The organism is Candidatus Thiothrix putei (assembly GCA_029972225.1).
GTDB lineage: Bacteria > Pseudomonadota > Gammaproteobacteria > Thiotrichales > Thiotrichaceae > Thiothrix > Thiothrix putei.
On record CP124756.1, the window covers coordinates 512,668 to 626,534 of the forward strand.

General features: G+C 50.6%; 122 protein-coding genes and 8 pseudogenes (2 of these 130 only partly in view). 76 read left to right on the top strand and 54 right to left on the bottom strand.

Annotated elements, in window-relative coordinates:
* From QJT81_02645 to QJT81_02670, 6 genes and pseudogenes are all read left to right on the top strand, one after another.
* Positions 1-99: the final stretch of a YgiQ family radical SAM protein gene (locus tag QJT81_02645; protein ID WGZ94904.1), read on the top strand. Its footprint begins 2,133 nt before the window's first position; the window shows 99 of its 2,232 coding nt (coding positions 2,134-2,232); its start codon lies off the left edge, out of view; it ends in the stop codon at positions 97-99.
* Positions 100-163: 64 nt separating this feature from the next.
* Positions 164-415, top strand: a complete 252-nt coding sequence (locus tag QJT81_02650; GenBank protein WGZ94905.1) for a hypothetical protein — start codon at positions 164-166, stop codon at positions 413-415.
* Complete coding sequence (locus QJT81_02655) at positions 412-825, top strand: PIN domain-containing protein (protein WGZ94906.1); 414 nt, start codon at positions 412-414, stop codon at positions 823-825. Before QJT81_02650 ends, QJT81_02655 begins: the two co-directional genes overlap by 4 nt.
* Before the next feature lie 114 nt (positions 826-939).
* Positions 940-1,845 carry a hypothetical protein gene (locus QJT81_02660; protein WGZ94907.1) on the top strand — a complete coding sequence of 302 codons (906 nt, stop codon included), beginning with the start codon at positions 940-942 and terminating at the stop codon, positions 1,843-1,845.
* Between the two features lie 101 nt (positions 1,846-1,946).
* Positions 1,947-3,611 (top strand): annotated as a pseudogene (locus tag QJT81_02665) (YgiQ family radical SAM protein).
* 72 nt (positions 3,612-3,683) lie between these two features.
* A complete protein-coding gene (locus tag QJT81_02670; protein ID WGZ94908.1) occupies positions 3,684-4,361 on the top strand; it encodes an HNH endonuclease in 678 nt (225 codons plus the stop codon).
* Here the strand turns inward: QJT81_02670 and QJT81_02675 are convergent.
* Genes QJT81_02675 through QJT81_02685 form a run of 3 tightly spaced genes read right to left on the bottom strand, consistent with a single transcriptional unit; the run spans position 4,358 to position 6,021 of the window.
* Positions 4,358-5,368, bottom strand: coding sequence for a DNA cytosine methyltransferase (locus QJT81_02675; protein WGZ94909.1), 1,011 nt, complete (start codon positions 5,366-5,368; stop codon positions 4,358-4,360). The two genes, QJT81_02670 and QJT81_02675, sit on opposite strands and share 4 nt — an antisense overlap.
* A gap of 12 nt (positions 5,369-5,380) precedes the next feature.
* Positions 5,381-5,770, bottom strand: coding sequence for a type II toxin-antitoxin system VapC family toxin (locus QJT81_02680; GenBank protein ID WGZ94910.1), 390 nt, complete (start codon positions 5,768-5,770; stop codon positions 5,381-5,383).
* Between the two features lie 8 nt (positions 5,771-5,778).
* On the bottom strand, positions 5,779-6,021 hold the full coding sequence (locus tag QJT81_02685; GenBank protein ID WGZ94911.1) for an antitoxin: 243 nt from the start codon (positions 6,019-6,021) through the stop codon (positions 5,779-5,781).
* Positions 6,022-6,229: 208 nt separating this feature from the next.
* Between QJT81_02685 and QJT81_02690 the strand changes: the two genes are divergently transcribed.
* The 3 genes and pseudogenes from QJT81_02690 (at position 6,230) to QJT81_02700 (ending at position 7,715) form a co-directional block, all read left to right on the top strand.
* Positions 6,230-6,634, top strand: a complete 405-nt coding sequence (locus QJT81_02690) for a hypothetical protein (protein WGZ94912.1) — start codon at positions 6,230-6,232, stop codon at positions 6,632-6,634.
* A 47-nt stretch (positions 6,635-6,681) separates the two neighbouring features.
* The gene (locus QJT81_02695) at positions 6,682-7,050 is read left to right on the top strand and encodes an HNH endonuclease signature motif containing protein (GenBank protein WGZ94913.1); all 369 of its coding nucleotides are present in this window, start codon (positions 6,682-6,684) and stop codon (positions 7,048-7,050) included.
* A gap of 17 nt (positions 7,051-7,067) precedes the next feature.
* A pseudogene (locus tag QJT81_02700) lies at positions 7,068-7,715 on the top strand (DUF3362 domain-containing protein).
* 301 nt (positions 7,716-8,016) lie between these two features.
* Here the strand turns inward: QJT81_02700 and QJT81_02705 are convergent.
* Positions 8,017-8,382 carry a hypothetical protein gene (locus QJT81_02705; GenBank protein WGZ94914.1) on the bottom strand — a complete coding sequence of 122 codons (366 nt, stop codon included), beginning with the start codon at positions 8,380-8,382 and terminating at the stop codon, positions 8,017-8,019.
* Positions 8,383-8,658: 276 nt separating this feature from the next.
* Between QJT81_02705 and QJT81_02710 the strand changes: the two genes are divergently transcribed.
* The 3 genes from QJT81_02710 (at position 8,659) to QJT81_02720 (ending at position 11,337) form a co-directional block, all read left to right on the top strand.
* Positions 8,659-9,714 (top strand): transposase, encoded by a 1,056-nt coding sequence (locus QJT81_02710; GenBank protein ID WGZ94915.1) that lies wholly within the window; start codon positions 8,659-8,661, stop codon positions 9,712-9,714.
* Between the two features lie 160 nt (positions 9,715-9,874).
* Complete coding sequence (locus tag QJT81_02715) at positions 9,875-10,192, top strand: hypothetical protein (protein ID WGZ94916.1); 318 nt, start codon at positions 9,875-9,877, stop codon at positions 10,190-10,192.
* Entirely contained in the window at positions 10,189-11,337 is a 1,149-nt protein-coding gene (locus tag QJT81_02720) for a hypothetical protein (protein WGZ94917.1), read from the top strand. Before QJT81_02715 ends, QJT81_02720 begins: the two co-directional genes overlap by 4 nt.
* A 17-nt stretch (positions 11,338-11,354) precedes the next feature.
* Here the strand turns inward: QJT81_02720 and QJT81_02725 are convergent, their stop codons facing one another.
* Both QJT81_02725 and QJT81_02730 read right to left on the bottom strand, forming a co-directional pair.
* Complete coding sequence (locus tag QJT81_02725; protein WGZ94918.1) at positions 11,355-11,747, bottom strand: type II toxin-antitoxin system VapC family toxin; 393 nt, start codon at positions 11,745-11,747, stop codon at positions 11,355-11,357.
* Between the two features lie 8 nt (positions 11,748-11,755).
* The gene (locus QJT81_02730; GenBank protein WGZ94919.1) at positions 11,756-11,998 is read right to left on the bottom strand and encodes an antitoxin; all 243 of its coding nucleotides are present in this window, start codon (positions 11,996-11,998) and stop codon (positions 11,756-11,758) included.
* A 208-nt stretch (positions 11,999-12,206) separates the two neighbouring features.
* On the opposite strand from QJT81_02730, the gene QJT81_02735 reads away from it, so the two are divergent.
* From QJT81_02735 to QJT81_02760, 6 genes and pseudogenes are all read left to right on the top strand, one after another.
* The gene (locus QJT81_02735; GenBank protein ID WGZ94920.1) at positions 12,207-12,611 is read left to right on the top strand and encodes a hypothetical protein; all 405 of its coding nucleotides are present in this window, start codon (positions 12,207-12,209) and stop codon (positions 12,609-12,611) included.
* A 167-nt stretch (positions 12,612-12,778) separates the two neighbouring features.
* Entirely contained in the window at positions 12,779-13,951 is a 1,173-nt protein-coding gene (locus QJT81_02740; protein WGZ94921.1) for an ATP-binding protein, read from the top strand.
* A gap of 3 nt (positions 13,952-13,954) precedes the next feature.
* A complete protein-coding gene (locus tag QJT81_02745; protein WGZ94922.1) occupies positions 13,955-14,506 on the top strand; it encodes a hypothetical protein in 552 nt (183 codons plus the stop codon).
* A gap of 98 nt (positions 14,507-14,604) precedes the next feature.
* Positions 14,605-14,850, top strand: a complete 246-nt coding sequence (gene vapB / locus QJT81_02750) for a type II toxin-antitoxin system VapB family antitoxin (protein WGZ94923.1) — start codon at positions 14,605-14,607, stop codon at positions 14,848-14,850.
* A 65-nt stretch (positions 14,851-14,915) separates the two neighbouring features.
* Positions 14,916-15,964 (top strand): annotated as a pseudogene (locus tag QJT81_02755) (IS630 family transposase).
* Positions 15,965-15,975: 11 nt separating this feature from the next.
* Complete coding sequence (locus QJT81_02760) at positions 15,976-16,383, top strand: type II toxin-antitoxin system VapC family toxin (GenBank protein ID WGZ94924.1); 408 nt, start codon at positions 15,976-15,978, stop codon at positions 16,381-16,383.
* 112 nt (positions 16,384-16,495) lie between these two features.
* On the opposite strand, the gene ubiD is transcribed toward QJT81_02760, so the two are convergent.
* The 4 genes from ubiD to QJT81_02780 all read right to left on the bottom strand — a co-directional run bounded on the left by ubiD (position 16,496) and on the right by QJT81_02780 (position 21,673).
* Positions 16,496-17,959, bottom strand: coding sequence for a 4-hydroxy-3-polyprenylbenzoate decarboxylase (gene ubiD, locus QJT81_02765; protein ID WGZ94925.1), 1,464 nt, complete (start codon positions 17,957-17,959; stop codon positions 16,496-16,498).
* A 92-nt stretch (positions 17,960-18,051) separates the two neighbouring features.
* A complete protein-coding gene (gene dcm, locus QJT81_02770) occupies positions 18,052-19,329 on the bottom strand; it encodes a DNA (cytosine-5-)-methyltransferase (GenBank protein ID WGZ94926.1) in 1,278 nt (425 codons plus the stop codon).
* Positions 19,329-20,837, bottom strand: a complete 1,509-nt coding sequence (gene dcm / locus QJT81_02775; protein ID WGZ94927.1) for a DNA (cytosine-5-)-methyltransferase — start codon at positions 20,835-20,837, stop codon at positions 19,329-19,331. Before dcm (QJT81_02775) ends, dcm (QJT81_02770) begins: the two co-directional genes overlap by 1 nt.
* Positions 20,834-21,673 (bottom strand): TdeIII family type II restriction endonuclease, encoded by an 840-nt coding sequence (locus QJT81_02780; GenBank protein ID WGZ94928.1) that lies wholly within the window; start codon positions 21,671-21,673, stop codon positions 20,834-20,836. Before QJT81_02780 ends, dcm (QJT81_02775) begins: the two co-directional genes overlap by 4 nt.
* 116 nt (positions 21,674-21,789) lie before the next feature.
* Here QJT81_02780 and QJT81_02785 point away from each other — a divergent pair, with 116 nt between their 5' ends.
* The 4 genes and pseudogenes from QJT81_02785 to truD all read left to right on the top strand — a co-directional run bounded on the left by QJT81_02785 (position 21,790) and on the right by truD (position 24,995).
* Positions 21,790-22,140, top strand: coding sequence for a hypothetical protein (locus QJT81_02785; protein WGZ94929.1), 351 nt, complete (start codon positions 21,790-21,792; stop codon positions 22,138-22,140).
* A gap of 22 nt (positions 22,141-22,162) precedes the next feature.
* Positions 22,163-23,211, top strand: a pseudogene (locus QJT81_02790) (IS630 family transposase).
* A gap of 46 nt (positions 23,212-23,257) precedes the next feature.
* Positions 23,258-23,935, top strand: a complete 678-nt coding sequence (locus QJT81_02795; protein WGZ94930.1) for a prenyltransferase — start codon at positions 23,258-23,260, stop codon at positions 23,933-23,935.
* A 7-nt stretch (positions 23,936-23,942) separates the two neighbouring features.
* On the top strand, positions 23,943-24,995 hold the full coding sequence (gene truD / locus QJT81_02800; GenBank protein WGZ94931.1) for a tRNA pseudouridine(13) synthase TruD: 1,053 nt from the start codon (positions 23,943-23,945) through the stop codon (positions 24,993-24,995).
* Here truD and bioF read toward each other — a convergent pair.
* Both bioF and QJT81_02810 read right to left on the bottom strand, forming a co-directional pair.
* Complete coding sequence (gene bioF, locus QJT81_02805) at positions 24,967-26,145, bottom strand: 8-amino-7-oxononanoate synthase (protein WGZ94932.1); 1,179 nt, start codon at positions 26,143-26,145, stop codon at positions 24,967-24,969. The two genes, truD and bioF, sit on opposite strands and share 29 nt — an antisense overlap.
* A gap of 54 nt (positions 26,146-26,199) precedes the next feature.
* Positions 26,200-26,430 carry a sulfurtransferase TusA family protein gene (locus QJT81_02810; GenBank protein ID WGZ94933.1) on the bottom strand — a complete coding sequence of 77 codons (231 nt, stop codon included), beginning with the start codon at positions 26,428-26,430 and terminating at the stop codon, positions 26,200-26,202.
* 126 nt (positions 26,431-26,556) lie between these two features.
* On the opposite strand from QJT81_02810, the gene dapF reads away from it, so the two are divergent.
* Genes dapF through xerC form a run of 3 tightly spaced genes read left to right on the top strand, consistent with a single transcriptional unit; the run spans position 26,557 to position 29,031 of the window.
* On the top strand, positions 26,557-27,396 hold the full coding sequence (gene dapF, locus QJT81_02815) for a diaminopimelate epimerase (protein WGZ94934.1): 840 nt from the start codon (positions 26,557-26,559) through the stop codon (positions 27,394-27,396).
* Positions 27,393-28,112, top strand: a complete 720-nt coding sequence (locus QJT81_02820) for a DUF484 family protein (protein WGZ94935.1) — start codon at positions 27,393-27,395, stop codon at positions 28,110-28,112. The genes dapF and QJT81_02820 overlap by 4 nt, the downstream gene beginning before the upstream one ends.
* Before the next feature lies 1 nt (position 28,113).
* Positions 28,114-29,031, top strand: a complete 918-nt coding sequence (gene xerC, locus QJT81_02825) for a tyrosine recombinase XerC (GenBank protein ID WGZ94936.1) — start codon at positions 28,114-28,116, stop codon at positions 29,029-29,031.
* A gap of 7 nt (positions 29,032-29,038) precedes the next feature.
* On the opposite strand, the gene QJT81_02830 is transcribed toward xerC, so the two are convergent.
* From QJT81_02830 to QJT81_02845, 4 genes are read right to left on the bottom strand one after another with little or no spacing between them, the layout of a single operon-like run.
* Entirely contained in the window at positions 29,039-29,647 is a 609-nt protein-coding gene (locus tag QJT81_02830) for a hypothetical protein (GenBank protein ID WGZ94937.1), read from the bottom strand.
* Positions 29,648-29,682: 35 nt separating this feature from the next.
* A complete protein-coding gene (locus QJT81_02835) occupies positions 29,683-30,024 on the bottom strand; it encodes a hypothetical protein (GenBank protein ID WGZ94938.1) in 342 nt (113 codons plus the stop codon).
* A gap of 23 nt (positions 30,025-30,047) precedes the next feature.
* Entirely contained in the window at positions 30,048-30,653 is a 606-nt protein-coding gene (locus QJT81_02840; protein WGZ94939.1) for an ankyrin repeat domain-containing protein, read from the bottom strand.
* A complete protein-coding gene (locus tag QJT81_02845; protein ID WGZ94940.1) occupies positions 30,654-31,436 on the bottom strand; it encodes an ATP-binding protein in 783 nt (260 codons plus the stop codon).
* 213 nt (positions 31,437-31,649) lie between these two features.
* On the opposite strand from QJT81_02845, the gene QJT81_02850 reads away from it, so the two are divergent.
* Positions 31,650-32,351 carry a hypothetical protein gene (locus QJT81_02850; GenBank protein ID WGZ94941.1) on the top strand — a complete coding sequence of 234 codons (702 nt, stop codon included), beginning with the start codon at positions 31,650-31,652 and terminating at the stop codon, positions 32,349-32,351.
* 36 nt (positions 32,352-32,387) lie between these two features.
* On the opposite strand, the gene QJT81_02855 is transcribed toward QJT81_02850, so the two are convergent.
* Positions 32,388-33,809, bottom strand: coding sequence for a transposase (locus QJT81_02855; GenBank protein WGZ94942.1), 1,422 nt, complete (start codon positions 33,807-33,809; stop codon positions 32,388-32,390).
* 85 nt (positions 33,810-33,894) lie between these two features.
* Here QJT81_02855 and QJT81_02860 point away from each other — a divergent pair, with 85 nt between their 5' ends.
* The 3 genes and pseudogenes from QJT81_02860 (at position 33,895) to QJT81_02870 (ending at position 35,833) form a co-directional block, all read left to right on the top strand.
* Positions 33,895-34,377 carry a hypothetical protein gene (locus QJT81_02860; protein WGZ94943.1) on the top strand — a complete coding sequence of 161 codons (483 nt, stop codon included), beginning with the start codon at positions 33,895-33,897 and terminating at the stop codon, positions 34,375-34,377.
* Between the two features lie 60 nt (positions 34,378-34,437).
* Positions 34,438-35,486 (top strand): annotated as a pseudogene (locus QJT81_02865) (IS630 family transposase).
* An 11-nt stretch (positions 35,487-35,497) separates the two neighbouring features.
* Complete coding sequence (locus QJT81_02870) at positions 35,498-35,833, top strand: hypothetical protein (GenBank protein WGZ94944.1); 336 nt, start codon at positions 35,498-35,500, stop codon at positions 35,831-35,833.
* Here QJT81_02870 and QJT81_02875 read toward each other — a convergent pair.
* The 3 genes from QJT81_02875 to QJT81_02885 all read right to left on the bottom strand — a co-directional run bounded on the left by QJT81_02875 (position 35,830) and on the right by QJT81_02885 (position 37,812).
* The gene (locus QJT81_02875; GenBank protein WGZ94945.1) at positions 35,830-36,573 is read right to left on the bottom strand and encodes a YdcF family protein; all 744 of its coding nucleotides are present in this window, start codon (positions 36,571-36,573) and stop codon (positions 35,830-35,832) included. The genes QJT81_02870 and QJT81_02875 overlap by 4 nt on opposite strands.
* Positions 36,570-37,520 carry a lipoyl synthase gene (lipA, locus tag QJT81_02880; protein ID WGZ94946.1) on the bottom strand — a complete coding sequence of 317 codons (951 nt, stop codon included), beginning with the start codon at positions 37,518-37,520 and terminating at the stop codon, positions 36,570-36,572. Before lipA ends, QJT81_02875 begins: the two co-directional genes overlap by 4 nt.
* A gap of 118 nt (positions 37,521-37,638) precedes the next feature.
* Entirely contained in the window at positions 37,639-37,812 is a 174-nt protein-coding gene (locus QJT81_02885; protein WGZ94947.1) for a hypothetical protein, read from the bottom strand.
* Between the two features lie 156 nt (positions 37,813-37,968).
* Between QJT81_02885 and ung the strand changes: the two genes are divergently transcribed.
* Positions 37,969-38,655: a uracil-DNA glycosylase gene (ung, locus tag QJT81_02890; protein WGZ96444.1), complete on the top strand. Its 687-nt coding sequence runs from the start codon at positions 37,969-37,971 to the stop codon at positions 38,653-38,655.
* On the opposite strand, the gene guaD is transcribed toward ung, so the two are convergent.
* On the bottom strand, positions 38,630-39,811 hold the full coding sequence (gene guaD, locus QJT81_02895; GenBank protein WGZ94948.1) for a guanine deaminase: 1,182 nt from the start codon (positions 39,809-39,811) through the stop codon (positions 38,630-38,632). The genes ung and guaD overlap by 26 nt on opposite strands.
* A 191-nt stretch (positions 39,812-40,002) precedes the next feature.
* On the opposite strand from guaD, the gene alc reads away from it, so the two are divergent.
* Both alc and QJT81_02905 read left to right on the top strand, forming a co-directional pair.
* Positions 40,003-40,869 (top strand): allantoicase, encoded by an 867-nt coding sequence (alc, locus tag QJT81_02900; protein WGZ94949.1) that lies wholly within the window; start codon positions 40,003-40,005, stop codon positions 40,867-40,869.
* The gene (locus QJT81_02905) at positions 40,866-41,360 is read left to right on the top strand and encodes an ureidoglycolate lyase (GenBank protein WGZ94950.1); all 495 of its coding nucleotides are present in this window, start codon (positions 40,866-40,868) and stop codon (positions 41,358-41,360) included. Before alc ends, QJT81_02905 begins: the two co-directional genes overlap by 4 nt.
* A 37-nt stretch (positions 41,361-41,397) precedes the next feature.
* Here the strand turns inward: QJT81_02905 and QJT81_02910 are convergent, their stop codons facing one another.
* From QJT81_02910 to QJT81_02920, 3 genes are all read right to left on the bottom strand, one after another.
* Entirely contained in the window at positions 41,398-41,625 is a 228-nt protein-coding gene (locus tag QJT81_02910) for a CopG family transcriptional regulator (protein WGZ94951.1), read from the bottom strand.
* 1 nt (position 41,626) lies between these two features.
* On the bottom strand, positions 41,627-42,058 hold the full coding sequence (locus tag QJT81_02915; GenBank protein ID WGZ94952.1) for a putative toxin-antitoxin system toxin component, PIN family: 432 nt from the start codon (positions 42,056-42,058) through the stop codon (positions 41,627-41,629).
* 139 nt (positions 42,059-42,197) lie between these two features.
* Positions 42,198-42,368 carry a hypothetical protein gene (locus tag QJT81_02920; GenBank protein ID WGZ94953.1) on the bottom strand — a complete coding sequence of 57 codons (171 nt, stop codon included), beginning with the start codon at positions 42,366-42,368 and terminating at the stop codon, positions 42,198-42,200.
* 118 nt (positions 42,369-42,486) lie between these two features.
* Here QJT81_02920 and QJT81_02925 point away from each other — a divergent pair, with 118 nt between their 5' ends.
* The 16 genes and pseudogenes from QJT81_02925 (at position 42,487) to ureG (ending at position 59,604) form a co-directional block, all read left to right on the top strand.
* A complete protein-coding gene (locus QJT81_02925) occupies positions 42,487-43,209 on the top strand; it encodes a transposase (GenBank protein ID WGZ94954.1) in 723 nt (240 codons plus the stop codon).
* A gap of 17 nt (positions 43,210-43,226) precedes the next feature.
* A pseudogene (locus tag QJT81_02930) lies at positions 43,227-43,610 on the top strand (amidohydrolase family protein).
* 81 nt (positions 43,611-43,691) lie between these two features.
* Positions 43,692-44,740 (top strand): annotated as a pseudogene (locus QJT81_02935) (IS630 family transposase).
* A 17-nt stretch (positions 44,741-44,757) separates the two neighbouring features.
* Entirely contained in the window at positions 44,758-45,108 is a 351-nt protein-coding gene (locus tag QJT81_02940; GenBank protein WGZ94955.1) for a hypothetical protein, read from the top strand.
* A 132-nt stretch (positions 45,109-45,240) separates the two neighbouring features.
* Positions 45,241-46,761 (top strand): type I restriction-modification system subunit M, encoded by a 1,521-nt coding sequence (locus tag QJT81_02945; protein WGZ94956.1) that lies wholly within the window; start codon positions 45,241-45,243, stop codon positions 46,759-46,761.
* Positions 46,754-47,899 carry a PDDEXK nuclease domain-containing protein gene (locus tag QJT81_02950; protein ID WGZ94957.1) on the top strand — a complete coding sequence of 382 codons (1,146 nt, stop codon included), beginning with the start codon at positions 46,754-46,756 and terminating at the stop codon, positions 47,897-47,899. The genes QJT81_02945 and QJT81_02950 overlap by 8 nt, the downstream gene beginning before the upstream one ends.
* Before the next feature lie 382 nt (positions 47,900-48,281).
* A complete protein-coding gene (locus QJT81_02955) occupies positions 48,282-49,544 on the top strand; it encodes a restriction endonuclease subunit S (protein WGZ94958.1) in 1,263 nt (420 codons plus the stop codon).
* Positions 49,544-50,242 carry a DUF3800 domain-containing protein gene (locus tag QJT81_02960; GenBank protein WGZ94959.1) on the top strand — a complete coding sequence of 233 codons (699 nt, stop codon included), beginning with the start codon at positions 49,544-49,546 and terminating at the stop codon, positions 50,240-50,242. The genes QJT81_02955 and QJT81_02960 overlap by 1 nt, the downstream gene beginning before the upstream one ends.
* A gap of 2 nt (positions 50,243-50,244) precedes the next feature.
* Positions 50,245-50,712, top strand: coding sequence for a hypothetical protein (locus QJT81_02965; GenBank protein ID WGZ94960.1), 468 nt, complete (start codon positions 50,245-50,247; stop codon positions 50,710-50,712).
* Positions 50,713-50,901: 189 nt separating this feature from the next.
* Positions 50,902-51,597 (top strand): hypothetical protein, encoded by a 696-nt coding sequence (locus QJT81_02970; GenBank protein WGZ94961.1) that lies wholly within the window; start codon positions 50,902-50,904, stop codon positions 51,595-51,597.
* A gap of 2 nt (positions 51,598-51,599) precedes the next feature.
* Entirely contained in the window at positions 51,600-53,471 is a 1,872-nt protein-coding gene (locus tag QJT81_02975; protein ID WGZ94962.1) for an ATP-binding protein, read from the top strand.
* Positions 53,468-56,941, top strand: coding sequence for a type I restriction endonuclease subunit R (locus QJT81_02980; GenBank protein WGZ94963.1), 3,474 nt, complete (start codon positions 53,468-53,470; stop codon positions 56,939-56,941). Before QJT81_02975 ends, QJT81_02980 begins: the two co-directional genes overlap by 4 nt.
* A gap of 4 nt (positions 56,942-56,945) precedes the next feature.
* Positions 56,946-57,668, top strand: a complete 723-nt coding sequence (locus tag QJT81_02985) for a SprT family zinc-dependent metalloprotease (GenBank protein WGZ94964.1) — start codon at positions 56,946-56,948, stop codon at positions 57,666-57,668.
* 52 nt (positions 57,669-57,720) lie between these two features.
* Complete coding sequence (ureE, locus tag QJT81_02990) at positions 57,721-58,209, top strand: urease accessory protein UreE (GenBank protein WGZ94965.1); 489 nt, start codon at positions 57,721-57,723, stop codon at positions 58,207-58,209.
* Positions 58,175-58,873 (top strand): urease accessory protein UreF, encoded by a 699-nt coding sequence (locus QJT81_02995; GenBank protein ID WGZ94966.1) that lies wholly within the window; start codon positions 58,175-58,177, stop codon positions 58,871-58,873. The genes ureE and QJT81_02995 overlap by 35 nt, the downstream gene beginning before the upstream one ends.
* Before the next feature lie 122 nt (positions 58,874-58,995).
* Positions 58,996-59,604: an urease accessory protein UreG gene (gene ureG / locus QJT81_03000; GenBank protein WGZ94967.1), complete on the top strand. Its 609-nt coding sequence runs from the start codon at positions 58,996-58,998 to the stop codon at positions 59,602-59,604.
* A gap of 3 nt (positions 59,605-59,607) precedes the next feature.
* Here the strand turns inward: ureG and QJT81_03005 are convergent, their stop codons facing one another.
* Positions 59,608-59,871, bottom strand: coding sequence for an accessory factor UbiK family protein (locus QJT81_03005; GenBank protein WGZ94968.1), 264 nt, complete (start codon positions 59,869-59,871; stop codon positions 59,608-59,610).
* Positions 59,872-60,148: 277 nt separating this feature from the next.
* On the opposite strand from QJT81_03005, the gene QJT81_03010 reads away from it, so the two are divergent.
* The 3 genes from QJT81_03010 (at position 60,149) to QJT81_03020 (ending at position 62,132) form a co-directional block, all read left to right on the top strand.
* Entirely contained in the window at positions 60,149-60,487 is a 339-nt protein-coding gene (locus QJT81_03010; protein ID WGZ94969.1) for a P-II family nitrogen regulator, read from the top strand.
* 15 nt (positions 60,488-60,502) lie between these two features.
* Positions 60,503-61,828: an ammonium transporter gene (locus QJT81_03015; protein WGZ94970.1), complete on the top strand. Its 1,326-nt coding sequence runs from the start codon at positions 60,503-60,505 to the stop codon at positions 61,826-61,828.
* Between the two features lie 163 nt (positions 61,829-61,991).
* The gene (locus QJT81_03020; protein WGZ94971.1) at positions 61,992-62,132 is read left to right on the top strand and encodes a hypothetical protein; all 141 of its coding nucleotides are present in this window, start codon (positions 61,992-61,994) and stop codon (positions 62,130-62,132) included.
* Here the strand turns inward: QJT81_03020 and QJT81_03025 are convergent.
* Positions 62,119-62,697, bottom strand: a complete 579-nt coding sequence (locus QJT81_03025) for a PDDEXK nuclease domain-containing protein (GenBank protein ID WGZ94972.1) — start codon at positions 62,695-62,697, stop codon at positions 62,119-62,121. The two genes, QJT81_03020 and QJT81_03025, sit on opposite strands and share 14 nt — an antisense overlap.
* A 245-nt stretch (positions 62,698-62,942) precedes the next feature.
* Here QJT81_03025 and QJT81_03030 point away from each other — a divergent pair, with 245 nt between their 5' ends.
* Entirely contained in the window at positions 62,943-64,151 is a 1,209-nt protein-coding gene (locus QJT81_03030) for an RNA-guided endonuclease TnpB family protein (GenBank protein ID WGZ94973.1), read from the top strand.
* Here QJT81_03030 and QJT81_03035 read toward each other — a convergent pair.
* The 10 genes from QJT81_03035 to QJT81_03080 all read right to left on the bottom strand — a co-directional run bounded on the left by QJT81_03035 (position 64,148) and on the right by QJT81_03080 (position 70,400).
* Positions 64,148-64,297: a DUF1016 N-terminal domain-containing protein gene (locus QJT81_03035; protein WGZ94974.1), complete on the bottom strand. Its 150-nt coding sequence runs from the start codon at positions 64,295-64,297 to the stop codon at positions 64,148-64,150. The genes QJT81_03030 and QJT81_03035 overlap by 4 nt on opposite strands.
* An 89-nt stretch (positions 64,298-64,386) precedes the next feature.
* A complete protein-coding gene (locus QJT81_03040) occupies positions 64,387-65,358 on the bottom strand; it encodes an acyl-CoA desaturase (protein WGZ94975.1) in 972 nt (323 codons plus the stop codon).
* 9 nt (positions 65,359-65,367) lie between these two features.
* Positions 65,368-65,907, bottom strand: coding sequence for a DUF2269 family protein (locus QJT81_03045; GenBank protein WGZ94976.1), 540 nt, complete (start codon positions 65,905-65,907; stop codon positions 65,368-65,370).
* Complete coding sequence (locus QJT81_03050; GenBank protein WGZ94977.1) at positions 65,895-66,446, bottom strand: NAD-dependent epimerase/dehydratase family protein; 552 nt, start codon at positions 66,444-66,446, stop codon at positions 65,895-65,897. Before QJT81_03050 ends, QJT81_03045 begins: the two co-directional genes overlap by 13 nt.
* Positions 66,447-66,686: 240 nt before the next feature.
* Positions 66,687-67,700: a helix-turn-helix domain-containing protein gene (locus tag QJT81_03055; GenBank protein WGZ94978.1), complete on the bottom strand. Its 1,014-nt coding sequence runs from the start codon at positions 67,698-67,700 to the stop codon at positions 66,687-66,689.
* 4 nt (positions 67,701-67,704) lie between these two features.
* On the bottom strand, positions 67,705-67,938 hold the full coding sequence (locus QJT81_03060; protein ID WGZ94979.1) for a hypothetical protein: 234 nt from the start codon (positions 67,936-67,938) through the stop codon (positions 67,705-67,707).
* A gap of 106 nt (positions 67,939-68,044) precedes the next feature.
* Positions 68,045-68,302, bottom strand: coding sequence for a hypothetical protein (locus tag QJT81_03065; protein ID WGZ94980.1), 258 nt, complete (start codon positions 68,300-68,302; stop codon positions 68,045-68,047).
* A 38-nt stretch (positions 68,303-68,340) separates the two neighbouring features.
* On the bottom strand, positions 68,341-69,081 hold the full coding sequence (locus QJT81_03070; GenBank protein WGZ94981.1) for a putative DNA-binding domain-containing protein: 741 nt from the start codon (positions 69,079-69,081) through the stop codon (positions 68,341-68,343).
* Positions 69,078-69,905, bottom strand: a complete 828-nt coding sequence (locus QJT81_03075; GenBank protein ID WGZ94982.1) for a DUF692 domain-containing protein — start codon at positions 69,903-69,905, stop codon at positions 69,078-69,080. The genes QJT81_03070 and QJT81_03075 overlap by 4 nt, the downstream gene beginning before the upstream one ends.
* Positions 69,906-69,908: 3 nt before the next feature.
* On the bottom strand, positions 69,909-70,400 hold the full coding sequence (locus QJT81_03080) for a hypothetical protein (protein WGZ94983.1): 492 nt from the start codon (positions 70,398-70,400) through the stop codon (positions 69,909-69,911).
* A 313-nt stretch (positions 70,401-70,713) separates the two neighbouring features.
* Here QJT81_03080 and QJT81_03085 point away from each other — a divergent pair, with 313 nt between their 5' ends.
* The 7 genes from QJT81_03085 (at position 70,714) to QJT81_03115 (ending at position 80,690) form a co-directional block, all read left to right on the top strand.
* The gene (locus QJT81_03085) at positions 70,714-73,593 is read left to right on the top strand and encodes a ribonucleoside-diphosphate reductase subunit alpha (GenBank protein ID WGZ94984.1); all 2,880 of its coding nucleotides are present in this window, start codon (positions 70,714-70,716) and stop codon (positions 73,591-73,593) included.
* Between the two features lie 340 nt (positions 73,594-73,933).
* Complete coding sequence (locus QJT81_03090; protein ID WGZ94985.1) at positions 73,934-75,049, top strand: Eco57I restriction-modification methylase domain-containing protein; 1,116 nt, start codon at positions 73,934-73,936, stop codon at positions 75,047-75,049.
* Positions 75,046-76,002, top strand: coding sequence for a BsuBI/PstI family type II restriction endonuclease (locus QJT81_03095; GenBank protein WGZ94986.1), 957 nt, complete (start codon positions 75,046-75,048; stop codon positions 76,000-76,002). The genes QJT81_03090 and QJT81_03095 overlap by 4 nt, the downstream gene beginning before the upstream one ends.
* Positions 75,992-77,215 carry a DNA (cytosine-5-)-methyltransferase gene (gene dcm, locus QJT81_03100; GenBank protein WGZ94987.1) on the top strand — a complete coding sequence of 408 codons (1,224 nt, stop codon included), beginning with the start codon at positions 75,992-75,994 and terminating at the stop codon, positions 77,213-77,215. Before QJT81_03095 ends, dcm (QJT81_03100) begins: the two co-directional genes overlap by 11 nt.
* 3 nt (positions 77,216-77,218) lie before the next feature.
* Entirely contained in the window at positions 77,219-77,884 is a 666-nt protein-coding gene (locus QJT81_03105) for a hypothetical protein (GenBank protein ID WGZ94988.1), read from the top strand.
* An 83-nt stretch (positions 77,885-77,967) separates the two neighbouring features.
* Positions 77,968-79,365: a hypothetical protein gene (locus tag QJT81_03110; protein ID WGZ94989.1), complete on the top strand. Its 1,398-nt coding sequence runs from the start codon at positions 77,968-77,970 to the stop codon at positions 79,363-79,365.
* 68 nt (positions 79,366-79,433) lie between these two features.
* A complete protein-coding gene (locus tag QJT81_03115; protein ID WGZ94990.1) occupies positions 79,434-80,690 on the top strand; it encodes a ribonucleotide-diphosphate reductase subunit beta in 1,257 nt (418 codons plus the stop codon).
* Between the two features lie 143 nt (positions 80,691-80,833).
* Here QJT81_03115 and QJT81_03120 read toward each other — a convergent pair whose 3' ends face one another.
* Positions 80,834-81,286 carry a hypothetical protein gene (locus tag QJT81_03120; protein ID WGZ94991.1) on the bottom strand — a complete coding sequence of 151 codons (453 nt, stop codon included), beginning with the start codon at positions 81,284-81,286 and terminating at the stop codon, positions 80,834-80,836.
* 172 nt (positions 81,287-81,458) lie between these two features.
* Here QJT81_03120 and QJT81_03125 point away from each other — a divergent pair, with 172 nt between their 5' ends.
* From QJT81_03125 to QJT81_03150, 6 genes are all read left to right on the top strand, one after another.
* Positions 81,459-82,070, top strand: coding sequence for a methylthioribulose 1-phosphate dehydratase (locus QJT81_03125; GenBank protein ID WGZ94992.1), 612 nt, complete (start codon positions 81,459-81,461; stop codon positions 82,068-82,070).
* 4 nt (positions 82,071-82,074) lie between these two features.
* Positions 82,075-82,617, top strand: a complete 543-nt coding sequence (locus QJT81_03130; protein ID WGZ94993.1) for an acireductone dioxygenase — start codon at positions 82,075-82,077, stop codon at positions 82,615-82,617.
* Positions 82,618-82,619: 2 nt separating this feature from the next.
* Complete coding sequence (gene mtnC, locus QJT81_03135; GenBank protein ID WGZ94994.1) at positions 82,620-83,309, top strand: acireductone synthase; 690 nt, start codon at positions 82,620-82,622, stop codon at positions 83,307-83,309.
* Between the two features lie 65 nt (positions 83,310-83,374).
* Complete coding sequence (gene glmU / locus QJT81_03140; GenBank protein ID WGZ94995.1) at positions 83,375-84,754, top strand: bifunctional UDP-N-acetylglucosamine diphosphorylase/glucosamine-1-phosphate N-acetyltransferase GlmU; 1,380 nt, start codon at positions 83,375-83,377, stop codon at positions 84,752-84,754.
* Complete coding sequence (glmS, locus tag QJT81_03145; protein ID WGZ94996.1) at positions 84,754-86,592, top strand: glutamine--fructose-6-phosphate transaminase (isomerizing); 1,839 nt, start codon at positions 84,754-84,756, stop codon at positions 86,590-86,592. Before glmU ends, glmS begins: the two co-directional genes overlap by 1 nt.
* 160 nt (positions 86,593-86,752) lie before the next feature.
* Entirely contained in the window at positions 86,753-88,516 is a 1,764-nt protein-coding gene (locus tag QJT81_03150; protein WGZ94997.1) for a SulP family inorganic anion transporter, read from the top strand.
* Between the two features lie 53 nt (positions 88,517-88,569).
* On the opposite strand, the gene QJT81_03155 is transcribed toward QJT81_03150, so the two are convergent.
* Positions 88,570-88,914 carry a hypothetical protein gene (locus QJT81_03155; protein WGZ94998.1) on the bottom strand — a complete coding sequence of 115 codons (345 nt, stop codon included), beginning with the start codon at positions 88,912-88,914 and terminating at the stop codon, positions 88,570-88,572.
* Positions 88,915-89,090: 176 nt separating this feature from the next.
* Between QJT81_03155 and QJT81_03160 the strand changes: the two genes are divergently transcribed.
* Together QJT81_03160 and QJT81_03165 are read left to right on the top strand one after the other, a co-directional pair.
* Positions 89,091-89,714: an IS607 family transposase gene (locus QJT81_03160; GenBank protein ID WGZ94999.1), complete on the top strand. Its 624-nt coding sequence runs from the start codon at positions 89,091-89,093 to the stop codon at positions 89,712-89,714.
* Positions 89,711-90,604 carry a transposase gene (locus QJT81_03165; protein WGZ95000.1) on the top strand — a complete coding sequence of 298 codons (894 nt, stop codon included), beginning with the start codon at positions 89,711-89,713 and terminating at the stop codon, positions 90,602-90,604. The genes QJT81_03160 and QJT81_03165 overlap by 4 nt, the downstream gene beginning before the upstream one ends.
* On the opposite strand, the pseudogene QJT81_03170 reads toward QJT81_03165, so the two are convergent.
* Positions 90,546-91,870 (bottom strand): annotated as a pseudogene (locus tag QJT81_03170) (UPF0236 family protein). The gene QJT81_03165 and the pseudogene QJT81_03170 overlap by 59 nt on opposite strands.
* Positions 91,871-91,956: 86 nt before the next feature.
* Between QJT81_03170 and QJT81_03175 the strand changes: the two are divergent.
* From QJT81_03175 to QJT81_03185, 3 genes are all read left to right on the top strand, one after another.
* Positions 91,957-92,352 carry an RNA-guided endonuclease TnpB family protein gene (locus QJT81_03175; GenBank protein ID WGZ95001.1) on the top strand — a complete coding sequence of 132 codons (396 nt, stop codon included), beginning with the start codon at positions 91,957-91,959 and terminating at the stop codon, positions 92,350-92,352.
* 162 nt (positions 92,353-92,514) lie between these two features.
* Entirely contained in the window at positions 92,515-94,113 is a 1,599-nt protein-coding gene (gene gshA / locus QJT81_03180) for a glutamate--cysteine ligase (protein WGZ95002.1), read from the top strand.
* Between the two features lie 241 nt (positions 94,114-94,354).
* Positions 94,355-94,810 carry an RNA-binding protein gene (locus QJT81_03185; protein ID WGZ95003.1) on the top strand — a complete coding sequence of 152 codons (456 nt, stop codon included), beginning with the start codon at positions 94,355-94,357 and terminating at the stop codon, positions 94,808-94,810.
* Positions 94,811-95,142: 332 nt separating this feature from the next.
* Here the strand turns inward: QJT81_03185 and QJT81_03190 are convergent, their stop codons facing one another.
* Both QJT81_03190 and proC read right to left on the bottom strand, forming a co-directional pair.
* The gene (locus QJT81_03190; GenBank protein ID WGZ95004.1) at positions 95,143-95,691 is read right to left on the bottom strand and encodes a YggT family protein; all 549 of its coding nucleotides are present in this window, start codon (positions 95,689-95,691) and stop codon (positions 95,143-95,145) included.
* Positions 95,692-95,718: 27 nt separating this feature from the next.
* Positions 95,719-96,561 (bottom strand): pyrroline-5-carboxylate reductase, encoded by an 843-nt coding sequence (proC, locus tag QJT81_03195; GenBank protein ID WGZ95005.1) that lies wholly within the window; start codon positions 96,559-96,561, stop codon positions 95,719-95,721.
* 74 nt (positions 96,562-96,635) lie between these two features.
* On the opposite strand from proC, the gene QJT81_03200 reads away from it, so the two are divergent.
* The gene (locus tag QJT81_03200) at positions 96,636-96,965 is read left to right on the top strand and encodes a DUF3301 domain-containing protein (protein ID WGZ95006.1); all 330 of its coding nucleotides are present in this window, start codon (positions 96,636-96,638) and stop codon (positions 96,963-96,965) included.
* Between the two features lie 10 nt (positions 96,966-96,975).
* Here QJT81_03200 and QJT81_03205 read toward each other — a convergent pair whose 3' ends face one another.
* From QJT81_03205 to QJT81_03250, 10 genes are all read right to left on the bottom strand, one after another.
* A complete protein-coding gene (locus QJT81_03205) occupies positions 96,976-97,146 on the bottom strand; it encodes a hypothetical protein (protein ID WGZ95007.1) in 171 nt (56 codons plus the stop codon).
* Between the two features lie 56 nt (positions 97,147-97,202).
* Positions 97,203-98,561, bottom strand: coding sequence for a tRNA 5-hydroxyuridine modification protein YegQ (yegQ, locus tag QJT81_03210; GenBank protein ID WGZ95008.1), 1,359 nt, complete (start codon positions 98,559-98,561; stop codon positions 97,203-97,205).
* 88 nt (positions 98,562-98,649) lie between these two features.
* Complete coding sequence (locus QJT81_03215) at positions 98,650-101,919, bottom strand: type I restriction endonuclease subunit R (protein ID WGZ95009.1); 3,270 nt, start codon at positions 101,917-101,919, stop codon at positions 98,650-98,652.
* A gap of 61 nt (positions 101,920-101,980) precedes the next feature.
* Positions 101,981-102,181: a DUF3368 domain-containing protein gene (locus QJT81_03220; protein WGZ95010.1), complete on the bottom strand. Its 201-nt coding sequence runs from the start codon at positions 102,179-102,181 to the stop codon at positions 101,981-101,983.
* A 24-nt stretch (positions 102,182-102,205) separates the two neighbouring features.
* Positions 102,206-102,472 (bottom strand): UPF0175 family protein, encoded by a 267-nt coding sequence (locus tag QJT81_03225; protein WGZ95011.1) that lies wholly within the window; start codon positions 102,470-102,472, stop codon positions 102,206-102,208.
* A gap of 127 nt (positions 102,473-102,599) precedes the next feature.
* The gene (locus tag QJT81_03230) at positions 102,600-103,190 is read right to left on the bottom strand and encodes a putative adenosine monophosphate-protein transferase Fic (protein ID WGZ95012.1); all 591 of its coding nucleotides are present in this window, start codon (positions 103,188-103,190) and stop codon (positions 102,600-102,602) included.
* Positions 103,180-103,359, bottom strand: a complete 180-nt coding sequence (locus QJT81_03235) for a DUF2559 family protein (GenBank protein ID WGZ95013.1) — start codon at positions 103,357-103,359, stop codon at positions 103,180-103,182. Before QJT81_03235 ends, QJT81_03230 begins: the two co-directional genes overlap by 11 nt.
* A gap of 64 nt (positions 103,360-103,423) precedes the next feature.
* Positions 103,424-103,723, bottom strand: coding sequence for a hypothetical protein (locus QJT81_03240; protein ID WGZ95014.1), 300 nt, complete (start codon positions 103,721-103,723; stop codon positions 103,424-103,426).
* Entirely contained in the window at positions 103,716-105,125 is a 1,410-nt protein-coding gene (locus tag QJT81_03245) for an IS66 family transposase (protein WGZ95015.1), read from the bottom strand. The genes QJT81_03240 and QJT81_03245 overlap by 8 nt, the downstream gene beginning before the upstream one ends.
* Positions 105,126-105,162: 37 nt before the next feature.
* Positions 105,163-105,651 carry a hypothetical protein gene (locus tag QJT81_03250; GenBank protein WGZ95016.1) on the bottom strand — a complete coding sequence of 163 codons (489 nt, stop codon included), beginning with the start codon at positions 105,649-105,651 and terminating at the stop codon, positions 105,163-105,165.
* Between the two features lie 106 nt (positions 105,652-105,757).
* Between QJT81_03250 and QJT81_03255 the strand changes: the two genes are divergently transcribed.
* Positions 105,758-106,813, top strand: coding sequence for a transposase (locus tag QJT81_03255; protein ID WGZ95017.1), 1,056 nt, complete (start codon positions 105,758-105,760; stop codon positions 106,811-106,813).
* Between the two features lie 179 nt (positions 106,814-106,992).
* On the opposite strand, the gene QJT81_03260 is transcribed toward QJT81_03255, so the two are convergent.
* From QJT81_03260 to QJT81_03270, 3 genes are read right to left on the bottom strand one after another with little or no spacing between them, the layout of a single operon-like run.
* Positions 106,993-107,472: a hypothetical protein gene (locus QJT81_03260; GenBank protein WGZ95018.1), complete on the bottom strand. Its 480-nt coding sequence runs from the start codon at positions 107,470-107,472 to the stop codon at positions 106,993-106,995.
* Complete coding sequence (locus tag QJT81_03265; protein ID WGZ95019.1) at positions 107,469-109,571, bottom strand: class I SAM-dependent DNA methyltransferase; 2,103 nt, start codon at positions 109,569-109,571, stop codon at positions 107,469-107,471. The genes QJT81_03260 and QJT81_03265 overlap by 4 nt, the downstream gene beginning before the upstream one ends.
* A gap of 56 nt (positions 109,572-109,627) precedes the next feature.
* A complete protein-coding gene (locus QJT81_03270) occupies positions 109,628-110,206 on the bottom strand; it encodes a thioredoxin family protein (GenBank protein WGZ95020.1) in 579 nt (192 codons plus the stop codon).
* Positions 110,207-110,340: 134 nt separating this feature from the next.
* On the opposite strand from QJT81_03270, the gene QJT81_03275 reads away from it, so the two are divergent.
* From QJT81_03275 to aprA, 4 genes are all read left to right on the top strand, one after another.
* Complete coding sequence (locus QJT81_03275; GenBank protein WGZ95021.1) at positions 110,341-111,300, top strand: MBL fold metallo-hydrolase; 960 nt, start codon at positions 110,341-110,343, stop codon at positions 111,298-111,300.
* A gap of 306 nt (positions 111,301-111,606) precedes the next feature.
* A complete protein-coding gene (gene sat, locus QJT81_03280) occupies positions 111,607-112,800 on the top strand; it encodes a sulfate adenylyltransferase (GenBank protein WGZ95022.1) in 1,194 nt (397 codons plus the stop codon).
* A gap of 114 nt (positions 112,801-112,914) precedes the next feature.
* Positions 112,915-113,385, top strand: coding sequence for an adenylyl-sulfate reductase subunit beta (gene aprB / locus QJT81_03285; GenBank protein WGZ95023.1), 471 nt, complete (start codon positions 112,915-112,917; stop codon positions 113,383-113,385).
* A 56-nt stretch (positions 113,386-113,441) separates the two neighbouring features.
* Positions 113,442-113,867, top strand: partial view of an adenylyl-sulfate reductase subunit alpha gene (gene aprA / locus QJT81_03290; protein ID WGZ95024.1) — the 5' portion only. It continues 1,602 nt past the right edge of the window; the window shows 426 of its 2,028 coding nt (coding positions 1-426); the start codon lies at positions 113,442-113,444; its stop codon lies off the right edge, out of view.

Sequence of the window (113,867 nt, forward strand, 5' to 3'; positions counted from 1 at the left end):
ATGTTGACGCAGCATACGGGGTTGCCGCCGAAGCCACGGGCGGATTTTGGCGGTAAACCGAAATCAACGGGGAAACCGAAGCAGCGTAGCGGTCGATAGACCTCTTGCCCCTGCTTGCGTCCGGCGTATACTGTTAAGCATTAACTACTTGCAGATTGATACCATGCAAACTTTTGACCAGATTGTTGACCAGACACGCAACCTGCCGGAAAGCATTCAGCGGGAAATCCTGCATTTTGTGGAGTTTATCGTTACCAAGTACCGTTCTGCCCCAGTGCTTGAGCAACAGGCAGTGCCGAATGCGTTTGCCATCTACCAATCACTGGATTTGGGGCAAGGCGGCTATGCGAAAGCACCGTCGAATCGGGCAAAACAAGGTATCCGTGAACTCCTTCTGAAAAAGCACGCCCGATGATTTTAATGGATACCGGGCCATTGGTAGCCCTGTTTGACCCGCAAGACCCTTACCACAAGCATTGTAGCGGTTTGCTGAAAACCATCCGTGAGCCGCTGATCACAACCATTCCAGTATTGACCGAAGTATTTCATCTGTTATCACCCGATAGCCAAGGTAGCAAAGCATTGCGCCAATTCATCGAGCGCAAAGCCTTAAGCGTCTGGTTTATGGATGAATCTGCCCTCAGCACAGCATTGAACTTAATGGAAAAGTACATTGACCGCCCAATGGATCTAGCCGATGCGTCGCTGGTTGTCGCTGCACAACGGCTGGGAACAAACCGTGTCTTCACCGTTGACCGCAATGACTTTTTTGTTTATCGCGTGGCAGTGGGGCATGAGCTGCGGGCGTTTGATGTGATTATCTAACGACAGATACTGCACCGCACATCGTATTTTCCTTGCAAATACCTAAAATTTTCGCTTGCACGCATAGCGCATAGCATGATAATTATTTGATTTATTTATCAGGAATCAATCCCTATGAAGAGGATCATACTTGCAACAGCTTTTTTGTTGACTACTCCCTCTATATTTGCATTTAATTTCTATACACCCGTCAGTGTTAGCAATACATATGGGATAGACCGTAGAACAAACTGTAATGTGATAAATTTTGGTGGCTCTGGTAGCGTATATGACACAACTACTTGGTCAGGTGATTGTCCTGATGAAGGTCGTGGTAAACGTGCTAGTGGTAAGGGAATCTCGACACTCATACATAATGGGGAAATACATTATTGGTTCGAAGGTAACATGCTGAGTGGAAAACCACACGGGGAGGGAATCCTCACGTACCCCGATGGAACTCAGTTCAAAGGTACATGGGAAAATGGACTTGCTACTGGGTACGCTGAATTTGTTGCGTCTGACGGCAGTCACTACGAAGGCATGTGGTGGAATGATTCTCCAAGTGGCGGAAGAACAAAATACAGTGAAGTAATTCCAGGAAAAGGCATCTTTACTGATAGCAATGGTGGTCAGATTAAGGGGGATTTTGATAGTGCTTGGACATGCCGTGGAACGTATTTGTATGCTGATGGGAAACGTTATGAAGGGTATATTGATCAGGGCAAAAGAAAGGGTATAGGAAAGCTATTTAATGCAGATGGGACGCTTCAATATGAAGGACAATGGGAAGATGACAAACCCAAACTATCGAAACCAGCAGAGAAACCCTCATCAAATGCTTCATCTCGTGACTATGGCGAACAAGACAAGTGCATGTGGCAGTGCAAGGAAGATTATAATGCCGCAGATAAAAGCTGTTCACAATTGAGCAGTAGCAATGGTGCTTTAGGCTCTAATTTATACAGTAGCGCGAGCCAATGTCAGGATGAAGCCAGCAAAATCAAAAGGGAATGTGAGAGTCCATGTTATGGGAAGTGATCTGATTTCCAATTAAAACCAAGCAATGGATATTGGTGTGGTTGATTAAAGTCTTCCACATCAATGTAGAAGCAGCCCCCATGATACACAGAGGCTGACACGGCACCGCCTTCGTGCGCTGCGACACCCCGCAGGGTTGGATGGAAATCGACTCCTCCCGCATCGACCAACCGGGCAAAATCGACCGCATTATCAACCCCTACCTCAACACCACCGAGATGAGCGAATGCGAAGTCGAAAAGCGCAACGTGCAATGGTTTGAATACGAAGACCCGCGCAGCAAACGCCCCGACGAACACAAGCTGATCTTCCACCCCCGCGCCCGTTTAGACCGCGACACCACCGTGATCCGCCTGCCATCTTACGAAAAAGTCAGCAAAGACAAAGCCTTGTATGCCCACGCCAACCGCGTGTTGCATCTGGAAACCAACCCCGGCAACGCCCGCGCCTTGGTGCAAAAACACGGCAGTATTGACGTGTGGCTGAACCCGCCACCGATTCCGCTAACCACGCCGGAAATGGATTTCGTGTTCGGGCTGCCCTACGCTCGCTTGCCGCACCCCTCCTATAACGGCGTAAAAATCCCCGCCTATGACATGATTCGTTTCTCGGTGAATATCATGCGCGGCTGCTTTGGTGGCTGCACCTTCTGTTCGATTACCGAACACGAAGGGCGCATTATCCAAAGCCGTTCCAAGGAATCCATCATTCGTGAAGTCGAGGAAATCCGCGACAAAGTGCCGGGATTTACCGGGGTGATTTCCGACCTTGGCGGCCCCACCGCGAATATGTACCGCCTCGCCTGCAAAGACCCGAAGATCGAAGCCGCGTGCCGCAAACCCGCGTGCGTCTACCCCGACGTGTGCCACAACCTCAACACCGACCACGCCGCCTTGAAGGAATTGTACCGCGAAGCGCGTACCCTGCCCGGCATCAAGAAAATCCTGATCGGTTCAGGCGTGCGCTATGATCTTGCCATCAAAGACCCCGAATACGTCAAAGAATTGGTGACGCATCACGTCGGCGGCTATTTAAAAATCGCCCCGGAACACACCGAGGAAGCCCCGCTTTCCAAAATGATGAAACCGGGCATTGGCGCGTATGACGAATTCAAACGCCTGTTCGAGAAATACACCAAGGAGGCAGGCAAGGAACAATACCTGATCCCGTATTTCATCGCCGCGCACCCCGGCACGTCCGACGAAGACATGCTCAACCTCGCGCTGTGGCTGAAGAAAAACGGCTTCCGCGCCGACCAAGTGCAAGCGTTTTACCCCTCACCGATGGCATCCGCCACCACCATGTACCACACCGACAAAAACCCTCTGCACAAAGTCACCTACAAAAGCGAAAAGGTCGCCACCGCCAAATCACCGGAACAGCGCAAGTTGCACAAAGCGTTTTTGCGCTGGCACGACCCGAAAAACTGGCCGCTGCTGCGCAAAGCGATGGCGGAGATGGGGCGGCAGGAACTGATCGGCGATGGCGAGAACCAGTTGATCCCGCATTACAAAGCGGGCGAGGAACAGTTGGTGTATGAGGCGCATCGGCGCAAGAATAAGGGCGGGGAGCATCAGAAGCGGACTGGGAAATCAGTGGTGAATGCCAAGTCTGCTACTGCCAAACCAGCATCTACCAAACCGAATGCGGGTAAGCCGCAGGGTGGGAAGGTGTTGACGCAGCATACGGGGTTGCCGCCGAAGGCGCGGGCGGATTTTGGCGGCAAGCCGAAGCCGACAGGGAAGCCGAAACAGCGTAGCAGATAGATGGCTAATCACCCAACATGCGTAGTATTATCAAGCACTATGCATGTTGAATAAGATTAACCAAGGGCTGTTATGAACGTAGACGACTATCTCAATTCCCTGAATGAACGTAAGAAAATCAGTGATGTAAAAGCAAAGATCATTCGGTGCTTATGGGGTAACACATCTGACAGCTTCCCAAAGCCGTGGGTTTCCTCTGCTGAATTGCTGGAGCTAACGGGACAGAAATATTTTGATAGACGTACCAGAGAACTCCGCGACCAACTGGGTTGCGACATTGAAACAGCTTACCTTGATACATTTTCTGGTCATGCATGGCGCATCCATTCCGCAGAACTGGCAGATGCACAAGACCGTGAGTATTTGACGCAAAGCCAGAAAAACAAGCTATTCCAAGAGGCTACGTTCACTTGCTCTACTTGCGGTGTGCAACTTCAGCCCGGTGTCAGGGGTTTGCAAGCCGATCATAAAGTGCCACTTTCCCGTGGTGGCGGTAATGAACTGCCTAATTGGCAACCGATGTGCAACAACTGCAATGTCGGCAAAAGAAGAGCGTGTGAAGGATGTTCACTGGATTGCGGAACATGCTCTTGGGCTTTTCCTGAAAAACACGGGGTAAGAGCGATGTTTTCGATCAGCGAACAAACGTTGCGGCGTGTAGATAGATACGCCGCTCAAATAGGTCAAAGCCCTGACAAAATCATGGAGACAGCAGCCAACTATTATCTCGATGAGCAAGAAGGGCGTTAAGCAGCCAAACGTTCGCTGTTAGCCATATCCAGCGCGGCAATAATTTGCTTACCCACGGCTTCTGCTACAGGTGGTGGAAACGCATTGCCTACTTGCCGATAGGCAGGCGTTTTCTTGCCGAAAAACTCCCACCAATCAGGAAACCCCTGAATTCTGGCTGCCATTCTGACCGTCAGCAACGGCATGTTTTCGTAGCCAATCTTGTTCTTGTAACCGACAAATCCCTTTGCTGGCGGATGCTCACCCAGCAGATTGCCATTCACATGCAGTTCTTGCCATGCCCGTCTAGCACGAGTGGGGCCAAGATCCGGCCCACCGTGTTTTTTAGAGCCACCGACTAACGTAGGGGCAATTTTATTGGCTTTTTGCTTCCATTCTGATGCTCCTTCCCAGCCTTGCGAAGCCATTAAGTCATACAGAGCTTCACCAACCGTGGGAGGGACGATTTTATTTTCAGGCCAAGTAAAGTAGCGGGCAAACTCAGATTTCAACGCCACCAACACAACTCGTGGGCGCAATTGAGGCACGCCAAAATCAGAAGCATTGAGCAATTTCCAGAAAACCGTATAACCCATTTTTTCTAAACAGGCTTCAATGTCAGCTCTGTAATCATCAAATTTTGCATCCAGTAAGCCAGAAACATTTTCAAGCATGACGGCTTTGGGTGCAGTGTTTTTTACAATCTCCAACGCTGCCGGAAACAAATCCCGCTCATCCTGCTGACCAAGCTGCTTGCCTGCTTTCGAGAAGGGCGGGCAAGGAACACCACCCGCCACCAGATCAATGCCTTTGTAGCGGTGGGAGGTGAATTGGGCAAACTGCGCCACACACCCTTCAATAATGTCGCCCCATCCTAGATTATGGTGTTCATTGTTATGTTTGAGTGTTTTGCACGCGGGTGGGTCTATTTCGATGAGAACTTGATGCTGAAAACCAGCCAAATGAAGCCCAAGAGCTTGCCCGCCTGCTCCGGCACAAATTTCGATAGACGTATATCCATTTCTCATAACAACGACACCTTATTCCCAATCCTCCAACAACAATCCCCGCACCCGCTCAAACTCGCGGACATTATGCGTCACCAACGTAGCTTGCAACGAACGGGCATGAGCGGCAATCAAGGTATCATAATGCCCAATCGGTTGCCCCAACTGCATTAATTCACAGCGCACCAACGCCGCTTCTTGCGATTGCTCTGCGCCCCAATCCAGCACTTGAATGTATTTGAGGAAATTATTGAGGTTGTCGCGGTTACGTTGCTGGTGTTGTGAACGACAGATGCCATATTCCAGTTCATACAATACCATCTGCGAAATGGCGACTTGTTCAACCGCCACCTGAAACAGCTTTTGCCGTAATGCTGTCGGTTTGTTGTTGATGATACCGATGCTGGCGTTGGTATCCAGCATGTACAGCATCATTCAAACCCTCGGCGTTCAATATCGGCGGGAAGCGCGTCACTGTTGGTGCTGAAATCATCGCTGAACCCTGTGCAACCTTGCATAAAACCAGCCCACGAATCAGGATGCGGCATGATCACAAGGTTATTGCCGCTCCAGCGGATAAACACCTCTTTGACATCCAGCCGGAACTGTTTAGGCAAGCGGATGGCTTGGCTGTTGCCGCTGGTGAAAACTTTGGCGAGTGCGGATTGCATCATGGTGAAGCTCCTTTACGATAATTGTATATACATAAATATACACACAAGTCGTCCTGTAGTAAACTCGTCAACCGCTCAAACTCCAACATCCACTGCCAAACATAGGATAGAGTTGCAGTGTTCAACGACTTTCAGCATTCGACAACACCTGTCATCTTGTTTTAAAGTTCTCGCTATCAGCTTCTTAACCGTAGGATGACCCCATGCCATGACCACATTGCAAGTCAATTCAGCTATTGAACTGGATCAGGTGTTGCGCGGCGTTGAAATGCTCGACACGCCAGAGTTGGAACGTTTCTTTTCGCAAGTCGGTATCTTGTTAGCACGCAGCAAAGCACCCAGTATCCCGCAACGGGAAGCAATATTGCTGCAACAAATCAACACACCGTTGCCCGCGCAAACGCTGGCAGACTATCAGGATCTCAGCCAAAAATTGCGCGATGAGAATATTACGCCAGCCGAACATACTCACTTACTAACCTTGGTGGATGTTGTCGAACTGGCAGATGCCGAACGGATGCAGCATTTATTTGAGCTTGCCCAACTGCGCAACGTACCACTGGATACGCTAATGCAACAGTTAGGGATTCAGACACCAGCACCTTATGTCTAAACGCTATCTTTCCAGCCCGGAACAAAGCGCGATTATTGAGCGTGCGGGTGGACGTTGCGAGTATTGCCAAAGCCAGATGGAATATTCGGGGGCAATCGTTCGAGTTTGATCATATCGCCCCTATCAGCCGTGCGGGCGAAACATCGCTCGAAAATCTAGCCTTAGCCTGCGGTGGCTGTAATCGCCACAAATCCAATAAAGTGCAAGGCATTGATCCTGCGACAGGTGATAGGGTTGAGCTATTTAATCCGCGCCAGCAACAATGGGAAGTCCATTTTGGTTGGACGGATGATTACACTCAAATGATTGGTTTGACAGCAATCGGGCGAGCAACAGTAGCCGCGTTAAAACTCAATCGCATAGGTTTGGTGAACATGCGGCGTGTGCTCTGTATGGCGGGCAAGCATCCAGCGTAGACAACAAGGATAAAGGGGGTAAGGAACAATACCTGATCCCGTATTTCATCGCCGCGCACCCCGGCACGTCCGACGAAGACATGCTCAACCTCGCGCTGTGGCTGAAGAAAAACGGCTTCCGCGCCGACCAAGTGCAAGCGTTTTACCCCTCACCGATGGCCTCCGCCACCACCATGTACCACACCGACAAAAACCCGCTGCACAAAGTCACCTACAAGAGCGAAAAAGTCGCCACCGCCAAATCACCGGAACAGCGCAAGCTGCACAAAGCATTTTTGCGCTGGCACGACCCGAAAAATTGGCCGCTGCTGCGCAAAGCGATAGCGGAGATGGGGCGGCAGGAATTGATTGGCGATGGCGAGAACCAGTTGATCCCGCATTACAAAGCGGGCGAGGAACAGTTGGTGTATGAGGCGCATCGGCGCAAGAACAAGGGTGGGGAGCATCAGAAGCGGGTGGGGAAGCCTGTTGCGGCGGCAACGGCTGGCAAACCGAATACGGGCAAATCACAAGTGGCAACGAGCAAATCTAATACTGGCAAACCTACGCAAGTGGCAGCGAGTAAACCGAATTCGGGTAAGCCGCAGGGTGGGAAGATATTGACGCAGCATACTGGGTTGCCGCCAAAGCCCAGAGACTATCCCAAGCCCCAAAAACGAAAATAATGGCAATTTATTGATCTGTTGTTTATATTGTGGGCATCAAGTTACAGGATGCCCCAATGTTCAACTCTTTATTCAAGGTATGCGAAAGTAGCAGTCCAGAAAGAACACAACGGGAACGTTTCACCACCGAAGCCTTCTGTGGTGTTCTCATATCTGAGCACGCACTGCTAGAAAGTTTTCTACGAGAATTTGCAGGAATCGAAAATGAAACAGATTTTCGCGTAGAGACGGAAGAACCATATGAAAGATCATTCATTGATGTAAGAAAAGATATACAAACTCGAATCAGAAGTCTTGCTGGCTATAAGTCATCATCATGATATTTTGAATCGTAACGTACATCTTTGTGAATAAAAGGTTCTGCTATTTCTTCCCATACTCGCGTCCCTAGTTGCTGTATAGGCGTTGGTTTCATTAAGTTACGTTTAAACTCTCGTAATGCACGAATGACAGTGTTGTACTCAACCGCAGATAAATCGCAAAAATTATACATAGCCATAGGCTCGTCCTCCTTTATTGCGGACAGCAAGTTAGGATAATCTTTACTCAAAGCCTCGTCCAACCAATCGCCAAATGCCATGAAACTCGCCGAATTAACATAACCATCATTCGTTTCCCATTTATTTTGACTGGAATTATCATATCCAAAATAAATATCACCTGCCATATCGTTCTCCCAATCAATCAGTTTTCATTTTACGTAAATAATTCTATTTTTCAATCAAAGGGGGCGGACTCGATTGATTTTAGGCGGAACGGTGATAGATAGCCGCAAATCAACAAGCGTAGTATCATCATCTGACACCCTTGATAGGTAAACGATTGAGCCACTTGCAAAATTACATTTTCAGCGTGAACCTTCCTTCATCTGAAGGAAAAAAGAAGTGTGGGCTGCCGTTTTCGGCGATAATAGAAGCGTCAAAACAACCATTAAGCCCACGCTATGAATTCTACCGAACGCGCCCTGATTGCACAACGCTGGAGTTTGCTGCAAATTGAAATACTACCTTGCTTCAATGATGCCTTTGGCACATTGACCCCCAAGCTTGAAAAACTCATTCACGTACTGGAGCTGACGCGCATTGAAGATTTTGTGCGCTCTTTTCGTGATGGGTCTGGACGGCCAGCGACGGAGCGATCTTGGTTTGCCAATGCTTTTGTCGCCAAAAGCGTGCTCAATATTGTCAATACGCGAGCACTCATTGACCGGCTGCAAAACGATCGCTCCCTGCGACGCATCTGCGGGTTTCCCCTGACCAAGAAACTGCCTTCCGAATCCACCTTTTCACGTGCCTTCGCTGAATTTGCTGAACAGCGTTTAGCGGAACGTGTGCATGAAACGTTGGTGAAAACGTATTTGGGCGATGCGCTGATCGGCCACCTGTGTCGGGATTCAACAGCCATTGAGGCACGTGAACGGCCTGTTGCCGAGGAAAAGCCAAAGAAAAAACAAGGGCAAACACGGATTCAGCGCCAACGGGAACAGTCACTTCAGCAAGCACTCGATGAGATACCGGTTCAGTGTAACCGGGGGACGAAGAAGAATGCCCAAGGCTACAAGCACAGTTGGAACGGCTACAAACTGCATATCGATACCGCCGATTGTGGTGTCCCGATAGCAGCCATTCTGTCTTCCGCCTCGTTTCACGACAGCGGGGCGGCTATTCCACTGTCCCAAATCAGTGCCCAACGTGTCACCAGTCTCTACGACCTGATGGATGCAGCCTATTGCAGTGCTGATTTGCACGAATACAGCCGTCATCTGGGGCATGTCCCTCTGATTGATCACAATCCTCGCGGCGGACAGAAAGAAGCGTTTGAACCTGCTGATGCCGAGCGTTACAAAATTCGCAGCACCGTAGAACGAACCAATGCCCGCCTGAAGGATGAATTTGGTGGTCGGAATGTGTGGGTGCAAGGTGCGCAAAAAGTTTACAGCCACTTGATGTTTGGGATTTTGGTGTTGAGTGCTGATCAACTGATGCGTGTCTTGTTATAAAGCGACTGGGTTTGAAAAAACACGGGAAGACTGACTGAAAAACAGGAGCAGTCGCATCGGTATGGGTGAAATTTAGCAAAAGTTACGGTAAAACTGAAAAAGCTCAGGTTTCGTTGGTCAAATTGAGTAAAAAATCGGCTGAATATGCGGCGTTCGGTCAATGCTGAAAATTGAGCAACTCAGTTTGTCGGATTTTGCAAGTCGCTCGATTATGTACGCAGTAGAGTTTGAATCCTTTATTAAAGGCAATACGCTGGAAATCCCCGCACATCTGCTCCAGCGTATCAGCAAAAATCGGCAGGTGAAAGTCATCATGCTGATGCCTGAAAAAACAGAAACGGCGCAAGCACCTTCTCAAAGCGCACTCAAAGAACGCTTGTTAACCATTGCTAAACGTTGTGCCGCGTTGCCTCTGCTTGATCGACGCACACCCGATGAAATTCTGGGTTACGACGAGTACGGGATGCCAAGCGCATGATGATTGATTCGTCGGTTTTGATTGCCATCCTCGAAAATGAGCCAGAAGCAGCACGCTTGATTGGGGACTCAGTAAACTGTGTCGCTTTCAGCCCGGATGGCGGGCAACTTGCTTCCGGCTCGTCTGACAAGACCGTGAAACTGTGGGATGTTTTGAGCGGCGAGTGCCTGAAAACCTTCGATCAGTATGCGGCTGAGGTCTCGTCAGTGACGTTCAGCCCGGATGGCGGGCAGATGGCTTGTTCGGATGACAATACCGTGAAACTGTGGGACGTTTTGAGCGGCGAGTGCCTGCAAACCTTCGGCCAGTATGGTGTCACTTCAGTGACGTTCAGCCCGGATGGCGGGCAGTTGGCCTCCGGCTCTTGGGAGGACAATACGGTAAAACTGTGGGATGTTTTGAGCGGTGAGTGCCTGAAAACCTTCGACCAGCATACGGGTTGGGTAAATTCAGTGACGTTCAGCCCGGATGGCGGGCAACTGGCTTCCGGCTCGAATGACTATACCGTGAAACTGTGGGATGTGTTGAGCGGCGAGTGCCTGAAAACCTTCGACCAGCATACGGAATCTGTCTCGTCAGTGGCGTTCAGCCCGGATGGCGGGCTGCTGGCTTCCGGCTCTTGGGACAATACCGTGAAACTGTGGGATGTTTTGAGCGGCGAGTGCCTGAAAACCTTCGACCAGCATACGGAATCTGTCTCGTCAGTGGCGTTCAGCCCGGATGGCGGGCTGCTGGCTTCCGGCTCTTGGGACAATACCGTGAAACTGTGGGATGTTTTGAGCGGCGAGTGCCTGAAAACCTTCGACCAGCATACGGAACCTGTCTCGTCAGTGGCGTTCAGCCCGGATGGCGGGCTGCTGGCTTCCGGCTCTTGGGACAATACCGTGAAACTGTGGGATGTTTTGAGCGGCGAGTGCCTGAAAACCAGTTACCATTTGCCAGACGGCAATGCTGCTACGCTGGATGAGAAAACCGGGCGGATTGTGTATGGCTCGGCAGAAGCATGGCGGTGGCTGCGTTACCGCGAAGTATTGGATTCCGGTGAAACCATCCTCCACCCCGCCGAAATCTTCGGCTCCTTACCCGGTTCAGACAATAAGAAGCACGAGAGCCGACTGAGAATCAAACGGGTCAGACTCGATTGATTTTTCTTTGCATAAAATCACAATTCCCAATCCTCCAACAACAATCCCTGCACCCGCTCAAACTCGCGGACATTGTGCGTCACCAACGTCGTTTTCAACGAACGGGCATGAGCGGCAATCAACGTATCATAATGCCCAATCGGTTGCCCCAACTGCGTTAATTCACAGCGCACCAACGCCGCTTCTTGCGATTGCTCCTCACCCCAATCCAGCACTTGAATGTATTTGAGGAAACTATTGAGGTTGTCGCGGTTACGTTGCTGGTGTTGTGAACGGCAGATGCCGTATTCCAGTTCATACAACACTATCTGCGAAATGGCGACCTGTTCAACCGCTACCTGAAACAGTTTTTGCCGTAATACTGTCGGTTTGTTGTTGATGATACCGATGCAGGCGTTGGTATCCAGCATGTACAGAATCATTCAAATCCTCGGCGTTCAATATCGGCGGGAAGCGCGTCACCGTTGATGTTGAAATCATCACTGAACCCTGTGCAACCTTGCATAAAACCAACCCATGAATCAGGGTGCGGCATGATCACAAGGTTATTGCCGCTCCAGCGGATAAACACCTCTTTGACATCCAGCCGGAACTGTTTAGGTAAGCGAATAGCTTGGCTGTTGCCGCTGGTGAAAACTTTGGCGAGTGCGGATTGCATCATGGTGAAGCTCCTTTACGATAATTGTATATACATAAATATACACACAAGTCGTCCTGTAGTAAACTCGTCAACCGCTCAAACTCCAACATCCACTGCCAAACATAGGATAGAGTTGCAGTGTTCAACGACTTTCAGCATTCGACAACACCTGTCATCTTGTTTTAAAGTTCTCGCTATCAGCTTCTTAACCGTAGGATGACCCCATGCCATGACCACATTGCAAGTCAATTCAGCTATTGAACTGGATCAGGTGTTGCGCGGTGTTGAAATGCTCGACACGCCAGAGTTGGAACGTTTCTTTTCGCAAGTCGGTATCTTGTTAGCACGCCGCAAAGCACCCAGTATCCCGCAACGGGAAGCAATATTGCTGCAACAAATCAACACACCGTTGCCCGCGCAAACGCTGGCAGACTATCAGGATCTCAGCCAAAAATTGCGCGATGAGAATATTACGCCAGCCGAACATACTCACTTACTAACCTTGGTGGATGTTGTCGAACTGGCAGATGCCGAACGGATGCAGCATTTATTTGAGCTTGCCCAACTGCGCAACGTACCACTGGATACGCTAATGCAACAGTTAGGGATTCAGACACCAGCACCTTATGTCTAAACGCTATCTTTCCAGCGCGGAACAAAGCGCGATTATTGAGCGTGCGGGCGGACGTTGCGAATTTGCGCTGGCAAGCCCAAGCAGCGCAGTCGATAGAGTGCGCTGAATAACAATAGTCAAATGTGCTACAGTCATCGCTATCGAGTAGAGGTTAAGATAGGTAGCACATGGACATTACGCTGAAAAACTTGGGACTAATCCAAGAGGCAAATTTCACCGTAGGTGATTTAACAGTCATCTGCGGGCGTAATAATACAGGAAAGACTTACATTACTTACGCTACTTATGGATTTCTAGATTACTGGCATAGTGGATGGCCAGAGGTATCGCCCATCCCTGGCTTTGACATGCATCCATTAGAAACATACGCTCGCCGCTTATTACATGTTGCCTGTATGGAATATAGCAGCAATTGGATTTCAAAGATATTTGTGGGCGGAAAAAATAAATTTAAAAACAGCACTTTCTATTTGGATGATGATATTTATGAAACACCTACTGTTAAATCAAAAAATGTTAAGACACTACCCAAAGTCTTTATTGCGAGTGCAGAACGCACCGGTGCAGCACTGTTCCAACGTGAAGTAGATTTTACGAGAAGTCGTTTGATCGACATCCTCAAGGAAACGAATGTTAATCCTCAGCAGTTATTAGGACACTTTACGGCTGAATACCCCCTCCCCGTAAAACACAACATTGATTTTATTCGTGACTTGCCAAATATTGTCAACAAACAGAGTATATTTACGCAAGAACATCCTGAAGTATTGCAAGCTTTTGACGATATTGCAGGTGGAGAGTATGCAATCAATACAGCAGGAGGGATAAGCTATAGCCCTAGCAATCAACCCGAATTAAATCTTTCATTAGCAGAAAGTTCTAGTACTGTACGTTCTTTAGTCGAAATCGGTTTTTATTTACGTCACCTTGCCCAGAAAGGTGATTTGTTGATGGTAGATGAACCAGAACTAAATCTCCATCCAGAAAACCAACGTAAAATAGCCCGTTTATTTGCTATGTTAGTCAATCACGGTATTCGTGTATTTATTACAACGCACAGTGATTATATTATTAAAGAGTTTAACACCCTGCTATTACTCAATAAATCTGATGAACGTTTACAGGCATTAGCCCAGCGAGAAGGTTATCAGCCGACTGAGTTGCTAAAGCCAGAACAATTAAACGTTTACATGACGACTGTTGATGAGCGGGTGACAGACAAAATAAGTTACACACTCATCCCTGCCAAAATCACCAGTGACAGTGGTATTGAGCTAACCTCTTTCAATGACACCATTGAAGACATGAACCGTCTGCAAGATGAAATTGTTTGGGGATAAGTTATGTCTGATACATCTGTGTTACAACGTATGCTACAACCTAGCATTTTGATTTCTTTAGAGAATCACTATGAAAGCAAAAAAGTCATATTGATTGAAAACCAGTCCCCTGACTCCTTTATTGAAATTCACAAAATTCCCGCTGATGCACTGGTTATTGATTTAGACAGAGCATTCAATAATCAGGGGTTATTTCAAGGTAAATCAGGCGAATGCAAACGCGCTGATTACGTGATCATCTCTGAACAAGAGAAAAAAGTACTCTTCATTGAAATGAAACGTAGCAACGCTCCTGCTGTAGACATTGTAAATCAATTAAAAGGTGCATTATGCGCATTTGAATATTGCCAAATTATCGGACGTGAGTTTTTTCAGGAGCGTGATTTCCTTGCACAATATCAGAAGCGTTTTATCTCTGTCAGACACACTGGGGGAACAAAACAAAAAACAGAAATCGAGCAAACCGCGCCACAGGGGGAACGACATAGCAATCCCGATTATCCATTAAAAATCAGTTGGGCAAAGTGTATACAGTTCAAGAAAATTGCCTGTTGACTGTTATTTTCTCATTTTTATGGCATTCAACCGCGCTTGAACCCCCACACATACAAGGCATATGCTAACCTCACGTTTCCAAACAAGAGGGTATCGCCATGACTGCCATAGCCGCCAGACTCTTCAAAAACGGACAAGGCCAAGCCGTCCGCATCCCGCGCATTTTCCAATTTGAAGGCATTGATGAAGTGCTGATTCGGCGCGAAGGCGATGCGCTCATCATCACGCCCAAGCGCAAAAGCTGGGCGTCATTTGCCGACATTCCCAGTGCCGACGATGATTTCATGGCAGAACGCCCTGATGTGTTTGACCTTGGACGGGTGGTATACCAGTCCGTGCCATAAAATAGTTTTTTTGATCAAGGAAATATGGTTAGATGACTGGTAACAAAAGCAGCCATGAGTAATGTATGACATTAAAAATCACTTTCACTGAGGATGAGATAGCGGAGCTGTTCTACTGGAAGGAGCGCCATCCTCATCCCAGAGTCCGTAAGAAAATGTCCGTGCTGTACCTGAAATCCCAACAGTTGACGCATAAGGAAATCAAACGATTGGAAAGGATTACAGAAGCCACGCTGCTTGCCTACCTAAACGCCTACCTACAACCTAACGGTTTAGAAGCTCTTAAAGAAATACGATTCAATAAACCACAGAGTGATTTGATGGCATATAAAGACAAGATTGAAGCCTATTTTCGTGAATATCCCCCCGCAACCAGCAAGGCGGCAGCCGCTAAGATTGAGGAGCTGACAGGCATCAAACGCAGTGAGGACAGGGTACGTGTCTTTATGAAGAAAATAGGGATGGACATCCATAAAGTGGGGATGATACCCGCCAAAGCTGATGTGGAAGCACAAGAAAAGTTCCTGGAAAATGAACTAAAACCGCGCATTCAGGAGGCTAAGGAGGGCAAACGCGCCCTTTTTTTGTCGATGCCGCCCACTTCGTGTTAGCACCGTTTCTGGGGTTTTTGTGGTCATTTTCCCGCGTATTCATCAAAGCCCCCTGTGGTCGACAACGCTACAACGTATTGGGCGCACTCAATGCGATAACGCTACAACTCATCACGATCACTAACGACTCCTATATCAACGCTAACAGCGTGTGTGAATTATTGGAAAAAATTGCAGCGTTAGCACTCAAAATACCGATCACTTTGGTCTTGGATAATGCCAAGTATCAACGCTGTGAAGCCGTGTTTGCCTGTGCGAAAAGGCTCAATATTGAACTATTATTTTTACCGACCTATTCACCCAACCTCAATCTGATTGAACGGTTGTGGAAGTTCGTCAAGAAAAAATGCTTGTACTCGAAATACTATGATAAGTTTCCCGCTTTCAAGGCGGCCATCACCAACTGTCTCGACAAGCTGGATACCGATCACAAGAAAGAACTGACCCAGTTGATGACAACAAATTTTCAAACCTTTAAAAATGTTCAGGTCTTGACGCTGTAAGGTATATTCTGATGCTTTACCTGCTCGATACGGACATCAGCAGCTACATCATGCGCAAAAAGCCACCCAATGTGTTGGCAATGTTGGAAACACAAGTACAGGCAGGCAATGAGATTTGCATTTCCGCCATCACCTACGCCGAATTGCTATTAGAGGCAAAACGCTCTGGCAATCCTGACAAGCACCTGCACCTGATAGAGGCATTGCAAGAACGTCTGCATCACATCCAACCGTGGGATGCAGCGGCAGCGGAACAGTTTTCAGACCTGCAAACCTTGTTGTTTAACGCGGGTACGCCACTTGGCACGAATGACACTTTGATTGCCGCCCACGCTTTGAGCCTGCAAGCCATTATGGTGACGAACAACACGCGGCATTTCGATAAAGTACCGGATTTGCGGCTGGAGAATTGGGTTTAAGATAACTAACCCAACTGCGCAACGTACCACTAGATGCGCTGATGCAACTGCTGAATTGCTGGAGCTGACGGGACAGAAATAGAGCGCTTACCTGTATGTTCAAAAAACTAAATCATAAGCCCAAACTTTTCCACATCCCATCCACGCGGGATTTCACCGCCGCATCCATCACAATCGGCGTACCCCATTCCCGCGTGGTTTCCCCCGGCCATTTATTGGTCGCATCCATCCCCATCTTCGACCCCAGCCCCGATACGGGCGAGGCGAAATCCAGATAATCAATCGGCGTATGCTCAATCAACGTGGTATCCCGCGCCGGATCCATCCGCGTCGTCATCGCCCAGATCACATCCTCCCACTTGCGCGTATTCACATCATCATCCACCACGATAATGAACTTGGTGTACATGAACTGGCGCAGGAACGACCAAACCCCCATCATCACCCGCTTGGCGTGACCGGGGTATTGCTTCTTAATGCTCACCACCGCCATGCGATACGAACAGCCTTCCGGCGGCAGGTAAAAATCCACAATTTCAGGAAACTGCTTCTGCAAAATCGGCACGAACACTTCATTCAACGCCAAGCCCAAAATCGCCGGTTCATCCGGCGGTCGCCCGGTGTATGTGCTGTGGTAAATCGGGTCTTTGCGGTGGGTAATGCGCTCGATGGTAAACACCGGAAAGCTATCAATCTCGTTGTAATAGCCGGTATGGTCGCCATAAGGCCCTTCGGGAGCCATGTCGTCAGGGTAAATATGCCCCTCCAACACAAATTCCGCCGACGCAGGCACTTGCAAATCCACCCCAATGGCCTGCACCAACTCCGTCCGGGAACCGCGCAACAACCCCGCAAACGCATATTCCGACAAGGTATCTGGCACGGGTGTGACCGCGCCTAAAATTGTCGCCGGGTCAGTGCCAATCGCCACCGCTACGGGAAACGGCTTACCCGGATTGGCCTGCTGAAACTCGCGAAAATCCAACGCGCCGCCGCGATGCGATAGCCAGCGCATAATCACGCGGTTTTTGCTCAACACTTGCTGGCGGTAAATCCCCAGATTCTGGCGTTTCTGATTCGGACCTTTGGTAATCACCAAGCCCCACGTAATCAGCGGTGCAGCATCCCCCGGCCAGCAATGCTGAATCGGCAGTTTGCTCAAATCCACCTTATCGCCTTCCACCACGACTTGCTGACACGCGGCTTTGCTGACCACTTTCGGTGCCATATCCAACACTTTACGGAAAATCGGCAGCGCATTCAGTGCATCCTTAAAGCCTTTCGGCGGATCAGGCTGCTTGAGCAATGCCAGCAATTTACCCACTTCACGCAAGGCATCGGTGGACTCCTCACCCATCCCCAATGCCACGCGGCGCGGTGTGCCGAACAAGTTGGCGAGTACTGGGGTGTTATGCCCTTTGGGGTTTTCAAACAGCAAGGCAGAGCCGCCAGCACGCAATACGCGGTCGGCGATTTCGGTCATTTCCAGATACGGGTCAACTTCCACGCTAATGCGTTTGAGTTCACCCATTTTTTCCAGTTGTTGGATAAAGTCGCGTAGGTCATGGTATTTCATGGCAAGGATAATAACGGAAATCCGCGCCGAGCGGCTATGGGCGTGCGTATAATCCGGTTTTTTGCAGCGCGTTTTTATGTGTGAAAACAGTATCAGCCAAACTTGAGGGTTTGTTGTACGGGCATCCCCGCAGGCTGCACGCCATGCTCGCCACATAGCCGATTCAGGAAATCCACGAGTGACAAACCCAGTTCATACGCCATATTGCTGGGCACAGCATTGCCAATCTGCTTGTATTGCGAAGTCAATGCCCCCTTGAATTGCCAATCATCCGGGAAGGTTTGGATGCGGGCATATTCGCGCACCGTAAACGGGCGGGTTTCTTCGGGGTGGCAACGTTCCGTCTGTTTTTGGGCAGGGGCGCAGGTGAGGGTTAGGCAAGGTTCATCCCAGTGCATCCGTCGCGCCATCCCGGTTTTGCCGCCACCGAGGTAATAACTTTGCATCATATAAGCTTTTTGCACGTCTTCCGGCAAATCACGCCAATAACCACCGGGGGGAACTTGTGCCATCACTGCGGCTTTTTTGGCAGGGTAGCCTTGCCCTGCGGAGGTGGGAACATTGCAAGGAAACAGTTCACCCGCCTTCAAAGCATCTTTTAGCGTGTAGATTTTTTGGTAAGGGCGGGGCCAGTGGAATTTTACCAATCCGGCAAGATCATTGCGGATACCAACCAGCAACAAGCGTTCACGTTTTTGCGGGACACGGTAGAAAATGGCTTTCATTACGTGCGGTTCAAGCAGCGTGTAGCCCAGTTCACTGATAACGGAACGGATATTTTCCAGCGTTTTACCATCATCATGGTTGAGTAAGCCCCGCACATTTTCCGCCATGAATAGCTTGGGGTTGGTTTCTTTGATGGCGCGGGCAAACTCGAAAAATAGTGTGCCACGGGCATCTTCAAAGCCCATTTTCTTGCCAATGTAACTGAATGCCTGACAGGGGAAACCACCCGTCACTACGTCAACCTGATCACGGTAAGGGCTGAAATCCAACATGCTGATGTCACCGCATTGTACATTCCAGAGAGGACGATTAGCTTTGAGGGTGGCGCAAGCATCCTTATTGATCTCATTCAGCAGCACGGTTTCCAAACCCGCTTTTTCCAGCCCTATTGCTAAACCACCAGCCCCAGCAAACAGTTCAATGGATGGGTAACGGTGATCGGGAGTAATACTGGGGCGATTGCTGTCATCAAAAATAAAGCTCAACTCCTCAAATTGCCGCAGTTGTTCCTTGCTATAAAAGCGGTAGTTGTTCACAGGGTGGCGGATGGAGGGTAGTTTTCCGCTGTTATCCCAACGGCGCAGGGTTTCTTTGGAAACCCCCAGCATGTCAGCAACTTGAGCGACAGAGTACAGGTTATTCATCAAGCTGCCACCTTGCAGGAAGCAACATCCCCCAAACAACCTGTATCCATGATTGCCTGCCCCAACATCTGAATGACCGGCACGGAAACACTATTACCCACCAGTTTCATCCAACGGCTACGGGATTCGGGCAACGGGAAATCGGGTGGGAAGCCTTGAATTAAACAGGCTTCTGAACGTGAGATTTTCCTGAAACGTTGGGGATGAAAAATTTCCTGCAAAAAGGCTTGTTTGTAACCTGCTTCGGTATCCGCCTCAATGTCTTGTAATGCCACAAAATCATTGGTATCACTCGCTACCAGCGTGGGGAATGCCTCTGAGCGCGGCAAGAAAATGCGGTTGATACCTTCAATACCGGTGCTGATTTTGGTGTAACGAAATTCGTAACGTACTTCGCTGCACGCTAGCACCGCTTTAGCAACCAAGGCAGGGATGGTTTTATCCAGTGCAACCTTGGACTTTTTCAATTCACGGCATTCTTTTAGGGAATCCAGCGTGATCTCCCCGGCTTCCACATGCCGCAACACCAGCCGCTCCTCGTGGCTTAATACCAGATGATTGCCCGGTTTCACGGTATAGGCATAATCGACTGTTTTCAGGATGCCCATTGTCACCAAGGCTTCCAACTCTTCCTGCTGAATGGAACTGTCTAAACCCTGCAAATGGGCAAGGGACAAGGGGTTGCCGTCCAGTTTGCCGTAAGTGCGTTTGCGGCGGTTACGCAACATCAACAAGCAAATCTGTTTTTGCCTATCCGTTGTCGGAAACAAATCCCACGAGTGGATAGTGGTCGGACCATTACGAATGTCATTGAACAGGAAAAAGTCATTCATGCCGTTGAGTTTGCGGTAACGGCGTTTGTCCGCTACTGGATTGCCGAATAGGTCGGTAAGCGTGTCGATGTCCGGTGTTGAAGACTTGCCCACATCACTTTGCAGCACATCAGCGAGTTTCATGGTAATTTTTTGTGGGGCAGGCAAGCGAAATTGCTGCAAATGAGCCTCATGCAGGAAACCAATGATATAAACCCTGACCCGATCCTGTGGCACACCGTAATCGGAGGAATTCAAGACAAAATGCTTGGCGAAATACCCGGCTTGACGGATGCGGGCGAGGATATAAGACAACGCGCCTTGGTTACGGGGATCTGCCAGTCCTTTGACATTCTCGAAAATGAAAGCGTTGGGGCGCGACTGGTTGAGCAGGTAAAGCGTGTCATTCCACAACTGCCCCCGGTCATCATCAAATCCTAAGTTCTTACCTGCAATTGACCAACTCTGGCAAGGCACTCCTGCTGTGAGGATGTCGTGGGGCGGCAAGCTTTTAACCTTGGTAATATCACCAAGATTCAAGCTGGATTCTTCCTTGAAATGGGTGCAATAGGTGTTGATAGCATCGTTGTGGATTTCGCTGAAATGGAGACATTCCCCACCCAAGCGGTTCAATGCCAAACGAAAGCCCCCGATTCCGGCAAACAGGTCAATGAATGTGAAAGTGGACGTATTCATTTCAACTGATACTCCTCACTGTCTGCTGGTGGTTCAATGCAAAGGAATTCCCGATAAATCCGTTCGCGGTAGGCTTTCCCCAACTGGTTCACTTCATGGATAAAGTTTGCATAAGCCCCCTCACCGCCGATGAAATCCCAGAATTCATTACCAATCAGCACACAAGGGTCATTGCACATGTCGAACCAACGCTTTGGAAATGACCACTGGTAGTCTTCCTTGCGCGAACCGTAAGGGTTATAGGGTAGTGCGTAGTAAGCCCCATCAATGGGTGAGCCAGCCATTGCCAGCAGTTTGAACATCTTTTCCTTGCTGACCTTGGTCTGGTCGCTGTTAGGCAATGGGCCTTTCAATTCAAACGCATAGCGTTTGCCTGTTGCTGGATTATGCACGTAGACATCACAGACGACGGATACTGGGATGAGGTTGCCCTTTCCCGCTTTGATATAAGTCAGCTCCTCCTGCCAGTTGGGTAATACCCTGTTTTTCCCTTTAGGTGCATGTTCTAGTCGGTTCAGTGTTTCCTGAATACGCCGCAGACTTTCTTCACTCACATTGCCGGTGATGGAATGTCCCAGCAAACACTCCCCATGTGCTTCCTTGGCAACCACTTGGGCAAGTTTCTCCCATACACCGCCAAAGGGGGTAACGAATCGGCGTTCAAAATGTGAGCCTTTAAAAATCTCATCTGGCACAAGTGCAGCATACAAAGGCTTAAGAGAATGGTGCGTTTCTTTAATGAATGGGTCTTCAACCAGCACTTTGTGCATGACGCGATCCATCATTGTGCTGACAGCCCCTTGGATGGCGGTGGCAACCTTGGCTTTATTATCCATTTGTTTCTAAAATACCTTAACTAACCTTATACATGGTTATCATTATAGGCTATTTTTTCGATGTAGTAGATGTAGTGTTAGTATGCGCACGTTCCTTAAGCCATATAAGTAATATCATGCGGAAATCCGCGCCGGGCGGCTATGGGCGTGCGTATAATCCGGTTTTTTGCAGCGCGATAGGCGACACGATGGCACAAGAACCCGATCTGAGTTTGCGGCAGCAGCCGTTGTTACGTTATTGGCTGGCAACCCGCCCCGCTTTTCTGGCGGCAAGTGTTGTACCGGCGGTGGTGGGCGCGGCAGCAGCCTGGGCGCAAGGCTATGCCTTGCACGGCTGGTTACTGGCGTGGACAGTGCTGGCGGTGATGTTGGTACACGCGGGCATGAATGTGCTGAACGATTACTATACCAGTCCGTGCCATAAAATAGTTTTTTTGATCAAGGAAATATGGTTAGATGACTGGTAACAAAAGCAGCCATGAGTAATGTATGACATTAAAAATCACTTTCACTGAGGATGAGATAGCGGAGCTGTTCTACTGGAAGGAGCGCCATCCTCATCCCAGAGTCCGTAAGAAAATGTCCGTGCTGTACCTGAAATCCCAACAGTTGACGCATAAGGAAATCAAACGATTGGAAAGGATTACAGAAGCCACGCTGCTTGCCTACCTAAACGCCTACCTACAACCTAACGGTTTAGAAGCTCTTAAAGAAATACGATTCAATAAACCACAGAGTGATTTGATGGCATATAAAGACAAGATTGAAGCCTATTTTCGTGAATATCCCCCCGCAACCAGCAAGGCGGCAGCCGCTAAGATTGAGGAGCTGACAGGCATCAAACGCAGTGAGGACAGGGTACGTGTCTTTATGAAGAAAATAGGGATGGACATCCATAAAGTGGGGATGATACCCGCCAAAGCTGATGTGGAAGCACAAGAAAAGTTCCTGGAAAATGAACTAAAACCGCGCATTCAGGAGGCTAAGGAGGGCAAACGCGCCCTTTTTTTGTCGATGCCGCCCACTTCGTGTTAGCACCGTTTCTGGGGTTTTTGTGGTCATTTTCCCGCGTATTCATCAAAGCCCCCTGTGGTCGACAACGCTACAACGTATTGGGCGCACTCAATGCGATAACGCTACAACTCATCACGATCACTAACGACTCCTATATCAACGCTAACAGCGTGTGTGAATTATTGGAAAAAATTGCAGCGTTAGCACTCAAAATACCGATCACTTTGGTCTTGGATAATGCCAAGTATCAACGCTGTGAAGCCGTGTTTGCCTGTGCGAAAAGGCTCAATATTGAACTATTATTTTTACCGACCTATTCACCCAACCTCAATCTGATTGAACGGTTGTGGAAGTTCGTCAAGAAAAAATGCTTGTACTCGAAATACTATGATAAGTTTCCCGCTTTCAAGGCGGCCATCACCAACTGTCTCGACAAGCTGGATACCGATCACAAGAAAGAACTGACCCAGTTGATGACAACAAATTTTCAAACCTTTAAAAATGTTCAGGTCTTGACGCTGTAAGGTATACGACGAGCAAAACGGTACAGATCGGCGCAATACCCAACGCTTGTTTCCGTTTACCGGCGGTAGCCGCTTTATCCAGAACGGCGTATTGAGCGCGGGCGAAACCTTGGTGTTCGGCGCGTGGTTGCTGGCGGTGGCAATGCTGATCGGGGTGGGATTGGCATGGCAAAGCGGGATGGATTTACTGTGGATTGGTGTGGCAGGTTTAGTAATTGGTTGGGGTTATTCCGCACCGCCGTTGAATTTGAATGGTCGCGGTTGGGGCGAACCCACCATTGCGGTGAGTTTTGGCGTGTTAACCCCGTTAGGCGCGTGGTTTGTGCAAACGGGCGCGTTGGCGTGGTATCCGATTGTGATCAGTTTGCCCTTGTCGTTGTTAATCATGAATATTTTGCTGATTAACCAGTTCCCTGACCGCGAAGCGGATGCTGCCAGCGGTAAGCATCATTGGGTGGTACGTTTTGGGGCAGATGCGGCGGCGAAGGTTTATGTGGCGGCGGTATTGCTGGCAACATTGTTGCTGGTGTTGTGGGTAATGCTGGATGTATTGCCACCGATGGCCTTACTGAGTGCTTTGCCGTTGGGGATTGCGTTGCGTGCCGGTTTGCAATTGGTGGAACACGCGCACGCCCCGCACAAACTCGAACCGGCGATTAAAATGACGATTGGCAGCGCGGTATTGCACGGCGTGCTGTTGTCCTTGGCGTTATGGCTGGTATAGTTCGCGGATGAACCCAACTACCTTTGATACCAGCGGCTTTCCCGCCGCCTACGCCGCGCCGTTAAGCGGGCATTTTCGTGTCTTACCCGAAGACTTTATCGTGGATGAGCTGATGGATTTTGAGCTGTCCGGCACAGGCGAACACCTGTGGCTGCAAGTGCGCAAAACCCTCGCGAATACCGATTGGGTCGGCAACCAACTGGCGCGTTGCGCGGGCATTTCCGGCAAAGACGTGAGTTACGCAGGGCTAAAAGACCGCCACGCGGTGACGACGCAATGGTTTAGCCTGCAATTGCCGGGGAAGGATGACCCCGATTTTGCCGCGTTACCGCCGGAAATCGAAATCCTCGCGCAACAACGCCATGACAAAAAACTGCGGCGGGGCGCGTTGAGCGGCAACCGTTTCAGCCTGACCTTGCGGAATTGCACGGGGGATTTTGCCGTCGCGCAAAGCCTGTGCCAGCAAATTACTCAGCAGGGTATTCCCAATTACTACGGCGAACAGCGTTTCGGGCATAACTTCGGCAATTTGCGCAAAGCCGAACGCTGGTTTGCGGACGGTGTTGCGCCCAAGCAGCGTACCCAGCGTAGCTTGTATCTGTCGGCGGCGCGTTCGTGGATGTTCAACCACATTCTGGCGGAACGGGTGAAAGCGGGGACGTGGCATCAGCGCGTGGCGGGCGATGTGTTCATGTTTGAAGGCGGCAATGCGTGGTTTGCGGATGATGTGACGGATGCGACGCTTGAGCCACGTTTAGCGGCGCTGGCAATCCACCCGACGGGCGCATTGTGGGGCAGGGGCGAGTTGGATACCCGCGACGCGGCGCGTGCGCTAGAAGCAGAACAAACGGCGCGTTTTCCGATTTTCTGCGCAGGGCTGGAAAAGCAGGGGTTGAAGCAAGAACGCCGCGCCTTACGCATTCAAGTCGGTGAGGTCGGGTTTGAGGTGCTGGGTGAAACCACCTTGCGCTTGGCGTTTACCTTGCCGCCGGGGTCTTATGCCACGGTGTTTTTGGAGCAGTTGGGTACGTTTACGTCCAAATCTGTGCCAGTGCAGTAAGCAGTTGCTCGACATCGGTGGCGGTATGCGCTGCCGATAAAGTCACCCGCAAGCGTGCCGTGTCGTCGGGTACGGTAGGCGGGCGGATGGCTGTAACCAATAGCCCGCGCTCTTCCAACTGACGGCTGATTGCCAACGCTTGCTCGCTGCTGCCGACCAGAATCGGTTGGATGGCAGTATCCGATGCCATCAGCGGCAAACCCAGTTGCGCGGCACCCTGGCGAAATTGTTGAATCAATGCCTGCAAGTGTTCGCGCCGCCAGCTTTCGGTTTGCACCAATTGCAGGCTGACCAGTGTCGCGGCAGCGATAGCAGGCGGCTGCGCGGTGGTGTAAATAAACGTGCGGGCGGTTTGAATCAGGTATTCGATCAGGCCATTGCTACCTGCGACGAAAGCACCCGCTGTGCCTAGTGCTTTGCCCAATGTTCCCATGAGAATGGGTACGTCGTCTTGGGTTAACCCTGCCGCTTCCACCAAGCCTGAACCAGTATTGCCTAATACGCCAAAACCGTGGGCATCATCCACCATCAGCCAAGCATCATGATGCCGAGCCATGACTGCCAGTTTTGCAAGGGGGGCAACATCACCATCCATGCTGAATACGCCATCGGTGAGGATCAGTTGGGTGTTGGCGTTATCGGCTTGTGCGAGTAAACGTTTGCCGAGGCTGGTGGTGTCGTTGTGCGGGTAACGGATCAGTTTCGCACCGGATAGCAAGCCCGCATCGACCAACGAAGCATGGTTCAAACGGTCGGCATACACCACGTCATTGCGCCCGCTCAGCAGTGCATTGACTACACCTAGATTTGCCATATACCCGGTGGAAAACAATAATGCCCGTTCCCGTCCTGTAAAGGCTGCTAATGCTTCTTCAAGTTGTTGATGGGGGCGTGAATGCCCATTAACTAAGTGAGCCGCACCACTGCCAACACCGTAAATATTGGCGGCTTGCTGAAACGCCTGAATGACAGCGGGGTGATTGGCAAGACCAAGGTAATCATTGCTGCAAAACGCCAATAACGGTTTGCCGTCGATGTGCATGTGAGGGTGTTGAGGGGAATCGCTGATGCGTGTACTGCGGTAAAGATGCCGGGAGCGGCGTAGATCAAGTTCTGAACGGATTTTGGTAAATTTGGGATCAGCAGACATTAGAATGGGTTACTAACGTAGTAGGGGCGAAACCGCTTTCGCCCCCACAGGCCATTACGCTTTCTTAATCATGAATGTGTAGTCGCCGCCAGATTCGCTGCTGCTGATCATTTCATTGCCAGTTTGCTTGCAGAAAGCTTCCATATCTTTCACGGAACCTGGGTCAGTAGCGATGACCTTCAGGATTTCGCCAGAAGCCAAGCCGTTAATGGCTTTTTTAGTGCGCAGAATGGGCAGTGGGCAATTTAAGCCGCGAGCGTCCAGTTCTTGTTTAAAATCAGACATAGTTCCTCTCCTGATCTTGCGATTAATGTGATGCGATCCAAAACTTGAGGCACGTAACATATCATCAAAATTGCTGTATCGCTATATGTTTGTATACTAAGACCTTTGGGTAACGGGATATTTGGCATGGCTGGTGGCGAGCTTCATTTCACTAAAATGCAGGGTTTGGGCAATGATTTTGTGGTGCTGGATGGCATTAACCAAAAGGTGAGCTTGAGCACTGCGCACATTCGGCAAATCGCTGACCGCCATTTCGGGGTGGGGTGTGATCAATTATTATTGGTGGAGGCGTATGCCGGTGATGAGGCCGAGTTCCGCTACCGTATTTTCAATGCCGATGGTGGTGAGGTGGAGCAATGTGGCAATGGGGCGCGATGTTTTGCGCGTTTCGTGTATGATCAAGGTTTGACACGTAATACCACGATACCCGTCATGACCGCCAGCGGGCGCATTGTGTTGCAAATTCAAACCAATGGGTTGGTAACGGTGAATATGGGTGTGCCGGTGTTAGAGCCTGCACAAATACCATTTATTTCTGCCCAGCGCCAAACGCTTTATACGCTAGAAGTGGATGGCACAAATGTCGCGTTGGCAGCGGTGTCGATGGGAAACCCTCATGCGGTGTTGCAAGTTGCTGACATTGACACAGCCCCTGTGGCGTCGCTGGGGATGTTGTTGGAACGCCACGCTGCTTTTCCTAAGCGGGTAAATGTCGGTTTTATGCAAGTGGTGGCACGCGATCAGATTCGCTTGCGAGTTTTCGAGCGCGGTTGCGGTGAAACGCTGGCCTGTGGCACGGGCGCTTGTGCGGCTATGGTGGCAGGGCGCTTGCAAGGGCTGTTGGATGAGCAGGTTAATGTTCACTTACCCGGCGGTGAGTTGCAGATTCAGTGGCAAGGCGATGGACAGCCGGTATGGATGACCGGCCCGGCAGTAACGGTATTTAGGGGAACACTTACGTTATGAACACAGCAGACGGACAGCATGAACAGGGCATCAGCGCAGCGCAGGTGGCAGCGTGGTTACGCCAGCATCCCGACTTTTTTCGTGAACACGAAGAGGTGTTGGATGGTTTGAGTATCCCTCATCCGCATACGGGTGGTGCGGTTTCCTTGCTGGAGCGTTTGGTGCAACGCCAGCGTGATCAGTATCGCGAGTTGCAGGAGCGTCAAAGCGAGATGCTGAAAGCGGCGCGAGACAGTGAGCATGTGATTGCCCGCTTACATCACCTAGCGCTGGAGTTGATGACGTGTGACAGTCTCGACGATGTGGTGGGAACGTGCAACAACATGCTGCGTGGCGATTTTAAAGCGGACAATGTGGTGTTACGCCTGATCGGGCACGGACGCGCACGGGATGGCTTACATTTCATTGACCCGGATGATAAGTCTCTCAAACAACTGTCGACGTTATTCCGCAAGCGTCAGCCGGTGTGTGGACGCTTGCGCCCGCGTCAGCAAATGTTTTTGTTTGGGGAGGAGGGTGCATCCATCAAATCTGCCGTGTTGATTCCGTTATACGAGGCGCGTGAAATCGGTGTATTGGCACTGGGCAGTGAAAACGAAGCACGTTTTTATCCCGGCATGGGTACGTTATTCATTGGACAACTCGGTGGTCTGGTGGCACGGGCGTTAGCACGTTATTTAGAACCGCCTTTGCACACTGTCGAGATGGGGTCTTAAGGTGGCGTTAAATGAGGTTGTGGATGCGATTCTTGCCCGTTATCACCACCATTTGTTTAGTGAAAAACGTTATTCACCGCGCACGGTCAGCAGTTACGAACACGATTTACACGATTTCATCGCATGGCTAGAGCAGCAGGCAGGTGCTGCTGAACCACCTTCACCGCTCACTACCCAAACATGGCAAGTACGCCAGTGGATTAGCCACCTACACCGTAAAGGTTTGTCGGGCAAAAGTTTGCAGCGCAAGTTGTCTTCCATTCGCCGTTTTTACCGTTTCTTAGTGCGGGAAAACCTGATCGAGCATAATCCGGTGGTGGATGTGCAATCACCCAAACATGCCCGCAAACTGCCTGATACCCTGGATGTGGATACCTTGGAGCGTCTGTTAGCCATTGAGTCGGATGATATTCTGGCGGTACGTGATCGTGCGGTGATGGAGTTGCTGTATTCCTCTGGTTTGCGGCTGGCGGAATTGGTGGGATTAAATGTTCATGATGTCGATCAACGTCAGCAACAAGTGTGCGTAATCGGTAAAGGCAATAAAGAACGTTATGTACCCGTCGGGCGCATGGCATTAGCCGCGCTGCGTGCGTGGCTGCAACAGCGTGGTGCGTTGGCAGCACCGGGTGAGCCTGCGTTGTTTGTTAGCAAGCGCGGTACACGCTTGCATCCGCGCAGTGTGCAATTTCGTTTGAATCATTGGCGTTTACAGCAAGGTTTGGAGCAACATGTACACCCGCACAAATTGCGCCATTCCTTTGCGAGTCATGTGTTGGAGTCATCGGGGGATTTACGCGCTGTACAAGAAATGTTGGGTCATGCTGACATTAGCACGACGCAGATTTATACCCATCTGGATTTTCAGCATCTCGCCACGGTGTATGACAAAGCACACCCGCGTGCCAAGAAAAAATAGGGAACGGTTAATCTTCCATTAGCCAGATGGAGTGGATGGTGGCGGAAGAGGCGGCGATGGTGGTGATGGTTTCGCCGTTAGGGTAGACACCTGCGGTACCGTTATTGCCAATCACTTGAAACACCATGGTGGCAGGCGCATGGGTAAACGTGGCAAATTCGCGTGACTCGATTTCAGTCCATTGAATTTCTTTCAAACCTCCGAGTTTCTCCCCTACGCTTTGCAGATTTTCACCAACCTTAACGCCTTGCGCAGTGACAAAGCGCGGGCTGAGTATACGAATTAAATTTGCCGTGTGGGTGCTTCTGTCCAGCATGATATTCATGAGGTTTTCGCCATTCATGTTGAGCGTCATCCACTCAATGCCTTCGCCATCTTGCTCAAGTGTGACCGTTACACCCGGCATAGCAGCCTGAATGTCAGTGGAGAGCATTCCGAGCTGAATCGTGCCAGCGCCGGTGTCAGTGATGGGATAGGTGTCAAGCACCTGTCCTGAGGGAGGTGCAGTTGTTTGTTGCTGTTGGGGCGGTTGTTGCGGGGTGGAATTATCCTGCCCACACCCGGTTAGCAACAATGACAACAGCAACAGACTTGTGCTTAACTGTTTACGTCGCATGTTTTGCCCTCCTTGAATAGCCGTCAGCCTGTGCTTTAGGCCGGGTTCTCAAAGAACACATAAGAGGTCGAGTAGTCACTGAATTCAAAGTAGACTTTCTTCTCACCTGGATCAGCGACGCCATTCAGGTTTGCATCGAGAATGCCGTAGCCAAAACGGTAAGGGCGGTCGGCATTACTGCCAGTGCCAGCAGCAGTAGTTAGTTTGTCAATTTTCATGAAGCGCCTTACTAATTTGTCACCGGCATACACTTCCAAAATGCCACTGACACCTGTCCAGTTGTTGATTTCACGTCCAATTTTATTTTGAGTTTCTTGGGTGCAAGCGCCGAGGCCGAGCAGCATGGTAAGCGTTAGGAATAGGGTTGTCCATTTCATGGGATGTCCTCAATTGTGTTTAATCAGTAACCTAATATACGTGCAGTACGTAGATCGCCTTGATCCAGTGCCATTTGTACCGGAGTTTTGGCGGGAGTACCAGTAGTCAGGGCTTTGGAGTCAGCACCTTGTTTAAGGAGGTAATTGGCAATATCGGCACGCCCAAAGCGTGCAGCATGGTGCAATGGCGTCCAACCGCTGGCAGTGGTGGCGTTAATCGCAGCACCTTTGCTGACCAAGTGCATGACTGCGGGTAAGGAGCCAGCCGCGACGGCTGCATGTAAAGCGGTTTCACCGGATGCAGTCGCTGTGCTGGGGTCAGCGCCTTGTTGCAATAAGCTGCTAACGCTAGTGGCATTACCGGCTTGTGCCGCATCCCAAAGTTGTTTGTTCAACTCACCTGCCTCAATCACCACAGGTTCAGCAGTACTAGCAGAGGCTGTATCATTTGTTGCGATTGTCTCAGATGTTGCTACGGGTGTCGCTTCTGTAGACGGTGTTGCCGCTGCAATAATACCCGTGCTGGGGGGGCTTTCAGTTTCTGAGGTGGTCGCGCAACCGTTAAGGCCAAGCAGTAAAGCAATAGCGATGAGTCGGATAGATACGCTTGTCTGGAAGTGGTGTTTCATCTAATTCAAACCCGTTTGGCAATGGTTGAAGAAGTGCCGAGCCGTGCGCCCACTTTGACCGCCGCGTTCAATGGCAAAGGTCAGCGCTTCTTGGTGCAGCAATTCTGCATCTTGTACACGGCCTTTAAACAGTTTGTCCACTATCTCCAGATAAGTGTCCTTGTTCATTGGGTGGAAAGGTAGCGAGAGACCAAAGCGATCCGCCAGAGAGAGCTTGTCCTCAATCGCCTCGCTGGGATGAATTTCGCCGTTTAACATACTGCTTGCTAAGTTATCAGCCATTTGCTCCGGAATCATGTGACGACGGTTAGACGTGGCGTAAATCAGTACGTTTTCCGGTGGCTTTTCCAGCGTACCTTCCATCGTGCTTTTTAACATGCGGTACTCTCCTTGGCTTTCATCGAAGGTTAGGTCATCGCAGTAAATGATGAAACGGTGGTGGGAATCGACAATTTCATCGGTAATATCCACCAATACGCTTAGATCATCTTTGGATATCTGAATCATGCGCAGGCCATAGGTATGGTAGCGCGTCAGCACGGCTTTGATCAGGGATGATTTGCCAACACCTCGCGCACCCCATAGCAAAGCATGGCTGGAAGGTTTACCCCGTAAAAAATGTTCGGTATTGCGGAATAGGGCATCTTTTTGAGCGTCAATACCCTGTAAGGTGTCGGGGTTTACCAAGTCAACATTCCTGATGGGTTTAAGGAAATGCCGGTTAGAACGCCATACCGCCGCTAGTGTGCTGCGCCAGTCAATCGTCAGTTTGCCAAAAGCCATTATAACTCCCTTCGATAATGTGCCTGCATGGATTGCCCCACAAGTTTAGTCGTTTCTGCAAGAATTTTCTGCTGCTTTGTGGGTGGGTGCTACGCCTTTATCTTTTATACAAGAGGTATCTATTTACCGCAGAGTGTGGTAAACAAGCAACCTTTAACATTAGAAAACACTAATATTACGAGCGCACCGCAAGACGCGAGGAAGGTTTGCTGTATGAAACAATACACTCAACATCCGCCGGAACACAGCTTTAAGCTCAAAGCTCTCAGCTTTGTGATTGGTCTGGTCATTGTCTTTTTGACCGCAGCTAACGGGATTTTTACCTACTCTGGGGCATATTTGTATCTCGAAGAGCATTTATACGCCATTTTGTTTGCCGCCGCTGTACAGTTTGCGATTGCTATCGCACTGTTAGCCCTGCCTTATGTGCACGGTATCGGCAAGTTATCGCTGATCGTGGTGTATGCTGCCGCGTTGCTGTTATCCAGCCTGAGCGCGTATACCTACATTTATAACAGCAGTTTGCCGGGGTATAACACAGCCCAAACGGTGGATACCGGTTTGAAAGCCACCCTGACCACCAGCCTGAGTGATGTACTCGCCGTTGAGCAACAATTTTTACGCGATGCCGATGCCAAAGTAGCGGAAACCCAGCGCTTGGTGGATGAAGAGGCCAAGAGCGGCGGACGTTCCGGTTTAGGGCCGGGCAAAGGCGCTAACTATTACGCCAAAGTGGATGCAAACGAACAAGCAATCACGGCACAAGTCGCCGCGCAGCAAAACTTTCAAGCCATGCGCGAACAGCTTACCCGCGTGAACCAGCAATTAGCTACTGTCAGTGATCTCAACAGTCGTGACATTCCCCCAAAACCAAGCATGATGTTAGGCAGCAGCCTTACTGAACTGCTGTTTTAACACCTTGATTATGGGTATTTTCCCGCTGTTAGCGGTTCATGTTTGCCTATCATCGTCCTCATCGCCGTTGACGGCCGCGTTAATTCGCCACCAGAAGGCTTTGGGGGGAGAGCGCAGTAATTGCCGTGCCAGTAGTGGTGCTAAAATCTGTCGCACGGTGTTCTCGGAAGGCAATTCACGGGAACGGGTGCGCAAATACAAGACCTGCTGCTTCCAAAGCCCCTCATGGTACTTGAGGGAAAACAGTTGTAGCAAACCGGTGGCGATGCAGGCACACAACACAAAGGTTTCCATTGCCTGCCAGCAGGCCACCACCGTGGGGAGGTGCTGTGCTTGGGGGGCTTTGAGATGCCGATTGGCGGTAGGTCGCCGGGAATGGCGCGGCAGGTAACGGCTCCAGAAGTGGAAGCGGAATGCGCCCATGGTATTTTTCAGGGCATCAAACAAGGTTTCAATCCGGGTGCGTCGGCAGTACAGGGTGAGGATGGTTTCCGCGTCCAGCACCAAATCCGAACACATCAGCAGGATGGGGCCACGGGAAGTGACTGCCCAGACAAATTGCAGCGGCTGCCCTAACGGTTTCCACCACAGGGTATGGGACATCAGGCGTACCGACTCCTCCTTGCCATAAATGCACAGGGTCACTTCACGGAAAAAATCAGCATGGTCAAAGGCTTCCCACAACACCAGCTTCATCCCGTACTGGCGTTGCCGCCCACGCCTTCCCGGCGGTTTGGGTGGCGCAGGGAAGTAGGCCACGTAGTTCTTTTTAGCGCGGGTGATGACCTGCACCAGTGGTTGTTGTAACGCCACCGACCAAACCGAGCGTGCCAGCCGGAACACCGAAGCCGTGGCAAAGAACGCATCCAGCACCAGCCACACCGGGCGGTCATTCACCTGCGCAAACGACAACGCCATCTGCACCACCCGTGTCCCCAGTTTGAGTGTCGGGTCGTTAGCATCCTCTTCCCCCAAATGCCGAAACCCCTGATGGATTTGCAAACTCAGCGGCAGGCAGAAACAGGCGGACAGGCTCCCCACCAACAACCCCACGGCTCCCCAACACTGCCCCCGGAAATAGTCCGGTTTGCTTTGGGTTTCCGAGGTTTCCCGCAAGGAAACGACCCCCGGCATCCGCCCACCATCCTTAACCACATGGGTATGGTCGCCCAGCACCACCAAACGCCCCGCCACCTCAACCAGCGGCGCATGGGACAACACCCACCGCTGCCAGCTCGCCCGTAACCGCTCAGGATGGTAAGACCCGGCACGAAAAAAATGGAGCAACCGATGGTAGCCCCGTTCATCCGATAACCAGTAACGGCACATCGACGTGACCCCGCTCATCTCGGTCGCCGCTAAAAAGCTCAGGATGATGGCGCAAAACAATAGCCATGCTCGCTGGCGCGAAAATTCACTTTTAAAGTGGTGAAGGCTCTGGTATAGATCAACTAGCATGATGTCCCTTGGATAATAGGTCGCTGGTAACGCCTACTCTAAGGGATTTCGTGCTGCTTGGGGGAATGGGGAGAACTTATGACTGTTGAGCAGTGATGAAGCGCTGCGTGATAGTTTGTTGGTGGAAGTTTCCAAACTACGCGCCCTGACCAATGCCGAAGACAGCCGTACCGCACTGACGCAGTTGCTCAAACAGGATTTGGGTGACGTACAAAACCCGGTGGAAAAAGCCATGGCAACCCTGATGACACCCGACAATTATTCCATCACCGTGATCGTGGGGATTATCTGGGCTGCGGTATTTGACTTGGTGGCACTGTTTTTAGGGATTGTGCGTTATTACTTACTAAGCCCAGGGAAGCCTATTTTCCAAAGTATTTACGATGGGTTATTGGGTATTGCGGTGTTTTTCATGAAGTTATTCCACCTGCGTAAAGAAGCGGCTTTCCAGTTCAATCAAGCGCCGGGTTATCAGCAACACAAGCATGAAATTCCGCTGAATTCGCCGGAAATGCAAACCTTTGCGACCCGTTTATTGGTGGGTATACCAGTCCGTGCCATAAAATAGTTTTTTTGATCAAGGAAATATGGTTAGATGACTGGTAACAAAAGCAGCCATGAGTAATGTATGACATTAAAAATCACTTTCACTGAGGATGAGATAGCGGAGCTGTTCTACTGGAAGGAGCGCCATCCTCATCCCAGAGTCCGTAAGAAAATGTCCGTGCTGTACCTGAAATCCCAACAGTTGACGCATAAGGAAATCAAACGATTGGAAAGGATTACAGAAGCCACGCTGCTTGCCTACCTAAACGCCTACCTACAACCTAACGGTTTAGAAGCTCTTAAAGAAATACGATTCAATAAACCACAGAGTGATTTGATGGCATATAAAGACAAGATTGAAGCCTATTTTCGTGAATATCCCCCCGCAACCAGCAAGGCGGCAGCCGCTAAGATTGAGGAGCTGACAGGCATCAAACGCAGTGAGGACAGGGTACGTGTCTTTATGAAGAAAATAGGGATGGACATCCATAAAGTGGGGATGATACCCGCCAAAGCTGATGTGGAAGCACAAGAAAAGTTCCTGGAAAATGAACTAAAACCGCGCATTCAGGAGGCTAAGGAGGGCAAACGCGCCCTTTTTTTGTCGATGCCGCCCACTTCGTGTTAGCACCGTTTCTGGGGTTTTTGTGGTCATTTTCCCGCGTATTCATCAAAGCCCCCTGTGGTCGACAACGCTACAACGTATTGGGCGCACTCAATGCGATAACGCTACAACTCATCACGATCACTAACGACTCCTATATCAACGCTAACAGCGTGTGTGAATTATTGGAAAAAATTGCAGCGTTAGCACTCAAAATACCGATCACTTTGGTCTTGGATAATGCCAAGTATCAACGCTGTGAAGCCGTGTTTGCCTGTGCGAAAAGGCTCAATATTGAACTATTATTTTTACCGACCTATTCACCCAACCTCAATCTGATTGAACGGTTGTGGAAGTTCGTCAAGAAAAAATGCTTGTACTCGAAATACTATGATAAGTTTCCCGCTTTCAAGGCGGCCATCACCAACTGTCTCGACAAGCTGGATACCGATCACAAGAAAGAACTGACCCAGTTGATGACAACAAATTTTCAAACCTTTAAAAATGTTCAGGTCTTGACGCTGTAAGGTATAGCCAGATGGCATCCCCCGATGACGCTGACCCTGCCGAGCCGTTACGCACCTTAATCAGTCACATTCAGCCGCTGCATTTGGAAGGTGAAGCGCAGCAAGTCGGCATTCCCTTTACCGTGGTGGAACAAGAATCACGCCTGAAAACCTTACTGGCAATGCTGATCCAAAGCGGGGTGCTGTTACACCGGCGTGAGGCCGAATGTTATGTGCTGAATCCGGCGGAAAACATGGCGCAAAAAGTCATGGTATTCATCCGCATGGGGATGCGTAACAGCCCGGACAGTTTGCTCTCACCCGCCGCGTTTTTGCTCAGCCCGGAACAGCGTCAAGCTTTGGCTTAATGCCTGACCCCATAAGCCAGCAGCCCCAGCCATTCGTGCAGGGCTGTTTGGCTGCGAGCCAACGCATTGGCTTGCGGAACCCACCACAACCATTCGTGCCGCCAGAAGTTACTCGACCCATAACTGAGCGAAGCGGGAAGATACTGCACTTGCCGACCCGCAAACACTTGCATGGCACGCGGCATGTGCCAAGCGTGCGTCACGACCCATGCGGAACGAATCCCCGCATCTGCCAGTAGTTGATCGGTGAACGCGGCATTTTCCCAAGTGGTGTGGCTTTGGTTTTCCTGCCAGCGTAACGGTACTTGAAAGGTATTTTCCAGCACCTCCCGCATAAAGCTGACATCCCGGTCACTGCCGGATAGCAAGATAGGCAAGCCGGTTTTACGGTGCAAATGTGCAGCGTAATTGAGGCGTTCTAACTCGGTGCTGGCACTCATGCGACCCGCGTATTCGATGGCTTCGAGATTGCGTTCTGCCCCTAAAATTACAATCGCTTCAGGCACAGGCGCTTGCAACCACAGTTCGGGAACCGGCGGGTATTGCTGTTCTAACCCGACCATGAGTTTTTCGGCAACCACCGGCAAACTTAACACCACGGTTTGCACGATGCCTGTGAATAACACGGTTAGCATTACGCCACGCCAGCGGTAGAGCAGCAGTGCCAGTAATACAAACAACACCAAGTTACCGGGTGGCAATAGCAGGAATTCCAGCGTGCGGCTGGTGACAACATTCATGCGCCTGCAAACGTTCCGGCGGCTTGTTGGTCGGCATGATACGACGAGCGCACCATCGGGCCACTTGCCACTTTGCTGAAACCCATTGCCGTAGCAATCTCGGCAAGTTCCGCAAATTCATCAGGATGCACGAAGCGATCCACCGGCAGATGGTGGCGGCTGGGCTGTAAATATTGCCCTAGTGTCAACATATCGCAGTCGTGGTCACGTAAGTCTTGCAGGGTGGCAATCACTTCTTCCTTGGTTTCGCCCAAGCCCAACATCAAGCCGGATTTGCTGGGGATGTCGGGGAATAGCTGCTTGAATTCCTTGATTAAATTCAGCGAATACTGGTAATCCGCACCGGGGCGCGATTGCTTGTAGAGGCGCGGCACGGTTTCCATATTGTGGTTAAACACGTCCGGCGGCGCAGTTCCGAGGATTTGCAGGGCGATTTCCATGCGTCCGCGAAAATCGGGGGTGAGGATTTCGATTTGCAGATTCGGATTCAGTTCGCGGGATTTTTGGATGCACTTCACGAAATGCGCCGCGCCGCCATCGCGCAAGTCATCGCGGTCAACCGAGGTGATCACCACGTAACGCAGGTTCATGGCGCGAATGGTTTCTGCCATATTGTCCGGCTCGGCTTCATCCAAGGGCAGCGGTTTGCCGTGGGATACGTCGCAGAATGGGCAGCGGCGCGTGCAAATGTCGCCCATGATCATGAAGGTGGCGGTGCCGTGAGTGAAACATTCGCCAAGGTTGGGGCAGGCGGCTTCTTCGCAGACAGTGTGGAGCTTTTGTTCGCGCAAGATGGCTTTGAGGCGTTTCACTTCTGGTGTGGTCGGAGCTTTGGCTTTGATCCACGCCGGTTTGCGGCGGAATTCGGTGGTTGGCTCGATCTTGATCGGGATGCGGGATACTTTGTCTGCGCCGCGTTCTTTGTGTCCGGGTTCTTTGCGTTCCATGAGGTTTAGGTGTCTCGTTTGGTGGATTGTCGACATTATAAACCTAAGACGGCTGATTAGGGTTAATCGTTATTATCTCAACAGGACATAATGGAATTGAACTCCAGATATTCATGAATTATTCCATAATAATATGATTATACGAGGTATTTCGATGATTTTTCGGAATAGCCCATTGCGTCTGAAGTTTTGGTTTCTGCAAACTAAGAAACCCCGCTTCGATGGTTTTACCTAAACCGATTTCATCAGCGAGGATCACGCCTTTCGATAACGGATTTTCGTAGGCAAACAAGGCAGCTTCAACCTGATGCGGGGTATTGGGATTGGTGAGGAGTCAAAAGCCTATTAAAACAAGCTATTTCCTAAATGTTGGAAGTATAGCGTAATGTGAAGCGTGCCACCGCTGTGCTATAACACATGCCCCGTGACTGTTGAACAAGGCGAATGGATGCAAAACACCACACTCTCCCCAAGCTGGCAAACCGCCATCGGTGCAGAATTCACCAAACCCTATCTGCTTACCCTAAGCCACTTTCTGCAAACCGAAGCTACTGCGGGCAAACACATCCTGCCCCCGCCAGAACAGCGTTTCAACGCCCTGCAAAGCACGTCGCTGGATCAGGTCAACGTCGTCATTCTCGGTCAAGACCCATACCCTACACCCGGACACGCGCACGGACTGGCGTTTTCAGTGCAACCGGATGTTGCCCCGTTGCCGCGTTCGCTGCTCAATATCAACCGTGAATTGCAAGACGACCTCGGTATTAACAACAGCCACACCGGTTGCCTGCAAGCGTGGGCAGCGCAAGGCGTGTTGCTGCTCAACACCGTGCTGACGGTAGAGGCAGGCAATGCAGGTAGCCATCAAAAACGCGGCTGGGAAACCTTCACCGATACGGTCATCCAAGCCGTTAGCGTCCAAGCCCAACCTGTGGTGTTTATTCTGTGGGGCAATCACGCGCAGAAAAAAACGGAGCTGATCGACACTACCCGCCACTGCATTATCGCCAGCGCACATCCGTCACCTTTATCAGCGCGGCGTGGCTTTTTTGGTAGCAAACCGTTTTCCCGCGCCAATGCGTTTTTGCAGGCCAATGGCAGAACGCCGGTCAACTGGTCGCTTCCTCACCCATAATCCACACCTTACTCACCACCCGATCATCCCCCAACAGCATCAGCACAAACAGCAATTCCGCAATATCCTGACAATGCCGCAAGCGCCGTTCCAGCAACGGTGTCGCTTTGGGGTTCAGCAACACAAAATCCGCCTCTTTACCGGGGGCGAAATTACCAATCTTGTCATCCAGATGCAGCGCCTTTGCCCCACCCAGTGTTGCCAGATACAACATTTGGAACGCTGACAGCTTATTGCCACGCAATTGGGTCACTTTGTAAGCTTCGTTAGCAGTTTGCAGCAAACTAAAACTGCCGCCGCCGCCCACATCCGTGCCCATGCCGACCCGGATTCCATGCGCCGTGGTATCCATCACATCAAACAGACCGCTACCGATAAACAGGTTGGAAGTCGGGCAAAACGCCACCGCCGCGCCCGTTTCCGCCATGCACTGCTTATCCGCCTCATCCAGATAAATGCAATGCGCCATGACGGAACGCGGTTTCAACAAACCATGCTGATGATACACATCCAGATAACTACGGCTATCAGGAAACAGTTCCTGCACCCATGCCACTTCCGCTTTGTTTTCAGCAACGTGGGTATGCAGGTAAACATCAGGAAATTCCTGCAACAATTGCCCCGCCTTGCTGAGTTGCTCCGGTGTCGAGGTAGGGGCAAAACGCGGTGTCACCGCGTAAGACAAACGCCCGCGCCCGTGCCATTTTTCAATCAATGCCTTGCTGTCCTGATACGCACTTTCCGGGGTATCTTGCAGATAATCCGGGCAATTGCGATCCATCATCACCTTGCCAGCAATCATGCGCAGGTTACGCGTTTCAGCGGCAGCAAAAAAAGCATCCACCGATTCGGGGTGTACCGTACCGAATACACACGCCGTCGTCGTACCGTTACGCAGCAATTCCCCCAGAAAAAAATCAGCCACTTCACGAGCATGGTGCGAGTCAGAAAATTGACGTTCGGTGGGAAAGGTATAAGTTTCCAGCCATTCCAACAGTTGCTCGCCATAAGACGCAATCATGTCGGTTTGCGGGTAGTGAATGTGGGTGTCGATCATGCCGGGAATGATCAAATGATCGGGAAATTCCAGCAATTCGCAGCCTTCCGGCAAGTGTGGCAGTAACGCGCTGGCAGCCGTTATTTCAAACCTACCCAAATCTACCTATAGCTAACTAAAAGTAGTCATGGTGTTGAATTCCTGCTTCACGGGGGCTGGTTTCGTCTTCGGCTTGCGCCCAAGACCAGAGCCTTCCCCTCCACAGGCAGACACCGTGTAACTCACGGCGTATTCTTCTAAATTCTTGGCGGCATTTACGTCACGGTCATGGACTGCACCGCAAACGGGGCATGTTTATTCCGGGCAAGTACGATGATAACGGCAAGTGGATGGATGGCTGGGAAACCCGTCGCAAACGCGGTGATGGTTACGATTACGCGATTATCAAAATCTGCTCCGGCGTGATTTACGGGATCGATTTGGATACCGCTCATTTCACCGGCAATTTCGCGCCGTCTGCCAGCATTGAAGCGTGTTACAGCAAAACGCCGCCGGATGAGAATACCCGCTGGTTTCCATTGCTGCATTCGCGGGCGTTGCAGGGCAATTCACACAATACGTTTGAAATCGGCTCGCGTGAGGTGTGGAATTATTTGCGCCTGAATATTTACCCCGATGGTGGCATTGCGCGGTTACGGGTTTACGGGCAAGTGCGCCGCGAACTCAGTGCCGATGAGCTGGATGGCGAACTTGATCTGGCGGCGATGCTCAATGGCGGGCGGGCGTTGTGTGCCAGCGACATGCATTTCGGGCATATCAGCAACCTGATTGCACCCGGTAAAGGCGTGAATATGGGCGATGGCTGGGAAACCCGTCGCCGCCGTGAACCGGGGTTTGATTGGATCATTTTGCGCTTGGCGTATGTGGGGCAAATTACCCGGCTGGTGATTGATACCGCGCATTTCAAAGGCAATTACCCGTATGAATGTTCGGTGTGCGGCACGCTGTATCAGGGCGGCAACGAGGATAGCATTGCCACGCAAAGTTTGTATTGGCAGGAAATCTTGCCGTCGCAACGTTTGGCGGCGGATACCGAATTCACCTTTGTCGAGCAACTGCGCGATATTGGGGAAGTCTCGCATTTGCGTTTGAATATTTATCCCGATGGTGGGGTGAGTCGCTTGCGGGCGTTTGGCAAGGTACGGAGGGAGGAATGATCCTGATACCAGAACCGTTGACAGCGGCAGCGTTTGCGCCGTTTGGTGATGTGATTGAAGTGGGTGACGGGCGCACGCATTACGCCATTAATTACGGACGTACTGAACGTTACCACGATCTGGCGCAACTGGATGTGTTGGAAAATGACGGCAAACCCACCGTGAGTATTTTTCGCTCGCAACCGGCACAGTTTCCGCTGAAAGTGGAGGTGATGGAACGTCATCCGCATAGCAGTCAGGCGTTTCTTTCCATGCAGCGTAAACCGTTTCTGGTGTTGGTTGCGCCGCCCGGTGAGCAACCGTTGCTGGAACAGTTGCGGCTGTTTGTGGTTGGTGCGGGTCAGGGGGTCAATTACCATCGCGGGGTTTGGCATCACTACCAGTTTAGTCTGGATGAAGTGCGGGATTTCCTGTGTATCGACCGCAGTGGTGGGTATGGGGGGAATTGTGATGAGTATCGGTTTGTGGAGGAGGTTTATATTCAGGGTTGACGAAAAAAACCGGCTAATCGAGTCCGACCGCTTTTGATTAAAGGCGGTCATACTCTTCCGGTGGCACATCTGCCACCTTGTCGAGCAAACGCAATGCATGTTGGCGTGAACCACGGCTTGCCCGTTCCTGCAAATAGGCTTCTGTCCGCAACGCCGAAATCTTCTCAGCCAGCGCATTGATAATGAATTGATTAATCGAGACATCGCCTTTTAGGTACATGATCTCGTCTTTGTAATAGTCCGGTATTCTCAGTGCAAAATTCATCTTACTTCTCCTGCTGTAGCCGCCAAAAATCGCCGGGGGTAATCGGCTGGATGGAAAAGGACTCCGCTACACCCCTGAAATCACGGATATTATGGGTAATGATGTAATCCGCCTGCCCGTTAAAAGCGGTTTCCAGCACCATATCGTCTTTGGCATCAGGCAAATAAGGTCGCCACAAATAGTAAATTTTCTGATGCCACGACACCGCGCAAATGTCATCAATAAACCAACCGATGTCCTGTTGACTCAGGGTTGGATACCGTTGCAAATGCTCAGGGCGGGTCAAAACATCTTCAAACTCAATGACCAAGGGTGTTGACACAATATTCATCTTTTGTGGTTGCTCGAACAGCCAGCGCAGCAACAGATGTGAAGCGCCTTTTTTCGAGTAGGGCGCCGACAGGATCACATTGGTATCAATCACAAATTTCATGAACAATATTGTATGTAATATTACAAAAAACACAAGCAGGAATCAAAGAGGTCAGGCTCGATGACCGTGTTCGACAAAAGAAACCCTTCCAACCTCCCCTTATCAGGGGAGGCTTTAAAGGGTCGGGGGAGGGGTTTCTTTAATGCGCTTCTGACTCAGCACTCGCCCGCACTGCCGCACTGGTATCGCTACTCGTTCCATTGAAGAACAGGTTGAGCAATACCGCACTAAACGATGCCAGCAAAATGCCCGATTCGATCAGCGAATGAATCCCGTGCGGCATCCACTGTTTGAAGTTGGGCGCAATCAACGCAAAGAATCAAAGGGGTCAGACTCGATTGATTGATCTCTAACGCTGAGCTATCATTATCGCTTTTACTATAATCAATCGAGTCTGACCCCTTTGATTTCTTTGATTTGGAGACACCATGCCTCGCCAACCGCGTTTCGTGCTGATCGGTCAGCCGCAACATGTGATCATCCGTGGCAATAACCGCGAACCCGTGTTTTATGCCGATGATGACTACCGTTTTTATCTGGAAAAGCTCAAGTTGGCTTGCGACAAGCACGCCTGCGACGTACACGCCTATGTGCTGATGACCAACCACATCCACCTCTTGATTACACCCCACAAAGAAGACGGCCTCGCGAAAGCCATGCAGATGATCGGGCGCTATTATGTGCAGTATTTCAACAAAACCTACCAGCGCACCGGCACGTTATGGGAAGGTCGCTACAAAGCCACCCTGATCGACAGTGAAGCCTATGCCCTGACCTGTTACCGCTACATCGAAATGAACCCAGTACGTGCGCAAGGCATGGCGGATCATCCCGCCGCATACCCGTGGTCAAGCTACCGTGCCAACGCTTTGGGCGAAGCTAACCCTTTGCTCGTCCCGCACTGGACGTATGAACACTTGGGTAACACACCACCACAACGGCAACACGCCTACCGCGAATTGTTCACCACCCTGCTGGACACCAAAGCATTGAACGAAATCCGCGAAGCCACCAACAAATCGTGGGTACTAGGCAGCGACTATTTCAAAGAAAAAATAGCCGCCGAGCTGGATCGCCCCGTTGCGCCAGCGGCAAAAGGCGGAGACCGTAAATCCAAACAATACCAAGCAATGAAAACCAATCGAGTCTGACCCCTTTGATTTCGCGCCACCTGTCGCCTGCGATTGCCGAAGACGTGGCATTTGCCGAAAGCCGCATCCGCCGCGAAACCATTGCTGCCGAAGACATTTTGCACGACTTGGGCGCATTTTCGATGATCTCGTCGGATTCGCAAGCGATGGGGCGCGTCGGCGAAGTCATCATCCGCACTTGGCAAACCGCGCACAAAATGAAAGTGCAACGCGGCAGCCTCGGCACTGATCCCGCCACGCACGACAACTTCCGCGCCAAACGTTACATCGCTAAATACACCATCAATCCCGCGATTACGCACGGCATTTCCCACGAAGTCGGTTCAATCGAAGTCGGCAAACTCGCGGATTTGGTGTTGTGGAAACCGGCATTTTTCGGTGCAAAACCGAGCCTGATTATACCAGTCCGTGCCATAAAATAGTTTTTTTGATCAGGGAAATATGGTTAGATGACTGGTAACAAAAGCAGCCATGAGTAATGTATGACATTAAAAATCACTTTCACTGAGGATGAGATAGCGGAGCTGTTCTACTGGAAGGAGCGCCATCCTCATCCCAGAGTCCGTAAGAAAATGTCCGTGCTGTACCTGAAATCCCAACAGTTGACGCATAAGGAAATCAAACGATTGGAAAGGATTACAGAAGCCACGCTGCTTGCCTACCTAAACGCCTACCTACAACCTAACGGTTTAGAAGCTCTTAAAGAAATACGATTCAATAAACCACAGAGTGATTTGATGGCATATAAAGACAAGATTGAAGCCTATTTTCGTGAATATCCCCCCGCAACCAGCAAGGCGGCAGCCGCTAAGATTGAGGAGCTGACAGGCATCAAACGCAGTGAGGACAGGGTACGTGTCTTTATGAAGAAAATAGGGATGGACATCCATAAAGTGGGGATGATACCCGCCAAAGCTGATGTGGAAGCACAAGAAAAGTTCCTGGAAAATGAACTAAAACCGCGCATTCAGGAGGCTAAGGAGGGCAAACGCGCCCTTTTTTTGTCGATGCCGCCCACTTCGTGTTAGCACCGTTTCTGGGGTTTTTGTGGTCATTTTCCCGCGTATTCATCAAAGCCCCCTGTGGTCGACAACGCTACAACGTATTGGGCGCACTCAATGCGATAACGCTACAACTCATCACGATCACTAACGACTCCTATATCAACGCTAACAGCGTGTGTGAATTATTGGAAAAAATTGCAGCGTTAGCACTCAAAATACCGATCACTTTGGTCTTGGATAATGCCAAGTATCAACGCTGTGAAGCCGTGTTTGCCTGTGCGAAAAGGCTCAATATTGAACTATTATTTTTACCGACCTATTCACCCAACCTCAATCTGATTGAACGGTTGTGGAAGTTCGTCAAGAAAAAATGCTTGTACTCGAAATACTATGATAAGTTTCCCGCTTTCAAGGCGGCCATCACCAACTGTCTCGACAAGCTGGATACCGATCACAAGAAAGAACTGACCCAGTTGATGACAACAAATTTTCAAACCTTTAAAAATGTTCAGGTCTTGACGCTGTAAGGTATATCAAAGGCGGGATGATTATCGCTGCACCGATGGGTGATCCGAATGCCTCGATTCCAACGCCGCAACCGGTGCATTACCGTCCCATGTTCGGCGCATTCGGCAAAGCCAAACACGCCACCACCATGACCTTCCTCTCGCAAGCGGGGTACAACGCCGGTGTGCATCAGCAATTGGGGTTGCAAAGCCTGATTGGGGTGGTGAAAAACTGCCGCACTATCAGCAAAGCCAGCATGATTCACAACGACTACCAGCCGGTGATTGAAGTCGATTCGCAAACCTATCAGGTGCGGGCGGATGGTGAATTGCTGATTTGCGAACCGGCGAGCGAATTGCCGTTGGCGCAGCGTTACTTCCTGTTCTGATCCCTTCCTTTGTGGGTGGTAGACAATTGCTTGTCTACCACCTCGTCTTGGCATTTTAGTTACTGTAGGTGTCTGGGCTTGCTATGCTTGAGTGCTTTCATAAGCATTTAAGCGGTGCAAAAAGGAATAGGCATGAACGACACCATCAGCCAAGACAGCATCAACAAAGCCCTGTGGGCAGCCTGCGACACCTTTCGCGGTACGATCAGTGCCGATACTTACAAGGATTTCATCCTCACCATGCTGTTCCTCAAGTACATCTCGGATGTGTGGCAGGATCATTACGAACGCTATCAGGTGGAGTATGGCGATGAGCCGGAACTGATTACTGAAATGATGAAAAGCGAACGCTTTGTGTTGCCGCCCATCGCCAGTTTCTACGCCTTGTATGAGCGTCGTCATGAACCGGGTAACGGTGAGCGCATTGACCAAGCCCTGCACGCGATTGAGGAAGCCAACGGCACGAAACTCAAGGATGCGGGCAAAAGCGTGTTCCAAGACATTTCGTTTAACACTGACAAGCTGGGCGAGGAAAAGCAGAAAAACACCATCTTGCGCCACTTGCTGGAAGATTTCGCCAAGCCGGAACTCAACCTGAAACCCAGCCGCGTGGGGACGCTGGATGTGATTGGCAATGCCTACGAGTACATGATCAAGAACTTTGCTGCCAGCGGTGGGCAAAAGGCGGGCGAATTTTATACCCCGCCGGAAGTGTCCGATTTGATGGCGGAGCTATTAGAGCCGCAACCGGGCGACAGCATTTGTGACCCGGCGTGTGGTTCGGGGTCGTTGCTGATGAAGTGTGGGCGCAAGATCGTCGCCAACTTCGGCAGCAGGCAATACGCGCTGTATGGGCAGGAGGCGATTGGCTCTACTTGGTCGCTGGCGAAGATGAATATGTTCCTGCACGGCGAAGATAACCACAAGATTGAATGGGGCGACACCATCCGCAATCCCAAATTGCTGGATAAAAACGGCAACCTGATGCTGTTTGACATCGTGACCGCCAACCCGCCGTTTTCACTGGATAAATGGGGGCATGACGACGCGGAAAACGACAAGTTCAGCCGTTTCCGGCGCGGCATTCCGCCCAAAACCAAGGGCGACTATGCTTTCATCCTGCACATGATCGAAACGCTGAAACCGGATACCGGGCGCATGGGCGTGGTGGTTCCGCATGGGGTGTTGTTCCGGGGTTCATCCGAGGGGCAAATCCGCCAGAAGCTGATTGAGGAAAACTTGCTGGATGCGGTGATTGGTTTGCCGGAAAAGCTGTTTTACGGCACGGGCATTCCGGCGGCGATTCTGCTGTTCCGCAAGGATAAGCACGATACCAACGTGTTGTTCATTGATGCCAGCCGCGAGTGCAAGGCGGGCAAGAACCAGAATTTGCTGACGGCGGAGAATATCCGCAAGGTGCTGGAAACGTACCAGACTGGCAAAAGCGTGGAGAAATATGCCTACCTCGCCAGCCTCGCCGAAATCCGCGAGAACGATTACAACCTGAATATTCCGCGCTATGTCGATACCTTTGAGGAAGAGGAAACCATTGATTTGATGGCGGTACGGCGCGAGCGGCTGCAACTGCAACAGCAGTTGGTGGCGTTGGAAACGGAGATGGCGGGGTATTTGCAGGAGTTGGGGTATGAGTGACAAACAACAACGTAAACAGCGGGGCGAGTCCAGCAATCCTGCTGTTATGATGCCAACGCCAACCACTTTGTCCGATCTTCCGGCTAATTATCCAGCTTTGCTCGACAGTTTGCGTAAACTGGTTGGTAATGAACGTTTGCGTATAGTTCAGCGTGCCAATCAGCAAATGATTTTGTTGTATTGGCAAATAGGGCAAGAAATTCTGCAACAGCAACAGCAGGAAGGCTGGGGAGCAAAAGTTATCGACCGCCTTGCTTACGATCTTAAACAAGCCTTTCCCGAAATGAGCGGTTTTAGTCCTCGTAATCTCAAATATATGCGCAAGTTTGCTGAAAATTGGGACGATCGTGAATTAGTGCAACGCACCGTTGCACTAATTTCTTGGCGTGCAAATATTGTTCTACTGGATAAATTGCATTGTTCTAATGAACGCCTATGGTATGCCAGTCGCACGCTAGAGTACGGTTGGAGCAGGGATATACTGTATTTGCAAATTGAAAACAGGCTGCATTTACGCCAAGGGCAAAGTCAAAACAACTTTCCGGCAACACTTCCACCTGAACAATCAGATATGGCGGTACAGCTTTTCAAAGACCCTTACCTGTTCGATTTCTTGGGTACGGATGTGCCACGCAGGGAAGCAGAACTTGAACAGCAACTCATCCACCATCTGGAAAAGTTTTTGGTGGAACTGGGGCAAGGTTTTGCCTTTGTGGGACGACAAGTGCATTTGGAGGTAGGCGACGAAGATTTCTATGCTGACTTGCTGTTTTATCACCTCAAGTTGCGTTGCTATGTGGTGGTGGAACTCAAAATGGGTAAATTTACCCCCGGTTTTGTCAGTCAACTTCAGATGTACCAAACCATCATAGACGAGCAACTCCGCCATCCCGATGACCAACCTACTATCGGTCTCTTGCTGGTAAAGGAAAAAAACAACCTGATCGTTGAATATGCACTTGCCAGTTATAATAAACCCATTGGTGTTGCCGAATGGCAGCAACAACTCACCAGAACATTACCCGAAGAACTCAAAACCAGCTTGCCTAGCATTGAAGAAATTGAGCGGGAACTGCAAGAAGAGCAGCAGCGGGTAGAAGAAAGGCTCGGCGCATACTCAACAGGATATAAGGCATGAGTTTTACTTGCTTAACCCAAATTATGCGACACTGCCGCACAATTTATTTGGCTTATCCCATTTGGAACGCAGTGCGTACCAAATTGAGTTGGACGCACTACTTGCGGGAAGATGACCCCACCCCAACCCGTCCAGCCGCTATTCGCGGCGCTTGCGCCCCCTTGCCAGGGGAGGGAGTAAGAGGGCAGCATTTTCTAGGTTGTGCTGGAAGAGACCCCACCCCAACCCTCCCCTTGCCAGGGGAGGGAGTAAGAGAGTCGTGCGTTCTTGTTCCTCCCCCTAGTAAGGGGGAGGTTAGGTGGGGGTCAATTCTGCGAAGCAGAATCTCGACTATGCTTGAAACAAGCAAAAGTGCTTACGGGCAAGCGTTGGGGGTGAAAGCATGATTCCACACGGATGGAAGCACACAACACTTGGAGAAGTTTGCGCTGGCAAACTTCAAACGGGACCATTTGGTAGCCAACTTCATTCCCATGAATATGTAGATGATGGTGTTGCTGTTTTGATGCCTAAAGATTTAAATAACTGTAGGGCTGATTTGAAATCAGCAGCTAAAGTTACGAAAGAGAAAGCATCGGAACTCAAAAAGCATAAACTGAAATATGGGGACTTGCTTTTCAGTAGAAGGGGCGATGTTGCAAGATTTGCACTCATTGACGAATTGAGTGAAGGTGTTCTGTGCGGAACGGGTTGCTTAAAAGCCACTCCCAGTAAAAATTATTCATCTCAGTTTATTGCCTATTTTTTACAAAGGGACTCTACAAGAAAGTGGCTTGAGCAGAGTGCGGTGGGGCAGACTATGCCTAACATGAATACTTCCATTTTGAGTGAGCTTCCCTTAATTTCGGCATCATCAAAAGCAGAGGAAGAGAAAATCGCCCAAATCCTCTCCACTTGGGACAAAGCCATCACCACCACCGAACAACTGCTTGCCAACAGTCAGCAGCAGAAAAAAGCCCTGATGCAGCAATTGCTGACAGGGAAGAAGCGGTTTGGTTTCAAGGATAATTCTTTTGAATTTAAAGAAGTACGTTATGGAAGAATTCCTAGTGATTGGGGATTTCCTGCAATAAGAGAAATTTGTGAGCAAGTTTCTGGAAAGAATGTTGATCAAAGCAACTACCCAGTTCTCTCCTGCTCAAAACATGAAGGATTCGTGGATTCACTAAAGTATTTTAAGAAAAAAGTATACAGTGATGATACCAGCGGATACCGCATTATTCCCAGAGGTTGCTTTGGTTTTCCTTCCAATCATATTGAAGAGGGATCAATCGGTCTTCAAAACCTTTATGACGTTGGCATCGTCAGCCCTATTTACATAATTTTTAAAGCCAATCAGACGAAGATCAATAACAAGTATCTGTTTGCCCTTCTTAAAGCTGATCATTATCGCCAGATATTTTCTGCATCAACTAATGCATCTGTTGATAGAAGGGGAAGTCTGCGATGGGATGATTTTAGCTCTATTCATGTGCCACTCCCATCACTTGAAGAGCAAAATAAAATTGTTTCGGTGCTTTCGGCGGCTGATCGTGACATTGAGGTTTTGCAGCAAAAGCTTGAGGGTTTGAAGCAGGAGAAGAAAGCCCTGATGCAGCAGTTGTTGACGGGGAAACGGCGGGTGAAAGTGACGGAGGTTAACTAATGGACTTTGAAGTTTATTGTGATGAGAACCATCCTGAATTATTTGCTTCACAGAAACCAACTGCCCAGTTCTTGATGATTGGTAGCCTTTGGTTGCCCGCCAGCCTTCGGGAGGAAATCAAAGAGCGAATCTGGCAACTGCGGGAGAAACATAATGCGTGGGGGGAAATTAAGTGGCGCAAGATCAGTTACGCCAAGTTGGAATTTTACAAAGAAATCATTGATCTTTATGAGAGTTATGGTGAGCAACTACGTTTTCGCTGCATTGCCATAGATCACAAAGATTTTAATGACCGCTTGCACAAACAGGATAATGAACTGGGATTTTATAAATTCTACTATCAGGTGCTACACCACTGGATACTGGATTTTAACAGTTACCGCGTTTTTTGTGATGTGAAAACCAATCGTGACCTCAAGCGTTTGGAAACATTGAAAGCCTGCCTGCGCAATGCCAATTTGAACTCCCAGATTCAGGATGTACAAGCCTTGCCATCAAAACAGGTCGTATTGATCCAGTTAGCAGATTTGCTGTTAGGCATGGCTTCTGCCCGTATGAACCACACCTTACGGCAAGGCAGTGCAAAAGAGGCGCTGGTCTTGTATCTGGAACAAAAATTAAACCGTCCCTTGGCGGCAACTTACCGTTCTGAACACAAATTCAACACTTTCAAGATCAACTTACAAGGAGGTTGGTAACGGTGTCTACCCCGTCCTTGTTGTTACTGGACTCACCCCGTGCCTATCGGGAACATTACGAACGTTGCTATTGCCGTGGCAATATCGTGACATTCGACGGTATCCGTGTTTTCTTCAAACCACAAAAATTTGGACACGCCTTCTACCGTAATTCGCAGGGAAGGTCAGGTGCGAAAGATGAATTCTGCCCCGTTAGGGCGCAGCGCATGGACTGGATCAAAGCAACGTTAGAAAATCCTGATGCGGAACTGTTCATGGGATGGAACAAAGCTGAACGCTGTCATGATGAAGATCGGCGCGTCAGCGTCGTTTACGATGATTTCGTCGTTGTGATTGAGCTTGGCTTAAATCAAAAAGGTGAGATGAAAGGCAACTTTGTTACTTGCTATGAAGCCGACAGAAGTATCGACGAGATCAGAAAGTCACCTAAATGGAATTTGATTAAGTGCTTGGAAAAACTAAAGAAATAAGTTTGCCGCTGATTCGCTACGCTGGCTCAGCAGACAGAAGCCTCGGTACGTTCATCTGCCGATGGGCAGTGAATCCGAAATAGAGGATAGTGACTCGTAAGGTTTTTTACAAGATTCCTGTATTACTAACGGTAATATTTTTCTGATGACAAGGGGATGATAGATGATGAAAGCACAGGAACGACTACCATGCTAATTTTTAACTGCACCAAAGCAGCCACCGAGTTTTTCACCGTCACCCGCAAAGGCGTGAAACAATCGTTTGTACACACGCCACCCAACAAAGACATCGCCGCAGATGGTCAATACCTGCAAAATGACGAAGGCAAGCCGACGCTAGCTTTCCAGTGGGTACTACACGCCATCACAGTCAAGCGCAAACACTGCCTGATAGCGATGGAGGTCAATACCCGTTTCAGCGTCATCCTCACCGCCATGCCCAAAGGCAATCCTGATGCGTTCATTGACCGCTTCAAACCCCGCCTACTGGATCAACTATTCGGGTTTGCGTTGCAATCTGGCGTATTGGAGGAAGAGCAGTTTGCCATGTTCATTAACGAATTCATGGCACAAACTGCCGATATTTTCTTGTGCCAACGTTCCGACCGCAGCGTACAAGCTCATATCAACGATGTGGTTTCGCAGTTCACCGAAACCGTGAATGCCAGCGGGTACGTGCCGGATAACGACCGTGAAATGCTGCATTTCAGCAGTTACATCAACCGTCTATTGCGTAAAACCAAGCAAAGCAGGGACTATACCCAGCCAGATGAGCAAATGCTGTTGTTCTGGTTACAGCAATTTTGCGGTTTCACACCAGAACAGGCGGCGGGTATCAAGCAACATTTTGCTGACCTACACCGTCGCAGTTTCGAGGTTATATAATCGTGGAAGAATTCACCCCCGAACAGTTACTGGAACAGCTACGCGAACTAGATGAACACCCGCGCATTGAAGCCAAACGCGCTAGCGAAATCGGTGCTTCTGTCATGCAGACCGTGTGCGCCTTTGCAAACGAGCTAGGTTTAGGCGGTGGTTATCTACTCTTGGGCGTGGCTGAACCTGATGAAACTCACGCCACATTTCAGGTGGTAGGCGTTGCTGACAGCGATAAGTTATTAAACCAGTTGCAAAACAATTGCCGTGAACAATTTGAACAACCGATCCCCATCAAGGGGACGCCAGCCACATTGGAAGGTCAGCGCGTTTTGATTGTCTTTGTTCCAGAATTAGAACCCGCTGCCAAACCGTGTGTTTTCAAAGGTAAATTTGATAGCAAAAACAAACGGAAAACAGGCGTGTGGCGGCGTGGCCTGAACGGTGATTACGAATGCAGCCAACAAGAACTAGAGCCGTTATTACTGGCTAAGAGTGGCATGAGTTTTGAGCAGATTATTCCATCGGATGCGGAATGGGATGATCTTGACCCTGCGGCTATCGCGTTGTATCGCACTTTACGCAGAAAAGTTCGCCCTCATGCGGAAGAGTTGCAAGTTGATGATCCAGAAATGCTACGTGCGTTGAATCTGGTTAAACGCCAAAACGGTGTTTATGTCCCCAATGTTGCAGGGCTGTTGTTGCTGGCTAAACCATTAGCATTGCGCCGTTTGTTACCCGCTGTGCGTGTGGATTACGTGCGCATACAAGGAACGCAGTGGGTAGAAGACCCTGAACAACGTTTCATGACCACTTTTGATCTTCGAGAACCCTTATTGCGCTTGATTCCAAAATTGGAAGCGACCATTTTGGACGATATGCCCCGCCACTTCCGTTTGAAAGAAGGCGACACGCAACGTTCGGATCAGCCATTGCTACCACAAAAAGTGGTACGTGAAGCCATCATCAATGCAGTGATGCATCGCGATTACCAAGTCAATCAACCCACTTTGGTGGTGCGCTACAGTAATCGGCTGGAAATTCGTAATGCAGGTTATTCGCTCAAGCCAGAGGTCGTGTTGGGGGAAATGGGGTCTAAACTGCGTAACCCGATCCTAGCCGCCGTCTTGTACGATCTGGATTTTGCCGAAACCAAAGGCTCAGGCATCCGCACCATGCGGCGCTTGCTGGAGCAAGCAGGCTTAAGCGCACCTGTGTTTACGAGTGACACCTTGACTAACCAGTTTTCAGCCATTTATCTGTTACATCAATTGCTTGGCGAAGAGCAACTGGTTTGGTTACAACAATTCAAATACTTGGCATTGTCTGACAATGAAGCCAAAGCCCTGATTTTAGCGAAGGAAACAGGTGTTGTAGACAACGCAAGCTTACGCGCCGTGACCGGGCTAGATACCTTGTCAGCCAGCCAAGTACTGAGAAAGTTGAATCACCAACGCCAGTTACTCACACAAGGTGGTGCAGGTTCATCCACTTACTACGAGTTATCCACTGTAGATACGAGTGACCTCGACTCAAATGCGAGTGACCTCAGTACAAATACGAGTGACCCCCGCACAAATGCAAATGAGTTACCACAGGAACTCCTGCTCGCTATTCATGAGCTTACCCCTAAGCCACGCAAAGAAAAACTACGCCCATTGATTCTTTGGTTATGTGCCATTCGCTCCTATAAAGCCGAAAAATTAGCGGAACTACTAGACCGGCGAGTCACTGCGTTGAAATCCCAGCATTTGAACCCGCTGCGCGAAGAGGAAGGTCTGTTGCAATACACCTATCCAGACGTAGTGAATCATCCTGAACAAGCGTATGTCACCACAGATGCAGGTCGTGTCTGGTTGCGCAAACAAGGGATTTTATTATGAATCCCATGCCCAAATTCCAGGAAGAATACAGTGCCAAACTCCCAGCCTTGGCACTGTTAAGCCAACTGGGTTGGTCATTCCTCTCCCCGCAACAGGCAGTCATTGCCCGCCACGGTCATTACGATCAGGTAGTGTTGCGCGACATCTTGCGTAGCGAATTGCAAAAACGCCGTTTCACCTTCGCAGGGCGTGAATACGCCCTGTCGAGCCACGCGCTGGATAACCTGATTGCCGAAGTGTGCAGCCCTGCCCTCAACGAAGGTTTGCTGTCTGCTAATGAAAAGCTCTACAACCACCTGCTGTACGGCATTTCCATCACCGAATTTGTCGACGGCAAAAAAGCCAACCCGACCATTGCCCTGATCGACTGGCACAACCCCGCCAACAACCATTTCAGCTTTACCGAAGAATTCAGCATTACCCGCGCGGGTGGTGTCGATACGCGCCGCCCGGACATCGTGTGTTTCGTCAACGGCATCCCGTTGGTAGTCATCGAAGCCAAACGCCCCAATGGTCACACGAAAAAAGCCCCGACCATCGACGAAGGCATTTCGCAAAGCCTGCGCAACCAACGCCCCGACGAAATCCCGCACCTGTTCGCCTACAGCCAATTATTGCTCTCCATCAATGGTGCAGAAGGTCGTTACGCAACCTGTGCCACCCCAACCAAATTCTGGTCAGCATGGCGCGAGGAAGACATCAGCCCTGCGGAAATGCACGCCATCAAAAACCGCCCACTGACCGCGCTGCAAACCGAAATCCTGTTTGCCCACCGCACTGCCCAAGATTGGGCATGGTATCAGGCTTGGAGTGCCGCTGAATTGGCAGTGACAGGTCAAGATCATCTGCTGATTAGCCTGTTACAACCGCAACGCTTATTGGAAATGGTGCGGTTTTACACCCTATTCGACAAAAAGGTTGGCAAGATTGTTGCGCGTTATCAGCAAGTGTTTGCGATTAAACGGCTGATTGAGCGATTGACGGGGATAGACCCCCTCCCGGCCTCCCCCTTGCCAGGGGGAGGAGATAAGAACATGGTGCGGGATTCTTGCTCCCTCCCCTGGCAAGGGGAGGGTTGGGGTGGGGTCTCTTCACGCGGCGGCGTTATCTGGCACACCACCGGCTCAGGCAAATCCTTCACAATGGTATTCTTAAGCAAAGCCCTGATCCTGCACGATTCCCTCAAGCACTGCCGCATTCTGGTTGTCACCGACCGGGTGGATTTGGAAAGCCAACTCAGTAAAACCTTCACTTCCGGCGGCGAGTTAGCCAGCAAAAAAGACAAAGAAGCGGCAATGGCAACCTCTGGCAAACGCCTTGCCGAACAGATTGGCAAAGGCACGGAACGCATTATGTTTTCCCTCATCCAGAAGTTTAACAGTGCCACCAAACTCCCCGAATGCCGCAACCCCAGCCCCAATATTATTGTGCTGATCGACGAAGGCCACCGCAGCCAAGGCGGCGAAAACCACATCCGCATGAAACAGGCATTACCCAAAGCCGCGTTTGTGGCGTTTACTGGCACACCCTTGCTGAAAGACGACAAGACCGAAGGCAAATTCGGCAAGATCATTCACGCCTACACCATGCAACGCGCCGTGGATGACCAGACCGTTACGCCCTTGTTGTACGAAGAGCGCATTCCCGATCTGGATGTCAACGAACGCGCCATTGATAGCTGGTTCGAGCGTATTACCGAAGGCTTGACCGCTGAACAAAAAACCGACCTGAAACGCAAGTTTGCCCGCAAAGGCGAAATCTACAGCGTGGATGACCGCATCCGCCTGATTGCGCTCGACATTGCCAACCACTTTGTGAAAAACATCGACGACGGCTTGAAAGGGCAACTCGCTTGCGACAGCAAAGCCTCCGCCATCAAGTACAAACAATACCTCGACGAAGCCGGATTGTTTGAATCCGCCGTGGTCATGAGTCCGCCCGATACCCGCGAAGGCAATACCGATGTGGATGAAGCCGCCTTGCCCGCCGTGACTAAATGGTGGAAAGACAATATCGGTTCAGCCGACGAACAAGCCTATACCAAAGCCATTATCGAGCGTTTCGACAAAGACGATGCCCTGAAGCTGCTGATTGTGGTGGACAAGCTGCTGACAGGTTTCGACGAGCCGAAAAATACCGTGCTGTATATCGACAAGCCTTTAAAGCAACACAACCTGATTCAAGCGATTGCGCGAGTGAACCGCTTGCACCCGCTGAAAAAGTTCGGCTTGCTGATCGACTATCGCGGCATTCTGGCGGAACTGGATACCACCCTCCAAAAATATCAGGATTTGGCAGCGCGTACCCAAGGTGGTTACGACATCAATGATATTGCGGGTTTGTACAGTCAGATGAGTACCGAATACAAACGCTTGCCACAACTTTACAAAACCTTGTGGGCGATTTTTGCTGGGGTTAAAAATAAGCACGACATTGAGCAATTAAGGCAGGTGTTAGTGCCAAAAATGGTTTATGTTGGGGGAGACCCCCTCCCGGCCTCCCCTTTGCCAGGGGGAGGAGATAAGAACATGGCGCGGGATTCTTGCTCCCTCCCCTGGCAAGGGGAGGGTTGGGGTGGGGTCAACTCTTCGCAGGAATTAGTCGATGCCAACCTGAAAGTGCGCGAAGACTTCTACGAAGCCCTGACCGCCTTTGCCAGTTGCCTGAAAGTCGCGCTGCAATCTGCCACCTTCTTTGCCGATACCAGTTTTAGCGATACTGACCGCCGCCATTACAAAGAAACCCTCAAGCAATTTTCCAGCCTGCGCCAATTGGCAAAACAGGACGCAGGCGAAACCGTCAATTACGACCAGTACGCCGCACAGGTGAAAAAGCTGCTGGACAAGCACGTAGTCGGCGTTGACATCAAAGATGCCGATGGCGTTTACGAAGTGAACAAACTGGGGCAAAAGCAAGCACCCGAAGACTGGAGCGCAGACAAGACCCGCAACGAAACCGACATTATCAAAACCCGCGTGACGCGCATGATCGAGCAGGATTTGCGCGATGACCCTTACGCACAAGAAGCCTTTTCCAAACTGCTACGCCAAGCCATTGCCGACGCAGAAAAACTGTTCGACCATCCGCTCAAACAATATCTGCTGTTCCACGATTTCGCCGAGCAAGTGCAACAGCGGCGCGTGCCGGATATGCCGAATGTGTTTGCAGGCAATCACCACGCGCAGGCGTATTTCGGCGTGTTCAAACAAACTTTGCCGGAAGTATTCACGGATGTTGATCAAGCCACGCAAGAGCAATGGGTGCAACTGGCCTTCGCACTGGATGCGCATGTGGAACAATCCGTCGCCGAACATTCCATCAATCCGCGAAATATCGAAGCCGACATCCGCAAAAAACTGCTGCCGCTGCTGTTCAAGGAATGCAAAGCGATTGGTGGTGGCATGGATCAGGCTAAGGCAATGGTCGAGCGGGTAGTGCAGATTGTGCGCGTGGGTTTGAGTGGGGTGTAAGGAGATGCTTCAGTTTAGCTATGGCGATGAACAGATTACGTTTGAGCGCTTGCCGCGTAGCGAGGGCATCCAGCGTGTGTTGATCAAGGTTCACCCTGATTGCCGGATCGAAGTTGCCGCCCCAGCCCAAGCGGACGATAGCGAAGTGCTGGCAGCGGTGAAAAAGCGCGGTCGCTGGATTTACCAACAACTGTGCGATTTTCGCCAACAATCCGCCTACGTTACCCCACGGCAATACATCAGCGGCGAAAGCCATTATTACTTGGGCAAACAATACTTGCTGAAAGTGCTGGAAGACCCCAATGCCACGTCGCAGGTAAAACTGTTACGCGGCAAACTGGAAGTGACGCTACGTCAGAAGAGTATAGCGAAAGTGGAGCAGCTTCTGGGCGATTGGTACAAAGTACGCGCAAAAGAAGTGTTTGCCAAACGACTGGATGCCATGCTGGAACAGGCTCTTTGGGTGGCTGAACGTCCACCGTTACGCATCCTCACCATGCACACCCAATGGGGCAGTTGTTCACCCCAGGGCAGGCTGACGCTGAACCCGCATCTGGTTAAAGCCCCACGCGAGTGCATTGACTACGTGATTCTGCATGAGTTGTGTCATCTTGCTGAACATAATCACAGCGAACGCTTTTACCGTTTGCTGTCTCAGGTGATGCCCAGTTGGGAAGAGGTGAAAGCTCGACTGGATGCAAGGGCGGGGTATTATGTGTTGGCATGAAAACTGCTCTGTGAATGTGCAAACGTTATATTTCCTCTATCTAGGTTAAGTAATGCTAAAAATTGAACGTATTCTTGATAAAAGCAGCGTACCGCCCCGTCAGCCGCACCTGTCGCTGACCCTGCCGCACGAACGCCGCATTATCAGCCGCCAGCGCGTCACCCTCGACGATGGCAGTGATGCAGGCTTATTCCTGCCACGCGGTTCCAGCCTGCAACACGGCGATGTCCTGCAAGGTGCCAGCGGTGCACTCATCCGCATCCAAGCCGCGCCCGAAACCGTGTCCACCCTGACTTGCGCCGACCCGTGGTTGCTGGCACGTGCCTGTTACCACCTCGGCAACCGTCATGTGCCCGTGCAAATCATGCCGGGCATGATCCGTTACCAACACGACCATGTGCTGGACGATATGCTGCACGGTTTAGGCTTGCATGTGGTGGTGGAACAAGCGCCATTCGAGCCGGAAGCGGGCGCGTATGGCGGCGGGCATTCGCACGGACATCATCATGACCATGATCACGCGCATTCCCATGATCACTGACCTCGCGCTGCTGCGCCTGCTGCATCTGGTCAGCCCGACCTTGCCGATTGGTTCGTTTACCTATTCGCAGGGGATCGAATGGGCGGTGGAATGCGGCTGGATTGCTACCCCCACCGATTTGCAAAACTGGTTGGCAAGCCAGTTGCACAGCGGCATGACACATCTGGATATTCCGGTATTGCAACGCCTGTATCACGCGGTGGAACGCGCTGATGTGGAAACGTTGGAATACTGGATTCACACCCTCAATGCCAGTCGCGAAACCAGCGAATTATTGCTGGAAGAAAAGAATCGCGGGCGGGCGCTGACTGATTTGCTGATTGCGCTGGAAATCCCCAATGCTGCCCGCTGGAAACCGCTGCTGGCACAAAGCCAATCTGCTGCTTTCGCACTCGCTGCGGTGCATTGGCAAATCCCGCTGCAACAAACAGCTTACGGCTACGTGTGGAGCTGGCTGGAAAATCTGGTGCTGTCAGCGGTGAAAATCATCCCGCTGGGGCAAACTCAGGGGCAAAAAATCCTGCATGAAATGATGGCGTTGCTGCCGGAAGTGGTGGCGCAAGGTTTGCAAATAGCGGATGACGACATTGGCGCGTCGTCACCCGCGTTAGCCATTGCCAGCAGTCGCCATGAAACCCAATACACCCGTTTGTTTAGATCGTGAAGAAACCCCTCCTAACCTCCCCTTATCAGGGGAGGAACAAGAAGGCGGCGCATCTTTCTTACTCCCTTCCCTGATAAGGGGAGGGTTGGGGAGGGGTTTCTTCAACAAAGGAGAAAGTAACTATGTCCAATCCATTGAGAGTCGGTGTCGGCGGTCCGGTCGGTTCCGGCAAAACCGCGCTGCTGGATGCGCTGTGCAAAGCCATGCGCGACACTTACGACATCGCCGTTGTGACCAATGACATTTACACGCAGGAAGATGCGCAATTTCTGATGCGTAGCGAAGCCCTGCCCGTGGAACGCATTGTCGGCGTGGAAACCGGCGGGTGTCCGCATACTGCCATCCGCGAAGATGCGTCCATGAATCTGGCTGCGGTGGAAGATCTGCAAATCCGCTTCCCCGATCTTGACCTGATTTTCATCGAAAGTGGTGGTGATAATCTGTCAGCAACCTTTAGCCCTGAACTCGCGGATTTAACCATTTACGTGATTGACGTGGCGGAAGGCGAAAAGATTCCGCGCAAAGGTGGCCCCGGGATTACCCGTTCCGACTTGCTGGTGATCAACAAGATCGACCTTGCACCTTACGTAGGGGCGTCGCTGGAAGTGATGGAGAGCGACAGCAAACGGATGCGCGGTGAACGTCCGTTTGTGTTTACCAACTTGAAGGAAAAGTTGGGCTTGCAGACGATCATTGATTTCATCGTCCACAAGGGGATGCTGCGGGCGTAAGGCTTACGCGCTCGCTTGTACTTGGCTTTGCTGGGCTTCGAGTTCAGCAAGCCGCTTTTCCAACGCTTCCAGCTTTTCACGGGTACGCAGCAGTACCGCGCTCTGAATATCGAATTCTTCCCGCGTGACCAGGTTCATCTTTTGCAGGCCGCCTTCGAGCAGGCCGCGCATGTTTTTTTCCACGTCTTCCTGCATGTGACGTACCGGTTCGGGCAGCAGGGCTGAGAGTTTCTTTGCCAGATCGTCGAGGTTGCCAAAGCTTTGCATGATGTGTTCCTTAAACTAAGTGGATGCCCGGATTGTAGCAAATTCGGTGACAGTGCGGTTATGTGGTGGGCTTAGTGCATTAATACCGACCAATGCACTATTATGGTGCTGATGCACGCTCCGAAAAGGGGATAAGTCGACTAAATGGTGTTTTTTTAAACAATTACTAGCTGTGCCTTGTGGTCATGCGGCTTCTGAGTGATTGGCACGTCAATTGCACCATGCTTGGCGTTAAGCAATTAAATTTGGCATCCCTAACTAGCAAGGAGTTAGTTCTATGAAAATGGTTACAGCCATTATTAAGCCCTTCAAACTCGACGACGTGCGCGATGCGTTGGGGGATATTGGCGTTAAAGGTATCACAGTCACTGAAGTAAAAGGTTTTGGGCGTCAGAAAGGTCACACCGAATTGTACCGTGGCGCAGAATACGTGGTGGATTTCCTACCAAAAATCAAGCTTGAAGCCGCCGTCGCCGAGTCGCAAGTGGATCAGGTGATTGAAGCGATCACTAAGTCTGCGAATACGGGCAAAATCGGTGATGGCAAGATTTTTGTCACCTCAGTAGAACAAGTTATCCGCATTCGCACCGGCGAAAGCGGTACAGATGCACTGTAAGGAAGGGGGAATTCCATGAATATTCGTCTTGGTTTAATGATGCTGGCAGCCGTACTGGGTATTTCCGGTGTGGCAATGGCTGACGAAGTGGCTGCGGCTCCTGTGCCGGATAAAGGGGATACCGCGTGGATGATGCTGTCCACTTTGCTGGTTATTCTGATGATTGTACCGGGTATGGCACTGTTCTACGGCGGTTTGGTTCGCGCTAAAAACATGTTGTCTGTGTTGACGCAGGTGATGGCTATTTTCTGCATGATTTCGCTATTGTGGGCGATTTACGGTTATTCACTGGCATTCGGCGATGGCGGCAGCTTGAACTGGATGATTGGGGATTTCTCTAAACTGTTCTTGGCGGGCATTACCGCTGATAGCACTGCGGCTACCTTCACGGATGGCGTGGTCATTCCTGAATTGATATTCGTGTCCTTCCAGTTGACGTTTGCGGCAATTACCGTGGCACTGATTGTGGGCGGTTTGGCTGAACGGGTGAAATTTTCTGCCCTGATGATCTTCGGCGCATTGTGGTTCACCTTCTCTTACCTGCCAATCACGCACATGGTGTGGGCAACGGGCGGTTACTTGTTTGAAGCCGGTGATTTAGACTTCGCGGGTGGTACAGTCGTACACATCAATGCGGGTATCGCAGCACTGGTGGGGGCCATTGTACTGGGTAAGCGGGTTGGTTTTGGGCGTGACCCGATGCAACCACACAATCTGCCAATGACCATGATCGGTGCATCGTTGCTGTGGGTCGGTTGGTTCGGTTTCAACGCTGGTTCTAATCTGGAAGCGAATGGCGGCGCTGGTTTGGCTTTCATTAACACCATTTTGGCGACAGCGGCTGGCGGTATGGCGTGGATGTTGACTGAGTGGTTATTGCGCGGCAAGCCATCCATGTTAGGTGTGGCTTCTGGTGTTGTCGCAGGCTTGGTTGCGGTAACACCGGCTGCGGGTTTGGTGGGGCCGATGGGCGCTATCGTACTGGGTGCTATCGCCGGTGCATTGTGCTTGTGGGGCGTGACTGGCCTGAAGAAAATGCTGGGCTACGATGATAGCTTGGACGTTTTCGGTATCCACGGTCTGGGCGGTATCATTGGTGCGATTGGTACGGGTATCTTTGTTTCCCCAGCTTTAGGCGGTGTCGGTGTAGACGACTACTCAATGGGTGGGCAAGTCATTACCCAAGCATCAGGTGTTTTATTAACCGTCGTTTGGTCTGGTATCGTGAGCTTTGTGTTGTTCAAATTGATCGACATGACCATGGGGCTGCGGGTATCGGAAGAAGAAGAACGCCAAGGTTTGGATACTGCTTCCCACGGGGAACGCGCTTATTCCATGTAATGATTTAATGTTCAACTGACTATTCTTCGAGTCGATTTGCGGCGGGATTAATACTCCCGCCTTTTTTTGTGCGGAAGAAACCCCCTCTAACTCCACTGCCAACGCCCACGATGCGTTTTTCAAATGCCGCCACCGTAGCCTCCCTTTTGCTCAGGTGTTAACCATGATTTTACGGAAAAGCGTCAAACCGCTGCAAATGTTGTACGATGTCCTCAACCGAGTAGCCGTCGATGCTACCATAAGCGCAAAAAGAAGCTACCAACGTACCGAAGACAAACATGCCTGTGAGGCTAAACACCAGTAGTCGATGGCATTCGATAAACCGCTCGTCGTTCCGCCAATGCGCTCTCAAGCAAACTGCGATCACGCTCCAGCTCCAGCCGCAATTCCTCTTCGGTCGGCAGGTACAGGCTGTATTTGCTGGCAAACAAGTGCGGGTTATCGGCGAGTTGTGAATATTTGGCAACGGCTTGATTACGCTCGGAACACAGCAGCAAACCCAGCGTCGGGTTATCGCCTTCGCCCCGGTATTGCTCCTCGAACGCACGCACGTACATATCCATTTGCCCGACATCCTGATGCGTCAGCTTGCCGATCTTGAGGTCAATTAGCACAAAGCATTTCAGCAGGTAGTTGTAGAACACTAAGTCGACGAAGAACTCTTCGCCTTCGACCCGCAGGTGTTTTTGCCGTGCGACGAAGGCGAAGCCTTTGCCGAGTTCCATCAGGAATTGTTGGAGCTGGTTGATCAAACCTTGTTCCAAATCTTTCTCGTACAAACCCGCATCCACCTTGGCTTGCAGAAATTCCAGCACGTAAGGGTCACGGATGAAATCACGCGGATCGGGTGGTGCTTGTTCGGCAATCAATTGTCGGGCTTCAGCGGCAACCCCTGCCTTGTGAGCATCGCCGCTGGACAGTAAGCGCTCGTAAAATAAAGTGCTGATTTGGCGGTCAAGGGTTTGAAACAGTTACAATAAAATCTATCTAAATCTATTAAAACTTTATCATTTTGGTTAGGTTTATAAAAGCGTAGTGCCGTTTATCCGTAAAAGATAGCAGCAAAAGCACGGATGACTAGACAACTATCACACCGCGCTGCATTCTGTTTGCCATGATCATCAGCCACAAAATCCGCCTTGACCCCAACCATAAGCAAGCGACGTACTTGGCGAAAGCCGCAGGCACAGCACGGTTCGCCTACAACTGGGCGTTGGCAGAATGGCAAACCCAATACGCCGCATGGAAAGACGATAACACCCAGCCAAAACCCAACCAAATGGGCTTGCGCCGCCAATTGAACGCCATCAAACGCGAACAATTCCCCTGGATGCTGGAAGTCACCAAAAACGCCCCGCAAATGGCAATTATCCAACTCGGCGTAGCCTTCAAAAACTTCTTTGCGGGACGAGCCAAGTACCCGCAATTCAAAAAGAAAGGTAAAAGCCGCGACAGTTTCACCCTCACTAACGACCAGTTCAGCCTTGACGGTTGCCGCATCCGCATTCCCAACCTTGGGTTAGTACGGATGCGGGAAACGTTACGCTTTTCCGGTAAAATTCTCTCTGCCACGATTTCCCGCACCGCTGATCAGTGGTTCGCCAGCATCACCGTGGACACCACCTCAAACCACCTCCCGCCTGCCAAAAACCAAGGCACGGTAGGGGTGGATTTGGGCGTATCTGCACTGGCAACCCTATCAACGGGGGAAAAAGTGGTTGGGGCGAAGCCGCATAAAGCCTTGCTTTCCCGCCTAAAACGGCTCTCGCGCAGCCTGTCCCGCAAGGTCAAAAGCAGTGCCAACCGCCACAAGGCAAAACAAAAACTGGCAACACTTCACGCACGTATTGCCAACATTCGCCAAGACAGTTTGCACCAACTCACTACGGATTTAACCCGCCGTTTTCACACCATCGGCATTGAAGATTTGAACGTGTCGGGCATGGTGAAAAACCGTCATTTATCCCGTGCCATCAGTGATATGGGGTTTTTCGAGTTCCGGCGGCAACTGGAATACAAGGCGGGAATGCGCGGTGCGGTGGTCGTGGTGGCTGATCGGTTTTTTGCCTCCAGCAAAACCTGTTCTGTTGCTGGCTGTGAGCATAAAGTGGAGAAGCTGCCACTGTCGGTACGTGAATGGACTTGCCCCGTTTGCGGTGCAGTCCATGACCGTGACATAAATGCCGCCAAGAATTTAGAAGAATACGCCGTGAGTTACACGGTGTCTGCCTGTGGAGGGGAAGGCTCTGGTCTTGGGCGCAAGCCGAAGACGAAACCAGCCCCCGTGAAGCAGGAATTCAACACCATGACTACTTTTAGTTAGCTATAGGTAGATTTGGGTAGGTTTGAAATAACGGCGCGAGTACTCCAGCCTTGGGTAATGGCTTCGTTGGCGTACCAGTCACGGGCAGCGGGATTTTCAACCCGTAACAGGTGGCGGTAATGTGTCCACGTCAATTGTGCACTCACTGAGTGCGAAATTGGGTAAGCCAGATAAAATGCCCGCATGTATTGGAGATGGTGATGTGACGGTCTATCTGTTTCATACTGTTAACACCTTACGATAACGCCTTCAAGATCGCACAATCAGTAAGGTGTTTATCACCCGTTCCCTGCGTTGCCCTCGGTGTTAGTGGGCGTAAGTTGGCGCGGTGTGGCAAGTCTTTGGGCAGCACAATGTTCCACACTAAACCCATGTTATGTAAAGCATTTAACACGCGCCAGCCGGGGTCAGCCTGATTGGCATAAAGTCCCAATAGTGCCGAACCAGGGTAAGCGTGGTGATTATTGTGCCATGATTCACCCATTGTTATGCACGCAGCCCACTTGACGTTATGCCCTTGTACCGCTGCATTCAGCACCTCGTTATCCATTTCGCCGCTGTTGTGAGCGAAATAACCGACTAGCCAATGCCCCGTTACGGACACTATCACGCGCACAGAAATTCCCCAAATGACCCAAGGCAGACCACCCACGAAAAACAGTAGTAGGGCGAGTGGTAATTGTTGCAACATCCACGTTTGTTCCATGAAATGCAGGATGGGATCGTGGGCAATGCGTTGCTCAGGGCGGAAACTGGGTGGGTGTTCCAGGTGCAAATCACAATGCAATTGCCACCACGCATCCTTCCAGAATGTTGAGCCGTGGCGTAAGTAAGGGTGGCAGGCTGCTTGGCGTTGCGCCCAATCGCGTAAGTCATGGGTGTGTACCATGCCGAATGGCCCCGCCAAACCTACCAATACACCAAGGTGAACAAAGCTGTACTCCAGCCATCGCGGGCATTCGTAGCTGTTGTGAATTAAGCGGCGATGCATCCCCAACGAATGCCCCAAGCATAATGTAGTCGCGGTGATGATGACAAAGATGGCTACGGCATCCAGCGATAAAGTCATTGCGCCACCGATAACCGCCAATAGTGCATGAGTGAATACCCATAAGGATTTGATAGGCGACCAGCGCACGTCGCCTGCGACAGGGTTAGTGCGAGCGTCATGTAGGAAAATGCGAGATAATTCTGTCGATGCGTTCATGCCGATACCTCAGTAGTTTGTTGTGGTGATAAATTTTCCGGTATACCGAAATACCTCCCCAAACCATGGGTGCGTCAGCCGAAAATCCATCGCAAACCCGCCCGCATCCAACGCCGTTTCCACAATCGTGGTATGCCCCAACACCAGCCATTCGGGAATCGGGATCAGCACACGCCCCAGCTTCAGCACCAAATGCCGCCCGCTGTAATGCAGCTTGCCCTCCACCACCGACACTGCCATCCGCAAGCCCATGAACGGGCTGACATACTCAATCACCTCATTGCCACCCGCATACACCCAATGACTTTTGAAGAAAATCACCTTGCCATCGGGGAAGCTAAGCGTGCGTTTCCAACGTTGTGTACTGAAAATCACCGTTGGCGTGGTAAAACTCCAATCCGCGAGCACCACATGGCGATTCACCACCGCGATGTGCGCCAGATTGCCACTGCGATCCGCCATCCACTTATAAAACGCACTGCCCAAGCCCGTGCCAAACAACAGCACCATGCTCAAAATGTGCAAGTATTTCAGGCTCAGATACAACATAAACCCTCCTCCACACTCAACGGCATCCGCCCCAGAAACGCCGCTAACGGTTGTACATCGGCGGTATTGCCTTGCTGCAACATCCGCAAATTATCGGGGTGTAACAGGGGAATCACGAACTGCCCCGCCTGTGCGACTGCCATCATCAAGCCAAAAGGTATCGGCAGCGTCAACGCGGCTTTGCGCCCTTGTTCCAACCGCAGCGTTTGCAGCCAATCCACAAATGCCAGTGGGTAAGCGCCGACCACATCCAGCGTGCGTTGCGCGGGTGTTACTTGCAATGCCTGAAACAGCGCGGCGGGAGCGCGATGATGCAAGACTGCAAAGGTTTGCCCACGGGTTTCAGCAATAATCCCGACGCTATTGATCACTGCATCCACGCCGTGTAAATGCGGCAACCAATCGCTGATGGCTTGCATTTGGTTGAAATTAAAGCCGTAGCGACGTGCGACAGGCGTTACTTGATGCCCCGCCGCCCGCAGTGCGGGTAACAAATGCCCGCCGATGAAGCCGCTTGCCCCCGTGAGCAGGATATTCATGACGCTTTCGCCACGCTGGGTGTAAACACTTTTTGCCCAACAACCATCATGCCCAACAACATCCCCGCCAATGCCGCAACGAGCGAGACATGCCTGCGCTGAGGGCGACTTCGATGCCGAAAAGAAGGATGTTGTCCATTGATGCTCCAAGTGTTGATTAAGTGGAGCCAGCATAGAACGGAAGCCAATCAGCAGGCTTCCGGTTTGATAGATCAGGAGCAGAATTCTGTTACGGAAAGATCATTCTGGAACAGCATTCTGTATTTTGCGGTATTGCCCCGGTGTCATGCCGGTGATTTCGCGGAAGGCTTCGTAAAAATTCGATTGCGACGTAAAGCCCACGCTCATGCCCACCGACAGCACCGATGCCGATGGCTCTTCCAGCAACATATCTTCCGCTGCCTCTACCCGAAATTCGCGCACGTAGCGGGAGAAGCTCTTGCCCAAGCGCGTATTGATCAATTCGGACAATTGGTGGCTGGAAAGCCCGACACGTTCCGCCAGCGTCGGCAGATCGAGATCAGGTTGGCGGAACAGCTCGTGTTCCTGCATCAAGCCTTCCACTTCTGCCAGCATAGTTTCCGTATCAATATTCGTCAGGGTGGAAACCGCATAGGTTTCGCGGGCGACTTCCGCGACCTCGGTAGGCAGTTGCGGGGCAATGCTCAGAGCCACGTTCACCAACAGGAATGCCAGACCAATCGCACTCGCATACGCCATGAAAAAGTATTTTTCTGACAACAAGGGCAAGGCGATACCGAAGACTAAGACGACAAGCGCGGTAGCGAAGACGACGCTGAGTATGCCGAATTCTAAAGAGAAGCGGCTACGTTGTTCGCGCAACGCATAAAGGCTGCGTGCTAACCACGCCAAATACCCTGCACCTAGCGCAAACGCCAGCGGTAATGCCCATGCGAAGGGCAGGAGCGGGGCGATGAGTATCGGCAATAAATGCAGCAATTCACGCGGCAAGGTGTCGGTTTGCGCTTGTAATAAGGGCTTGCTGAACAGGTAAAACGCGGGGGCAACCGTGAACAGCAGCACTTGATAGTAAGGGCTGTGGATGACATCTGTGTCATCTTGCAGCCACACGAAATGCGCCAGTTGCAAACCCGCAAGGGTAACGAGCAGGATCATGCCCATGATTTGCGCAGTTGCCTGCCCCGTGTAGCGATGGCAACGAAAATGTGTAAAAGCCAGCAGCACGGCGCTGAAGACCGAAAAGCCGATGAGTAGGAGAGCGAGTGTCTGCATAGGATCAGTACTTATCGTTGGGGCGACAGGCGGCGTTAGCGCGGATCAGGGCGCTGACTTGTTCCTGGCTGAGTTTGCCTTTGGAGGTCATCGCCTCTTTGGCAATGTCTTGAATGCTTTTGGCTTCCGCTACTTTGGCGGGTTCTGGTGTTGATTCTTTAACGGGCAGCGTTTCGGTGCAAGCGCTTAGGAGGCTGGTCAGCAGCAAAAAGTTCAAGGAGATGAAGGGGGTGTGCATGAGTGAATGCCTTTAATCAGGGATGTGCTACTTAGATAGCACATCCCCAACGCCGATAAACATAGAATCTACGAATAGCGGCGATTATGGCTGACAAATGGCAGGATTACTTTGCCTTTGCGTCAGTTTTGGCAGCGCCACATTTGCCGTCTTGTTTCGCGCCGCACTTACCGTCTTTCATTGCGCCACATTTGCCGTCTTGTTTCGCACCGCATTTGCCGTCAGCCGGTTTTGCCGCTTCGGTTTTGGCCGGTTCAGCCGCTTTTTCAGCAGAGAACGGGTTGCTGCTGCAAGCGCTCAGGGTAGAACCCGCCAACAGGATAGTGCCAACCGACAGAGCAAGGTTAAATTTAGGGGTTTGCATAGAAAGTAACTCCTCCAAGGGTTTGTAAAATAAGCCATTTATTTAATGGCAATTCCCAGTATCAGGTATTGCTGTTTGAACTGGGTCAGCAATTGTAAACCAAATGTCAATAATTGTGCGGGGTCAGGGTGTTGAATTTCTTCAGCAATTTGCTGAAGTGCGCCACGTCCGCTGCATCCTTCCTGTAGCAGTTGCACCAAACGGGCGGTAACGGCGTTTAATACGATGAAATCCACTTTCTGTTCGGCATTTTTGAGTAGCAGTAAATGCGTTGGTTCAGGTGCTTCAGGTTGGCAATCTATGCTGATGCGATGCACGGGGTATTGGTAGCTTTGCAGCAATAGCACGGGATTCAGCACCGGAATGCCGTCCAGCAAATCGCCGTTAGGGTCAATCTGCGCCCAGTCGATGCTGCTGTCAGCCAACATCAGCGGGATTTCCACCCACTCATAATGCGCGAGTTCCAGCAGAAACGGCGGACGGTCACTGAGCGCAGTCGAAGTGAGCCATTGCACGAATTCGGCGGGGATTTCGCGGAAATACGGCGTGGTGCAAGCGTGTTCGGCATAAAACTGGCGCACGAGCGCATTCCACGCTGCATCCTCCAGAATGCTGCGTAACACCGGGAAGCAATTACTGAGGAAATCTTCCACATTGTTGAAGAGCAATTCCACATAAACCCCAGCGCGTTCGGGATCGACTCCGGCAGGTGGCAGGTTAATGTCGGGGTTACGCAAGTGCGCCGCAAAAGCGCGTTGGTAGGCTTCGGTGGCGTTCATGCGGTGTATTTCCGTTGCAGGCTGGCAATGTGTTGCACTTCGGGGACGAGTTCTTGCAAGGGTGGAATGTTGTAATCACGCTCTAATAAGGTGGGGAATACCCCGAACTCCGTGTAAGTGAAATCCAGCAATGCCCATACAGGGTCAATCACGGGTGCGCCGTGGGTGTCGATCAATAGATTCGGTTCTTGTTGGTAATGCCCAGCGGTATGGATGTAGACCACGCGCTCTTTGGGCAGTTTGCGTAAGAATTCATACGGGTCGTAAGCGTGGTTGACGCTGTTGACGTAGACATTGTTCACATCCAAATGCAGCAGGCAATCGGCTTCGGTGAGCACGGCGTTGATGAAGGTGGCTTCGTCCATTTCGCTGATCGGTGCTTGTAAGTAGAACGAGGCGTTTTCAATGCCGATTTGTTGCCCCAAGAGGTCTTGCGCTTGGCGGATGCGGGCGACGGTGTGTTTGAGGGCATCCTCGGTAAACGGAATGGGCAGCAAGTCGTATAATTGCCCATGATCGGAACACCAGGACAAATGTTCGGTGTAGAGCGGAACACGGTGTTCCTGCATGAAGCGTTTGATGTTGCCGAGCAAGTCGGTATTCAGCGGGGTTAAGCCGCCGAGGGAGAGCGATAAGCCGTGACACACAAACGGAAAACGTTCGGTGAAAGCGCGGAGGCGTTTGGCGCTGCTGGGGTCAGTGCCGATCCAGTTTTCAGGGGCGATTTCAAAGAAATCAATGCAGTCGGGGACTTGCTGTTCCAGCGCGACCAGATGATCGCGCCGGAAACCTAAGCCTGCCCCACGTAAGTTAGGGCTGTGCATGGTTTACTTCTTTTCTTCGGTTGCAGCAGGTGCAGCTTCAGTGGCTGGTTTTGCTGCGGCATCGTCGGCTTTTGCACCGCCGCACTTACCTTCTTTACCACCGCATTTGCCTTCGCTCATTTTGCTGTGCAGGGCTTTGCGCTCATCCGCATCCAAAGAGCCATCTTTGTTGGCATCGGCTTCAGTGAACATCTTTTCGTGATGCGTCATGAATTCTTCTTTGGTGACTTTGCCATCTTTGTCAGCATCGGAAGGGCAATCGTCGGTTTTTGCACCACCGCATTTGCCTTCCGCGTCTTTTTTCATGTTTGCGCCGCACATGCCTGCGCCGCATTTCATTTCACCGCCTGCTTTGTTTTCAGCAAGCTGCATGTAACCGCTGCTGAGGGTGCTGGCTGCGAATGGATTTTCAGCCGTTGCTGTGGTTGCGCCCAAGGTCAGTGCGGCTGCGAAGGTTGTGCCTAAAGCGAGTTTCAGGGATGTCGTTGTTTTCATGCTAGTGCTCTCCTAGAAATAAATGGGTTATTTTGCAATCAGTCAAACTGATTCAGTGCATTGTACGCAAAAACCGCGAAACTGGATGCGACTTTGAAAAAATTTATGGTGTCAGGTTGGGAGGATTAAGTCCGTACCGGTACTGGATTTAGCTCAGTTATCCACAGGCTGCTCACAGGTTTTTGACAAGATGTTGTGCTTGACCGTTAGCAGAAACACATCCTATAGTATTTCTCTAGAAGAAATCCACTGTTAGTGGTTAACCAATAATTCTCGGTATTGTCAAGCCATCCGGGCCTCATGAGGAACAAAAATGCAATCCGTCAACGCATCAGAACGGCAACCCGCCAACCCACCATCCGCCCTGTTTACTGCGTCCGCCAAGCCGTTGGCAACGTGTAAAGTGATCCGCCGTAACGGGCAAGTGACGGATTTCGATGGCAGCAAAATACAGGTCGCCATGACCAAAGCATTTTTGGATGTGGAAGGCAGCAATGCTTCTGGCTCTGCCCGTATCCACGACACGGTGGGCAAGCTAACTGTGCAAGTCGTGGACGCTTTGCTACGCCGTACCCCGGAAGGCGGCATGGTGCATATCGAAGACATTCAGGATCAGGTGGAACTGGCGTTAATGCGTGCAGGCGAACACAAGGTTGCGCGTAGTTACGTGCTATACCGTGCGGAACGCGCCCGGTTGCGTGCCGAAAAAGATGCCAAGAGCAAGAAAAAAGGCAAAAAATCTGAGAGTGTCATCCACGTCAAAATGGCTTCCGGCGACCTGAAACCGCTGGACGAAGATCGTTTACGCAAAATCGTGGCGGAAGCGGTGGACGGCTTGGAAGGTGTCAGCGCAGAGCAGGTGATGTCTGCGACCATGCGCAATTTGTATGACGGCATTTCCGAAAAAGAAGTCGCCACCGCGTTGATTATCAGCACCCGCGTCATGATTGACCGCGAACCCAACTATTCGCAAGCCGCTGCACGGATGTTGATGGATAGTTTGCGCCGCGAAGCCTTGAGTTTCCTCGAAGGCCAACACACCGAAGCCACCCAGCACGAAATGGTTGAGCTTTATGCCGAAGTTTTGAAAAAAACCATTCAGATCGGGGTAAAGGTCGAGCGTTTGGCGAATGATTTAGGGCGTTACGATCTGGCGAAATTGGGCGCGGCGCTTAAGCCAGAACGCGATTTGCAGTTCACTTACCTCGGTTTGCAAACGCTGTATGACCGCTATTTCCTGCATCACGACGGGGTACGTTTTGAGTTGCCGCAGGTGTTTTTCATGCGCGTGGCAATGGGCTTGGCAATTAACGAAGTTGAGCGCGAAGACCGGGCGATTGAGTTTTACAACCTGCTGTCCAGCTTTGATTTCATGAGCAGCACGCCGACGCTGTTTAATTCTGGGACATTGCGTCCGCAGTTGTCGTCTTGCTACTTGACCACCGTGCCTGACCATTTGGAAGGGATTTATGACGCGATTAAAGACAATGCGTTGCTGTCGAAATACGCGGGTGGCTTGGGCAATGACTGGTCACGGGTGCGCGGCATGGGGGCGCATATCAAAGGCACGAATGGCAAGTCGCAAGGCGTTGTGCCGTTTTTGAAGGTGGCGAATGATACGGCAGTAGCGGTCAATCAGGGTGGAAAACGGCGCGGCGCAGTCTGTGCCTATCTCGAAACTTGGCATATCGACATCGAAGACTTCCTCGAACTGCGCAAAAACACGGGCGACGAACGCCGCCGTACCCACGATATGAACACCGCGAACTGGATTCCTGATCTGTTCATGAAGCGCGTGGCAGCAGAAGCCGAATGGACGCTGTTTTCCCCCGACGATGCGCCTGATTTACATGATTTGACTGGTAAAGCGTTTGAAGCGCGTTATGCCGAATACGAAGCCAAAGCAGCACGCGGCGAAATGAAATTATTCCGCAAAGTACCAGCGGTGCAGTTATGGCGCAAAATGTTGGGGATGATCTTTGAAACCGGGCATCCGTGGATTACGTTCAAAGACCCGTGCAATGTTCGCTACACCAATCAGCACATGGGTGTAGTGCATTCCAGTAATCTGTGTACTGAAATTACCTTGCATACCAATGACAGCGAAATTGCGGTGTGTAATCTTGGTTCAGTCAACCTGACCGCGCACGTCAACGACGGCAAGCTGGATGTGGCAAAACTCGAACGCACCGTGACCACCGCGATGCGGATGCTGGATAACGTCATCGACTACAATTACTACAGCGTGCCGCAAGCGCGGAAATCCAACCTGCGCCACCGTCCGGTCGGCATGGGGATCATGGGTTTCCAAGACGCGCTGTACAAAATGAACCTCGCTTACGCCACCACTGAAGCGGTCGAATTCGCCGATCAAAGCATGGAAGCAGTGTCGTATTTCGCGATTCGTGCTTCCAGCAACCTCGCGGCAGAGCGCGGCAAATATCCGAGCTATAACGGCTCGCTGTGGAGCAAAGGCATTCTGCCCATCGACTCGCTGGAATTGCTGGGCGAAGAGCGCGGCGAATATTTCATCGTTGACCACACCCAAACGCTGGATTGGGATGCATTGCGCAACCAAGTCAAAGCCCAAGGAATGCGCAATTCCAACGTGATGGCGATTGCGCCGACCGCGACCATTTCCAATATTTGCGGCGTGTCGCAGTCCATCGAGCCGACTTACCAGAACCTGTTCGTCAAATCCAACTTGTCGGGCGAATTTACTGTCATCAACCCGTATCTGGTGCAGGATTTGAAAGCACTCGGTATGTGGGATGAGGTGATGATCAACGACCTCAAATACTTCGACGGCTCGCTGCAACCGCTGGATCGCGTGCCGGACGCGCTCAAAGCCAAGTATGCCACCGCGTTTGAAATCGACGCACGTTGGTTGGTCGAAGCCGCCAGCCGCCGCCAGAAATGGATCGACCAAGGGCAATCGCTCAACCTGTACATGAAAGAGCCGAATGGTACGAAGCTGGATAATCTCTACAAACTGGCGTGGGTACGCGGGCTGAAAACCACCTATTACCTGCGCACTTTGGGGGCGACGGGCGCGGAAAAGACCAGCTCGGATGATTCTTCGGCAGCGGATAGCGTGGCGGGGATTAAGCGGGCGGCGAACTTGGTATCGGTGGGGTCGGAAGCACCGAAGGCGTGTTCGTTGCTTGATCCAGAGTGTGAGGCTTGCCAATAACGCTATGTTAGCAACCCTTGAACAAGCCCAATTGGGGGTGTCAATACAAACTGAAAAGCAGCGTAAGTTGCTGCTTGGTCAGTTTTTTACACCTGACAATGTTGCACGATTTATGGCGGGTCTGTTCATGCCCGCATCTGGGGGGGAGTGCCATTTGCTCGATCCCGGTGCCGGTATCGGTTCATTGGCGGGGGCGTTTCTTGGGCGATGTAGGCAGGGAGATTTATGTTTTGATTCGCTGCATATTACTGCGTGTGAATTAGACTATTCGCTCCATCACGAATTGCGAAGAACCTTATCGGGCGGTGAAATACATGGCGGTGATTTTATTGAGTGGGCAGTGAATAGCCTGCAGTTCAATCAAGCAGGGAAATTTACGCACGCGCTATTGAATCCACCTTACCAGAAAATCCGTTCGGATTCTTTGCACCGTACTTTATTGCGTCAAGTCGGGATTGAGACGGTTAACCTTTATTCTGCCTTTGTTGCCCTAACGCTGCTGATGATGGTTCAAGGTGGGCAAGTGGTGGCGCTTATTCCCCGTAGTTTTTGCAATGGCCCTTATTACCGTCCTTTTCGGGAATTACTCTTGAAACAGGCAGCAATTCGGCATATCCATTTGTTTGGTTCGCGTAGCAAAACATTTAAAAGCGATGGTGTGTTGCAAGAGAATGTCATCGTGGTATTGGAACGTGGCAGTGTGCAAGGTGATGTGACCATTACCCATTCTACCGATGGTCGATTTGCAGATATGGTGACTCATCGTCACCCTTTTTCACAGGTCGTGCGGACGGATGATTCAGAATATTTTATTCATGTGCCTACTTCATCTGCGAATAACGAGGAGGATATGCCGCCTGCTTTACGGCATTCGTTAGATGAAGTAGCGATTCAGGTATCAACTGGTCCGGTGGTTGATTTTCGTTTGAAGGAGTACCTAAGGAATGCGCCAGAGGTAGGCACTGTGCCGTTACTTTACCCCACCCATTTTACTGGTGAGCAGATTGTATGGCCTAAGTTGAGTAAGAAACCCAATGCCATTCAGTGCAATGTGGCGACGGAAAAATGGCTTTACCCCAGTGGTTTTTATTGCGTGGTGCGGCGATTTTCCAGCAAAGAAGAGGCGCGGCGGATTGTGGCCAGCGTGGTTTACCCTGAAGCTTTTGGTGGCGCTGAAAAACTGGGGTTTGAGAACCATCTGAACGTTTTCCATGAAGCTAAGCAAGGTTTGCCGAAAGCATTGGCTTATGGTTTAGCGGTTTATCTGAACACTACTTGGGTAGACGAACGTTTTCGGCGTTCCAGTGGACATACGCAAGTGAATGCGACTGACCTTCGGGTGATGAAGTATCCCAGTCGTCAGGCTTTGATGGCTTTGGGAGAGTGGGCGATGTGCAGCGGTGCATTGACGCAAGGGGTGATTGATGAGCAAGTTGCCGAGTTGGGTGAATTATGAATAAGCTGGTTGAAGAGGCTCGCCAAATTCTGGCTTTGTTGGGGTTGCCACCGGCGCAGCAAAACGAGCGATCTGCACTATGCCTGCTGGCATTGTTGAACCTTTCACCCAATAAATCTTGGTCGCAAGCGGAAAATCCGTTGATGGGAATCACACCCATGATGGATTGGATACGCGCCCACTACCAAAAAGAGTACGCACCGAATACTCGTGAAACGGTACGTCGCCAGACTATGCATCAGTTTGTTGATGCAGGTTTCGCACTCTATAATCCCGACAAGTTAGATCGCCCAGTGAATAGTCCGAAAGCGGTTTACCAAATTGAGCCGGAAGCACTGGCGTTATTGCGCTGTTTTGGTGCGGGTGAATGGCAGAATAATTTGAGCATATACCTTGCTTTGCGCCAGACCTTGGCCGCGAAATATGCAATGGAAAGGGAACACCGCCGCATTCCTGTACAAGTTGCCACCAATACCACCATTACCCTTAGCCCTGGCGAACACAGCGAATTGATTCGGGCGATTATTGAAGATTTCGCCCCGCGCTTTGCGCCCGGTAGTGTGCTGGTTTATGCCGGAGATACGGGGGATAAGTGGGGCTATTTTGATGCGGCGTTGTTGGTGCAACTGGGGGTTCGTGTCGGTGTGCATGGAAAAATGCCTGATGTGGTACTGCATTTTGTGGAGAAAAACTGGCTGTTGCTAGTGGAATCTGTGACCAGTCATGGACCAGTCGATGGCAAACGGCAAGCTGAGCTGAAACACTTGTTTGCAGGTGCGCAGGCTGGCTTGGTTTATGTGACGGCTTTTCCGAATCGTTCCATAATGAGCCGTTATTTGGGGGAGATTGCATGGGAAACGGAGGTGTGGGTAGCTGATGCACCGTCGCACCTAATTCACTTCAACGGAGTGCGGTTTTTGGGGCCGTATGATCATGCGGCTGATGAAAACTAATTGTAGTCGAAGCAAGGACACCCGTATCCTCAGTCTAGAACTGTTCTCAGGTGCGGGCGGATTGGCAAAAGGGTTAAAGCTTGCCGGTTTTCATCACGTCAAATTGGTGGAGTTCAACAAACACGCTTGCGCCACCCTGCAAACTAATTTCGGTTCAGAAAAAGTTTTCGCAGGAGACATTCGTGATTTCAGCTATGACGGTTTGCAAGGCGTGGACATCGTGGCAGGCGGCCCGCCATGTCAGCCGTTTTCCTTGGGTGGCAAGCATCAGGCGGATCAGGATCATCGCGATATGTTCTCCTATGCCATCAACGCCATTCGCGAGCTGCAACCCAAAGCGTTTATTTTTGAGAACGTAAAAGGCTTGTTGCGCTCATCCTTCGCTGATTACTTTGAATACATCGTACTGCGCCTGACCTTTCCCGACTATAAACCAAAATTCGGATTGGATTGGCAGTTACACCTGCAATTACTCAGAAAGCTCAAGTACGAAACCCATCAAGGGCTGAAATACAAGGTGGCTTATCAGCTTGTCAACGCGGAGGATTACGGTGTGCCGCAAAGCCGCGAACGGGTTTTCATGGTCGGTATTCGTGCTGATTTGGATGCGGAATGGATATTTCCCACCCCTACACATTCCGATAGTCGCTTGTTGTGGGACAAATTTGTGACAGGCGAATACTGGGAGAAACACGGTTTGGCGCACGACCAACGTGAACAGCCGAATGCAGCAATCCAAAAGCAAGTGAATGCGCTCAAAACCCGTTATGGCTTGTTCCCGCCTGCGCTGAAACCTTGGCAAACCGTGCGTGATGCGTTGGGACATTTGCCAGACCCGCGTTCTGATCATGCTATTCCTGATCACATTTTCCGTGATGGCGCACGAGTGTATCCGGGGCATACGGGCAGTGATCATGATTTGCCTGCCAAAACATTGAAGGCCGGTGGGCATGGCGTACCGGGCGGTGAAAACATGCTGCGTTACCGTGATGGTTCGGTGCGTTACTTCACCGTGCATGAAGCTAAGCTACTGCAAACTTTCCCGGCAGCTTTTTATATTGAAGGGGCATGGGGTGAGGCAATGCGGCAGATCGGGAATGCAGTGCCAGTGCATTTGTCCCAAACATTCGGCAAGGCTTTGCACACAGCATTGCAGCAAGCAAAGCCAGCCTTTGAACAAGCAATGCCGTTGGCTTATAGGGCAGTTGGATAAACTATGGAATTGACTACTGAAATCCTTTGTACCGAAGCTGCCCGTTTTGCTGCTCTCGAAAGTCAACATCCTGAGCCATCGCTGTTTGGAGTTACAGATGGCAAGGCTGTTGGCACGTATCTGGAACACAAATTCCGGGCATTCTTGCGTGGACGAGGGTATCAATTTGAGGAGGGTAATTCTGCCAATGGCATAGACTTTCCCTGTTTATTGGTCGATATGAAAGTCACCAGCATTCGTCAGCCGCAGTCATCATGCCCGTTCAGATCAGCACGGCAAAAAGTGTATGGACTAGGTTATTCGTTGATCATTTTCGTGTACGGCAAAACGGATGATGAGTTTGCCCGTACTGCTAATCTGAATATTTCTGATACGATCTTTGTGGAAGCAGAAAGTACTGCGGATTTTCAGATGACCAAGGGCATCCGTGACATTCTGGAGAATGATGGCAACAGGGATGATCTGGTAGCTTTTCTGTCAGAGAAAAATCTGCTTGTGGATGAGATCGGTTTGGATAATCTGGTGGCAGAAATTCTGCAAAATAAACCCAAGCAAGGATACCTGACTATTTCCAATGCCCTGCAATGGCGCTTGCAATATTCTCGTGTTATTGAAAAAGCAGGAAATGTTGACGGTGTTCGAGCTGTGTATCGGGGACAGCAAGTATGACTACCGCTGCTTCCCGTAAACAACGTATTGAATTTGGCGACTTTCAAACCCCAGATACCTTGGCAGTAGCGGTATGTAAGCGTTTGTATGATTTGGGAGTTCGCCCCGAAGTCGTCATTGAGCCGACGTGTGGGGTTGGTGCTTTTGTTTTAGCCGCAACGCAAACTTTCCCAACAGCAAAAAAAATCATGGGTTTTGAGGTTAATAGCGACTATTTGGAAACCTCGCGTTTACGTTTGCAGCATGAGCTGGAATCAGGGCGTGTTTATTTGGCTCAAGCTGATTTTTTTGCAACCCGCTGGCAAGCTATTTTGGAACAAGCTTCAGGTGCTTTGCTGGTATTGGGAAATTTTCCTTGGGTAACAAACTCAGTCCAAAGTGGCATCGGTGGGGTCAACTTGCCGCGTAAAGCCAATTTCCAACACCATAACGGGCTTGATGCTATTACGGGCAAAGCCAATTTCGATATTTCGGAATGGATGCTGCTGGAGGTGTTCCGTTGGATGGAAGGGCGGCAAGGTGATGTGGCAATGCTGGTGAAAACTGCGGTTGCCCGTAAAGTACTTGCCCATGCCCAACGGCAGGGCTTGGCATTAGCTAGTAGTTGCATCATTAAAATAGACGCGAAGAAGGCTTTTGATGTGTCGGTCGACGCTTGTTTGCTGGTGGTGCGTTTCAACAGTGCCCTGGTAGCAACAGATGAGTACCAAGTATTTGATAATTTAGAATCGACACAGGGGCAGCGTGTCGGGCATCGGTTGGGGTTGAGCATTGCTGATCTGGATGCGTTCGATGCCCATGTTGCGTTGGTGGGGAAAAGCCCTGAAAAATGGCGTTCTGGTGTCAAGCATGATGCGGCTGCGGTAATGGAACTGACTCGTCATGGGCAAACATTGAAAAACGGCTATGGTGAAACAGTTGATCTGGAATCGGATTATCTTTATCCCCTGATGAAAGGTTCTGATATTGGTAGTGGTAAAGGTTGGAGGAAGAAATACCTGCTGGTTACTCAGCGGTATGTCGGTGAATCAACAGATAGTATCCGTACACGTACACCAAAAACATGGGGATATTTGCAAAAACATGCTGATATTTTAGGAGCGCGTGCCAGCTCTATTTATATAAAAAACCCGCAATTTTCGGTCTTTGGCGTTGGTGCTTATTCTTTCCGACCGTGGCGTATCGCCATTTGTGGGTTGTATAAGTCACTGGATTTTCGCTTGATTGCACCGATAGAAGGAAAACCTGTGATGTTTGATGACACGGTATATTACTTGTCATTTGATGACGAGGCGGCAGCACAAAAGGTTTTCGCACTGTTGCATTCTGAAGCAGCAAAAGAATTATTGTCTTCGCTCATTTTCTGGGATGAAAAAAGACCAGTGAAGGCTAGTATTTTGAACTTACTGGATTGGTCTCGCTTGCAATCCAATAAAACTCAGGCATTGCAAGGCCAGCTTTTGTTCGGATTTTCTGCATGAAAAAATTACCACCTGCCAGCATCAAACCTTCAGTTTAGTTGGCATTCAGCATTTAGGAGAGTAAAATCATGACGCTTAATTGGGATAACCCACTTGCCGCGCCCGTGCCACGCACGAACGGCTACCAACCGGCTTTTAGTCTTGACGAAGTGTTTGTTGAAGCAGCTACTGTGGAGGTAGATGAAAGTGAGTTCAGTGCAGAAACCCAAGGCGCAGTTAAATCGCCAACGGAGTCGGCGTCGGTTACAACGACGTTAACAGAGACGGCTTCTACCCATCGTGTGGAAGCCGTTCACGTAGCACCAGAACCTTTCAAGCCTCAACAACCGATCAGCAGCGCTGACAAGCGCGTGGTCAACGGCAGTGGCGACATCAACCAACTGGCACCGTTCAAATACCCGTGGGCATGGGAATTTTTCCTCAATGCCAACAAAAACCACTGGACGCCGCTCGATATCAATATGGCGCAGGATGTGCATGACTACCATCACAACCTCAGTCCGGCGGAACGTCACGTGTACGAAAATGTTCTTGCGTACTTGACCACCTCCGACATTCTGGCGATGCGCAATATCGGTTTGGCGGTCATGGAAAAAATGACAGCACCCGAATTGCAAATTTACCAAGCCCGTCAGGTTTACGAAGAAGCATTGCATACGTGGACTTACCAGCATTGCATCGAAACCATTGGTTTGGATCAAGTGGAAATCTACAACCGTTACCGCGTCGTGCCGGAAATCAACGCTAAAATTCAATTGGCAAACCGCCGTTTAAACGATGCCTTGCGCCACGACATTGACTTGAAAAACCGTGATGACCTGCACAGCTTCGTGATGTCATACACGTTCTTTGCGGGGATTTTTGAAGGTTGTTGGTTCTACAACGGCTTTTCGCCGATTTTTGCGCTGCAACGTCGTGGCATGATGAAAGGCACGGGTGAGCAATTCCAATACATTATGCGTGACGAAGTGTTGCACGCTTCCTTCGGTATCCGCGTGGTGCGCCAAATCATGCAGGAAGAAAACGTGACACTCGACCCGCAAGCGGTGCGCGATATGTGGGATGAGGCGGAAGCAGCCGAAATCAACTATTCCAAGTACATCCTGCCGACCCCGATTTTGGGTTACAGCCAGCAAGATCACCACGAACAGTTCCGCTTTATTGCCAATCGTCGGGCGCGTCAGTTAGGCATGGCTGAACCATTTCCCGGTGCGCAAAACGCGCTGCCTTGGTTGGATGAGCAGTCCAATATGCGCAAGGAAAAGAATTTCTTTGAAACCCGTGTGACGGAATACCAAACCGGTGGAGCGTTGAAATGGGATTAAGCCTGTCGATGGCCTAAAATGCAAAAAGCCCGGCTGAATTCAACCGGGCTTTTTTTATGCCGTAACGAAAGCAAGGACACCATCCCGAAGAATGATGCCCTTGCTAGGATCGTCAGTGGGATACGTGATTCCCACCTTGAGAATTACTTTGCAGCAGCAGGTGCAGCAACTGGTGCTTGTGGTGCAGCCATTGGCATAGCAGGAGCCATCATTGGAGTGCTACCAGCTTTGGCAGTTTGTGCATTGCCAGTCGCATTGCCGTTGCCATCACCGTAGCCATAGCCGTTACCAGCGCCGTACCAGTCACCGTTGCCTTTGCCGTTGGCAGCCATGTCGGTATCCATGTTAGTGCGGCCTTTGCCTTTGAAAGTGATAGCGAAATCAACTTCACCGTCAGCGTCGCCTTTACCACGACCCCAGCCGTTTGCGTCGCCATTGCCTTTGCCGTAGCCAGTGCCATCAGCAGCAGTAGAACCAGTGCCTTGACCAGCAGTGTTAGCAACGCCAGAACCGTTGTCGAAGCCGTCGAAGAATTCAGCAGAAGCAGCGCCAGAGATAGCGATCAGGGCAGCGAAAGCGATAGCTTGTAATTTCATGTTTAAGTTTCCTAGCAAAGTGATTTATGTGTAAGTTCAGTATGAGATAATTCTAATATTAGAATTTCCTAATGTAAAGCGTTTTTTGACGTTTTGTGGAACTTTTTGTAAATCGTCTGACAAACGGGTGTAATGCTGCGAAAATGCTACGCTTTGTGCCATGAGGAATCCTATGTCTGAGACGTTATCGCGCCTGCGTACCGAGCTGATTGCGGCGGGGCAATTTTTTCATTCGCGTGGCTGGGTTCCGGCTACTAGCAGTAATTTTTCTGCCCGGTTAGGCGATGCAGAAATCCTCATTACCAGTTCGGGGCAGCATAAAGGCAGGCTGGATGATAATGGGTTTTTGCGAGCCGATTTGCAGGGTAATGCGTTGGATGCAGGTAAGCGCCCCTCGGCGGAAACGGGCTTGCATACCGTGATGTACCGGCGTGACCCTAGGGCCGGGTGTGTGTTACATACGCATTCAGTTAATGCAACGGTGCTGTCGATGCGCTTGGCTCAAGTGGTATTCGATGGCTATGAGGTGCAAAAAGCCTTTCCCGGTGTTGATACGCATGAGAGTCAGGTGGTGATTCCGGTATTCCCGAATAGTCAGGATATTCCCGCGTTGGCAGCGGACGTGGCTGCTTATTTGGATGCAAACCCGCACACGGTCGGCTATTTAATTCGTGGGCATGGCGTGTATACGTGGGGTGCGACGGTGGCGGATACGCAGCGTCACATTGAGGCGTTAGAATTTTTGTTTGAATGTGTTTATCGGCAAATGCTATTAGACAGGTAGAACCATGAGTGAACTGAAAATTTATGCGGATAACAACCCGCAACAGGCTGAAACGTATACCGATTACGCCACGATCAGTACCTTATTGCAGGTGCAAGGCGTGCGTTTTGAACGTTGGGAAGCCAATGCACCCTTGTCGGATGCGGCAACGCAAGACGAAGTGATTGCCGCGTATCGTGCGGATATTGACCGTTTGATGGCTGAAAACGGTTTCCAGAGCGTGGATGTGGTCAGTTTAACGCCTGATCACCCCGATAAGGCGCTGTTTCGCCAGAAGTTTTTGAATGAACACACGCACACCGAATACGAAGTACGCTTTTTTGTGGACGGGCAGGGTTTGTTTTACCTGCATCTGGGCGACAAGGTATACACGGTGTTGTGCGAAAAAGGCGATTTGATCAGCGTGCCAGCGGGTGCAACGCATTGGTTTGATATGGGGGCGAATCCGCGTTTCAAGGCCATTCGCTTGTTTACCAATCCTGAAGGTTGGGTGGCGAATTTCACGGGTAATGATATTGCGGAGCGTTTCCCGCGTTTGGAGAATTGAGCATGATTAAGGCGATACTCACGGATATTGAAGGCACGACCACTAGCCTGTCATTCGTGAAAGACGTGCTATTTCCCTATGCAGATCAACAGATGCAGGCGTTCGTGGTGGCGCATCGCCAAGATCCCACGGTGGCAAAGCTGATAGATGATGTGCGGCTGGAAACCGGCAATGCGGTGTTGTCATTGGCGGAAGCGATTGCGCAATTGCGTCAATGGATTGCGGAAGACAAAAAAATTACCCCATTGAAGGCGATTCAAGGCTTGATGTGGGAGGAAGGCTACCGTAATGGCGATTTCACCGGGCATGTGTATGAAGATGCAGTGCGCCATTTATTGCACTGGCATGAGCTTGGTCTGAAATTGTATGTCTATTCGTCGGGTTCGGTGTATGCGCAGAAGCTGTTGTTCGGTTATTCTGATGCCGGTGATTTAACCCCGCTGTTCAGTGGCTATTTCGATACGGCGGTTGGGCATAAGCGCGAGGCTAAATCGTATCAGACGATTGTGGAAGCGCTTGATTTGTCGGCAAGTGAGATCCTGTTCCTGTCGGATATTGCGGAAGAATTGGATGCTGCCGCGCAAGTGGGTTTAAAAACGTGCTGTCTGGTTCGCGAAAATCAGCCAACGGCTACCTTGCAGCACCCTTGCGTAAAAAACTTTGATGAGCTGGATGTGATGAGCATCACGTAATCAGGCTGCATAATATGACTATTATTTAAGACAATCATTTTATTTTACTGACGGGCATATCCCCCATGAATATTTTTCCGATTATCCTCGCAGCGGGTCAAGGCACTCGGATGCGTTCCGCTTTGCCAAAAGTTCTCCACCCGATTGCAGGCAAACCCATGCTGCAACACGTGGTGGATGCTTGTTCTGTGCTGCAACATTGCGAAGTGGCTTGTCACATGGCGATTGTGTACGGGCATGGCGGTGAATTGGTGCGTGAACGCATTCAAGGTGAAAACCTGAATTGGGCATTGCAGTCGCAACAAAAAGGCACTGGGCACGCGGTTAGCCAAGCCATTCATCTGGTTGACAATGATGACGTGGTGTTGATTGCTTACGGGGATGTGCCCTTGATCCGTTCGGCAACCTTGCAACGTTTGGCACAGGGTTTGTCAAACCATGCCTTGTGTGTGCTGACTACCGAATTGGCAGACCCTAAGGGCTATGGGCGTATCGTGCGCGATGCAGCGGGGCAGGTGCTGGCGATTGTGGAAGAAAAGGATGCTGATGAGGCACAACGCCAGATTTGTGAGGTGAATACCGGCTTTATTGCGGCGCGTGGCAGTGATTTGAAGCGTTGGTTGCAACAATTGACCCCGCAAAATGCCCAAGGTGAATATTACCTGACCGATTGCGTCGGTTTGGCGGTGGCGGAAGGTGGCAGTGTGAATACGGTGCTGTGCCCTGATCCGGTTGAAGTGGAAGGTGCAAATAACCGTGTGCAATTGGCACGTTTGGAACGTGCTTGCCAGCAACGTCAGGTCGAAAAGCTGATGCTGGACGGTGTGACCGTGGCTGATCCTGCGCGTTTGGATATTCGCGGCACGGTTGAAACCGGGCAGGATGTATTCCTTGATGTGAATGTGGTGCTCATCGGTAAGGTCAAGTTTGGCAATAACGTCACGGTGGAAGCGGGTTGCGTGATTCAGGATGCTGAAATTGGCGACAATACGCATATTAAGGCGCACTCGGTGATCGAATCAGCCGTCATTGCGGAAAATTGCGACATTGGGCCGTTTGCCCGCCTGCGCCCCGGCACAGTTCTTGCTGCAAAAGCTAAGATTGGCAATTTCGTCGAAACCAAAAAAGCCATCATCGGCAAGGGTAGCAAGGTGAATCACCTGAGCTACATCGGCGATACTGAGATGGGCGACAACGTAAATATTGGTGCGGGCACGATTACCTGCAACTACGACGGTGCAAACAAACACAAAACCGTCATCGGGGATGGCGTATTCGTCGGTTCTTGCACGCAATTGGTTGCGCCGGTCAGCGTTGGCGACGGTGCCACGATTGGCGCAGGTTCAACCATTACTAAAGATGCTCCGGCAGGTGAACTCACCTTGTCCCGCGCCAAACAAATGACCTTGAAAGGCTGGCAGCGTCCAGTGAAGGAGAAAAAATAATGTGTGGTATTGTCGGCGCAGTTGCGCAACGTCCGGTGGTGGAAATTTTATTGGAAGGCTTACGCCGTCTGGAATACCGTGGTTATGACTCGGCTGGGGTCGCGGTCATTCGTGACATGGGGGATTTGGTGCGCAGCCGTGCCGTGGGTAAAGTTGCCGCGCTGATGGAGCGTCTTGAAGGTGAGCCGATTGACGGCAAGCTGGGCATTGCGCACACCCGTTGGGCAACGCACGGCGTGCCAGCCGAACGCAATGCGCACCCGCATTTCAGCGGCGAATGGGTCGGTTTGGTGCATAACGGCATTATCGAAAACCACGTTGAATTGCGTAAACGTTTGCAAGATGACGGCTACCGTTTTGATTCGGATACCGATACCGAGGTCATTGCGCATTTGATCGACATCTTCCGCCGTCAGGGTGTGAGCATGTTGGATGCGGTGATGGCAGCGCGGTGTGAATTGCACGGTGCGTATGCAATGGCGGTAATTTCGCCGGATGAGCCGGATACGCTGATCGTGGCACGCCAAGGCAGCCCGCTGGTGCTGGGTTTGGGGATTGGTGAAAACTTCATTGGTTCAGACATTCAAGCACTGTTACCCGTGACCAGCCGCTTTATCTATCTGGAAAATGGCGATGTGGCGCGGATTACCCGCAAAAAGATCGACATTTTTGACCTGAATGGCGAGCGCGTGGAGCGTCCGGTACGTGAGTCGAATGCGTCGATGTGTTCGGCAGAATTGGGCGACTATCGCCATTTCATGCTGAAGGAAATCTTCGAGCAGCCGCAGTCGGTGACGGGGACATTGGAAAACCGGTTGGCGGGCGATCATGTCTTGCCTGCCTTGCTGGGTGTGCCGGATGCGTTGGAACGCTTGGCGCAAGTGGAGGAGATTCAAATTCTGGCGTGTGGCACGAGCTACCACGCGGGTTTGGTGGGGCGTTATTGGATTGAGGCGAATACGGATATTCCATGCAACGTGGAAGTTGCCAGCGAATACCGTTACCGCCGTCAGCCGCCGCGCAAGAACATGCTGTTCGTGACGATTTCCCAATCGGGCGAAACCGCTGATACCTTGGCGGCATTGGAAAAGATCAAGGAAAACCACGGTGCATTGGCAACGCTGACCATTTGCAACGTGGCGGAAAGCTCCTTAACCCGCGAATCCGATATGTCGCTGATGACAATGGCAGGCCCGGAAATTGGCGTGGCATCCACCAAAGCGTTTACGACACAGTTGGTGGCGTTGCAATTGCTGATGGTATTGCTGATGCAAGCCAAGGGTGCGGATAAAGCCAAGGTCGCGCAGATGGTGGCAGATTTACGCAAATTGCCTGCGCTGATCGAGCAAGCGTTAGACCTGAACCCGAAAATCGAAACACTGGCAGAACGTTTCATCGAGAAAAACCACGCGCTGTTTTTGGGGCGTGGCGAACTCTACCCGATTGCGATGGAAGGGGCGCTCAAGCTCAAGGAAATTTCCTATATCCACGCCGAAGCCTATCCTGCCGGTGAACTCAAGCATGGCCCACTTGCGTTGGTCGATAGCGAGATGCCGATTGTCACGGTAGCACCCAATACGGCTTTGTTGGAGAAACTAAAGTCCAATTTGGAAGAAGTGCGTTCGCGCGGTGGTGAGTTGTATGTGTTTGCCGACCGCGAGGCGCATATTGTCGCGGCGGATAATTTGCATGTGCTGGAAATGCCACACGTCCCTGAAATGCTTGCGCCGATTGTGTACACGATTCCGTTGCAATTGCTCTCTTACCACGTGGCGGTGTTGAAAGGCACGGATGTGGACAAGCCGCGCAATTTGGCGAAGTCGGTGACGGTTGAGTAGTATTGAGAAATTCTAGCGTAATGGCTCTTTAGTATTGAATCCCTTCGCTATGGGATTTGTAGCAATAAAAGTACAATCTTATATTCTAATGAACCAGCGGCAGTGTCGCTGGTTTCTTTTTAGGTAATGCACAGGAATTAGGTGGGAGGTAAGCATCAACATGGGTAGCTGGCTAGTGTCACTGCTAAGTGACTGGAAAGAGCGTTTCACGCCTTATATGGGCTGGATTGGTGAATTGAAGAATCCGACAGTGTTGAAAGCTGATGCGATGGCGGGTTTGACCGTGGCGTTAGTGTTGATTCCGCAGTCAATGGCGTATGCGCAATTAGCAGGCTTACCGCCTTATATTGGTTTGTATGCTTCCTTTTTGCCGGTCATGGTGGCGGCGATTTTTGGTTCTTCTCGGCAGTTAGGTACGGGGCCGGTCGCGGTAGTTTCATTGATGTCAGCGGCGGCAATGCAGCCGTATGCGGCAATGGGGCCGGAAACCATGATTGCTTACTCGGCGATGTTGGCGTTGATGATCGGTATTTTCCAAATGTCGCTGGGCTTATTGCGTCTGGGGGTGTTGGTTGACTTTTTGTCACATCCGGTGGTGGTTGGGTTTACCAATGCCGGGGCGTTAATCATTGCTACCTCGCAGTTGCCGAAGATTTTTGGGTTGGATGTGAAGGCTGATCAGTTTGAACATGCGTATGAGTTTTGGTGGGCAACCTTGGCAGCACTAACTGATACCAAGATGACGACATTGATGATTGGTGCATTTGCGCTGACCACGTTGATGGTTTTGAAAAAATATGCGCCGCGTTTGCCTGGGGTCTTGATTACTGTGGTGGTTACTACCGTATTGTCTTGGGCAGTGGATTACAAAGGGATGGGCGGTAGTGTTATTGGCACTATTCCGGAAGGTTTGCCAACGTTTTCAATGCCGAATGTTAGTTTGGATTTCAAAACCTTGAGTTCCATGATGGTGACGGCGGCTATTATTGGTTTGATTGGTTTCGTTGAGGCAATTTCTATCGCTAAAGCAATGGCATCCCAAACCCGTCAGCGTTTATCAGCGAATCAAGAATTGGTTGGGCAAGGTTTGTCAAATATCGTGTCGGGTTTCTCCAGCGGCTACGCAGTATCTGGGTCGTTCTCCCGTTCTGCGGTGAACTTTGCATCAGGGGCAATGACGGGATTCTCCTCGGTGGTTACGGGTTTGCTGGTGGCGTTGACATTGTTGTTCTTGACGCCGTTGCTGTATCACTTGCCTCAAGCGACCTTGGCAGCGGTGATTATTATGGCGGTGGTTAATTTGATTAAGGTTGCGCCGATTAAGCACGCTTGGAAAGTGGAGCCGCACGATGGCGTGGTCGCAGTGGTGACGTTTATTGCGACCTTGGCGTTTGCACCGCATTTGGATAAGGGTATTTTGTTGGGCGTGGTATTGTCATTGGGTTTGTTCTTGTACCGTACCATGAGTCCGAATTTGGTTGAGGTTGCACGCCATGAGGATGGTTCGATGCGTGATGCGGCTGCTCATGGTTTGAAAACTAGCGATACGGTGGCGGTCTACCGTTTTGACGGGGATTTGTATTTTGCGAATACCGGTTATCTGGAAGGCAAGTTGCTGAATAATGTTGCACAGAAACCTAATTTGAAAGTTCTGATTTTGGATATGGAATCCATCGACCAAGTAGATTCGACCGGAGAAGAAATGCTTGAAAAGCTAGCAGATCGCCTCAAGTTTGCGGGTATTGAGTTCTATATTGCGCGAACAAAGTTGCGGGTATACGAGGCATTCCAGCGTTCTGGCTTGGCGAAGCACATTGGGGAAGAGCGTTTCTTCCGTGAGCGTAAATATGCGATCAATTATGCGAAAGAGCAGTTCGGTGATGCCATCGACATTGAGCCGTTTAAGCACTATATGCCTGCTTGATAAACGTTAATATCTTTTAAACAGGCCGCTTTTGCGGCCTGTTTGTTAAGGATTCATTCGTCTAAGGCAATCGTAACTGTTTTGTCGACATTAAACTCAACGCGAAACTCAGTGTGTTTGATGCGTTGATTTTGTTTGACTTCAGCACGGTATTTGCCTGCTGGTAAGTACACAGTACCACTGTGCCTAGGCAATTCTGCGACAGGTTCCTGTTGTTGATCACCTATATTAAAAATAAACCAATGGGCAGGTGAGAGCACCGATTGATTGTTCATGGTTGCGACTAGGGTTATCCGATTAGCAGAGGCTGGGCTAGTCAGCGCTAAAGCACATAAACCCGTTGCGATAGCTAGTGCTTTACGTGGGGGAAGTAAAAAACGAAGAACATACAGGGACATATCACCCTTCCTACGATATTAGTTATTGCTTTGATGCGACAGTATACAGCTAAAAAACTACCACTAATCGTAGTGTAATGCAATTTTTAACCAGTTTCTTTGCATGTAAAGGGATATGGCCTAGGGTTTGAACAGTTCTATTGAAATATAACTAAATCTACTCTATACTAATCAATATGAATAGATTAGTCCCCATCAGTGAAGCATCAAAACTGCTTGGCGTGTCAGTTCCCACCCTGCGCCGCTGGGAAGCGGAAGGTCGGCTAATCCCGGAACACACTTCCGGTAAACACCGCCGTTACGATATGTTGAAACTCAAGCCGGAACTGTTCCGTGCCAGCGAAGACAGTCGCAAGACGCTTGCCTACGCCCGTGTATCCAGTGCTGACCAAAAAGACGATTTGGAACGCCAAAAGCAAGTGCTGGAACTCTATTGTGCCCAACAGGGCTGGACATTCGAGCTAATATCCGACCTCGGTTCAGGCATGAACTACTACAAGAAAGGACTGAAACGCCTGCTCAACAAGATTTTGGTTGGCAATGTCGGGCGACTGGTCATCACCCACAAAGACCGCCTGCTGCGGTTTGGTGCGGAACTGGTGTTCTCCATCTGCGAAGCCAAACAAGTGGAAGTGGTGATCGTAAACAAGGGCGAAGACACCACCTTTGAGGAAGATTTGTCAACCGATGTGCTGGAAATCATCACGGTTTTCTCGGCACGGCTGTACGGCTCACGTTCGCGCAAAAACAAAAAGTTGCTGGACGGGGTAAAGAAAGCCGTGGAAGAATCGCAAGTATGATCATCAGCCACAAAATCCGCCTTGACCCCAACCATAAGCAAGCGACGTACTTGGCGAAAGCCGCTGGTACAGCACGGTTCGCCTACAACTGGGCGTTGGCAGAATGGCAAACCCAATACGCCGCATGGAAAGACGATAACACCCAGTCAAAACCCAACCAAATGGGCTTGCGCCGCCAATTGAATGCCATCAAACGCGAACAATTCCCCTGGATGCTGGAAGTCACCAAAAACGCCCCGCAAATGGCAATTATCCAACTCGGTGCAGCTTTCAAGAACTTCTTTACGGGGCGAGCCAAGTACCCGCAATTCAAAAAGAAAGGCAAAAGCCGCGACAGTTTCACCCTCACCAACGACCAGTTCAGCCTTGACGGTTGCCGCATCCGCATTCCCAACCTTGGGTTAGTACGGATGCGGGAAACGTTACGCTTTTCCGGTAAAATTCTCTCTGCCACGGTTTCCCGCACCGCTGACCAGTGGTTCGCCAGCATCACCGTGGACACCACCTCAAACCATCTCCCGCCTGCCAAAAACCAAGGCACGGTAGGGGTGGATTTGGGCGTATCTGCACTGGCAACCCTATCAACGGGGGAAAAAGTGGTTGGGGCAAAGCCGCATAAAGCCTTGCTTTCCCGCCTAAAACGGCTCTCGCGCAGCCTGTCCCGCAAGGTCAAAGGCAGTGCCAATCGCCACAAGGCAAAACAAAAACTGGCAAAACTTCACGCACGTATCGCCAATATCCGCCAAGACAGTTTGCACCAACTCACCACGGATTTGACCCGCCGTTTTCACACCATCGGCATTGAGGGTGTGAACAAAAGTGCGGTAAACCTCATGCCGCCTCAGCGGTGTTTCGCCAATAATGCTTCCATTGCTGGTTTCCCCGCATGACCCTCAACGCCAACATATCCGCCGCATTATCACTTTTCCACCATGCCCCCGATTTTTTTAAGCGTTGCTGGATGATGTAACGGTGTGCACTTTCTATTTCGCCCGACCCCACGGGCAATCCGAGGGATTTTGCTGTCGGGTAATCTAGTTGCTCAATGCGGTTGCTCAGGTAACGGTGACAAGCTCGTACTGGGGCGTTACTGTCTTCTACCGTTTCTGCTTCGAGGAAAGGTTTCAGTGTGTCGATGACCGCTTGAGCTTGACCATCCTGTAGGGCTTTTTTCTGTTTGGCAAACCATTTATCCTTGTCCTTGAGGCATGAACAGCTTGCGGATGCTGCTGATAGGTATTCACAAACATGATAAAAATCAATCAGGTAATGTCCTTGTGTGCCAAATTGTTCATCCACTTGACGGTTGATCCAGCTTGCCCCATCACCCACCGCATGGAGGAACGTGCTTTTTCCAAATCCAGCACGGCAGGCGGTGTCGAATAAGATTTTTCCAGCATCTTCTACCGTGCCACCGAATATTGCGCCAAACGTTGGCGTAGCACTGCCTTTGGCGTGGGCAAGACACAGGCGGGCTTCTTTCCAGCTTTCCTTTTTGCCTTTGCGCTTGTCGGGGGCTGTTTCGTCAATCTCGACGATGGGGATCATGCTGCCGTCCATTTCGGCAATGACATAGGCTTTTCCCAACGTGCTTGGATAGTCTTTTATCAACACTTGGGATTCATGGATGCGTTTGGCGTGACCTTCGGTGATGTGTCGGATGCTGCTGGATGCCAGCCGTATCCCGTAATGTTCTTCTAATTTATCAGGCACTTGAGCAAATGAACAGTCCGCCCCAAAGTCCGTCACCGCCCGTTGCAGCGGGAGCGAACAGCCTCGGCAAACAACCTCGGCACTCTGGCTAAAGGGGCGGACACGCTTGCCGGGAATCCGGTAGACCGGTTCGCTTATGTGGATTTTTCCGTAGGTCGTGTGCCAATGACAGTTTTTTTTCCACTCTTTACATACTTCCCAATGCCTTCTTCACAGGCTGGGGCTGTGCATTTTTCTACACGTTTGTTTGCCCATGCAGTGATCGCATCATTTCCCATTTGGCGCAGTTCTTCTATCACCCGCTGTTCGGCGTCTGCTGCTTTGATAATGTCATCACCGGCATTTTCAACCACCTCGATTAGCCCTTCCATCCGAGCTTTTAATGCGGGGTTGCGGTTCAAGGCTTCTAAAAGTTTTTGGTCGCGGGAGCTAACTGTCAACATGGGAAAGTCCTTTTTCTCTGGTTTTAGGGGATGCCATCTTAGTCTACAGGACACCGCACTTTTGTTCACACCCCGGCATTGAAGATTTGAACGTATCGGGCATGGTGAAAAACCGTCATTTATCCCGTGCCATCAGTGACATGGGATTCTTCGAGTTCCGGCGGCAACTGGAATACAAGGCGGAAATGCGGGGTGCGGTGGTCGTGGTGGCTGATCGGTTTTTTGCCTCCAGCAAAACCTGTTCTGCTGCTGGCTGTGGGCATAAAGTGGACAAGCTGCCACTGTCGGTACGTGAATGGACTTGCCCCGTTTGCGGTGCAGTCCATGACCGTGACGTAAATGCCGCCAAGAATTTAGAAGAATACGCCGTGAGTTACACGGTGTCTGCCTGTGGAGGGGAAGGCTCTGGTCTTGGGCGCAAGCCGAAGACGAAACCAGCCCCCGTGAAGCAGGAATTCAACACCATGACTACTTTTAGTTAGCTATAGGTAGATTTGGGTAGGTTTGAAATAACGGTTTTGTCTAGGTTTAGTCGCATGTGGTTGGTTTAGTCTACCGCCACGTTGGTCTCAATGGATCAAGGAAATTTGTATTATCTTCATTCTATGCTGTAATCAAGGTTTGGCTTAAATCGGGAGACCTCCGTGTACCACCTGCTGGAACAACATTTGCGTGAGATTGACAGTAATCAACTGTATTCATATTTACGCAATGCCCGCACTGGGCTTGAAAAAGAAAGCCTGCGTGTCACGACTGATAGCCGATTGTCACAACATGATCATCCGGCGGTGTTAGGCGCAGCACTCACGCATCCATGGATTACTACCGATTATTCCGAATCCTTGTTGGAGCTGATTACGCCACCGCAAGAGCGTGCCGCTCAGGCGTTAGATTTTTTACTCAATATTGAAACCTTTGTTTACCAGCAACTCGACAACGAGCTGTTGTGGACAACCAGTATGCCCTGTGTGTTGGCTGGTGATAATGATATTCGGATTGCAGAGTATGGGCGTTCTAACGCTGGGCGCATGAAGCATATTTACCGCGAGGGGCTGGCATGGCGTTATGGCAAGGCGATGCAGGTGATTGCTGGTATCCATTTCAACTACTCCATTGATGATGCATTTTGGCAACCTTGGCAGCAGGTTCAGGGGGCTTCTGGTGAGTTACGTGCGTTTCGTGATGCACAATACATGGCGTTGGTACGGAACCTGCAACGTTATGGTTGGCTGATCATTTATTTATTTGGGACATCGCCTGCGATTTGCAAAAGTTTCCTTGGTGGCCGAGCTGTTCCTGAAGGCATGGAGGAGTTCAATGAATACACGCTTTACGAGCCTTTTGGTACTTCGCTACGCATGGGTAACATTGGTTACACCAACAGCAAGGAAAACAAAACGGGGGTTAATGTTTGCTACAATACGCTGGATACGTATATCAGCAGCTTGCGCCATGCTATTGCGACCCCCCACCCTGAATACGTTGATATTGGTGTGAAGGTTGACGGTCAATACCGTCAGTTGAATGCCAATATTCTGCAAATCGAAAACGAATACTACAGCACAGTACGACCCAAGCAGCCTCTGCAAGGTTTTGAGAAACCGACCGATGCATTAGAGCGGCGTGGTATTGCCTACGTGGAGTTGCGTTCGATTGACGTGAACGCTTTCCACCCGGCAGGGCTGACCCGTCGGCAGCTTTTTTTTCTTGAGGTATTCATGCACTTTTGTTTGTTGCAGGAAAGCCCGCTGGTCTCCGCTGAAGAGTTTCAGGCAATCAATCTGAATCAGATGCTGACGGCTCATCGTGGGCGTGACCCTGAGGTGCGTTTGAGTTGTTTGGGTAATAGTGTGCTGTTGCGTGATCAAGCCAAAGCGTTACTGCAAGCGATGCGCCCTGTGGCTGAAATGCTGAATGCGGTACATAACGAAGAATGCTACACCGATTGTTTGGAGAGCCAGCTTCAGCTTGTCTATAACCCTGACTTAACGCCTTCAGCACGCATGTTGGAAGAGATGCTTGCCAATCACGAAAGTTTTTTTGAGTTTGCCCGGCGAAAATCCTTAGAACACCGTGACTACTTTCTGAAGCGTGAACTTGCACCGTCGTTGACTCAAGAACTTCAGCAGCTTGCTGCAACTTCATTAATTCGTCAGCAAGCCCTTGAGAGCGGTGAAAAAATGGATTTTGATAGCTTCTTAAATGCTTATCTTTCAGGGACTTTGGTTGACATGAAAAATTAACCGGACAATTATCCGATTTTTGTTACCCGCAGCGAAAAACTGGGGTACACTGCAAATAACTTGCCTGATACTTGAAAGTTCCGTGAGCCTTGCTTTTTCGATGCCACGTTTTTACTTGCAGGTTTCACAGTGCATAACCTATCGAACCACAGTGGTCGATCGTTATCAGGTAATTTGGTGTGACTGATTATCTATAACGTAAATTCCCAAGCAGCACACGCTATTTATGAGATGACAAACAGTGAATATTTACGTTGGCAACCTGCCCTATAAAATTACCGAAAACGACTTGCGTGACCTGTTCTCCGCTTATGGCGAAGTAACCAGCGTCAGCATGATCAAAGACAAAATGACGGGGCAATCCAAGGGCTTCGGTTTTGTTGACATGCCAGATGCTGCTGAAGGCAATGCAGCCATTCAAGGTCTGAACGAACAAGCCGTTCAAGGCCGTAACATTAAAGTTAATGAAGCAAAACCACGCGAAGATCGCCCACGTGACGGTGGTGGTCGTGGTGGTTTTGGTGGCGGCGGCGGTCGCGGTGGTGATCGCGGTGGTTTTGGTGGCGGCGGTGATCGTGGCGGCTTCGGCGGTGGTAGTCGTGGTGGTGATCGCGGCGGCGACCGTGGTGGTCGTGGCGGCGACCGTGGTGGTTTCGGCGGCGACCGTGGTGGTTTCGGCGGCGGCGGCTACCGTTAATGCCTGTTAAGCGATAACTATTTCGCTGTGGGTAGGCTGATAGATTTTCTGTTAGCCTACCTTTTCGACTCCTGCCGGTAAGTAAACTGGAGATTCGACGCATAAGTGTTTGTTTCTGCTAGTTTCCCCGCTTTTGATTTGCACATTTGATTTAGCCACTCCGCAGGCTTTTGCAAATGTGTATTTGCTTTGCCATCTACTGGCGGAGCTGTGATTCTTATGCGAATCCTATTTTCTTGCACTTCCGCAAATTCATCCCAGCTTGCTTTCGGTTGCACCCGCACAAACAGATGCAATGCCGTATTTTCCCAGCGATAAAACTCAGACACGTCTTACAGCCCAAAAGATTGCAACACAATTAGCACAATATACAGTAGCAACATGGCTGCCATCGGTGTGAAGTCGATCATGCCCATGACGGGTACAAACTGGCGTAAGGGGCGTAATAGTGGCTCGGTCAGACTGTGCAAGATGTCGGCTAGTGGATTGCCGTGACTATTGCCTACCCAACTGAGTACGGCTTGAATGACCAAAGCGAAGAGGTAGATGTAGATCACCGTGCGTAATAAATCAATGACGGCATACACGAACACCACCGGCAAACTGACTTCACTACCTTGTAAGGCAACGAGTAGTAGTGTTTGAATAATTTTCAAACCTAGCGCAAGTACAATCGCGGCAGTATCCAGTTTACCAATGGCAGGAATTATCCGTCGAAGGGGAACTAGTGCTGGGTTGGTGATTTTCACTAAAGACTGTGACAGTGGGTTGTAAAAATTAGCCCGTGATAACGCCAGCAGAAAGCGGATCAGTATTGCTCCAATGTAGAACGAAAATAAGACTTCGACCAAAAAAATGCCGATATTTTGAAGTGCTTCCATGAGCAACTATCCCCTGTTTGGTGTGATTTAGCTGTTGGCGGCTGCCAACTCGCGTGAACGGCTTTCTGCCGCTTGTAAGGCTTGTGCAAACAGGTCGTGTAAGCCACCTGTGGTTAATACTTTTAAGGCTGCTTCAGTCGTGCCACCTTTAGATGTTACTTTTTTGCGCAACTCGCCCGGCATATCGTCGCTTTCCAGCGCCAATTTAGCTGCACCTAACGCAGTTTGCACGATCAGTAGGTGAGCATCTTCGGCACGAAGCCCCAATTGTTCGGCGGCTGCTTGCATGGCTTCCATGACCAAGAAGAAGTAAGCAGGGCCGCTACCAGAAATAGCCGTCACTGCATCCAGCTTGGCTTCTTCGTCGAACCAGAGGGTAATGCCGACGGCACGTAGCAGACTTTCTGCGGTACTGCGTTGTAGGTCAGACACTTGTAGGTTTGCGTACAGGCCGGTTGCTCCTGCTTGTACCAGTGCCGGGGTATTTGGCATACAGCGCACGATAGCTTGATTGCCACCTAGCCAGTGGTTGAGGGCTTCTTCGCGAATACCCGCAGCGATGGATACGAATAATGGGCGATTCAATTGCGCAGCACTGGCGAGATTTTCTGCTACCTCGCGCATGATTTGTGGTTTGACGGCGAGTACCACAACATCAGCGCCTTGCATGGCTTCAATGTTTTCGGTGGTCGTCATGACATCTGGCCAATGTTTACGGATCGCATCCAATTGATGTTGATCAGGGTCAGCAACGCGCAGCACGACATTCGCTTGGTCTTGTAATAGGCCAACAATTAAGCTGCGAGCCATATTGCCAGCACCAATGAAGGTGATGGCGGTAGGTTTTTGGGCAAGTTTAGGTGTGTCCATAAAAGCTCTTTACTGTGTATCCGTTAGCAGATTTCCGTAATAATGGGTGCATTCTACTATTTTCAAGGACAAAAATGGAAAATTTGCTGTTATTGGGGTTGTTAGGGCTAGGTATTTGGTTTTGGATGGATTCGATGAATGCACGGGAACGTGCAGTGGCTGCGGCTACGCGGGCATGTCGTGAGATTGACGTGCAGCTTTTGGATCAAACCGTGTCGCTGGAAAGCATGAAACCTACCCGTAATCGTCAGGGGCATTTGGTGTGGCGGCGAATTTACGGGTTTGAGTTCAGTGCACAGGGGGTAGAACGACGGCATGGTCGTGCCATTTTACGCGGGCGTCTGTTGGAACAGGTGCAGTTGGATCAGGAGGAGGGGACGACGATTGAGCAACACGAATCATGAGTGGTTGCTTTCAGAAGATCACTTTCCACAGCAATACCATAAACGACTGATCGGTTTGGTGGGCGTACACATAAAGCCCTACCAAGCCGATCAGTAGGGCGTAAAAAAAACACGTCAGCACTTTACCAAGGATTGAGGCAGCAACCCAACCAACCACCAGCACCACAGCGGCGTACATCATGTTTTGCGTCACCATCCAAGTTCCAAGGGTTAGGACGATGATCAGAAAATGCAGCATTACAAGAACCGGCTGATGAGAATCATATCGCTATCCACCCCTTGAGGCAGTGGAATGCGCATTTTATGACCGCTGCCCGGTGCTACTTCTACACGATCACCGAGTAGGGTTTGCATCGAGTCTAGAATAAATTCGCGGTTATTGCCGTCGGGAAGTACCATTTCCAGCCGATCGCCCACGCCGAAACGGTTTTTCACATCCAGCTCAATCCAGCCATTTTCACGGTCAACACGCATGGCTTCGGCAACGAATTGCTGCTGATGCCCCATTGATGCGCCTTGCATGTAGTTTTGGTATTCGTGGGTATGGTGGCGTTCGTAAAAGCCATCGGTGTAACCGCGATTCGCCAGATTTTCCAACACGCCCAGCAATTTGGGGTCGAAGCTGCGCCCTGCCATGGCGTCATCAATCGCTTGCTTATACGTCTGGGCAGTACGCGCCACATAGTAATGCGATTTGGTGCGCCCTTCGATTTTCAAGCAATCCACGCCGATTTCGGTGAGTTTTTGGACGTGTTCGACGGCGCGTAAATCTTTGGAATTCATGATGTACGTGCCGTGTTCATCTTCCATGACGGGCATGAGTTCGCCGGGGCGGTTGGTTTCTTCGAGGAAATACACCTTGTCCGCCAGCGGATGGCGTTCTTGGTTGCCACAACTGCCCATGCTTTGCGCTTGGTTGAACAAATCCATCGGCAATACCGCTTCTTTGGGGACAAATTTGCCTTCCGCTGCTTCGACCGCTTCGGTGGTTTTATATTCCCAGCGGCAGGCATTGGTGCAAGTGCCTTGGTTGGGGTCGCGGTGGTTGAAATAGCCGGAAAGCAGACAACGCCCAGAATACGCAATGCACAACGCGCCGTGGACGAAGACTTCCAGCTCCATATCCGGGCATTCTTGGCGGATTTCGGCGATTTCATCCAGCGATAATTCCCGCGATAAAATCACGCGGGTCAAGCCGAGGCTTTGCCAGAATTTCACCGTGGCGTAGTTGACGGTGTTGGCTTGCACGGAAAGGTGGATGGGAATTTCTGGCCATTTTTCGCGTACCAACATAATCAAGCCGGGGTCTGCCATGATCAGCGCGTCGGGATTCATCGCAATCACCGGCGCAAGGTCTTCCATGAAGGTTTTGATCTTGCTGTTGTGCGGGGAAATGTTCGCCGCGACGAAAAATTGCTTGCCCAACGAATGCGCTTCGGCAATACCGAGTGCAAGGTTGTCGTTTTTGAATTCATTATTGCGCACCCGCAGCGAGTAGCGCGGTTGTCCGGCGTAGACCGCATCCGCACCGTAGGCGAAGGCGTGGCGCATGGATTTGAGTGTACCCGCTGGGGCAAGCAATTCAGGGCGTTTCATGGGGGGAGTATCCGCTGTGTGTAAGTTCAAGCGGGGATTATATTCCCAAGTGTGGCGCTAGGCTAATTTACTGCAAGGCTGGGGCGGTTTAGGCTGCCCACTTACGCCGATTAGCCGCAAAGTCCAGCACCAACGCAAATACGTTGTCGCACTTGGTTTTGAAGGTCACGCGGTCGTAGCTGTCGGGTAAATCCTTGTCCAGCACGTCCTCAATCGCATTTTTCACCGCCAATTGCGTTTGGCTGTCTTTCCACCAATCTTGCACCAACACTTTGGGGTGTTCCTGCAACAAGCGGATCAGCAGGTCTTTCGCCGCCAGTTTCACGCGCTGTTCTTCAGCTTGGGTGAGTTTGTCTTTTTTCAGCAAGTCGTACAGCTCCAGCTCATCCTCGCTCAAGCCTTCGCGCACATGGCGTTCATCCTCGGTTTGCAGCGCTTGGGTGAAACGCACTAAATCCTCAAAATAGTTATCGGTGGAGGAACTACCCGCGTTGTAACGCTCAATAATTGCCTGCAAGCGTGCCGCAAATGCTACCCGCGTCACGTTTTGCGCCATCATATTGTGCAACTTGGCTTCAATAAACGCCCGCATATCCGCAATCTCGATATTTTTGTAATGCGCAACGCTGAAATCTTCGCGCAGCTTGTCGAAGTCGATCTTGCTCAAATCCCACGTCCGCCCTTTTTGGATAATGCGGTATTCTGCCCCGAACTCGCGCTGGCGAAACTCGTCGGCATCATCCACCACCACGCTTTCATCCAGCAATTCGGCAATGCGCTGGCTGACGGCTTCAATATCTGCACCTTCCACCAAGCTATCCACCACCCCGCGTAAGTATTGGATCGCGGCAATATCCAGCCGTGGTGCTTGCTGATAAATTTCTGGTTTGCAGGCTTCGTACAAGGCTGACACGGTATTGTCGTAGACGTTGAAGGCTTTGCGCCATTCCTCATTGCCCAGCAAAATGTCGGCAAAAGCGTTGAATTTCGCAATATTTTTGAAAGTGTCTTGCGTACCTAGTACAGCATTCAGGTCAATGTCACGCTCACGACAAAAGCTCAGCGTTTGGGCAACCGCATCATCCAGCAACACCAGCAATTCGGCTTTTTCCTGCACTGGCACGGTTTCGCCCGTGTCGCCTTGCGCGTAATCTTTCAACGCCTTTTTCATATTGCGGAACACATTGTAGTAATCAACGATTTCGCCGTGCTGCTTTTCCACGGGTTTGCCGCTGTAACCTTGGATGCTGTAAGACGCGACGCGGTTAGCGCGGGCGATGGTTTGCATCAAGGTGTGGCCTTTCATCGGCTTGTCGAGATACAGCGTTGAAACGGTGGGCGCGTCAAAGCCAGTCAGCCACATGGCGCACACAAATACCAGTTGCAACGGGTGTTCGGGGTCTTTGAAATTGTGCTCAATATCGTGACCGTTGGCATCCAACTGGTCGAGCCGCGTAATGTGCGGTTTGATGTCGAGCTTTTGCTGGGTGAAACGCGCTTCATCGGCTTTGGGATCGCTGATAACCACTGCCATTTCCACCGACTTCATCCATTCCAGCCGTTTTTTCAGGCGGGCTTTTTCAACTTCATTGGTGGTGGTATTGATGCGCCCGCGCAGGTTTTTCAGTTCAGCTTTCCAATGCTGCTGCACCTTGTCATACATGGTCACGGCAGTGAATTTGTCGACGGTAATTACCATGCCCTTGCCGAGATAACCGCGCTGCGGGAAGTGGTACACGATGTCTTGTGCAATCGTATCCAGCCGGTCGTCGCGTTTGATCACTTCCATTTCAGTGGCGAATTTGCGTTCCAGCTTGTCCTGTTGCGCCGCGTCCAGCTCTTCCTCTTCCAGCAACGCACAGAATTCTTCGCTCAAATCCTCATTCTGAATCAACACCTTGGGGACACGCTTTTCGTAGAACAGCGGCACGGTGGCTTTATCGTCCATCGCTTGCTGGAAGTTGTATTCCGAGACGTAACCGCCGAACCACGCGCTGGTTTTGCGTTCTTTGCCCAACAGTGGCGTACCTGTGAACGCGAGGAAATGTGCGCCTTTGAGTCCAGCACGCATGTTTTCCGCCAGACTTTGGTATTGGGTACGGTGCGCCTCATCCACCATCACGATCACTTCGCGCCCATCCTTGGGGTCAAACAAACGCGGGTAGGCTTTGCCCTTGTCGTAGCGGAATTTCTGGATCAGGGTGAACATCACCTTTTTGTTCTGCCCCAGAAACTTGCGCATCTCTTCGGCGTTACTGGGTTGTGCGGCATCTTCTTTTTGCACCGTGCCGGTATTCAGGAAGTTGCGGTAAATCTGCCCGTCCAAATCCTGCCTATCTGTCACCACCACAAAGCTGAAATTGCCACTGACCTTGCGGAAGATTTTGCGCACGTAAAAAATCATCGAGAAACTTTTGCCTGACCCTTGCGTGTGCCAAAACACCCCCAGCTTGCCGTCGTGCTGCTCACGTTGCAGGAAACGTTGATAAGCACTGTTCACGCCCAGAAACTGGTGGTTTTGCGCAATGATTTTGGTATTGCCCTTGTGGTAGATCACGAAGTTTTCCAGGTAATCCAGCAAGCGGCTGCGCTCACACAAACCCGCGATGGCGTATTCCAGCGATGTGCCTTGCGCTTCGATTTGCGGGCGGTTGACCATTTCTTTTTCATCCGCCACCCGCAACCAGTGGAAGAAATGTTCCCAACCGGCAGTAAAACTGCCCACGCGGGTTTCCAGCGCGTTGGAGAGAATGCAAAACGCATTGCAGTGGAACAGTTGTGGAATATCGTGCAAGTAATTGGTCAGGTTGTCGTCAAACGCACTGCGGAGTTTGACGTTGGAGTTTTTCAGTTCAATGAATACCAGCGGCAAACCGTTGACGTACAAAATCACATCCGGGCGGCGGTAGGCAGCTTTGGGGGCTTGTCCCAGTGACTTGATCCACAATTGCGCCACGGCGAGGTAGCGGTTATTGGCGGGTATGCTGAAGTCGATCAGGCGCACGAAGTCGTGTTGTTTCACGCCCTTGGCATACTCAAAGGTGACGGGTACGCCATCGCGGATAAACTGGTCGAGTTCCTGATTGGCTTTGAGCGGGGAAAGTGCGATACGCCGATCCATCAGCATTGCCACCACCTCGGTGATAACGCTGGCGGGAATGTGCGGGTTCAAGCGTGCGCAGGCTTCCCGTAAACGCTCGGCGAGAATCACGTCGCGCTTGTCGGTGCGTTGTGAACCGTCGTTGAGATCATCGGGGTTGGCGGCATGGCAATCCAGTACATCGAAACCGTGCAAGTGTTGCAGCTTTTGCAGCAATGCCTGCTCGATGTCATCTTCGGATATAAAATTTCTTGCCATTTGCCCTGCCCCGTTTATTTGCGCGGATTTGGGGAAGTTTAGCGCAGACGTTAGCCTCCAGCTACTCCCCGACCACTGTTAGTGCGTAAGCCAATAAATCCTCACCGAAATGGGCTTTAGACAGGCGCAGAATGTCAATGTAGGGCGCAAGCAATGGAATGATACCTTTATGCTTGGCTTCGATGAGAACACCGAGACTACCGATAATTTTGACCTGATTGATCTTTGCCACTTTGCGTCCGGCTTTTTCATCAATCAGCAAATAATCGGCGTGAAGATTTTTGTATCACGCCAACTTCCGCGCCAACATCTCAATTTCTGCTTGCAGCTCGTCGGTGCTTTCGTAGGTCTGCGGCGGCTCGATGCCCCGTTGACGGCATTCGTATAAAAACTCATAGCGGTCTAGGTCGCCGACAAATTCAGCGGCAGCACTGGCGGAAAAACGCCCCTGACGGTACAAGTCGATGGCGGTATTCAGCTTGAGCAGGCGCACAAGCTCGGTAGGTGATTGAAAGATCAAATACTTTTCTGGAATATCGAGTGTCAGTTGCATGATGCACCTCTGCTAACGATGTTTGATGTCATACTAGCACGAAACCGCGCTCTGTTCCCGCATCGACGGCGGCAACTGCACCGCCAAATCCTCCAACGTCACCGAAATCAACAAGATAGTAAAACGCTCAAATATCGGAAATAATCCGCTGAAACAGGGTTTGTAATGGCTGCAAGTCACCCAAATAACCGGCAATATTTGCTTGAATCCACTCGTCCTGCTCGACCTGCGACCAATCCAACCCGTATCCTGCATTGATAGCGATTAGATCAAAAAACAACCGTTGAGTGCGCCCATTGCCTTCGCGAAAAGGGTGAATCACATTCAATTCACAGTAGTAGTCAGCCAATTGTTCCAGTAGAGAAGCGACGGGCAAGCCTACCAAGCAATCTTCATTTGCCAGCTTGCGCAACAACTTGTTGGTTTCTTTTTCGATGTAAGCGGCGGTACAAAAGCGGGTATTGCCTTTGCTGAGGTCAACTGTTCGTAACTCCCCCGCCCACGGGTAAATGTCTTGAAACAAATGACGATGGATAGCTTGCAATGTCGCCAAATTAAAAGCTGAAAAATCAGGCTCAAACAAAGCTGCTCTGGATTCTGTCAGGGCTTTTTCGACTTCTGCAAGTTCGGCGGCATCCCGAATACCCAGATGGTTCACTAAGACCGTGCTGTTGGGGTAACAAGCAGGATCGTTGGTGACACCGTATTTATCCTGCATAGCGGAGTTTGATTTGCTGGATGCGTTGCAAGATTTGCTGGCGTGTCAGGGCATCAAGATCGACTTCTTTTTCAGGGGCTGTGGTGAAACCTTCCAGCCGTAAACTGGCTTGGTAATTGCGGTTACGGGTGGCGTGGAAGTAGATGATTTTTTGTTCTTTAGTCAGCATCAGATAGCCTTTTTACCGTTAGAAAACAGTGACATTTTAGCATAGGTATCCATTGCGCCACTAGTCACGATGTTGTTTCCCGCATCGACGGCGGCAACTGCACCGCCAAATTCTCCTCCGCCAATTTCCCCGAAATCAAACGCGGCAACAACGTATTTTTTGTCTTCAGCAAATTTTCTGTAAGTTCTGCTTGTTGAGCCAGACTTTTGAATATTGGGGAAATTATCTCATCAAACTTTTGCTGGATTGTTTGTTCAGGCACAGCTAATTTGAGCGCAGCAAGGTGATTGCGGTTTAATGAGGGAACGCCTGCACCAGCATTGAAATTCTCCAACCGCATGGCGTAACTACTCAGTCTATCCAAAAACCGCTCTGAGAGACTCAAACGGATTTCGCCCCTGAATCTTGTCGGTTTCCCACACGGAACGGATAACACAAAAAGCCTCCGCACCGCCCATTGCGCGGAATCCACCCGCCACCTTGAGTTTAACTTTGACGGGTCGAACGGCTCGTTCAGCCAGATTGTTGTCAAACGGTACATCAAACCGCTGAATGAACTGCAACACCGAATCCTTGAAGTCACGTAGACGGCATAACAAGTTTCTGGCGGGGTCTTGTTTGGCTTTGCCTTGTTTAGGGTTGATTTTAGGTTGTTCAGGGAAAATCAACAGTCCGTGATTCACCCATTGGTCATAACGTTGCTTGAGTTCAGTCATTTGCTCCAGCGACAATGCCGTTTGTTGCGCGTCTTTTGCTTCAGCCACTGCGGTCTTAGCATCAATCAAGACCTGTTTGAGTTGTGCAGGCCATTGATGTTTGAGGGTTTCATCAAAGTAGTTCAACTCCCGCAGCAGATGCGCCCCACAAAGGCTGTGTACCACCTGATCAAAGCGGAAATACGGTTTCCAATGGTCATGAACCGCAACGCCTTGGAATACCGGCAGGATTCCCGCCGCTGTCATGGCCTCGTATCCGCGCCGTGCATGGGCAGTGTAGTAAACGGCTTCGGGTGTTGCGGCTACATGCAACCATTGGGTTTTGCCTTGCGCCCGCATTCCGCTTTCATCAAAGTGAGCCACGTCGCTGCTACTAATGGTGTTCTGAATAGCTGTATAAGTGGCCGTCAGGTTTTCACTCGCCTGACCGATCCAGTGCTGCACACTGCCATCGGAAGGCTTAACACCGTATTGGTCGAATACAATCTCGCTTGCCCGTGACAGCGAAATGAAATGACCTTGTACCAAACCCACCGTATAGGCCTTTAAACGTGCGCCGTAACTGATGTAAGGGGCGAGTGTTGCCGGGAATTCGCCTTTATGAACCTTGCCACAACCACACGTGCAAATCAGTTGGCGGTGTTCCGTGACCACGATTTGGGGTTCGGGAATGTCCCACTGTTGCCGACATTCACCTGTCTCAATCAGGGCTTCGGTTAGCGGCAAACCACAGTCGCAATGCCCGGCAACACCGTAATATTCCACGTGATCGGGTGATGGGTGCATCACGAGGCTATGCCCTTTATGACCTGGCTGGCCACCTTTTGGGCGTTGTCCAAGCTGACGCGGCTGTGCGGGTTGGCGTTTCAGTCCATCCGATGACGGGGGCTTGTGTGAATTTTTACTGTTTTTGTTGAGCTGTGCTTCCAGCTCATTCACGCGGGCGGTCAACTGATCAATACGGTCAAACAGCGTCAACACTAACTCCACCAATTCGGCGTGGCTTAACTGCTGGAGACTTTCTCGTGTTGGGCGGGGTAGCTGGTTCATACCGATAGTGTAGCTGATTTTTTAGGAGACTGAGTAGTTACCGCATGGCTTTTAAAATGAAATAAACCAAATATGGGCTATTGCCTTTAAAATCTTTTACGAACAGACAGGTATTCAAAGGCCATGCTTGCTTTTGAATAAACTGGACTGTGCCAAGACTTCCTGAACGACCAGTTGCCACAATAGGCGGCTTAACCTTGAACTCTTTATGGAATGCTTTAATTGACGTAGAAGCAACAACAGGAAAGTCTCCCGGCTCAATATCTGCATCTGGTAAATCATATCCACGTTGTAGCGTGCAAAAATCATCAAATCTTTTATTTTCCCATCCCTTCGGAATCCCCTTCTCAAATTTAGCCTCACGCCAGCCGGGGAAACGGAAGCGCACAAACCATTCGCGGTAGAGTTCTTCCGCCATGTTTTCCAGCAAGGCAATACGCCGCTTGTTGTTCTCGATCAGATCGTCGTAGGCGGAGAGAATGCCCGCAATTTTGTCCTGAGTTCTTTTAGGAGGAGCCACTTGCAAAATTACATTTTCAGCGTGAACCTTCCTTCATCTGAAGGAAAAAAGAAGTGTGGGCTGCCGTTTTCGGCGATAATAGAAGCGTCAAAACAACCATTAAGCCCACGCTATGAATTCTACCGAACGCGCCCTGATTGCACAACGCTGGAGTTTGCTGCAAATTGAAATACTGCCTTGCTTCAATGATGCCTTTGGCACATTGACCCCCAAGCTTGAAAAGCTCATTCACGTACTGGAGCTGACGCGCATTGAAGATTTTGTGCGCTCTTTTCGTGATGGGTCTGGACGGCCAGCGACGGAGCGATCTTGGTTTGCCAATGCTTTTGTCGCCAAAAGCGTGCTCAATATTGTCAATACGCGAGCACTCATTGACCGGCTGCAAAACGATCGCTCCCTGCGACGCATCTGCGGGTTTCCCCTGACCAAGAAACTGCCTTCCGAATCCACCTTTTCACGTGCCTTCGCTGAATTTGCTGAACAGCGTTTAGCGGAACGTGTGCATGAAACGTTGGTGAAAACGTATTTGGGCGATGCGCTGATCGGCCACCTGTGTCGGGATTCAACAGCCATTGAGGCACGTGAACGGCCTGTTGCCGAGGAAAAGCCAAAGAAAAAACAAGGGCAAACACGGATTCAGCGCCAACGGGAACAGTCACTTCAGCAAGCACTCGATGAGATACCGGTTCAGTGTAACCGGGGGACGAAGAAGAATGCCCAAGGCTACAAGCACAGTTGGAACGGCTACAAACTGCATATCGATACCGCCGATTGTGGTGTCCCGATAGCAGCCATTCTGTCTTCCGCCTCCTTTCACGACAGCGGGGCAGCCATCCCACTCTCTCAAATCAGTGCCCAACGTGTCACCAGTCTCTACGACCTGATGGATGCGGCCTATTGCAGTGCTGATTTGCACGAATACAGCCGTCATCTGGGGCATGTCCCTCTGATTGATCACAATCCTCGCGGCGGACAGAAAGAAGCGTTTGAACCTGCTGATGCCGAGCGTTACAAAATTCGCAGCACCGTAGAACGAACCAATGCCCGCCTGAAGGATGAATTTGGTGGTCGGAATGTGTGGGTGCAAGGTGCGCAAAAAGTTTACAGCCACTTGATGTTTGGGATTTTGGTGTTGAGTGCTGATCAACTGATGCGTGTCTTGTTATAAAGCGACTGGGTTTGAAAAAACACGGGAAGACTGACTGAAAAACAGGAGCAGTCGCATCGGTATGGGTGAAATTTAGCAAAAGTTACGGTAAAACTGAAAAAGCTCAGGTTTCGTTGGTCAAATTGAGTAAAAAATCGGCTGAATATGCGGCGTTCGGTCAATGCTGAAAATTGAGCAACTCAGTTTGTCGGATTTTGCAAGTCGCTCGGAGGGAAACGAAATTTAAGTTCCTTTGCTACCGTAACATTAAAATGCTGCTGTGCTGCACCAACCAAATTTCCCGCAACTAAATTCTTGCCGAATGATGAGTTAAAAATAGCAGCCAAAAAATAGGGATTAAGATTTTTACCCGGCCTGATAATTACCAAGTCACTACAGTTTGCTTCACCAAGTGATTCTGGAATAACGCAGGCTGTACCCGGATAACCTGTTCTAACAACTGCAACATCACCAGGTTTTAGCGATGACTTTTTCAACTTGGCGTGAAAGGCATTATCAACAAACATCAAGTTATTGAAGTCGAGATAATAAGGCTTGATGTTTAAAGAGCGAAGAAAAGGTATGCCTTTTTCAACATATTCATTAGCCATTGAGCCGACAAAACCAACTGTCACCGTTTCGCATAACTCAAACAGTTTTTTTTCTTCCCAATTTTTCATGCGTCACCTGTTAACACTTGCAGGTTGGCGGCGATGACTTTTTCGAGTTCGCGGGCTTCGTCGTTGAGTTTGGTGAACTCCTCGTTCATGGCGATGAGGTCGGCGAGGAATTCTTCTTCGGTCTTGCCGTCTTCTTCGATGACCACGCCAACGTACCGCCCCGGATTCAGCGAGTAATCCTGTTCTTGCACCTCGGCAGGGGACGCGAGTTTGCACAGCCCGGTCACGTCTTCGTAACGCGCCGCCGGAAACCGTTCCTGCAACCAGTGGATGTGCTGAAAGGTGCTTTCCGCGCTGCTGACTTCCTTGTGCAATTGCTCCAACGCCGCTTTGAGCTGCTTGGTTTCACGGTCAGTTCCCGCCCGTTTGCCTTCCGCTTTCGCCGCCTCCGCCTTGGTTTTTTCGTGGGTGCGGATAATCTTGTCGAGCTTTTTCAAACCCGCGTGCAAGCCCACAAAGAACGGATCAAACGTCGCCCGCAACCCGTGTTGCAACGCATTCATTTCATCCAGCGCGGCATCATCGCCAGCCATGTTTTCAGTACTTTCCACATAATCCTGATACGCCTGTTCCAACGCCGCCAAGCCCTGCCATTGTGCCAGCAAATCCTGCACCGCCTGCTTGCCCTGTGCCTCCGCCAACACCGCCAACAATTGCGCACTTACGGGTTCAACCTGCTGCTGGTTTTCCGCCAACCGCGCCATACCGTCGGTGAAATAGCCATCAATCAAGCCCAGGAACTCGGCACGTTCGCCCTTGTGCAGCTTGCTGATAACCGCAATGTTCTGGATTTGCGCCTCGGTAAATTCGCGGTGCGCCCGGTCAATCTGGGTAAAAATATTCCGCGCATCAATGAACAGAATCTTGTTATCCGCCTTCGCCTTGTCAAAAAACCACAAGGTCGCAGGCAGCGTCACGGTGTAAAACATATTCGAGGGCAGCGTCAACATCGCGTAAATCAGGTTGTTATCCACCAGTTTCTGGCGCATTTCCGCCTCGGAATGCCGCGCATCACTCGCCGAATTCGCCATCACCAACGCCGCCCGCCCCTTGGCTTTCAATGAGGTGGCGAACAGGCTGATCCACAAATAATTGGCATTCGGCACGGTTTCCTTGCCCTGATCCACCTGCTTGAGCTTGGTCTTGTTGCGCGGGATGCCGTAAGTGTTGAAACGCGGGTCATTTTCCACCGTCGCCACCGGCACATCATCGACATTGAACGGCGGATTCGCCATCACGAAATCAAACTTGCCGAAGCCGTCAAACGGGTTTTCGCTGTAACTGTTCGCCAGCCGGATGTCGCCGCGCAAGCCGTTCACCGCGAGGTTCATCTTCGCCAGCTTAACGCTATCGAGGGTCTTTTCCTGCCCGTACACAAACAACTGGTCGCCCGCATCCTGCTTGCCCGCCTTGCTCAATGCCGCCCGCCGCCGCTGCACAAAATGTTGGGACTGCACAAACATCCCGCCCGACCCACACGCCGGGTCATACACCGAACCATGATGCGGCTCGATGATTTCCACCATCAGCTTGACCACCGAAGTCGGGGTGAAGAACTCGCCGCCTTTTTGCCCCTCACTCAGGGCAAACTTGCCGAGGAAGAACTCGTAGATTTTGCCGAACACATCACCACTGGCATCCAGCGGAATGTTGGCAAAACTTTTCACCAGATCAAACAATACCGTGCGGCTTTCCGGGGTGCGGTTGAAGGAAAAGTATTCCTCCTTGGGCAACACGCCTTCCAGTTCCGGCTTGTATTGCTCCATCGCCTCCATCGCCAGCTTGATGGCTTTGGCAATGTCTTCCTGCCCCGGCAAGTTCAGCAAATGCGCGTAACGCGCCGATTCCGGCAGGTAAAAGCCGCATTTTTCCTGCGCAATCTCCGCCAACGATTTCTCGCGCCGCCCGCCTTGCAAACGCTGGTATTCCGCCACAATCTCGGCTTCGGCATGGCGGTATTTATTATCGGCAAACTTGAGGAAAATCAGCCCCAGCACTGGGGTGGCGTATTCGCTGGATTTCAGCCCGGTATTGGCACGGAGATTATCGGCGGCAGACCAAAGGTCGGTTTCAAGCTGTTTGAGCTGTTCGGCATTCATGCGTGGGGCTACTTGTCTGTGTGGGAGAGCCGCGCATTATAGACCAAGCTGACTACTTACCCGTAATAATCCGGCTCATTGCCAGCTTTCCATTTGATATTGCAGCCTAGCGAGGGTTTTTGATCATCGGGCGGGTACATATTGTCGAGCAAGCGATCCAGCGCATGGCGTAAGTCATTGCCGGTCACGGGTGTATCGCTGCGCGGTCGAGCATCGTCGAATTGCCCGCGATAAAACAGCTTGTGTTCGTGGTCAAACAGGAATAAATCGGGGGTGCAAGCCGCTTGGTAGGCTTTGGCGACCGCTTGGGTTTCGTCGTACAAATAGGGGAAGGTATAGCCGTGCGTTTGCACTTCCTCGACCATTTTTTCAGGGCTGTCGTCGGGGTAGTTGGCGACATCGTTGGCGTTAATGGCGACGACGGCAACGCCTTGTTCCTGATAATCCTTGGCTAATTGCGCAAAGACTTCGCGGATGAGGATGACATACGGGCAATGGTTGCAAATGAAAGCGACCAATAGCGGTTTGCCCGCAAAATCCTGCCGTGAGATCAAATGCCCCGTGGCGGGTTCTACTAAGGTGAAATCGGGGGCTTGTGTGCCAAGTTCTAGCATGGTGGATGGGGTGCGTGCCATAGCCGCCTCCTTAAATCTGACTGTGATGGTAAGAACCGTTGATTATACGCAAATTGTGGGGGTGGGTGACAAATTCCCGTGTTTTCTGTTTATACTCTGCTGCACTGCAATAGTTGTGGATGGAGGAATCAGCAATGGCGGCACGTTACGAAGACTTGGGCAATGGCATTTACTGTATCGACACGGATTTGTATCGCCCGCAATTGGCGGCGTGTTATTTGGTGCGGACAGGCGATGCGGTGGCATTCGTGGATACGGGTACTTACCACACCGTGCCATTGTTGATGGAAGTGCTGGCGGATTTGGGTTTGAGTGCTGATAACGTGCGCTATGTGATTCCTACTCATGTGCATTTGGATCATGCAGGCGGGGCAGGGGAGTTGATGGCGCGTTGCCCGAAGGCGACGCTGATCGTGCATCCGAAAGGCGCTCCGCACATGATCGACCCTTCAAAGTTACAGGCTGGTGCAACAGCAGTGTATGGCGAAGAGGGCTTTGCGAAAGATTACGGCAAGCTAGTGGCGATTCCTGCTGAACGTGTGGTCGCGGCGACCGATGGCTACGTGATGGATCTGAACGGACGTACCCTGACGTTTTACGATACGCCCGGTCACGCTAACCATCATGGCTGCATTTTCGATGCGCAAAGCCGCGCTTGCTTCACGGGTGATACCTTCGGCATTGCCTACCGCGAATTTGTCACCGCGCAGGGGGCTTGGATGTTTGCACCCACCACACCCGTGGCTTTTTCCCCGCAAGAGTGGCAGCAGAGTCTGGATAAGTTGGCAGCCTTGCAACCGAGTGCGATGTTGCTCACCCACTACGGACGCGTGACGGATGTGCAAGGTTTGCTGCCTAAGCTACGCGCTAGCATCGAAGCCTTGAGTAACCTAGCGTTAACCCTAAAAAATGCACCAGAAGGGCGCGTTGAGGCACTCAAAGAACAGATTTTTTTGACCTGGCTTGAAGAGATAGCTGAACACGGTGTTAACCTTCCCGAAGGGGATATTCGTGAATTATTGCGAGTCGATGCCACCCTGAATGCACAGGGGCTGGATGTGTGGTTGCAACGGCTCGCAAAAGCCAAAACCTGATGTATATTCAGGTAATTGCGAATAACCTAGTAATAAAATCAACTAATTCAATGTAAGCATGTTGCTATATAACAATATAATTATATTCTTTAAATATAAGCATTTAGAAGCTTGTTTAATAGATTTTGCTTATCGTATCGAAGAAACAAACCCATTGGTTTATGCACTAAAATTGTATAGAGTGTGCGTGGTTCAAAATTTCAGGCAAGTGGCTAATGAAATTTTTCTATGCTAGATAGAATTTGTGTTGGTCACTTAAAAATCTACACAAGATTTTGGCGAGTACCACACTTACGGGAGATTGGCATGATCAAGCCTCATGGTTCTGAGGAACTGAATCCATTATTCGTATACGACAGTGCTGAAAACGAAGCGCTGCAAAAAGAAGCAGAAGGTCTGCCTTCCATCGTCGTTAGCTCGGCGACAGCAGCGAATGCGGTGATGCTCGGCGGTGGCTACTTCAACCCGCTCACTGGTTACATGAACAAGGCTGATGCACTGTCAGTCGCTGCCACGATGCACACCACGTCCGGTCTGTTTTGGCCAACGCCAGTGCTGAATCTGGTTGAAGATGCTGGTAGTATCAAAGCAGGCGATCGCATCGCGCTGAGAGACCCCAATGTTAGCGGTAATCCGGTTTTGGCGGTGATGGATGTGGAAGCTGTTGAAGCATTCACTGACGAAGAAATGGCTACCATGACCCAGCAGATTTATCGTCCTGCTGAAGGTGAAGCGCACATCGGCGCGGATACGTTCAATTCCCAAGGCAAAGTTTGCCTGTCAGGGCCGATCAAAGTCCTGAACTTCTCCTACTTCCAAAGCGAATTCCCGGATACTTTCCGCACTGCGGTTGAAATCCGCAACGAAATTACTGAGCGTGGCTGGAACAAGGTCGTTGCTTTCCAGACCCGTAATCCCATGCACTTAGCCCACGAAGAACTGTGCCACATGGCGATGGATCGTCTCGGCTGTGATGGCTTGGTCATCCACATGCTGCTGGGCAAGCTGAAGAAGGGCGATATTCCCGCTCCAGTACGTGATGCTGCCATCCGCAAGATGGTAGAACTGTACTTCCCCGCGAACAGCGCGATGGTAACCGGTTACGGTTTCGACATGTTGTATGCAGGGCCGAAAGAAGCGGTATTACATGCCGTGTTCCGCCAAAACATGGGTGCGACACATTTCATTATTGGTCGTGACCATGCAGGTGTTGGTGATCATTACGGTGCATTTGATGCTCAGGAAATTTTCGATAAGGAAGTGCCTAAGGATGCGCTTAAGATCGAAATCTTCCGCGCCGACCACACCGCTTACTCCAAGAAGTTGGATAAGGTTGTGATGATGTGCGAAGCACCGGATCACAAGAAGGAAGATTTTGTACTTCTTTCTGGTACCAAAGTTCGTGAAATGCTTGGTCAGGGCATTGCACCACCGAAGGAGTTTTCTCGTCCTGAAGTGGCTCAGATCCTGATCGACTATTATCAAAGTGAAAACAGCTAAGTCTGTTTAAAAGTATCTCTGGTGCAGTCTGAGCTTTGAGGAAAGGGCATAGGCTTCACCGGTTGAGTTCTGTGACCGTATGTAGCAATACAATTAATTTGAAGGAGTTACACCATGCCTACGTTTGTACGTACTGACAAATGTGATGGCTGCAAGGGCGGCGACCGCACCGCTTGCATGTACATCTGCCCGCACAACCTGATGAAGCTGGACGTTGATGGTTCTGCCACAGGTCACGCGATGAAAGCGTATAACCAAGAGCCGGATCAATGCTGGGAATGCTATTCCTGCGTTAAAATCTGCCCTTCCAACGCTATCGAAGCACGTCACTATGCTGACGTGGTACCACTCGGTGGTTCTGTACAGCCTTTGCGCGGTCAAGACTCCATTATGTGGTCTATCAAATTCCGTAACGGCGTAATGAAGCGTTTCAAATTCCCGATCCGCACTACCCCAGAAGGCTCTATCGACTGCTACGGCGGCAAGCCTAAAGCGGATCTGGCTAACTTGGGTAAAGCACTGTTGACGCGTGATGTCATGGGCGGCTACCGCGCTGGCAACCCTGCTGAACTGATCTGCAAGTAATTTGTAAATCACAATATACGCTTCATTATTAACATTTAAGCATTGAGGAAATACAAATGGCAGGTACATTTGGTAATCCAGAAGTTGTCCAAGAAGAAGTGGACATCCTGATCATTGGTGGTGGTATGGCTGCGTGCGGCGCGGCGTATGAAATCATGCCTTGGATCGGCGCAGCGAAAGAAGCAGGCGTTGACATCACCGTTAAGTTGGTTGACAAAGCAGCAATGGATCGTTCCGGCGCAGTTGCACAAGGTTTGTCTGCAATTAACACTTACATCGGTCCAAACCAAGACCCAGCGGACTACGCTCGCATGGTCTCCAACGACCTGATGGGTATCACCCGTGACGACTTGGCTTACGACTTAGGCCGTAACGTTGACGATTCCGTGCATTTGTTTGAAGAATGGGGTCTCCCCATCTGGAAAACTGTAAACGGCGAACGTTTCGACGGTGCTACCTGGCCGAAAGAAGGCGGCAAGCTG

Coding starts and splice junctions, on each gene's coding strand:
- QJT81_03065 (WGZ94980.1), bottom strand. CDS start 68,302: ATGCAAACCCCTAAATTTAACCTTGCTCTGTCGGTTGGCACTATCCTG.
- QJT81_03225 (WGZ95011.1), bottom strand. CDS start 102,472: ATGCAACTGACACTCGATATTCCAGAAAAGTATTTGATCTTTCAATCA.
- dcm (WGZ94927.1), bottom strand. CDS start 20,837: ATGAATACGTCCACTTTCACATTCATTGACCTGTTTGCCGGAATCGGG.
- truD (WGZ94931.1), top strand. CDS start 23,943: ATGAACCCAACTACCTTTGATACCAGCGGCTTTCCCGCCGCCTACGCC.
- QJT81_03085 (WGZ94984.1), top strand. CDS start 70,714: ATGCAATCCGTCAACGCATCAGAACGGCAACCCGCCAACCCACCATCC.
- QJT81_03015 (WGZ94970.1), top strand. CDS start 60,503: ATGAATATTCGTCTTGGTTTAATGATGCTGGCAGCCGTACTGGGTATT.
- QJT81_03120 (WGZ94991.1), bottom strand. CDS start 81,286: ATGAAATTACAAGCTATCGCTTTCGCTGCCCTGATCGCTATCTCTGGC.
- QJT81_02830 (WGZ94937.1), bottom strand. CDS start 29,647: ATGCGACGTAAACAGTTAAGCACAAGTCTGTTGCTGTTGTCATTGTTG.
- QJT81_02780 (WGZ94928.1), bottom strand. CDS start 21,673: ATGGATAATAAAGCCAAGGTTGCCACCGCCATCCAAGGGGCTGTCAGC.
- QJT81_02915 (WGZ94952.1), bottom strand. CDS start 42,058: ATGAAATTTGTGATTGATACCAATGTGATCCTGTCGGCGCCCTACTCG.
- QJT81_02945 (WGZ94956.1), top strand. CDS start 45,241: ATGAACGACACCATCAGCCAAGACAGCATCAACAAAGCCCTGTGGGCA.
- QJT81_02660 (WGZ94907.1), top strand. CDS start 940: ATGAAGAGGATCATACTTGCAACAGCTTTTTTGTTGACTACTCCCTCT.
- lipA (WGZ94946.1), bottom strand. CDS start 37,520: ATGGAACGCAAAGAACCCGGACACAAAGAACGCGGCGCAGACAAAGTA.
- QJT81_02820 (WGZ94935.1), top strand. CDS start 27,393: ATGAACACAGCAGACGGACAGCATGAACAGGGCATCAGCGCAGCGCAG.
- QJT81_02940 (WGZ94955.1), top strand. CDS start 44,758: ATGATTATCGCTGCACCGATGGGTGATCCGAATGCCTCGATTCCAACG.
- QJT81_02845 (WGZ94940.1), bottom strand. CDS start 31,436: ATGGCTTTTGGCAAACTGACGATTGACTGGCGCAGCACACTAGCGGCG.
- bioF (WGZ94932.1), bottom strand. CDS start 26,145: ATGTCTGCTGATCCCAAATTTACCAAAATCCGTTCAGAACTTGATCTA.
- QJT81_02725 (WGZ94918.1), bottom strand. CDS start 11,747: ATGCTGGATACCAACGCCTGCATCGGTATCATCAACAACAAACCGACA.
- QJT81_02810 (WGZ94933.1), bottom strand. CDS start 26,430: ATGTCTGATTTTAAACAAGAACTGGACGCTCGCGGCTTAAATTGCCCA.
- proC (WGZ95005.1), bottom strand. CDS start 96,561: ATGGACACACCTAAACTTGCCCAAAAACCTACCGCCATCACCTTCATT.
- QJT81_03150 (WGZ94997.1), top strand. CDS start 86,753: ATGGGTAGCTGGCTAGTGTCACTGCTAAGTGACTGGAAAGAGCGTTTC.
- QJT81_02655 (WGZ94906.1), top strand. CDS start 412: ATGATTTTAATGGATACCGGGCCATTGGTAGCCCTGTTTGACCCGCAA.
- QJT81_03155 (WGZ94998.1), bottom strand. CDS start 88,914: ATGTCCCTGTATGTTCTTCGTTTTTTACTTCCCCCACGTAAAGCACTA.
- QJT81_02760 (WGZ94924.1), top strand. CDS start 15,976: ATGCTTTACCTGCTCGATACGGACATCAGCAGCTACATCATGCGCAAA.
- QJT81_02985 (WGZ94964.1), top strand. CDS start 56,946: ATGCTTCAGTTTAGCTATGGCGATGAACAGATTACGTTTGAGCGCTTG.
- QJT81_03070 (WGZ94981.1), bottom strand. CDS start 69,081: ATGAACGCCACCGAAGCCTACCAACGCGCTTTTGCGGCGCACTTGCGT.
- QJT81_03270 (WGZ95020.1), bottom strand. CDS start 110,206: ATGGCACGCACCCCATCCACCATGCTAGAACTTGGCACACAAGCCCCC.
- QJT81_03165 (WGZ95000.1), top strand. CDS start 89,711: ATGATCATCAGCCACAAAATCCGCCTTGACCCCAACCATAAGCAAGCG.
- QJT81_02785 (WGZ94929.1), top strand. CDS start 21,790: ATGCGGAAATCCGCGCCGGGCGGCTATGGGCGTGCGTATAATCCGGTT.
- ung (WGZ96444.1), top strand. CDS start 37,969: ATGCAAAACACCACACTCTCCCCAAGCTGGCAAACCGCCATCGGTGCA.
- QJT81_03030 (WGZ94973.1), top strand. CDS start 62,943: ATGATCATCAGCCACAAAATCCGCCTTGACCCCAACCATAAGCAAGCG.
- QJT81_03190 (WGZ95004.1), bottom strand. CDS start 95,691: ATGGAAGCACTTCAAAATATCGGCATTTTTTTGGTCGAAGTCTTATTT.
- QJT81_02740 (WGZ94921.1), top strand. CDS start 12,779: ATGGACATTACGCTGAAAAACTTGGGACTAATCCAAGAGGCAAATTTC.
- glmU (WGZ94995.1), top strand. CDS start 83,375: ATGAATATTTTTCCGATTATCCTCGCAGCGGGTCAAGGCACTCGGATG.
- QJT81_02705 (WGZ94914.1), bottom strand. CDS start 8,382: ATGGCAGGTGATATTTATTTTGGATATGATAATTCCAGTCAAAATAAA.
- QJT81_03095 (WGZ94986.1), top strand. CDS start 75,046: ATGAATAAGCTGGTTGAAGAGGCTCGCCAAATTCTGGCTTTGTTGGGG.
- ureG (WGZ94967.1), top strand. CDS start 58,996: ATGTCCAATCCATTGAGAGTCGGTGTCGGCGGTCCGGTCGGTTCCGGC.
- QJT81_03160 (WGZ94999.1), top strand. CDS start 89,091: ATGAATAGATTAGTCCCCATCAGTGAAGCATCAAAACTGCTTGGCGTG.
- QJT81_02745 (WGZ94922.1), top strand. CDS start 13,955: ATGTCTGATACATCTGTGTTACAACGTATGCTACAACCTAGCATTTTG.
- QJT81_02855 (WGZ94942.1), bottom strand. CDS start 33,809: ATGCTAGTTGATCTATACCAGAGCCTTCACCACTTTAAAAGTGAATTT.
- QJT81_02710 (WGZ94915.1), top strand. CDS start 8,659: ATGAATTCTACCGAACGCGCCCTGATTGCACAACGCTGGAGTTTGCTG.
- QJT81_02910 (WGZ94951.1), bottom strand. CDS start 41,625: ATGAATTTTGCACTGAGAATACCGGACTATTACAAAGACGAGATCATG.
- QJT81_03050 (WGZ94977.1), bottom strand. CDS start 66,446: ATGAATATCCTGCTCACGGGGGCAAGCGGCTTCATCGGCGGGCATTTG.
- ubiD (WGZ94925.1), bottom strand. CDS start 17,959: ATGAAATACCATGACCTACGCGACTTTATCCAACAACTGGAAAAAATG.
- QJT81_03115 (WGZ94990.1), top strand. CDS start 79,434: ATGACGCTTAATTGGGATAACCCACTTGCCGCGCCCGTGCCACGCACG.
- QJT81_02685 (WGZ94911.1), bottom strand. CDS start 6,021: ATGATGCAATCCGCACTCGCCAAAGTTTTCACCAGCGGCAACAGCCAA.
- QJT81_02680 (WGZ94910.1), bottom strand. CDS start 5,770: ATGCTGGATACCAACGCCAGCATCGGTATCATCAACAACAAACCGACA.
- QJT81_02720 (WGZ94917.1), top strand. CDS start 10,189: ATGATGATTGATTCGTCGGTTTTGATTGCCATCCTCGAAAATGAGCCA.
- QJT81_02670 (WGZ94908.1), top strand. CDS start 3,684: ATGAACGTAGACGACTATCTCAATTCCCTGAATGAACGTAAGAAAATC.
- QJT81_02960 (WGZ94959.1), top strand. CDS start 49,544: ATGGACTTTGAAGTTTATTGTGATGAGAACCATCCTGAATTATTTGCT.
- QJT81_03055 (WGZ94978.1), bottom strand. CDS start 67,700: ATGCAGACACTCGCTCTCCTACTCATCGGCTTTTCGGTCTTCAGCGCC.
- QJT81_02650 (WGZ94905.1), top strand. CDS start 164: ATGCAAACTTTTGACCAGATTGTTGACCAGACACGCAACCTGCCGGAA.
- QJT81_03205 (WGZ95007.1), bottom strand. CDS start 97,146: ATGATGTACGCCGCTGTGGTGCTGGTGGTTGGTTGGGTTGCTGCCTCA.
- QJT81_02870 (WGZ94944.1), top strand. CDS start 35,498: ATGGCATCCCCCGATGACGCTGACCCTGCCGAGCCGTTACGCACCTTA.
- QJT81_02850 (WGZ94941.1), top strand. CDS start 31,650: ATGAAACAATACACTCAACATCCGCCGGAACACAGCTTTAAGCTCAAA.
- alc (WGZ94949.1), top strand. CDS start 40,003: ATGTTTATTCCGGGCAAGTACGATGATAACGGCAAGTGGATGGATGGC.
- QJT81_02715 (WGZ94916.1), top strand. CDS start 9,875: ATGCTGAAAATTGAGCAACTCAGTTTGTCGGATTTTGCAAGTCGCTCG.
- QJT81_02735 (WGZ94920.1), top strand. CDS start 12,207: ATGACCACATTGCAAGTCAATTCAGCTATTGAACTGGATCAGGTGTTG.
- dcm (WGZ94987.1), top strand. CDS start 75,992: ATGAAAACTAATTGTAGTCGAAGCAAGGACACCCGTATCCTCAGTCTA.
- ureE (WGZ94965.1), top strand. CDS start 57,721: ATGCTAAAAATTGAACGTATTCTTGATAAAAGCAGCGTACCGCCCCGT.
- QJT81_03260 (WGZ95018.1), bottom strand. CDS start 107,472: ATGAAAAATTGGGAAGAAAAAAAACTGTTTGAGTTATGCGAAACGGTG.
- mtnC (WGZ94994.1), top strand. CDS start 82,620: ATGATTAAGGCGATACTCACGGATATTGAAGGCACGACCACTAGCCTG.
- dapF (WGZ94934.1), top strand. CDS start 26,557: ATGGCTGGTGGCGAGCTTCATTTCACTAAAATGCAGGGTTTGGGCAAT.
- QJT81_02995 (WGZ94966.1), top strand. CDS start 58,175: ATGACCATGATCACGCGCATTCCCATGATCACTGACCTCGCGCTGCTG.
- QJT81_03105 (WGZ94988.1), top strand. CDS start 77,219: ATGGAATTGACTACTGAAATCCTTTGTACCGAAGCTGCCCGTTTTGCT.
- QJT81_03275 (WGZ95021.1), top strand. CDS start 110,341: ATGGCGGCACGTTACGAAGACTTGGGCAATGGCATTTACTGTATCGAC.
- sat (WGZ95022.1), top strand. CDS start 111,607: ATGATCAAGCCTCATGGTTCTGAGGAACTGAATCCATTATTCGTATAC.
- QJT81_02970 (WGZ94961.1), top strand. CDS start 50,902: ATGCTAATTTTTAACTGCACCAAAGCAGCCACCGAGTTTTTCACCGTC.
- QJT81_03265 (WGZ95019.1), bottom strand. CDS start 109,571: ATGAATGCCGAACAGCTCAAACAGCTTGAAACCGACCTTTGGTCTGCC.
- QJT81_02925 (WGZ94954.1), top strand. CDS start 42,487: ATGCCTCGCCAACCGCGTTTCGTGCTGATCGGTCAGCCGCAACATGTG.
- aprB (WGZ95023.1), top strand. CDS start 112,915: ATGCCTACGTTTGTACGTACTGACAAATGTGATGGCTGCAAGGGCGGC.
- QJT81_02905 (WGZ94950.1), top strand. CDS start 40,866: ATGATCCTGATACCAGAACCGTTGACAGCGGCAGCGTTTGCGCCGTTT.
- QJT81_03005 (WGZ94968.1), bottom strand. CDS start 59,871: ATGCAAAGCTTTGGCAACCTCGACGATCTGGCAAAGAAACTCTCAGCC.
- QJT81_02840 (WGZ94939.1), bottom strand. CDS start 30,653: ATGAAACACCACTTCCAGACAAGCGTATCTATCCGACTCATCGCTATT.
- QJT81_03230 (WGZ95012.1), bottom strand. CDS start 103,190: ATGCAGGATAAATACGGTGTCACCAACGATCCTGCTTGTTACCCCAAC.
- vapB (WGZ94923.1), top strand. CDS start 14,605: ATGACTGCCATAGCCGCCAGACTCTTCAAAAACGGACAAGGCCAAGCC.
- QJT81_02955 (WGZ94958.1), top strand. CDS start 48,282: ATGATTCCACACGGATGGAAGCACACAACACTTGGAGAAGTTTGCGCT.
- QJT81_03075 (WGZ94982.1), bottom strand. CDS start 69,905: ATGCACAGCCCTAACTTACGTGGGGCAGGCTTAGGTTTCCGGCGCGAT.
- QJT81_02730 (WGZ94919.1), bottom strand. CDS start 11,998: ATGATGCAATCCGCACTCGCCAAAGTTTTCACCAGCGGCAACAGCCAA.
- QJT81_02950 (WGZ94957.1), top strand. CDS start 46,754: ATGAGTGACAAACAACAACGTAAACAGCGGGGCGAGTCCAGCAATCCT.
- QJT81_03200 (WGZ95006.1), top strand. CDS start 96,636: ATGGAAAATTTGCTGTTATTGGGGTTGTTAGGGCTAGGTATTTGGTTT.
- dcm (WGZ94926.1), bottom strand. CDS start 19,329: ATGAATAACCTGTACTCTGTCGCTCAAGTTGCTGACATGCTGGGGGTT.
- QJT81_03040 (WGZ94975.1), bottom strand. CDS start 65,358: ATGAACGCATCGACAGAATTATCTCGCATTTTCCTACATGACGCTCGC.
- QJT81_02875 (WGZ94945.1), bottom strand. CDS start 36,573: ATGAATGTTGTCACCAGCCGCACGCTGGAATTCCTGCTATTGCCACCC.
- QJT81_03255 (WGZ95017.1), top strand. CDS start 105,758: ATGAATTCTACCGAACGCGCCCTGATTGCACAACGCTGGAGTTTGCTG.
- QJT81_03060 (WGZ94979.1), bottom strand. CDS start 67,938: ATGCACACCCCCTTCATCTCCTTGAACTTTTTGCTGCTGACCAGCCTC.
- yegQ (WGZ95008.1), bottom strand. CDS start 98,561: ATGAAACGCCCTGAATTGCTTGCCCCAGCGGGTACACTCAAATCCATG.
- QJT81_03010 (WGZ94969.1), top strand. CDS start 60,149: ATGAAAATGGTTACAGCCATTATTAAGCCCTTCAAACTCGACGACGTG.
- glmS (WGZ94996.1), top strand. CDS start 84,754: ATGTGTGGTATTGTCGGCGCAGTTGCGCAACGTCCGGTGGTGGAAATT.
- QJT81_03080 (WGZ94983.1), bottom strand. CDS start 70,400: ATGAAAACAACGACATCCCTGAAACTCGCTTTAGGCACAACCTTCGCA.
- QJT81_03020 (WGZ94971.1), top strand. CDS start 61,992: ATGATTTTACGGAAAAGCGTCAAACCGCTGCAAATGTTGTACGATGTC.
- QJT81_02980 (WGZ94963.1), top strand. CDS start 53,468: ATGAATCCCATGCCCAAATTCCAGGAAGAATACAGTGCCAAACTCCCA.
- QJT81_03125 (WGZ94992.1), top strand. CDS start 81,459: ATGTCTGAGACGTTATCGCGCCTGCGTACCGAGCTGATTGCGGCGGGG.
- QJT81_02675 (WGZ94909.1), bottom strand. CDS start 5,368: ATGAGAAATGGATATACGTCTATCGAAATTTGTGCCGGAGCAGGCGGG.
- QJT81_02835 (WGZ94938.1), bottom strand. CDS start 30,024: ATGAAATGGACAACCCTATTCCTAACGCTTACCATGCTGCTCGGCCTC.
- QJT81_03045 (WGZ94976.1), bottom strand. CDS start 65,907: ATGTTGTATCTGAGCCTGAAATACTTGCACATTTTGAGCATGGTGCTG.
- QJT81_03245 (WGZ95015.1), bottom strand. CDS start 105,125: ATGAACCAGCTACCCCGCCCAACACGAGAAAGTCTCCAGCAGTTAAGC.
- QJT81_03235 (WGZ95013.1), bottom strand. CDS start 103,359: ATGCTGACTAAAGAACAAAAAATCATCTACTTCCACGCCACCCGTAAC.
- QJT81_03215 (WGZ95009.1), bottom strand. CDS start 101,919: ATGGCAAGAAATTTTATATCCGAAGATGACATCGAGCAGGCATTGCTG.
- QJT81_02690 (WGZ94912.1), top strand. CDS start 6,230: ATGACCACATTGCAAGTCAATTCAGCTATTGAACTGGATCAGGTGTTG.
- QJT81_03130 (WGZ94993.1), top strand. CDS start 82,075: ATGAGTGAACTGAAAATTTATGCGGATAACAACCCGCAACAGGCTGAA.